Source organism: Streptomyces sp. (genome assembly GCF_035645055.1).
GTDB lineage: Bacteria > Actinomycetota > Actinomycetes > Streptomycetales > Streptomycetaceae > Streptomyces.
Window position 1 is genome coordinate 1 of record NZ_DASQNH010000098.1, and the last position, 93,341, is coordinate 93,341.

At 72.1% G+C, this 93,341-nt stretch carries 84 protein-coding genes and 4 tRNA genes; 48 read left to right on the forward strand and 40 right to left on the reverse strand.

Annotation, left to right across the window (positions count from 1 at the left end; translation table 11 throughout):
- The 6 genes from VE614_RS31385 to VE614_RS31410 all read right to left on the reverse strand — a co-directional run.
- Positions 1 to 2,118: putative T7SS-secreted protein (locus VE614_RS31385; RefSeq protein WP_324944959.1), on the reverse strand; the 2,118-nt coding region annotated here is incomplete at its 3' end.
- 2 nt (positions 2,119 to 2,120) lie between these two features.
- Positions 2,121 to 2,774 carry a hypothetical protein gene (locus tag VE614_RS31390; RefSeq protein WP_324944962.1) on the reverse strand — a complete coding sequence of 218 codons (654 nt, stop codon included), beginning with the start codon at positions 2,772 to 2,774 and terminating at the stop codon, positions 2,121 to 2,123.
- Positions 2,767 to 3,186, reverse strand: a complete 420-nt coding sequence (locus VE614_RS31395; protein WP_324944965.1) for a hypothetical protein — start codon at positions 3,184 to 3,186, stop codon at positions 2,767 to 2,769. Before VE614_RS31395 ends, VE614_RS31390 begins: the two co-directional genes overlap by 8 nt.
- A 91-nt stretch (positions 3,187 to 3,277) precedes the next feature.
- Entirely contained in the window at positions 3,278 to 4,132 is an 855-nt protein-coding gene (locus VE614_RS31400; RefSeq protein ID WP_324944968.1) for a serine hydrolase, read from the reverse strand.
- A gap of 12 nt (positions 4,133 to 4,144) precedes the next feature.
- Positions 4,145 to 4,459 (reverse strand): hypothetical protein, encoded by a 315-nt coding sequence (locus VE614_RS31405; RefSeq protein ID WP_324944971.1) that lies wholly within the window; start codon positions 4,457 to 4,459, stop codon positions 4,145 to 4,147.
- Entirely contained in the window at positions 4,456 to 4,656 is a 201-nt protein-coding gene (locus tag VE614_RS31410; protein WP_324944974.1) for a hypothetical protein, read from the reverse strand. Before VE614_RS31410 ends, VE614_RS31405 begins: the two co-directional genes overlap by 4 nt.
- A gap of 116 nt (positions 4,657 to 4,772) precedes the next feature.
- Here VE614_RS31410 and VE614_RS31415 point away from each other — a divergent pair, with 116 nt between their 5' ends.
- From VE614_RS31415 to VE614_RS31430, 4 genes are all read left to right on the forward strand, one after another.
- Complete coding sequence (locus VE614_RS31415; RefSeq protein WP_324944976.1) at positions 4,773 to 5,570, forward strand: helix-turn-helix transcriptional regulator; 798 nt, start codon at positions 4,773 to 4,775, stop codon at positions 5,568 to 5,570.
- Complete coding sequence (locus VE614_RS31420) at positions 5,563 to 5,784, forward strand: DUF397 domain-containing protein (protein WP_324944979.1); 222 nt, start codon at positions 5,563 to 5,565, stop codon at positions 5,782 to 5,784. The genes VE614_RS31415 and VE614_RS31420 overlap by 8 nt, the downstream gene beginning before the upstream one ends.
- 48 nt (positions 5,785 to 5,832) lie before the next feature.
- A complete protein-coding gene (locus VE614_RS31425) occupies positions 5,833 to 6,219 on the forward strand; it encodes a hypothetical protein (protein ID WP_324944982.1) in 387 nt (128 codons plus the stop codon).
- Between the two features lie 139 nt (positions 6,220 to 6,358).
- The gene (locus VE614_RS31430; RefSeq protein ID WP_324944985.1) at positions 6,359 to 7,162 is read left to right on the forward strand and encodes an endonuclease I family protein; all 804 of its coding nucleotides are present in this window, start codon (positions 6,359 to 6,361) and stop codon (positions 7,160 to 7,162) included.
- A 9-nt stretch (positions 7,163 to 7,171) separates the two neighbouring features.
- Here the strand turns inward: VE614_RS31430 and VE614_RS31435 are convergent, their stop codons facing one another.
- The 3 genes from VE614_RS31435 to VE614_RS31445 form a co-directional block, all read right to left on the reverse strand.
- Positions 7,172 to 8,857, reverse strand: coding sequence for a thiamine pyrophosphate-binding protein (locus VE614_RS31435; protein WP_324944988.1), 1,686 nt, complete (start codon positions 8,855 to 8,857; stop codon positions 7,172 to 7,174).
- Positions 8,854 to 9,843, reverse strand: a complete 990-nt coding sequence (gene speB / locus VE614_RS31440) for an agmatinase (protein ID WP_324944990.1) — start codon at positions 9,841 to 9,843, stop codon at positions 8,854 to 8,856. The genes VE614_RS31435 and speB overlap by 4 nt, the downstream gene beginning before the upstream one ends.
- 81 nt (positions 9,844 to 9,924) lie before the next feature.
- Complete coding sequence (locus VE614_RS31445) at positions 9,925 to 11,400, reverse strand: sodium:solute symporter (RefSeq protein ID WP_324944994.1); 1,476 nt, start codon at positions 11,398 to 11,400, stop codon at positions 9,925 to 9,927.
- Between the two features lie 163 nt (positions 11,401 to 11,563).
- On the opposite strand from VE614_RS31445, the gene VE614_RS31450 reads away from it, so the two are divergent.
- Entirely contained in the window at positions 11,564 to 13,054 is a 1,491-nt protein-coding gene (locus tag VE614_RS31450; protein WP_324944997.1) for a PucR family transcriptional regulator, read from the forward strand.
- Between the two features lie 84 nt (positions 13,055 to 13,138).
- Positions 13,139 to 13,927, forward strand: a complete 789-nt coding sequence (locus tag VE614_RS31455; protein WP_324945000.1) for a phosphatase — start codon at positions 13,139 to 13,141, stop codon at positions 13,925 to 13,927.
- A 306-nt stretch (positions 13,928 to 14,233) separates the two neighbouring features.
- Here VE614_RS31455 and VE614_RS31460 read toward each other — a convergent pair whose 3' ends face one another.
- From VE614_RS31460 to VE614_RS31470, 3 genes are all read right to left on the reverse strand, one after another.
- Positions 14,234 to 15,106 (reverse strand): acyl-CoA thioesterase II, encoded by an 873-nt coding sequence (locus VE614_RS31460; protein WP_324945003.1) that lies wholly within the window; start codon positions 15,104 to 15,106, stop codon positions 14,234 to 14,236.
- A 22-nt stretch (positions 15,107 to 15,128) separates the two neighbouring features.
- On the reverse strand, positions 15,129 to 16,286 hold the full coding sequence (locus VE614_RS31465; RefSeq protein WP_324945006.1) for an acyl-CoA dehydrogenase family protein: 1,158 nt from the start codon (positions 16,284 to 16,286) through the stop codon (positions 15,129 to 15,131).
- Positions 16,287 to 16,483: 197 nt separating this feature from the next.
- Positions 16,484 to 17,110: a TetR/AcrR family transcriptional regulator gene (locus tag VE614_RS31470; protein WP_324945009.1), complete on the reverse strand. Its 627-nt coding sequence runs from the start codon at positions 17,108 to 17,110 to the stop codon at positions 16,484 to 16,486.
- An 87-nt stretch (positions 17,111 to 17,197) separates the two neighbouring features.
- Between VE614_RS31470 and VE614_RS31475 the strand changes: the two genes are divergently transcribed.
- The 10 genes from VE614_RS31475 (at position 17,198) to VE614_RS31520 (ending at position 30,437) form a co-directional block, all read left to right on the forward strand.
- On the forward strand, positions 17,198 to 18,814 hold the full coding sequence (locus VE614_RS31475; RefSeq protein ID WP_324945012.1) for a carboxyl transferase domain-containing protein: 1,617 nt from the start codon (positions 17,198 to 17,200) through the stop codon (positions 18,812 to 18,814).
- 14 nt (positions 18,815 to 18,828) lie between these two features.
- Positions 18,829 to 20,775: an acetyl/propionyl/methylcrotonyl-CoA carboxylase subunit alpha gene (locus VE614_RS31480; protein ID WP_324945015.1), complete on the forward strand. Its 1,947-nt coding sequence runs from the start codon at positions 18,829 to 18,831 to the stop codon at positions 20,773 to 20,775.
- Complete coding sequence (locus VE614_RS31485) at positions 20,772 to 21,716, forward strand: hydroxymethylglutaryl-CoA lyase (protein WP_324945018.1); 945 nt, start codon at positions 20,772 to 20,774, stop codon at positions 21,714 to 21,716. The genes VE614_RS31480 and VE614_RS31485 overlap by 4 nt, the downstream gene beginning before the upstream one ends.
- A gap of 6 nt (positions 21,717 to 21,722) precedes the next feature.
- Positions 21,723 to 22,883 carry an acyl-CoA dehydrogenase family protein gene (locus tag VE614_RS31490; protein WP_324945022.1) on the forward strand — a complete coding sequence of 387 codons (1,161 nt, stop codon included), beginning with the start codon at positions 21,723 to 21,725 and terminating at the stop codon, positions 22,881 to 22,883.
- Positions 22,884 to 23,202: 319 nt separating this feature from the next.
- On the forward strand, positions 23,203 to 24,255 hold the full coding sequence (locus VE614_RS31495; RefSeq protein ID WP_324945025.1) for an ABC transporter substrate-binding protein: 1,053 nt from the start codon (positions 23,203 to 23,205) through the stop codon (positions 24,253 to 24,255).
- A gap of 129 nt (positions 24,256 to 24,384) precedes the next feature.
- The gene (locus VE614_RS31500) at positions 24,385 to 25,242 is read left to right on the forward strand and encodes a siderophore-interacting protein (protein WP_324945028.1); all 858 of its coding nucleotides are present in this window, start codon (positions 24,385 to 24,387) and stop codon (positions 25,240 to 25,242) included.
- A 144-nt stretch (positions 25,243 to 25,386) separates the two neighbouring features.
- Entirely contained in the window at positions 25,387 to 26,853 is a 1,467-nt protein-coding gene (gene desA, locus VE614_RS31505) for a lysine decarboxylase DesA (RefSeq protein ID WP_324945030.1), read from the forward strand.
- Positions 26,837 to 28,120: a lysine N(6)-hydroxylase/L-ornithine N(5)-oxygenase family protein gene (locus tag VE614_RS31510; protein ID WP_324945033.1), complete on the forward strand. Its 1,284-nt coding sequence runs from the start codon at positions 26,837 to 26,839 to the stop codon at positions 28,118 to 28,120. Before desA ends, VE614_RS31510 begins: the two co-directional genes overlap by 17 nt.
- On the forward strand, positions 28,117 to 28,671 hold the full coding sequence (locus VE614_RS31515; protein WP_324945035.1) for a GNAT family N-acetyltransferase: 555 nt from the start codon (positions 28,117 to 28,119) through the stop codon (positions 28,669 to 28,671). Before VE614_RS31510 ends, VE614_RS31515 begins: the two co-directional genes overlap by 4 nt.
- Positions 28,668 to 30,437, forward strand: coding sequence for an IucA/IucC family siderophore biosynthesis protein (locus VE614_RS31520; protein WP_324945038.1), 1,770 nt, complete (start codon positions 28,668 to 28,670; stop codon positions 30,435 to 30,437). Before VE614_RS31515 ends, VE614_RS31520 begins: the two co-directional genes overlap by 4 nt.
- Before the next feature lie 94 nt (positions 30,438 to 30,531).
- Here the strand turns inward: VE614_RS31520 and VE614_RS31525 are convergent, their stop codons facing one another.
- Positions 30,532 to 32,130: a beta-N-acetylhexosaminidase gene (locus VE614_RS31525; RefSeq protein WP_324945041.1), complete on the reverse strand. Its 1,599-nt coding sequence runs from the start codon at positions 32,128 to 32,130 to the stop codon at positions 30,532 to 30,534.
- 92 nt (positions 32,131 to 32,222) lie between these two features.
- On the opposite strand from VE614_RS31525, the gene VE614_RS31530 reads away from it, so the two are divergent.
- From VE614_RS31530 to glmS, 3 genes are all read left to right on the forward strand, one after another.
- Positions 32,223 to 33,086 carry a DUF4429 domain-containing protein gene (locus VE614_RS31530; protein ID WP_324945045.1) on the forward strand — a complete coding sequence of 288 codons (864 nt, stop codon included), beginning with the start codon at positions 32,223 to 32,225 and terminating at the stop codon, positions 33,084 to 33,086.
- An 85-nt stretch (positions 33,087 to 33,171) separates the two neighbouring features.
- Entirely contained in the window at positions 33,172 to 33,429 is a 258-nt protein-coding gene (locus VE614_RS31535; RefSeq protein ID WP_086167605.1) for a hypothetical protein, read from the forward strand.
- A gap of 12 nt (positions 33,430 to 33,441) precedes the next feature.
- On the forward strand, positions 33,442 to 35,259 hold the full coding sequence (gene glmS / locus VE614_RS31540) for a glutamine--fructose-6-phosphate transaminase (isomerizing) (RefSeq protein ID WP_043501082.1): 1,818 nt from the start codon (positions 33,442 to 33,444) through the stop codon (positions 35,257 to 35,259).
- Here glmS and VE614_RS33815 read toward each other — a convergent pair.
- Positions 35,184 to 35,762, reverse strand: a complete 579-nt coding sequence (locus VE614_RS33815; RefSeq protein ID WP_414719679.1) for a GPR1/FUN34/YaaH family transporter — start codon at positions 35,760 to 35,762, stop codon at positions 35,184 to 35,186. The genes glmS and VE614_RS33815 overlap by 76 nt on opposite strands.
- 81 nt (positions 35,763 to 35,843) lie before the next feature.
- The gene (locus tag VE614_RS31550) at positions 35,844 to 36,371 is read right to left on the reverse strand and encodes a universal stress protein (protein ID WP_086167606.1); all 528 of its coding nucleotides are present in this window, start codon (positions 36,369 to 36,371) and stop codon (positions 35,844 to 35,846) included.
- A gap of 300 nt (positions 36,372 to 36,671) precedes the next feature.
- Between VE614_RS31550 and VE614_RS31555 the strand changes: the two genes are divergently transcribed.
- From VE614_RS31555 to VE614_RS31575, 5 genes are all read left to right on the forward strand, one after another.
- Positions 36,672 to 37,010: a hypothetical protein gene (locus VE614_RS31555; RefSeq protein ID WP_324945053.1), complete on the forward strand. Its 339-nt coding sequence runs from the start codon at positions 36,672 to 36,674 to the stop codon at positions 37,008 to 37,010.
- A 379-nt stretch (positions 37,011 to 37,389) separates the two neighbouring features.
- A complete protein-coding gene (locus VE614_RS31560; protein WP_324945056.1) occupies positions 37,390 to 38,676 on the forward strand; it encodes a helix-turn-helix domain-containing protein in 1,287 nt (428 codons plus the stop codon).
- A gap of 119 nt (positions 38,677 to 38,795) precedes the next feature.
- Positions 38,796 to 39,404 (forward strand): oligoribonuclease, encoded by a 609-nt coding sequence (orn, locus tag VE614_RS31565; protein WP_324945059.1) that lies wholly within the window; start codon positions 38,796 to 38,798, stop codon positions 39,402 to 39,404.
- Positions 39,405 to 39,514: 110 nt separating this feature from the next.
- Positions 39,515 to 39,587, forward strand: a tRNA-His gene (locus VE614_RS31570).
- Between the two features lie 142 nt (positions 39,588 to 39,729).
- Positions 39,730 to 39,906, forward strand: a complete 177-nt coding sequence (locus tag VE614_RS31575; protein WP_324945062.1) for a hypothetical protein — start codon at positions 39,730 to 39,732, stop codon at positions 39,904 to 39,906.
- 7 nt (positions 39,907 to 39,913) lie between these two features.
- On the opposite strand, the gene VE614_RS31580 is transcribed toward VE614_RS31575, so the two are convergent.
- Complete coding sequence (locus VE614_RS31580; protein ID WP_324945065.1) at positions 39,914 to 40,969, reverse strand: LacI family DNA-binding transcriptional regulator; 1,056 nt, start codon at positions 40,967 to 40,969, stop codon at positions 39,914 to 39,916.
- 353 nt (positions 40,970 to 41,322) lie between these two features.
- Here VE614_RS31580 and VE614_RS31585 point away from each other — a divergent pair, with 353 nt between their 5' ends.
- The 4 genes from VE614_RS31585 (at position 41,323) to VE614_RS31600 (ending at position 46,247) form a co-directional block, all read left to right on the forward strand.
- On the forward strand, positions 41,323 to 42,681 hold the full coding sequence (locus VE614_RS31585) for an ABC transporter substrate-binding protein (RefSeq protein ID WP_324945068.1): 1,359 nt from the start codon (positions 41,323 to 41,325) through the stop codon (positions 42,679 to 42,681).
- Positions 42,682 to 42,686: 5 nt separating this feature from the next.
- Complete coding sequence (locus tag VE614_RS31590; RefSeq protein WP_324945071.1) at positions 42,687 to 43,706, forward strand: sugar ABC transporter permease; 1,020 nt, start codon at positions 42,687 to 42,689, stop codon at positions 43,704 to 43,706.
- 11 nt (positions 43,707 to 43,717) lie between these two features.
- On the forward strand, positions 43,718 to 44,626 hold the full coding sequence (locus VE614_RS31595; RefSeq protein WP_324945074.1) for a carbohydrate ABC transporter permease: 909 nt from the start codon (positions 43,718 to 43,720) through the stop codon (positions 44,624 to 44,626).
- 169 nt (positions 44,627 to 44,795) lie between these two features.
- Complete coding sequence (locus VE614_RS31600) at positions 44,796 to 46,247, forward strand: GH1 family beta-glucosidase (RefSeq protein WP_324945077.1); 1,452 nt, start codon at positions 44,796 to 44,798, stop codon at positions 46,245 to 46,247.
- 87 nt (positions 46,248 to 46,334) lie between these two features.
- Here VE614_RS31600 and VE614_RS31605 read toward each other — a convergent pair whose 3' ends face one another.
- The 3 genes from VE614_RS31605 to VE614_RS31615 form a co-directional block, all read right to left on the reverse strand.
- Entirely contained in the window at positions 46,335 to 47,807 is a 1,473-nt protein-coding gene (locus VE614_RS31605) for a cellulose binding domain-containing protein (protein WP_324945080.1), read from the reverse strand.
- A gap of 106 nt (positions 47,808 to 47,913) precedes the next feature.
- Positions 47,914 to 49,317: a HAMP domain-containing sensor histidine kinase gene (locus VE614_RS31610; protein WP_324945083.1), complete on the reverse strand. Its 1,404-nt coding sequence runs from the start codon at positions 49,315 to 49,317 to the stop codon at positions 47,914 to 47,916.
- Positions 49,314 to 50,048 carry a response regulator transcription factor gene (locus VE614_RS31615; RefSeq protein ID WP_324945086.1) on the reverse strand — a complete coding sequence of 245 codons (735 nt, stop codon included), beginning with the start codon at positions 50,046 to 50,048 and terminating at the stop codon, positions 49,314 to 49,316. The genes VE614_RS31610 and VE614_RS31615 overlap by 4 nt, the downstream gene beginning before the upstream one ends.
- A gap of 142 nt (positions 50,049 to 50,190) precedes the next feature.
- On the opposite strand from VE614_RS31615, the gene VE614_RS31620 reads away from it, so the two are divergent.
- Positions 50,191 to 50,718 (forward strand): hypothetical protein, encoded by a 528-nt coding sequence (locus tag VE614_RS31620; protein ID WP_324945090.1) that lies wholly within the window; start codon positions 50,191 to 50,193, stop codon positions 50,716 to 50,718.
- A 52-nt stretch (positions 50,719 to 50,770) separates the two neighbouring features.
- Here VE614_RS31620 and VE614_RS31625 read toward each other — a convergent pair whose 3' ends face one another.
- Positions 50,771 to 51,640 (reverse strand): fused MFS/spermidine synthase, encoded by an 870-nt coding sequence (locus tag VE614_RS31625; protein ID WP_324945093.1) that lies wholly within the window; start codon positions 51,638 to 51,640, stop codon positions 50,771 to 50,773.
- A gap of 78 nt (positions 51,641 to 51,718) precedes the next feature.
- Positions 51,719 to 52,183 (reverse strand): hypothetical protein, encoded by a 465-nt coding sequence (locus VE614_RS31630; protein ID WP_324945096.1) that lies wholly within the window; start codon positions 52,181 to 52,183, stop codon positions 51,719 to 51,721.
- 297 nt (positions 52,184 to 52,480) lie between these two features.
- Between VE614_RS31630 and VE614_RS31635 the strand changes: the two genes are divergently transcribed.
- On the forward strand, positions 52,481 to 53,923 hold the full coding sequence (locus tag VE614_RS31635) for a hypothetical protein (protein ID WP_324945099.1): 1,443 nt from the start codon (positions 52,481 to 52,483) through the stop codon (positions 53,921 to 53,923).
- A gap of 157 nt (positions 53,924 to 54,080) precedes the next feature.
- On the opposite strand, the gene VE614_RS31640 is transcribed toward VE614_RS31635, so the two are convergent.
- Entirely contained in the window at positions 54,081 to 54,677 is a 597-nt protein-coding gene (locus VE614_RS31640) for a histidine phosphatase family protein (RefSeq protein ID WP_324945102.1), read from the reverse strand.
- A 157-nt stretch (positions 54,678 to 54,834) separates the two neighbouring features.
- Between VE614_RS31640 and VE614_RS31645 the strand changes: the two genes are divergently transcribed.
- From VE614_RS31645 to VE614_RS31665, 5 genes are all read left to right on the forward strand, one after another.
- Complete coding sequence (locus VE614_RS31645) at positions 54,835 to 55,800, forward strand: phosphatase PAP2 family protein (RefSeq protein ID WP_324945105.1); 966 nt, start codon at positions 54,835 to 54,837, stop codon at positions 55,798 to 55,800.
- Complete coding sequence (locus VE614_RS31650) at positions 55,751 to 56,953, forward strand: hypothetical protein (RefSeq protein WP_324945108.1); 1,203 nt, start codon at positions 55,751 to 55,753, stop codon at positions 56,951 to 56,953. The genes VE614_RS31645 and VE614_RS31650 overlap by 50 nt, the downstream gene beginning before the upstream one ends.
- Positions 56,944 to 58,548, forward strand: a complete 1,605-nt coding sequence (locus tag VE614_RS31655) for a hypothetical protein (RefSeq protein ID WP_324945111.1) — start codon at positions 56,944 to 56,946, stop codon at positions 58,546 to 58,548. The genes VE614_RS31650 and VE614_RS31655 overlap by 10 nt, the downstream gene beginning before the upstream one ends.
- Positions 58,545 to 59,903, forward strand: a complete 1,359-nt coding sequence (locus tag VE614_RS31660; RefSeq protein WP_324945115.1) for an AAA domain-containing protein — start codon at positions 58,545 to 58,547, stop codon at positions 59,901 to 59,903. Before VE614_RS31655 ends, VE614_RS31660 begins: the two co-directional genes overlap by 4 nt.
- A gap of 153 nt (positions 59,904 to 60,056) precedes the next feature.
- On the forward strand, positions 60,057 to 61,184 hold the full coding sequence (locus VE614_RS31665) for an LLM class flavin-dependent oxidoreductase (RefSeq protein WP_324945118.1): 1,128 nt from the start codon (positions 60,057 to 60,059) through the stop codon (positions 61,182 to 61,184).
- On the opposite strand, the gene VE614_RS31670 is transcribed toward VE614_RS31665, so the two are convergent.
- A complete protein-coding gene (locus VE614_RS31670; protein WP_414719680.1) occupies positions 61,163 to 63,145 on the reverse strand; it encodes a putative bifunctional diguanylate cyclase/phosphodiesterase in 1,983 nt (660 codons plus the stop codon). The genes VE614_RS31665 and VE614_RS31670 overlap by 22 nt on opposite strands.
- Positions 63,146 to 63,457: 312 nt before the next feature.
- Here VE614_RS31670 and VE614_RS31675 point away from each other — a divergent pair, with 312 nt between their 5' ends.
- Positions 63,458 to 64,729, forward strand: a complete 1,272-nt coding sequence (locus VE614_RS31675) for a M6 family metalloprotease domain-containing protein (RefSeq protein WP_324945124.1) — start codon at positions 63,458 to 63,460, stop codon at positions 64,727 to 64,729.
- A gap of 84 nt (positions 64,730 to 64,813) precedes the next feature.
- On the opposite strand, the gene VE614_RS31680 is transcribed toward VE614_RS31675, so the two are convergent.
- The 4 genes from VE614_RS31680 to VE614_RS31695 form a co-directional block, all read right to left on the reverse strand.
- Positions 64,814 to 64,887 (reverse strand) — tRNA-Lys (locus tag VE614_RS31680).
- Positions 64,878 to 65,648, reverse strand: a complete 771-nt coding sequence (locus VE614_RS31685; protein ID WP_324945127.1) for a bifunctional DNA primase/polymerase — start codon at positions 65,646 to 65,648, stop codon at positions 64,878 to 64,880. Before VE614_RS31685 ends, VE614_RS31680 begins: the two co-directional genes overlap by 10 nt.
- Positions 65,561 to 65,923 (reverse strand): hypothetical protein, encoded by a 363-nt coding sequence (locus tag VE614_RS31690; RefSeq protein WP_086167629.1) that lies wholly within the window; start codon positions 65,921 to 65,923, stop codon positions 65,561 to 65,563. The genes VE614_RS31685 and VE614_RS31690 overlap by 88 nt, the downstream gene beginning before the upstream one ends.
- Before the next feature lie 203 nt (positions 65,924 to 66,126).
- Positions 66,127 to 66,858, reverse strand: coding sequence for a decarboxylase (locus tag VE614_RS31695; RefSeq protein ID WP_324945131.1), 732 nt, complete (start codon positions 66,856 to 66,858; stop codon positions 66,127 to 66,129).
- Positions 66,859 to 67,166: 308 nt separating this feature from the next.
- On the opposite strand from VE614_RS31695, the gene VE614_RS31700 reads away from it, so the two are divergent.
- Both VE614_RS31700 and VE614_RS31705 read left to right on the forward strand, forming a co-directional pair.
- Positions 67,167 to 68,114 carry a D-2-hydroxyacid dehydrogenase gene (locus VE614_RS31700; protein WP_324945134.1) on the forward strand — a complete coding sequence of 316 codons (948 nt, stop codon included), beginning with the start codon at positions 67,167 to 67,169 and terminating at the stop codon, positions 68,112 to 68,114.
- A gap of 15 nt (positions 68,115 to 68,129) precedes the next feature.
- Entirely contained in the window at positions 68,130 to 69,512 is a 1,383-nt protein-coding gene (locus VE614_RS31705) for an amidase (protein WP_324945137.1), read from the forward strand.
- Positions 69,513 to 69,546: 34 nt separating this feature from the next.
- On the opposite strand, the gene VE614_RS31710 is transcribed toward VE614_RS31705, so the two are convergent.
- Positions 69,547 to 70,041 (reverse strand): DUF3830 family protein, encoded by a 495-nt coding sequence (locus tag VE614_RS31710; protein ID WP_324945140.1) that lies wholly within the window; start codon positions 70,039 to 70,041, stop codon positions 69,547 to 69,549.
- 225 nt (positions 70,042 to 70,266) lie between these two features.
- Between VE614_RS31710 and VE614_RS31715 the strand changes: the two genes are divergently transcribed.
- Together VE614_RS31715 and VE614_RS31720 are read left to right on the forward strand one after the other, a co-directional pair.
- The gene (locus tag VE614_RS31715; RefSeq protein WP_324945142.1) at positions 70,267 to 71,025 is read left to right on the forward strand and encodes an IclR family transcriptional regulator; all 759 of its coding nucleotides are present in this window, start codon (positions 70,267 to 70,269) and stop codon (positions 71,023 to 71,025) included.
- 129 nt (positions 71,026 to 71,154) lie between these two features.
- A tRNA-Lys gene (locus tag VE614_RS31720) sits at positions 71,155 to 71,228 on the forward strand.
- A gap of 50 nt (positions 71,229 to 71,278) precedes the next feature.
- Here VE614_RS31720 and VE614_RS31725 read toward each other — a convergent pair.
- From VE614_RS31725 to VE614_RS31735, 3 genes are all read right to left on the reverse strand, one after another.
- The gene (locus VE614_RS31725; protein WP_324945145.1) at positions 71,279 to 71,884 is read right to left on the reverse strand and encodes a lytic polysaccharide monooxygenase auxiliary activity family 9 protein; all 606 of its coding nucleotides are present in this window, start codon (positions 71,882 to 71,884) and stop codon (positions 71,279 to 71,281) included.
- A 144-nt stretch (positions 71,885 to 72,028) separates the two neighbouring features.
- Complete coding sequence (locus tag VE614_RS31730; protein ID WP_324945148.1) at positions 72,029 to 73,132, reverse strand: SPFH domain-containing protein; 1,104 nt, start codon at positions 73,130 to 73,132, stop codon at positions 72,029 to 72,031.
- Positions 73,133 to 73,257: 125 nt separating this feature from the next.
- Positions 73,258 to 74,550: a peptidoglycan-binding protein gene (locus VE614_RS31735; RefSeq protein ID WP_324945151.1), complete on the reverse strand. Its 1,293-nt coding sequence runs from the start codon at positions 74,548 to 74,550 to the stop codon at positions 73,258 to 73,260.
- Positions 74,551 to 74,747: 197 nt separating this feature from the next.
- Between VE614_RS31735 and VE614_RS31740 the strand changes: the two genes are divergently transcribed.
- The 3 genes from VE614_RS31740 (at position 74,748) to VE614_RS31750 (ending at position 79,235) form a co-directional block, all read left to right on the forward strand.
- Positions 74,748 to 74,821 (forward strand) — tRNA-Lys (locus VE614_RS31740).
- A gap of 470 nt (positions 74,822 to 75,291) precedes the next feature.
- Entirely contained in the window at positions 75,292 to 77,301 is a 2,010-nt protein-coding gene (locus VE614_RS31745; RefSeq protein WP_324945154.1) for a glycosyltransferase family 2 protein, read from the forward strand.
- Positions 77,298 to 79,235, forward strand: coding sequence for a kelch motif-containing protein (locus VE614_RS31750; RefSeq protein WP_324945157.1), 1,938 nt, complete (start codon positions 77,298 to 77,300; stop codon positions 79,233 to 79,235). The genes VE614_RS31745 and VE614_RS31750 overlap by 4 nt, the downstream gene beginning before the upstream one ends.
- Before the next feature lie 75 nt (positions 79,236 to 79,310).
- Here the strand turns inward: VE614_RS31750 and VE614_RS31755 are convergent, their stop codons facing one another.
- The 6 genes from VE614_RS31755 to VE614_RS31780 form a co-directional block, all read right to left on the reverse strand.
- Complete coding sequence (locus VE614_RS31755) at positions 79,311 to 80,333, reverse strand: glycoside hydrolase family 6 protein (RefSeq protein ID WP_324945160.1); 1,023 nt, start codon at positions 80,331 to 80,333, stop codon at positions 79,311 to 79,313.
- Positions 80,334 to 80,393: 60 nt separating this feature from the next.
- Positions 80,394 to 81,059 carry a class F sortase gene (locus VE614_RS31760; RefSeq protein WP_324945163.1) on the reverse strand — a complete coding sequence of 222 codons (666 nt, stop codon included), beginning with the start codon at positions 81,057 to 81,059 and terminating at the stop codon, positions 80,394 to 80,396.
- A 3-nt stretch (positions 81,060 to 81,062) separates the two neighbouring features.
- Positions 81,063 to 81,629 (reverse strand): hypothetical protein, encoded by a 567-nt coding sequence (locus tag VE614_RS31765; RefSeq protein ID WP_324945166.1) that lies wholly within the window; start codon positions 81,627 to 81,629, stop codon positions 81,063 to 81,065.
- 126 nt (positions 81,630 to 81,755) lie between these two features.
- Complete coding sequence (locus VE614_RS31770) at positions 81,756 to 82,535, reverse strand: HAD-IIA family hydrolase (RefSeq protein WP_324945169.1); 780 nt, start codon at positions 82,533 to 82,535, stop codon at positions 81,756 to 81,758.
- A gap of 207 nt (positions 82,536 to 82,742) precedes the next feature.
- Complete coding sequence (locus VE614_RS31775) at positions 82,743 to 83,660, reverse strand: hypothetical protein (RefSeq protein ID WP_324945172.1); 918 nt, start codon at positions 83,658 to 83,660, stop codon at positions 82,743 to 82,745.
- A 562-nt stretch (positions 83,661 to 84,222) separates the two neighbouring features.
- Entirely contained in the window at positions 84,223 to 85,482 is a 1,260-nt protein-coding gene (locus VE614_RS31780; protein WP_414719681.1) for an ROK family transcriptional regulator, read from the reverse strand.
- On the opposite strand from VE614_RS31780, the gene VE614_RS31785 reads away from it, so the two are divergent.
- From VE614_RS31785 to VE614_RS31795, 3 genes are all read left to right on the forward strand, one after another.
- A complete protein-coding gene (locus VE614_RS31785; protein ID WP_324945178.1) occupies positions 85,481 to 86,638 on the forward strand; it encodes a Gfo/Idh/MocA family protein in 1,158 nt (385 codons plus the stop codon). The genes VE614_RS31780 and VE614_RS31785 overlap by 2 nt on opposite strands.
- Positions 86,639 to 86,673: 35 nt before the next feature.
- Positions 86,674 to 87,159 (forward strand): heme-degrading domain-containing protein, encoded by a 486-nt coding sequence (locus VE614_RS31790; protein ID WP_324945200.1) that lies wholly within the window; start codon positions 86,674 to 86,676, stop codon positions 87,157 to 87,159.
- A 98-nt stretch (positions 87,160 to 87,257) separates the two neighbouring features.
- Positions 87,258 to 88,127: an LLM class F420-dependent oxidoreductase gene (locus VE614_RS31795; protein WP_324945181.1), complete on the forward strand. Its 870-nt coding sequence runs from the start codon at positions 87,258 to 87,260 to the stop codon at positions 88,125 to 88,127.
- 118 nt (positions 88,128 to 88,245) lie between these two features.
- Here the strand turns inward: VE614_RS31795 and VE614_RS31800 are convergent, their stop codons facing one another.
- The 3 genes from VE614_RS31800 to VE614_RS31810 all read right to left on the reverse strand — a co-directional run bounded on the left by VE614_RS31800 (position 88,246) and on the right by VE614_RS31810 (position 90,388).
- Complete coding sequence (locus VE614_RS31800) at positions 88,246 to 89,103, reverse strand: fumarylacetoacetate hydrolase family protein (protein WP_324945185.1); 858 nt, start codon at positions 89,101 to 89,103, stop codon at positions 88,246 to 88,248.
- 158 nt (positions 89,104 to 89,261) lie between these two features.
- The gene (locus tag VE614_RS31805) at positions 89,262 to 89,981 is read right to left on the reverse strand and encodes a YidC/Oxa1 family membrane protein insertase (RefSeq protein WP_324945188.1); all 720 of its coding nucleotides are present in this window, start codon (positions 89,979 to 89,981) and stop codon (positions 89,262 to 89,264) included.
- A 95-nt stretch (positions 89,982 to 90,076) separates the two neighbouring features.
- Positions 90,077 to 90,388: a DUF6412 domain-containing protein gene (locus VE614_RS31810; RefSeq protein ID WP_324945191.1), complete on the reverse strand. Its 312-nt coding sequence runs from the start codon at positions 90,386 to 90,388 to the stop codon at positions 90,077 to 90,079.
- Positions 90,389 to 90,668: 280 nt separating this feature from the next.
- Between VE614_RS31810 and VE614_RS31815 the strand changes: the two genes are divergently transcribed.
- Complete coding sequence (locus VE614_RS31815; protein ID WP_324945194.1) at positions 90,669 to 92,144, forward strand: glycoside hydrolase; 1,476 nt, start codon at positions 90,669 to 90,671, stop codon at positions 92,142 to 92,144.
- Positions 92,145 to 92,346: 202 nt separating this feature from the next.
- Positions 92,347 to 93,341: hypothetical protein (locus VE614_RS31820; RefSeq protein ID WP_324945197.1), on the forward strand; the 995-nt coding region annotated here is incomplete at its 3' end.

The window sequence follows — 93,341 nt, forward strand, 5'->3', positions numbered from 1 at the left end:
GCCGAGCGGGTCGGTGGTGGCGATCACCCGGCAGTGGTGGTCGATGAGGTGGCGGGTGGTGTGGCCGTCGGCGGTGGTGAGGGTGGTGGTGCGGTGGCCGGTTTCGGGGTCGGGGTCGGTGTAGGTGAGGGTGATCTGGACGTGGCCCGCCTCGCCGCCTTCGGCGATGACGCGGTCGCGGTCGTCGTAGGCGTAGTCGTAGCGGCTGTTGTTGGAGTCGATCCAGGCGGTGACGCGGCGGCGGTCGTCGTAGACGAAGGTGGTGGTGGCGCCGGAGGGCTTGGTGACGGTGGTGAGGTTGCCGTCCTGGTAGCCGTAGCGCATCAGGGGCAGGTCCGTGCCCGCCTCGCCCGCGCCGGCCAGGGACAGCGCGGTGATCAGGCCGCCGGCCGTGGTCAGCTTCACGTGGTGGCCGGCCGAGTGGACCAGGGCGAGGGGCAGGCCGTCCTCGGTGCGGTCGATGGTCCACGCGTTGCCGTTGCGGTCCTCGGTCCGCTCCAGCCAGGCGATGCCGTCGCCGCCCGGTTCGCCGCCGGGCGGGGCAGTGAAGTGGCGGGTCAGGCCGGTTTCGAGGTCGGTGACGGTGTAGTCGCCGTCCGCGTCGCGGGCCAGGAGGGTGCGGGCGGTGCCGGACTCGGGACGGGTGGGGGCGCCGGGGACGGGGTGCGGGTAGGTGATCAGGAGGCCGTCCGCGGTGACGTGGACGACGCCGACCGGGTCGATCTCCAGGCGCTCGTCGACGGTGGAGGTCCAGGAGGGGCCGAGGAAGCGGCCGGCCGTGCAGCCGGACTCGGTGCGGCGGGTGAAGACCAGGGGCAGGATGCCGGGGATCGCCAGGTCGGTCTGGGGCAGGAACATCCGGCCGGAGGCCAGGTCGACGGGGTCGGTGCCGTCGGTGGTGCGCTCGCCGTCGGGGCGGTTGTGGGTGCCGTCCGGGGCGTCGTCGACCAGCTTGCGCGCGCGTGCGGCGTCCGCGGCGACGCGCACCCCCTTCACCGCGGCCCCGCCACCACCGGTGGCCGCGGTCAGCAGGGCGTCGGGCGCCAGCCGGCCCAGGCCCTCGTAGGGGTCCTTCATGAAGTCGCTGATCATCTGCTTGCCGGTGCCGACCGGGTCGTTGGCGGCGACCACCAGCCCCGCGGCGAGGCTGTTGAGGTTGGTGGCGTACTCGGCGGGGTGGGTGAGGTTGTACGGGTCCAGGGGGTTGATCCCGCGCACGAAGTTCACCAGGCCCGCGGTGCCCTTGATGATGCCGCCGCCGACGTGGTCGCCCATGATCTGGAGCTCCTGGAGCCCGTCGCCCAACTGCTCGGTGTACGACGGCTTCTCGGGCGCCAGGTCCCGCGCGGCGCGCACGGCGCTGCGGGCGGTCTCCGCGGCCGTGTTCCGCTGCTTGCGCGCCTCGGCGAGGATGTCCTGCGCCTCCTGCATCAGCTTCTTGCCCGGGTCCTCGAACGTCGCGGCGGGGCGCGGCGGGAGGGTGGCGGGGTCGCGCTGGTCGGCGGGCTGGGCGTTGTAGCGCTCGACGGCCTTGTTGTAGTCGTCGACCTTCTTGCGGTGCGCGTCGGCGGCCTCCTCGGACGCCTTCACGCCCTCCTTCCACTTGTCGATCGCCGTCTGCGCCCGCCCCTGCGCCCATGTCACGGTCCCGGCGAACGCCTCCAGCGCGCCGGCCGCCTTCTCACAGGCGTCGGCGCCCTTGAACCACTTCGGCGGCTGGGTGCTGACCGCCTTGCGCAGCGCCTCGGCCGCCTCACCCTTCAGCTGTGAGGAATCCAGCCCTTTCAGGCCGCTGCCGGCGTCGTCGAACGCCTTCTGGAAGGCTCGCAGCTTCTGGGCGGTGGAGCGCAGCTTGTCCGGGCTGCCGTAGATCAGTTTGGTCTTGTCCTCGGTCTGCCCGAGGTCCATCTCGTCGACCTCGGCGCCCATCCGGTTGGCGACCGAACGGGACTGCTCACGCACCCAGTCCGCACCGGACTCCCAGCCCACGTCGTCCAGCCGGTCGGCGGTCCACTTCCCGGCGTCCTCGACCCGGTTGCCGAGCCACTCGACACCGTCCTCGACCGCGTTCTCCACCGAGTCCGGCGTGATGTCACTGATGAAGTCGCCGATGCCCATGGTCAGTTGCCCCCGTTGTCACCCTGCTGCTGTGCTTGCCGGGCGCGTTCCTCCGGCGACGGGCCGAAGGTGTCGTCCAGCGCCTGGTTCCACTGGTCGTCGGAGATGCCGAGCGCGTCGTTGAGGATCTGTGACTGCCGGCCGCCCTGCCCCTCGGTCAGCACCGTGCGGCCGGTGTCCTTCCAGGTCTGTGCCATCTCCTGACGGGCCCGGTCGAACGACTCCGGGCTCCAGTCCGGGTTCAGGGCGTCCGGTGTGAAGACGTCCCCCCAGTCCTGCCGGATGATCTCCTCCTCCGAGGCGTGCGGATTGCCCCCCATCACGGAGTTCACGCCCACCTTCAGCGCCCCTTGGACGTACTGGTCGTGCTCCCACTGCGTGCCCGCCGCCAGTCCCAGACGGTTGGCGATCTCGCTGGCGTCGTGGACCAGGGCCCGTACGCCCCACTCCCAGCGCTCGCAGAAGTCCTCGAAGTCGACCGACAGACCGTGGTGGCCGGCCTCCATCCCCGTCATCGACAGCTCGGAAAAGCCCTTGCCCATCACCGAACCGGTCGCGCCGCCCAGGTCGCCCAGACCATCGATGGTGGCGCCCACACCCTTGGTGAACTTCGCCACCGACGCCTGGTCGAAGTTCAGGTCCTTCCCGTCAGCCACGGTCGCCCCCCTCCTGCACCGTCCCGGCGTCGACGGCGACACCGTCCGGAACGATCCCGGTGACCGGCGGGAAGAACATCGACCCGTCCTCGTCGGCGATGTTCACCGCCAGACCGGCCGGCTCGCCCAGCGACGGCACGATCTCGTCCACGATGCGGGCGCCCAGGAGCGCCGCGTAGTCCATCGGCCGGTCACCCGGCCCGTGGTGCAGGGCGAACCGGGCCAGCGCCGTCTCGTCGGTGAAGCCGCAGATCCACCGCACCCCACCCGAACGCGCCGACCACAAGCCCCCACCAGAGATCGGCACCAACAGGACTGAACGCCTCATCTCACCCACCAACGCACGAGGATCACCCACCCCCGCCCGCCGCTCGGCAATCCGTTCCGCCAACACCGCCCTCGGCTGCTCCACGGCCCCTCCCTGCTCCCCGGTCACTGGTGGCACCGTAGGACAGACGCTCCGGAAGGTGTCGGTGGTTCTACCGGGGACTCATCCGGCCCCGTCAGGCGGCGGCCAGGTCGCGGTGGATGACCTTGGCCACGTTCTGGATGGTGGTGATGCCGTAGTTCATGGTGCTGTTGCCGTGGGTGAGGACGGTGATGACGTAGTCGTGGCCGCCGCCCTTGAAGGCGCCGATGCTGTGGACCCGCCAGCCGTTCGTGGCGCGTGAGAGCCAGCCGTTCTTGACGGCGACGGTGACGTCGGAGGGGACGCCGTACGGGGTGCCCCAGCGCTGGGAGGAGACGACCTGGCTCATCAGCTTCAGGATGTAGGCGCGGGAGTTGTCGCTGAGGACGGTGTTCTTGGCGGTGATGAGCTTCAGCAGCTTCTGCTGGTCGGTCACCGTGATCTGGGTCAGGCCCCAGTAGCCGTTCGCGCCCGGCTTGGTCTGCGTCATGCCCGCGGCGGTGAGGAAGCCCTTGATCTTCGTCATGCCGAGCTGCTTCCACAGGGTGCTGGTGGCCGCGTTGTCCGACTTGGTGATCATGGCCTTGGCGAGGGTCGTCTCACGGTCGGTGAGATACCGGCCCTGGTTCTTCGCGTCCCACAGCAGGGTCGCGAGGACGGTGACCTTGACGACACTCGCCGAGTCGAAGGCCGTGGACGGCCGCAGGGTGCACGTCGTCTTCGTGGTCCGGTCGTACAGCCCGACGGCGATCGTGCCGGTGCGGTTGGCGAGCGCGGCGGTGATGTCCTTCCTCAGCTTCTCGGCGAGGGCGGCGTTCGACGAGGTGCAGCTGACGGCGGGGGTCGTGGCGGCGGCTGCCGGAGCGGCGGCCGCCACGGTGGATATGAGGGCGCCGGCGGCGAGAGTGGCGCCGAGCACATGGGAACGGCGCGGTCTGAGGTGAGCCATGCCCTTCTTGACTCACAGGTCTGGCCAACGGTTGCCCTCCGGGGCGGGCGCGGGCAGCCGGGCTCCCCGGCTCACGGCGATCCGGTGGACGTCGGTCAGCGCCTCATGCATGCGGGCGAGCGTGAAGCGGAGCTGCGCGGCTGTCGCACGCTCGTCCGCGAGGAGGTCCGCCGCGTGGTCGAGCAGACCGAAGGCCATCTCCAGTTGTACGTGCTCGACGGTGTCGGCCAGGCGGGAGAGCGGGCCGGTCCCGTCCGTCACGAGAATGCAGCGCTTTCCGTCCGTCCCCGTCCAGGGCAGCAGCCGCCCGTTCACGTCACCCGTCACTTGGTGTCCTCCATCTCCACCGTCGGCATGCCGAGCGACCCGAGGCCGATCCCCGGGACCACGGCAGGGCGGGTCGTACGCGGGTGCTGCGGGCCGGTGTGGGGGACGGTCGGCCGGTGTACGTCGGCACGGGGGCGCCGTCGGCGGCGCAGCAGCCGGCGCAGCGGTGCGACGAGACGGGTGATGCGGCGGGCCATGCCTCAGCTCCTTCGTTCGCTCTCTGTGGCGATCCGTTCACAGAGTGAGAGGGGCTTGGCTAGGCTCGCCAGAGGGTCGAGTGTGACCAGTCGCTTGTCACAAGGGAGTTGATCCGGTGGGCACCATCTACGGCGATTGGCTCAGGCAGCAGCGCGAGGCAGCCGGTCTGACGCAGCAGGAGCTGGCGGAGATGGCGTTCATGACGCGTTCGCACATCGCGCACATCGAGGCGGGGCGCAGGGTGCCGTCGCGGGAGGACGCGCGGCGGCTGGACAGGGCGCTGGGCACGGGGGATGTGCTGAGCAGCTTTCTGCCGCATGGTGACGACGAATCGATCGCCGAATACTTCGAGAGGGTGCGCGTACTCGAACAACAAGCGACGGTCATCCACGAGTTCGCTCTGGCGTACTTCCCGGGCATCCTCCAGACGGAAAAGTACGCGCGTGCGGTCCTGGGCGCGGCGTTCCCTCCGGTGAGTGACGAGGAATGTGACAGGCGCGTTGTCACACGCCTTGAGCGCGCGAGGATCCTCGAAGATCCGGTGACCCCCGTAGTGTTGGCAATTTTGGACGAGACGGTGTTACGCCGCCCGATCGGCGGCCCGGACGTCATGGCGGAGCAGATCATGCACGTTGTGCGTCTCGCCGAGACTCGACGTATCCGCGTGCACGTGATGCCGTTTGCTGTGGGCCATCATCCGCTGGCGCACAGCATGCTCACGCTGATGTGGTTCGAGGACCAACCGCCGCTGGCATACACCGAGGGCGGCTACCTGGGGAGACTTCACGACTCCCCGTCCGCCGTCCTGAAGATGCAGCATCGCTACCATCTCGCACTGGGCGACGCGATGTCGCTGCAGGACTCACTGGCTCTACTCAGAGCCACGGCGAAGGAGTACGGGCTTCATGACTGACCGCGCCATCCCGAACGCGGCCGTGCTCAGTGGTTGGCGTAAGTCCTCGTACAGCGACAACAACGCCGGCAGTTGCCTCGAAGTCCTCGACCACCACCCCACCGGCATCCCCGTCCGCGACTCCAAGAACCCGAACGGCCCCGCCGTGGTCTTCCCCGCGGCCGGCTGGTCCTCGTTCGTCAGGGCGATCGGAAGCGGCGAACTCCCGGCTTGACCGACCCGGCAGAGGGTAAATACACGCCGGGCCGACGAGAGGGGCGCCGTGGGGCAGCGGAGGCGTGACATCGCGGAATCGTGCGGGCGGCTCTACGCGGCGCTGTGGGCTCTGGAACGTATCGGCGCCGGAACCGCCGAGCTGGGCAAGCCGGGACACGCCCGTTACGTGATCACCAATGGTCCGGAGGACAAGTTCCGCCGGCTGCTGGACAAGGCGGGCGGCCATCTTTACGAGGCCACGGCCAGGCAGCCGGAGGCGCGGGCGACCGCCGCCGCCGAGCTCATCCAGGGCATCGCCGGCTTCATCCCGGCCGGCGGCATCCCTTCGGGGAACTTCGGTTCCGAGGAGTGCGAGGCCTTCGAGCACGGGTTCGCGGAGCAGAGGGCGGAGTACGAGGAGAAGTGGAAGGACCTCCTGCCCGGCGAGGTCTGAGCGGGGCGTTCTCGTGTCGAGTGGCGTGACTTGTCCACTCCCGTCATTCAACCGACATCCACCTGTCACCCATTTGACTGCATGTCCATGCCACTCTCCCGGTGCCGCTTCCGTTCAACCCGCGTAGAGGGGACCCCACATGCCGGCGACACGCACCCGACGCTGGAAGTCAGTGGCACTGGCCACGGCCGCCGTTCTGGTCGGACTCACCAGTCCCGCCCTCACCGCCACCCCCGCCGCCGCGACCACGACGGCGTACGACTCGACGTACTACAAGAACGCCGTGGGCAAGACGGGCACCAGCCTCAAGTCCTCGCTGCACACCATCATCAGCAGCCAGACCAAGCTGTCCTACTCGGCGCTCTGGGAGGCGCTGAAGGTCACCGATCAGGACCCGGCGAACAGCAACAACGTCAAGCTGCTGTACTCGGGCATCTCCCGCAGCAAGACGCTCAACGGCGGTGACGCCGGCGACTGGAACCGCGAGCACGTGTGGGCCATCAGCCACGGGGACCTGACGACCTCGACCGGCCCGGGCACCGATCTGCACCACATCCGCCCCGAGGATGTGCAGGTGAACTCCATACGCGGCAACAAGGACTTCGACAACGGCGGCAGCGGCTTCACCAACTCCGGTGGCAGCCTCACCGACTCCAACTCCTTCGAGCCGCGCGACGCCGTCAAGGGCGACGTGGCCCGCATGATCTTCTACATGATCGTCCGCTACGAAGGCGGGGACGGCTGGGCCGACCTGGAGGGCAACGACAGCGTCAGCAACGGCGGCAACCCGTACATGGGCCGTCTGACGGTGCTGAAGCAGTGGAACGACGAGGACCCGCCGGACGCCTTCGAGGAGCGCCGCAACCAGGTCATCTACGACACCTACCAGAAGAACCGGAACCCGTTCATCGACCACCCGGAGTGGGTCGAGGCGATCTGGTAGGACACGGTCTCAGCCCAGGTGCGTCGGTGCGAACATCCGCAGTACCGCCGGGAGGACCACCACCGACGGCCCCGGCGCCGCCAGCGCCTTCGCCAGGTCCGTCTCCAGCGTCTCGGGGGTCGTACGCACTCCGGGCACCCCGAAGGACTCCGCCAGCGCCACGTAGTCGGGCCGGGTGAGTTCCGTCGCCGTGGCCTGGCCGAAGGCGTCCGTCATGTACTCGCGCAGGATGCCGTAGCCGCCGTCGTCGACGATGAGCCAGGTGACGTTCAGGCCGTACTGGCGGGCCGTGGCGAGTTCGGCGATGGAGTAGAGGGCTCCGCCGTCGCCGGAGACCGCGAGGACCGGGGTCGTCGGGTCGGCCGCCGCCGCGCCGAGGGCGGCCGGGAAGCCGTAGCCGAGACCGCCGGCGCCCTGCGCGGAGTGCAGGGTGTTGGGGCCCTTGGCGTCGAAGGCGGACCACGCCCAGTAGGCGAGGATCGTCATGTCCCAGAAGGACGGCGAGGACACCGGGAGCGCCCGGCGGATCGACGCCAGCAGCTCCTGCTCCAGGGTGAGGTCCTGGGCGTCGATGCGCTCGCGGACCCGCCGCAGCAGGTCCCGTACCCGTTCCTCGGCCGTCGGGTCGGTGCGCTCCTCGACCGTCTCCAGCAGTGCCTGCAGCGCGAGGCGCGCGTCCGCGTGGATGCCGAGCGCCGGGTGGTTGGACTCCAGCTTGCCGAGGTCGGCCTCGATCTGGATCACCCGGCCGCGCGGCCTGAACGTGTGGTAGTTGGAGGAGAGTTCGCCGAGGCCGGAGCCGACCACCAGCAGGACGTCCGCGTCCTCCAGGAAGCCGGTGGTGTGGCGGTCCTCCAGCCAGGACTGGAGGGACAGCGGGTGCTCCCAGGGGAAGGCGCCCTTGCCGCCGAAGGTGGTGACGACCGGCGCCTGGAGCCGCTCCGCCAGCCGGCGCAGCTTCCCGGAGGCGTCCGACCGGATCACCCCGCCGCCCGCGATGATCGCCGGGCGGGCCGCGTGCGAGAGCAGATGGGCGGCTACGGCGGTCAGTTCGGGGCGCGGGGGGAGGTCGTCGGGTGTCGCGTCCACGGCGGTCACCACGGGCAGGCGGGTCTCGGCGAGGAGCACGTCCTGCGGGATCTCCACCCAGACCGGGCCGTGCGGGGCGGTGAGCGCCGACTTCCAGGCGGCGGCGATGGCGGACGGGATCTGGGACTGGGTGCGGACCGTGTGGACGGACTTCACCACGCCCCGGAAGGACGCGGCCTGGTCGGGGAGTTCGTGGAGGTAGCCGTGGCGGCCGCCGCCGAGGCCGGCCGTCGGGATCTGGCTGCTGATGGCGAGGACGGGAGCCGAGGCCGCCGCCGCCTCCTGGAGCGCGGCGAGCGACGTCAGCGCGCCCGGGCCCGTCGACAGCAGCAGCGGGGCCGCCTCTCCGGTGACGCGCCCGTACGCGTCCGCCGCGAAGCCGGCGTTGTTCTCCACCCGCAGCCCGATGTACCGCAGGTCGGAGCGGCGCAGCGCGTCGAACATGCCGAGGGCGTGCTGGCCGGGCAGGCCGAAGACGGTGGTCGCGCCCAGCCCGGCCAGGGTCTCCACGACCAGGTCTCCGCCGTTGCGGCCCGGGGGAGGGTTCAGCGCGGCCTCCGTCTGGGCGGCCGTCGGACGAAGCTCCAGGTCGTGGTCGTGGGTCACTTGCCCTCGTTCTCCTTGTTCGCCGCGCGGGCCGCCGCGATCTGGCGGGACATGATGGTGGTCAGTTCGTACGCCGTGTGGGACGCCGCCACCGACGTGATCTCCGCGTGGTCGTACGCGGGGGCCACCTCGACGACGTCCGCCGACACCAGGTTGCACGACGCGAGGCCGCGCAGGATCTCCAGCAGCTCGCGGGAGGTCATGCCGCCGGCCTCGGGGGTGCCGGTGCCGGGGGCGTGGGCCGGGTCGAGGCAGTCGATGTCGATGGAGATGTACAGGGGGCGGTCGCCGATGCGCTGGCGCAACTGGTCGGCGATCTCGTCGGCGCCGCGGCGGTAGACGTCGGCGGAGGTGACGATGCCGAAGCCCATCTTCTCGTCGTCGGTGAGGTCCTGCTTGCCGTAGAGCGGGCCGCGGGTGCCGACGTGGGAGAGCGCCTCGGTGTCGAGGATGCCCTCCTCGACAGCGCGGCGGAACGGGGTGCCGTGGGTGTACTCGGCGCCGAAGTAGGTGTCCCAGGTGTCGAGGTGGGCGTCGAAGTGGAGCAGGGCCACCGGGCCGTGCTTCTTCGCGACCGAGCGCAGCAGGGGCAGCGCGATGGTGTGGTCGCCGCCGAGGGTCATCAGGCGGGCGCCGGTGCCGAGCAGGTCGTCCGCGGCGGCCTCGACGGTCTCGACGGCCTCGTTGATGTTGAACGGGTTGACGGCGATGTCACCGCCGTCCGCGACCTGGGCGAGGGCGAAGGGGGAGGCGTCCTGCGCCGGGTTGTACGGGCGCAGGAGGCGGGAGGCCTCGCGGATGGCGTTGCCGCCGAAGCGGGCGCCCGGCCGGTACGAGACGCCCGAGTCGAACGGCACGCCGACGACGGCGACATCGGCGGTGCCGACCTCGTCGAGGCGCGGCAGCCGGGCGAAGGTCGCGGGACCGGCGTACCGCGGGACGCGGGAGGAGTCGACCGGGCCGCGGGGCGTCTCGTTGCTGCTCATGGGACTATGCCTTCTTTCCTACATTTTCGTCGCGCACTTACGCTTCATCGCGTATGCACTGCTACTGACCGGTATACGACTCTACTGCGGAGCCGCCACCGCTTCGGACACAGGTTCGGGTGCCGCCCGTCCGGCGAGACGCTCGCGCCAGGCGGCGAGCACCGCCTCGTCGGTCGGCTTCGTCGCCAGCGAGACGACGAGATACGCGGCGAGGGAGGCGAGCAGGCCGTAGCAGACCGGCTCGGTGGCGAGGATGCCGTAGGCCGCCATCAGGCCGATCACCGCGAGGCCGCCGGCGGCGACCGCGGCCAGCGCGCCCGCCGCGGTGCCGCGCCGCCACAGCAGCCCGCCGAGGATCGGCACCAGCAGCCCGCCGACGAGCAGGTTGTACGCCACGGTCAGCGCCTCGACGACGTCGTTGAGCACGATCGCGGTGAGGATCACGGCGACGCCCATCAGCAGGATGAAGGCCCGGTTGCCCGTCACCTCGCCGTGCTCCCCCTCGTCCGCCGTGTCCGCGGAGGACCGCAGCGTGCCCCGCAGCCGGGACCAGATGTCGTTGTTGGCGACGGTGGCGCAGGCGATGAGGGCGCCGGAGGAGGTGGACATCACGGCGGCGAGGGCGGCGGCGAGCACCAGCCCGCGCACCCCCGTCGGCAGCTCGTCCTTGACGATGGTGGCGAAGGCGTCGTCGGCGGCGAGGTTCGGGTAGAGCACCTTGGCGGCGGTGCCGATGACCGCGCCGCCCACGGCGTACGCCAGGCAGTAGGTGCCGGCGACGGTGCCGCCCCACTTGGCCGTCCTGTCGCTGCGGGCGGTGAAGACGCGCTGCCAGATGTCCTGCCCGATGAGCATGCCGAAGGTGTAGATCAGCACATAGGTGAAGATCGTCTCGCCGCCGATGCCCAGCGGGTCGAAGTACTCGGTGGGCAGCTGCGCCTTCATCTCGCTGAACCCGCCCGCCTTGACGACGGCGATGGGCAGCAGGAGCAGCAGCACGCCGATGGTCTTCACCACGAACTGCACCATGTCGGTGAGGGTGATCGACCACATGCCGCCGAGCGTGGAGTACGCGACGACGATGGAGCCGCCGAGGACGATCGCGAGGGTGCGGTGGATGTCGAAGAGGACGTCGAAGATCGTGGCATAGGCGATGGTGGAGGTGACCGCGAGCATGAGCGTGTACGCCCACATCACGACACCGGAGATGACACCCGCCCGGCCGCCGTATCTGAGATCGAGCATCTCGGAGACGGTGTAGACCCTCAGCCGGGCGATCCGGGCCGAGAAGAAGACCGACAGGGCGAGCAGCCCGAGCCCGATGGTGAAGACCATCCACGCGCCGGAGAGCCCGTACTGGTAGCCGAGGCCGACGCCGCCGATGGTGGACGCGCCGCCCAGCACGATCGCCGCCATGGTGCCCGAGTACAGGGCGGGGCCGAGCCTGCGGCCCGCCACCAGGAACTCGCTCTTGGACCTGGCGCGGCGCATGCCCCACCAGCCCATGGCCAGCATGCCGGCCAGATAGACGACGATCACGATGTAGTCGACGGCCATGGGGCCTCCTTCGCGCACTCTCGGTGGCGTGTCGTGCAGATGCGATCCGCGGTGGCTGGTCGCGGGGACATCCGCCCGTACCCGCGGCCACCGGTCCCGACCGACCCTAGGTGGCCGAAAAGAGACTGCGAAGTGTACGTTTCATCCACCGGAGCTGAACGGGATGGAGGAAACGCACACCATGACCGAGGCGACACCCCCCGTTCCGCCCGTTCCCCCCACCCCCCAGGTCCCCCTCTCCGCCCTGCTGGCCCGCGAGGACCTGGCCCTGCGGCAGCTCACCGGCCCGCCCGCCGACGGTGTCTACCTCCACACGGCGCACACCTCGGAGATGTCCGACCCCTATCCGTACCTCTTGGGCGGCGAACTGCTCCTGACGGCGGGCGTGCACATCCCCGAGGCGGCGGGCACGGGCACCGGCACGTACTTCGACGCCTACGTCGCCCGGATCGTCGAGGCGGGCGGCGCGGCGCTGGGCTTCGGCCTCGCCCCCGTCCACGACACGGTCCCCCGCGCCCTGGTCGCCGCCTGTGAGTCCCACGGCCTGCCCCTCCTGGAGGTCCCGCCGCAGACCACCTTCTCCGGCGTGGCCCGCGCCGTCTGGCAGCTGATGGCCCAGGCCCGCCTCGCGGAACTGCGCCGGGTGACCGAGGCCCAGCAGAGCCTCGCCGCCGCGGCGGCCCGCCCCGACCCGGTCCCGTCCGTCCTGCGCCAGCTCGCCCAGCGGATCGGCGGACGCGCGGTGCTGTACGGGCCGGAGGGCGCGGAGCTCGCGGGGGCGGGACGGCTGCCCGACGAGGCGACCCGGTCCGCCCTGGGGAACCTGGCCCGCCTGGTCACGGCCCGCGCCTCCACCGCCACCGACACGGCCGCCGGCACCCACCTCTCCGCCTACGCCCTGGGGACCGGCCAGGGCTTCGTCCTCGGCGTGGCGTCCCCCCGCCGGGACCCCGCCGACCACACCATCGCCTCCGTCGCCGCCGTCCTCCTCTCCCTCCTCACCGGCGAACACCAGACCGGTACCGGCGCGGCCCGCTCCTCCGCCCTGGTCCGCCTGCTCCTCGGCGCCCCGCCCGAGGAGGTGGCCCCGCTGCTCGGCACCACCGACCGCTGGCTGATCGTCCACGCGAGCCCGCAGGCGGGAACGGTCCCGGACCCGGTGGCGGCCTCCGCCCTGGGCGCGGCCCTCGGCTCCCCCCTGGTCGACACCGCCGACGACGTCGTACGCGTCCTCGTCCCCGCCGGCCACTCCCCCGCCCCGCACCCCGGCTGGACCCTGGGCGTCAGCGCTCCCGCCGCCGCGGACGCCCTGGCCGCGGCGGACACCCAGGCGTCCCGCGCGCTCACCCGCGCCCGCGCCACCCGGACCCCGCTCCTCCACCACCGCACCCGCCCCTCCCTGGCGGACCTCCTCCCCCCGTCCGAGGCGGAATCCCACGCCCGCACCCTCCTCGCCCCCCTGACCCCACCCCTCACCGAGACCCTCCGCACCTGGCTCTCCCTGCACGGCAGCTGGGACCGCACCGCCGTCGCCCTCTCCGTCCACCGCAACACGGTCCGCCAGCGGATCGCCCGCTGCGCGGCCCTGCTGGGCGCGGATCTCGACGATCCGGATGTGCGCATGGAGCTGTGGTTCGCGTTGCGGTGGGAATGAGGACCTGAACGGGCAGGCGTGATCCACATCCCAGCACCCCCGAGGCCAAGTCCGGACACCGCCGGCTGCCCCACAATGAGAGGCATGCCGATACCCGGGACACCCAGCCGCTCCGAGCTCGTCGACCACCTTGTGAGGACCCGTATCGCGGGGGATGTCGCCACCCCCCGCGAGAACAACCTCTCGCACTACCGCCAGCTGGCGAACGGCAATCGCCACTACTGGCTCGGCCTGGAGCTCGGTGACCGCTGGAGCGACGAGCAGGACGTGCTCGCCGTGATGGCCGAGCGGGTCGGGGTGAACGACGACCCCGAGCACCGGTACGGGCAGGACACCATCGACCCCCAGCTGACCGTCGCCGCCCTGGAGCGGCTGGCCGCGCGGCTGCGCAAGGCGGCCGACGGGCAGCAGCGGGTGCTGTTCGCGACCGGGCACCCGGGCGGGCTGCTGGACGTGCACCGCGCGACGGCCGCCGCGCTGCGCGCCGCCGGCTGCGAGATCGTCGTCATCCCCGACGGACTGCAGACGGACGAGGGGTACGTCATGCAGTTCGCGGACGTCGCGGTGCTGGAGCACGGCGCCACCCTCTGGCACACCCACTCGGGCGAACCGATGAAGGCCATCCTCACCGGGCTGGAGCGCGCGGGCCGCCCGCTGCCCGACCTGGTCGTCGCCGACCACGGCTGGGCGGGGTACGCGGGTCAGCACGGGGTGGACTCGGTGGGCTACGCCGACTGCAACGACCCGGCGCTCTTCCTCGCCGAGGCGGAGGGCACCGTACAGGTGACCGTCCCGCTCGACGACCACGTGGTCAGCCCTCGGTACTACGACCCGATGACGGCGTATCTCCTCGCGGAGGCGGGACTGGCGTAGTCCGGGCCGTGCCGGGAGTGGGGTCCAGGTGGACCCGCTGGCCCGCCGCGCCCCCGGGAACACCTCCCGCAGCCGCCGCTCGGCCCGCTCGCGGGCCCACTCGATCCGCGTCGCCGTGGACACGTCCCGGAAAGCCGGCCTCCGCGGCGACCAGCGCCTCCCGCGGACCGGGACGAGGGTCGTCAGCTCCAGTACGGCCCCGGTGTCCGGCACGCGCCGAGCAGTTCCTCCCTGATGCGCTGCCGCACGGGCGCCGGCAGCGGGCGGCCGATCAGCGGCTCGCGGCTGGATCTTCGGCCCGGTCCCTCAGTGTTCCCGCGGGACGCGCACCACGCCTTCCTGGATCACCGTGATGGCGAGGCGGCCGTCGCGGGTGTATATGCGGGCCTGGCCGAGGCCCCGGCCGCCGTACGCCGACGGGGACTCCTGGTCGTACAGCAGCCATTCGTCGGCGCGGAACGGCCGGTGGAACCACATCGCGTGGTCCAGCGAGGCGCCGACCACGTCACCGACGGCCCAGCCGCCCCGGCCGTGCGCGAGCAGCACCGAGTCGAGGAGTGTCATGTCGGAGACGTAGGTGGCCAGCGCGATGTGCAGCAGGGGGTCGTCGGCGAGTTTGCCGTTGGTGCGGAACCAGACCTGGGAGTGCGGTTCGCGCGGCGCGCCGTAGCTGCCGAACGGCGGGTCCTCGGCGTAACGCAGGTCCACCGCGGCCCGGGCCTCGATGAACCGCTCCACGACCTCCGCGTCCAGGTGCGGATAGCCGCGCAGCCGGTCCTCCGAGGTCGGCAGGGTGGCCGGGTCGGGGGCGGGCGGCATCGGCGCCTGGTGGTCCAGGCCCTCCTCGTACGTCTGGAAGGAGGCGGACAGGCCGAAGACCGGCTTGCCGTGCTGGACCGCGACGACGCGGCGCGTGGTGAAGGAGCGGCCGTCGCGCAGGCGGTCGACCGTGTAGACGATGGGCGCGCCGGGGTCGCCGGTGCGCAGGAAGTACGCGTGCAGGGAGTGGGGCGGGCGGTCGGCGGGGACCGTACGGCCCGCGGCGACCAGCGCCTGCGCCGCGACCTGGCCGCCGAAGACCCGGGGGACGACGGCGGACCGGGAACGGCCGCGGAAGATGTTCTCCTCGATCTGTTCGAGGTCGAGCAGATCGAGGAGATCCTCGAGTGCCTGGCTCATGGTCACTGTGCGGGCGTGGTGCTTACAAACCCATGTCCTTGGCGATGATCGTCTTCATGATCTCGCTGGTGCCGCCGTAGATGCGGTTGACGCGGTTGTCCGCGTACAGGCGGGCGATCGGGTACTCGTTCATGTAGCCGTAGCCGCCGTGCAGCTGGAGGCAGCGGTCGATCACGCGGTGCGCGACCTCGGTGCAGAACAGCTTCGCGGAGGCGGCCTCGGCGGGGGTCAGCTCACCGGCGTCCAGCGCCTCGGTGGCGCGGTCGGCGACGGCCTCGGCGGCGTCCACCTCGGCCTGGCAGGCGGCCAGCTCGAACTTGGTGTTCTGGAAGTGGGCGACCGGCTTGCCGAAGACGGTGCGCTCCTGCACGTACTGCTTGGCGAACCGGATGGCGGCCTTGGCCTGCGCGTACGCGCCGAAGGCGATGCCCCAGCGCTCGGAGGCCAGGTTGTGGCCGAGGTAGTAGAAGCCCTTGTTCTCCTCGCCGAGCAGGTCCTCGACCGGCACCTTGACGTCGACGAACGCCAGCTCGGCGGTGTCGGAGGTGCGCAGGCCCAGCTTGTCCAGCTTGCGGCCGATGGAGTAGCCCTCGGACTTGGTGTCGACGGCGAAGAGGGAGATCCCGAAGCGGCGGTCCTCGGCGGTCGGCGCGGAGGTCCGGGCGCAGACGATGACCTTGTCGGCGTGCACACCGCCGGTGATGAAGGTCTTGGCGCCGTTGAGGACGTAGTGCGTGCCGTCCTCGGAGAGCTTGGCGGTGGTCTTCATGCCCGCGAGGTCGGAGCCGGTGCCCGGCTCGGTCATCGCGATGGCCCACATCTCCTCGCCGGTGACGAACTTCGGCAGGTAGCGCTTCTTCTGCTCGTCCGTCGCCAGCATCTTGATGTACGGCAGGGCGAGCAGCACGTGTACGCCGGAACCGCCGAACTGGACGCCCGCGCGGGCGGTCTCCTCGTAGAGGACGGCCTCGAACTTGTGGCTGTCCAGGCCCGCGCCGCCGTACTCCTCCGGCACGTTGATGCCGAAGATGCCCAGCTCGCCGAGCTTGTAGTAGAACTCGCGCGGCGCCTGGCCGGCCTGGAACCACTCGTCGTAGACCGGGACGACCTCGGCCTCGATGAAGGCGCGCAGGGTCTCCCGGAACGCCTCGTGATCCTCGTTGAACACCGTACGGCGCACGCCGCCACCTCCACCGGTACGTATCTAAGCGCTTGCTCAGGCTCACCGTACCGGCGAGTAGGGACGGGAGTCCAGAGCGCGGCGGCCGTAACGCTCGTCACGCCCGCCGCCGTCCTCTCCCGCGCCAACGGCCTCTGGTCCCACGGCGAACGCCGGGGCCGAGGCGCGGCGGGTGAGCGACGCGGCGCGTCAGGCGCTCAGCCGGCGATGACGTCCGCCCCCGCCGCCGCGAACGCCCCCCGCGCCATCCGGTGCAGCAGCTCCGCCGTCGTCCCCCGGCCCGGCAGGGCGCCGCGGCGGCCGAGGTGGGGGGTGGAGTTCAGCAGGCCGAAGACGGAGTGGACGGCCGAGCGGGCGGCGGGTTCGGCGAGGGCGGGGTAGACCTTCCGGAGGACGTCCACCCACAGTTCGACGTACTGCCGCTGGAGCTGGCGGACCAGCTTGCGGTCGCTCTCCCGGAGGCGGTCCAGCTCGCGGTCGTGCAGGGTGATGAGGGGACGGTCGTCGAGCGCGAAGTCGATGTGGCCCTCGATGAGCGAGTCGAGGACCGTCTCCGGGGCCGTGCCGTCCTCGCCCCCGGCCGCGGCGGCCTCCTTCAGACGCTGCTTCGCGCCCGTCAGGAGCTGGCCGCTGATGCCGACCAGCAGCTCGGCGAGCATGGCGTCCTTGCCCGCGAAGTGGCGGTAGAGACCGGGGCCGCTGATGCCGACGGCGGCGCCTATCTCGTCCACCCCGACGCCGTGGAAGCCGCGCTCGGCGAAGAGCCGGGCGGCCTCCTTGAGGATCTGTTCGCGGCGGGTGGGGGCGTCGGTTCTGGTGGCCATGAAAACGATTCTAGACAGGCAGGTTAGCGGTCGTTAACCTGATGGAAATGCGTTAACGCTCATTAACAAGGTGAGGGGACCGCGAGGATGGACCAGGCACCGGAGCTGACGAGCGCGGCGGACCCCGCGTCGGAGGCCTGGCAGGCCAACGAGGCGGCGCATCGCGCGCTGGTCGAGGAGCTGCGCGGCAAGCTGGCCGCCGCCCGGCTCGGGGGTGGCGAGAAGGCGCGCGCCCGGCACACCGCGCGCGGCAAGCTGCTCCCCCGCGACCGCGTGGACACGCTCCTCGACCCGGGATCGCCCTTCCTGGAGCTGGCTCCGCTGGCGGCCGACGGGATGTACGACGGGCAGGCGCCGGCGGCGGGGGTGATCGCCGGGATCGGCCGGGTCAGCGGGCGCGAGTGCGTGATCGTCGCCAACGACGCCACCGTCAAGGGCGGTACGTACTACCCCATGACGGTGAAGAAGCACCTGCGGGCGCAGGAGGTCGCGCTCGAGAACCGGCTGCCCTGCCTCTATCTCGTGGACTCCGGCGGCGCCTTCCTGCCGATGCAGGACGAGGTGTTCCCGGACCGCGAGCACTTCGGGCGGATCTTCTACAACCAGGCGCGGATGTCGGGCGCGGGCATCCCGCAGATCGCCGCAGTCCTCGGGTCGTGCACGGCGGGCGGGGCCTATGTGCCCGCGATGAGCGACGAGGCCGTGATCGTGCGGAATCAGGGCACGATCTTCCTCGGCGGCCCGCCGCTCGTGAAGGCCGCGACCGGCGAGGTCGTCACCGCGGAGGAGCTGGGCGGCGGCGAGGTGCACTCCCGGGTCTCCGGCGTGACGGACCACCTCGCGGAGGACGACGCGCACGCCCTGCGGATCGTCCGGAACATCGTCGCCACGCTGCCCGAGCGCCGGGGCGTCCCCTGGGAGGTGCGGGCGGCCGTCGAGCCGAAGGTGGACCCGTTCGGGTTGTACGGGGCGGTCCCGGCCGACCCGCGCACGCCGTACGACGTACGGGAGATCATCGCCCGCGTCACGGACGGCTCCCGGTTCGCCGAGTTCAAGTCCGAGTTCGGGCAGACCCTGGTCACCGGCTTCGCCCGGATCCACGGCCACCCGGTCGGCATCGTCGCCAACAACGGCATCCTGTTCGCCGAGTCCGCCCAGAAGGGCGCCCACTTCATCGAGCTGTGCGACCAGCGCGGCATCCCGCTGGTGTTCCTGCAGAACGTCTCCGGGTTCATGGTCGGCAAGGACTACGAGGCGGGCGGCATCGCCAAGCACGGCGCCAAGATGGTGACGGCGGTCGCCTGTACGCGCGTGCCGAAGCTGACGGTGGTGGTCGGCGGGTCGTACGGCGCGGGGAACTACTCGATGTGCGGCCGGGCGTACTCACCACGCTTCCTGTGGATGTGGCCCAACGCCAAGATCTCCGTCATGGGCGGCGAGCAGGCCGCCTCCGTCCTCGCCACCGTCAAGCGCGACCAGCTGGAAGCGCGCGGCGAGGACTGGCCGACGGAGGAGGAAGAGGCCTTCAAGGCCCCGGTCCGGGCGCAGTACGAGCGCCAGGGAAATGCCTACTACGCCACCGCCCGTCTCTGGGACGACGGCGTCATCGATCCGCTGGAGACCCGGCAGGTGCTGGGTCTGGCCCTGACGGCCTGCGCGAACGCCCCGCTGGGCGAGCCGCAGTTCGGCGTCTTCCGGATGTGAGGGGGTTCACGACCATGTTCGACACCGTTCTTGTGGCCAACCGCGGCGAGATCGCCGTCCGGGTCATCCGTACGCTGCGCGCGCTGGGCGTGCGGTCCGTGGCCGTCTTCTCCGACGCCGACGCCGACGCCCGGCACGTCCGCGAGGCCGACACGGCCGTACGGATCGGGCCGGCGCCCGCCACCGAGAGCTATCTGTCGGTGGAGCGCCTCCTGCAGGCCGCCGAGCGCAGCGGCGCCCAGGCCGTCCACCCGGGGTACGGGTTCCTGGCGGAGAACGCCGGGTTCGCCGGCGCGTGCGCCGAGGCCGGGCTGGTGTTCATCGGGCCGCCCGCGGACGCCATCGCCCTGATGGGCGACAAGATCCGCGCCAAGGAGACGGTCCGGGCGGCCGGGGTTCCGGTGGTGCCCGGCGGACGCGACCCGCAGCTGGCCGCGGCGGCCCGCGAGCTGGGTGCCCCGGTGCTGCTGAAGCCCAGCGCGGGCGGCGGCGGCAAGGGCATGCGGCTGGTGCGCGACCTGGACCTGCTGGACGACGAGATCGCCGCCGCCCGCCGGGAGGCCCGCGCCTCCTTCGGCGACGACACGCTGCTCGTCGAGCGCTGGATCGACCGGCCCCGGCACATCGAGATCCAGGTCCTGGCCGACGCCCACGGCAACGTCATCCACCTGGGCGAGCGCGAGTGCTCCCTCCAGCGCCGCCATCAGAAGATCATCGAGGAGGCGCCGAGCGTGCTCCTCGACGAGGAGACCCGCGCGGCGATGGGCGAGGCGGCGGTCCAGGCGGCCCGCTCCTGCGGGTACGTCGGCGCGGGCACGGTGGAGTTCATCGTCCCGGGCAGCGACCCCTCGCAGTACTACTTCATGGAGATGAACACCCGCCTCCAGGTGGAGCACCCGGTCACCGAGCTGGTCACCGGACTGGACCTGGTGGAGTGGCAGCTGCGGGTCGCGGCGGGCGAGAAGCTGCCGTACGCGCAGGACGACATCCGCCTCACCGGGCACGCCGTGGAGGCCCGGATCTGCGCCGAGACTGTGTCCGTCAAAGAGGGCGCGCGCGGCTTCCTCCCCTCCGGCGGCACGGTGCTGCGGCTGCGCGAGCCGCAGGGGGACGGCATCCGCACCGACTCGGGGCTCAGCGAGGGCACGGAGGTCGGCAGCCTGTACGACCCGATGCTGTCCAAGGTGATCGCCTACGGCCCGGACCGCGCCACCGCCCTGCGCAGGCTCCGCGCGGCCCTCGCCGAGACGGTCACGCTGGGCGTGCCCACCAACGCGGGTTTCCTGCGCAGGCTGCTGGCCCATCCGGCGGTCGTCGCGGGCGACATGGACACCGGCCTGGTCGAGCGGGAGGCGGCGGGGCTGGTCCCGGCCGAGGTGCCGGAGGAGGTGTACGAGGCGGCGGCGGCCGTGCGGCTGGACGCGCTGACGCCGCGCCAGGAGGGCTGGACGGACCCGTTCTCGGTGCCGAGCGGCTGGCGCCTGGGCGGCGAGCCCAAGCCCGTCGCCTTCCCGCTCCGAGTGCAGGGACTCGAACCCGTCACGCACACGTGCCGCGGCACCCACACCGTCACCGCCGACCGGGTCACCGTCACCCTCGACGGCGTCCGCCACACCTTCCACCGGGCGGGTGACTGGCTGGGCCGCGACGGCGACGCCTGGCAGGTGCGCGACCACGATCCGGTCACCGCGTCGCTGGGCCGCTCGGCCCACGCGGGCGCCGACTCCCTCACCGCGCCCATGCCGGGCACCGTCACGGTGGTGAAGGTCGCGGTCGGCGACGAGGTGACCGCCGGTCAGAGCCTGCTGGTCGTGGAGGCGATGAAGATGGAGCACGTCATCTCCGCCCCGCACGCGGGCACGGTCGCCGAACTGGACGTCTCCCCGGGCACCACGGTCGCCATGGACCAGGTGCTGGCGGTCATCACCCCCCACGAGGAGTCCGGGGAGGTGGCGGAATGACGGTCGACGGGCTCCCCATGACCGTCCCCGCGCCGGGCCTGCCCGCCCGGGTCCGCATCCACGAGGTCGGCGCGCGGGACGGCCTGCAGAACGAGAAGGCGACGGTGCCCACGGAGGTCAAGGCGGAGTTCATCCGCCGCCTCGCCGACGCGGGCCTGACGACGATCGAGGCGACCAGTTTCGTCCACCCCAAGTGGGTGCCCCAGCTGGCCGACGCCGAGCAGCTGTTCCCGCAGGTGAGCGATCTGCCGGGAGTGGCGCTGCCCGTGCTCGTGCCGAACGAGCGGGGACTGGACCGTGCGCTCGCCCTCGGCGCTTCCCGGATCGCCGTGTTCGCCAGCGCCACCGAGTCCTTCGCGAAGGCCAACCTCAACCGCACGGTGGACGAGGCACTCGCGATGTTCGAGCCGGTGGTGAGCCGGGCCAGGGCGGAGGGCGGTCATGTGCGCGGCTATCTGTCCATGTGCTTCGGCGACCCCTGGGAGGGCCCGGTGCCGGTGCCCCAGGTGGTCCGCGTCTGCCGGGCGCTGATGGACATGGGCTGCGACGAGCTGAGCCTCGGCGACACCATCGGCGTGGCCACCCCCGGACACGTCCGGGATCTGCTCACCGCCCTCGACGCCGCGCGCATCCCCGTCTCCGCGCTCGGCGTGCACTTCCACGACACCTACGGCCAGGCGCTCGCGAACACCCTCGCGGCGCTCCAGCACGGGGTGAGCACCGTCGACGCCTCGGCGGGCGGCCTGGGCGGCTGCCCCTACGCGAAGTCCGCCACCGGCAATCTCGCCACCGAGGATCTGGTGTGGATGCTGCGGGGGCTCGGCATCGACACCGGCGTCGACCTCGGCCGGCTCACCGCCACCAGCGTGTGGATGGCCGAACACCTGGGCCGGCCCAGCCCGTCCCGCACCGTCCGTGCCCTCTCCCACAAGGAGCAGTGAAGAACGATGGACCACCGTCTCTCCCCCGAGCTGGATGAACTCCGCCGCACCGTGGAGGAGTTCGCGCACGACGTGGTGGCCCCGAAGATCGGCGACTACTACGAACGGCATGAGTTCCCGTACGAGATCGTCCGCGAGATGGGCCGGATGGGCCTGTTCGGACTGCCGTTCCCGGAGGAGTACGGCGGCATGGGCGGCGACTATCTGGCACTGGGCATCGCGCTGGAGGAGCTGGCCCGGGTCGACTCCTCGGTCGCCATCACCCTGGAGGCGGGCGTCTCGCTGGGCGCGATGCCGATCCATCTGTTCGGCACCGAGGAGCAGAAGCGGCAGTGGCTGCCCCGGCTGTGCTCCGGGGAGGTGCTGGGCGCCTTCGGGCTGACGGAGCCGGACGGCGGCAGCGACGCCGGGGCGACCCGGACGACCGCGCGCAAGGACCCGGCGACCGGCGAGTGGGTGATCAACGGCACCAAGTGCTTCATCACCAACTCCGGCACCGACATCACGGGCCTGGTCACGGTCACCGCGGTCACCGGCCGCAAGCCGGACGGCAGGCCGCAGATCTCCGCGATCATCGTGCCCTCCGGCACCCCGGGCTTCACCGTCGCCGCCCCCTACTCCAAGGTCGGCTGGAACGCCTCCGACACCCGTGAGCTGTCCTTCGCGGACGTCCGGGTGCCGGCGGAGAACCTGCTGGGCGAGGAGGGCCGTGGGTACGCGCAGTTCCTGCGGATCCTCGACGAGGGCCGGATCGCCATCGCGGCGCTGGCGACGGGGCTGGCGCAGGGCTGTGTGGACGAGTCGGTGCGCTATGCGAAGGAACGGCACGCCTTCGGCCGCCCGATCGGGGCGAACCAGGCGATCCAGTTCAAGATCGCCGACATGGAGATGAAGGCGCACACCGCCCGGCTCGCCTGGCGGGACGCGGCGTCCCGGCTGGTCGCCGGGGAGCCGTTCAAGAAGGAGGCGGCCCTGGCGAAGCTGTACTCGTCGACCGTCGCCGTCGACAACGCCCGGGACGCCACCCAGATCCACGGCGGCTACGGCTTCATGAACGAGTACCCGGTGGCCCGGATGTGGCGGGACTCGAAGATCCTGGAGATCGGCGAGGGCACGAGCGAGGTGCAGCGCATGCTGATCGCCCGGGAGCTGGGCCTGGTGAGCTGACGCCCCGCCCGGAGCGGCTTTCCCCGCCCCGCAGCGGTCTCCGGGGCCCCGCGGCGGCCTCCGCGCCCCCGCCGGTTCGGCACGCGACCCGGTGGGGGCGCTCCTGCGCCGGTGGGGCCCGAGTGATCCTGATCATCTTCCGGACCGGCGTCCCGGCCAACTCCCCGCCCGGGCACAGACGTTGCGAGCGGCGCCCGGACGCCCTCCGTTCACGGCCTGGAAACCAGGGCTCCCACCCCTGGACAAGATCTGAGGTTAGGCTAACCTACCTTCGAATTGTCCGGCGGGCCCTCCGCCCTGTTCGAAAGCAGCCACACTCATGTCCAACGCCCGTGCCACGAACCTCACCCGCCGCGGGATCCTCGCCGCCGGCGGTGCCCTCGGCCTCGGTGCCGTCCTCGCCGCCTGCGGTGACGAAGACACGAAAAGCGGTGGCTCGGACGCGACGGGTGCCGCGAAGGCCTCCGGCCCCTGGACCTTCAAGGACGACCGCGGCACGACCGTGAAGCTCGACAAGGTTCCCGCGAACATCGTCGCCTTCACCGGTGTGGCCGCCGCGCTGTACGACTACGGCATCCAGGTCAAGGGCGTCTTCGGCCCGACCAAGACCCAGGACGGCAAGCCGGACGTCCAGGCCGGTGACATGGACATCAGCAAGGTCGAGATCCTCGGCAACGTCTGGGGCCAGTTCAGCGTCGAGAAGTACGCGGCGCTCGCCCCCGAGGTCCTCATCACCACCATGTTCGACGACGCCGGCACCCTCTGGTACATCCCCGAGGAGTCCAAGGACAAGATCGCCAAGCTCGCCCCGAGCGTCGCCGTCTCCGTCTACGACCGTCAGCTCACCCAGCCGCTGGAGCGCATGTGGGCGCTGGCGGAGTCGCTGGGCGCGGACCTGAAGGCCGACAAGGCCGTCAAGGCGAAGCAGGAGTTCGAGGCGGCGGCGGAGCGGCTGCGCAAGGCCGCCAAGGCCCGTCCCGAGATCAAGGTGATGGCCGGGTCGGCGAGCGCGGAGCTGTTCTACGTCTCCGGCACCAACCTCTCCATCGACCTGGAGTACTTCAAGGCGCTCGGCGTGAACTTCATCGAGCCGTCGGAGAAGGCCAAGGCCGCGAACGGTGGCGGCGGTTGGTTCGAGGCGCTGAGCTGGGAGAACGTCGACAAGTACGGTGCGGACATCATCATGATGGACGACCGGGCGCAGGCGCTTCAGCCTTCGGTGATCACCGAGGCCACCTGGAAGAAGCTGCCCGCGGTGAAGGCGGGGCAGGTCATCGCCCGGTCGCCGGAGCCGATTCTGTCGTACAGCAAGTGCACGCCGCTTCTCACGAACCTCGCCGAGGCGATCGAGAACGCGAAGAAGGTCAGCTGAAGCTCGCCGACTGAAGGGGTGGGCTGATGTATCGCGGGCGGCTGCGGGCCGGTTGCGGCTGGTCGCGCAGTTCCCCGCGCCCCTCCAGGCGGGGCAGCTCATCCCCTGATGAAAATCTCAGGAGACTCCATGTCCACGGCCGTAGCCGCGCCCTTCCGGTTCTTCTCTCTCCAGGTCGTGCGGACGGAGCGGCTCGGGCCGTCTCTGCTCCGGGTCTCCTTCGCGGGGGACGATCTCGCCGGGTTCCGCTCCGACGGGTGTGACCAGTCGCTGTCGCTCTTTCTGCCGCAGCCGGGGCAGGACGCGCCGGTCGTGCCCGTCGAACTGGGCGAGGACTGGTGGAGGGGGTGGATGGCGCTGCCGGACGACGTCCGGGCGGTGATGCGTTCGTACACCCTGCGCTCCGTGCGCCGCGACCCCGACGAGATCGACATCGACTTCGTGCTGCACGGCGTCGAGGAAGGTGCCGCCGTTCCCGCCGGGCCCGCGTCCCGGTGGGCGGCCAGGGCCATGGCCGGGGATCGGGTACTGCTGCTCGGACCGGCGGTCGCGGACAACCGGGCGATCCGGTTCCGGCCGCCGCAGGGCACCGATCTGGTGGTGCTGTGGGGTGACGAGACCGCACTTCCGGCGGTCGCCGCGATCCTGGAGTCGCTGCCGGCCGGTCAGCGGGCGCGGGTCTGGCTGGAGGTACGGGATGCCGGGAACGTGCTGGACCTGGCGACCGAGGCGGACGCCGAGGTGACCTGGCTGATCCAGGGCCATGACCGCGTCCAGGACTCCCCCATGGCCCTGAGCGCCCTGCGCGACGCCCGGCTGCCGCCCGCCGAGTGCCCGTACGTCTGGATCGCGGGCGAGTCGGGTTCGGTGAAGGCGCTGCGCCGGCATTTCGTGGGGGAGCGCGGCTTCGACCGGCGTCAGGTCACCTTCGTGGGCTACTGGCGTCGCGGGTTCACCGAGGAGCAGTTGCGGGAGCAGGGGGAGTAAGCCTCCGCGGGGTGACGGAGGTTACCGGGGCCGGGCACTTGACCCGATCAACTTAGGCTAGGCTAACCTTCGTAAGCCGGAGCCCCGGCCCCGCCCCGGCCGCCTTTTCGTCCGCACGGCCAGTCCCCACCGGAGGACCTCCACATGCGCTCGCACCTGCTCAATGACACGACCGCGGAGCAGTATCGCCGCACCGTGACCGAAGGAGTAGAGCGGGTGGCCGCCAAACTCGCCACCACGCAGCGCCCGTTCACCGGCGTCACGGTCGACGACCTGGCCCCCACCATCGAGCAGATCGACCTCGACCGGCCGCTGCACGACAGCGCGGCGGTCCTCGACGAGCTGGAGGACGTCTACCTCCGCGACGCGATCTACTTCCATCACCCCCGCTACCTCGCCCACCTCAACTGCCCGGTCGTCATCCCGGCGGTGCTCGGCGAAGCGATCCTCTCCGCCGTCAACTCCTCCCTGGACACCTGGGACCAGTCGGCCGGCGGCACCCTCATCGAGCGCAAGCTCATCGACTGGACCGCCGCCCGCATCGGGCTCGGCGAGAACGCCGACGGTGTCTTCACCTCCGGCGGCAGCCAGTCCAACCTCCAGGCGCTGCTGCTGGCCCGCGAGGAGGCCAAGCCGGGGCGGACAGGGTGGGACGGCGGCCCGGACCTGGGCAAACTGCGCATCTTCGCCTCCGAGGTCAGTCACTTCAGCGTGAAGAAGTCGGCGAAGCTGCTCGGCCTCGGCCAGGACGCCGTCGTGTCGATCCCCGTCGACCACGAGAAGCGGATGCAGACGGTCGCGCTCGCCCACGAGCTGGAGCGCTGCGTGAAGGACGGCCTCGTCCCCATGGCCGTCGTCGCCACCGCCGGCACCACCGACTTCGGCTCGATCGACCCGCTCCCCGAGGTCGCCGAGCTGTGCGCGCAGTACGGCACCTGGATGCACGTCGACGCCGCCTACGGCTGCGGCCTGCTCACCTCGCTCGCCCGCCGTGCCCTGCTGGACGGCATCGAGCGGGCCGACTCGGTCACCGTCGACTACCACAAGTCCTTCTTCCAGCCGGTGAGTTCCTCCGCGCTGCTGGTGAAGGACGCCACCACGCTGCGGCACGCCACCTACCACGCGGAGTACCTGAACCCGCGCCGGATGGTGCAGGAACGTATCCCCAACCAGGTGGACAAGTCCCTCCAGACCACCCGCCGCTTCGACGCCCTCAAGCTCTGGGTCACCCTGCGGGTGATGGGCGCCGACGGCATAGGGCAGCTCTTCGACGAGGTCTGCGACCTCGCGCGGGAGGGCTGGAAGCTGCTGGCCGCCGACCCGCGCTACGACGTCGTCGTAGCGCCCAGCCTGTCCACCCTGGTCTTCCGCTACATCCCGGCCGCCGTCACCGACCCGGCCGAGATCGACCGCGCCAACCTGTACGCCCGCAAGGCCCTGTTCGCCTCCGGCGAGGCCATCGTCGCGGGCACCAAGGTGAACGGCCGCCACTACCTGAAGTTCACCCTGCTCAACCCTGAGACGAAGGCGTCCGACATCGCCGCCGTCCTCGACCTGATCGCCGGCCACGCCGAGCAGTACCTGGGAGACTCCCTTGACCGCGCTTCCTGAATCCACCACCAAGACCTACGACTTCGTGGGGATCGGACTCGGGCCCTTCAACCTCGGCCTCGCCTGCCTCACCGAGCCGATCGACGCCCTCGACGGCGTCTTCCTGGACTCGAAGCCCGACTTCGAGTGGCACGCCGGCATGTTCCTCGACGGCGCCCACCTCCAGACGCCGTTCATGTCGGACCTGGTCACCCTGGCCGACCCGACCTCGCCGTTCTCCTTCCTGAACTACCTGAAGGAGAAGGGCCGGCTGTACTCGTTCTACATCCGCGAGAACTTCTACCCGCTGCGCGTCGAGTACGACGACTACTGCCGCTGGGCCGCGAACAAGCTGGGCAACGTCCGCTTCAACACGACGGTCACCGAGGTGACGTACGACGAGGGCGACGAGCTGTACGCGGTGCGGACCGCCGCCGGTGAGACGTACCGCGCCCGCCACCTGGTCCTCGGCACCGGCACCCCGCCCTACGTCCCCGAGCCCTGCCAGGGCCTGGGCGGCGACTTCATCCACAACTCCCGCTACGTCCAGACCAAGGCGGAGCTGCAGAAGAAGGAGTCGATCACGCTGGTCGGCTCCGGCCAGTCCGCCGCCGAGATCTACTACGACCTGCTCAGCGAGATCGACGTCCACGGCTACCGGCTGAACTGGGTCACCCGCTCCCCGCGGTTCTTCCCGCTGGAGTACACCAAGCTCACGCTGGAGATGACCTCCCCGGAGTACATCGACTACTTCCGGGCGCTGCCGGAGCGGACCCGCTACCGCCTGACCCAGGAGCAGAAGGGCCTGTTCAAGGGCATCGACGGCGATCTGATCAACGAGATCTTCGACCTGCTCTACCAGAAGAACCTCGGCGGCCCGGTCCCCACCCGCCTGCTCACCAACTCGGCGCTGACCAGCGCGTCGTACGACAACGGCACGTACACCCTGGGCTTCCGCCAGGAGGAGCAGGAGAAGGACTTCGAGCTGACCTCGGACGGCCTGATCCTCGCCACCGGCTACAAGTACGCCGAGCCCGAGTTCCTGAAGCCGGTCCGCGACCGCCTGGTCTACGACTCCCAGGGCGGCTTCGACGTCGGCCGCAACTACGCCATCGACGTCACCGGCAGAGGCGTCTTCCTGCAGAACGCCGGCGTCCACACCCACAGCATCACCAGCCCCGACCTGGGTATGGGCGCCTACCGCAACAGCTACATCATCCGGGAGCTGCTCGGCAGCGAGTACTACCCGGTGGAGAAGACGATCGCGTTCCAGGAGTTCGCCGTATGAGCCGCACGACCTTCACGTTCCGCCCCCTCGACCCGATGAGGGACGCCGAACTCCTGCACGCCTGGGTCACCCACCCCAAGGCCGCGTTCTGGATGATGCAGGACGCGAAGCTGGAGGACGTCGAGCGCGCCTACATGGAGATAGCCGCCGACGAGCACCACCACGCCCTGCTGGGCCTGACGGACGGCGAGCCCGCCTTCCTGATGGAGAAGTACGACCCGGCCCACCGCGAGCTGGTCGGCCTGTACGAGCCGCAGCCCGGGGACGTCGGCATGCACTTCCTCACCCCGCCGACCGACACCCCGGTGCACGGCTTCACCCGGTCCGTCATCACCGCCGTCATGGCCCACCTCTTCGAGGACCCGGCCACCCGGCGGGTCGTCGTCGAGCCGGACGTGCGCAACAAGGCGGTGCACGCGCTGAACGCGGCCGTCGGGTTCGTCCCCGAGCGGGAGATCGAGAAGCCGGAGAAGACCGCGCTGCTCAGCTTCTGCACACGTGAGCAGTTCCTCGCCGCCACCGCCACCGCCGCCCCGGAGGTGTCCGCATGAGCCTCGCCGGCACCGTCGCCCACCTCTCCCCCGAGCGCTGGGAGCAGGCCAACCGCCTGCTGATCCGCAAGGCGCTCGCCGAGTTCGCGCACGAGCGGCTGGTCACGCCGGAGGAGGACGGACAGGAGTACGTCGTCCGCAGCGACGACAAGCTGACCTCGTACCGCTTCCGTGCCGTCCGCCGCGCCCTGGACCACTGGCAGGTGGACGCCGCCTCCATCACCCGGCACCGGGACGGGGCCGAGCTGCCGCTCGCCGCGCTCGACTTCTTCATCGAGCTGAAGGACTCCCTCGGCCTCAGCGACGAGATCCTGCCGGTCTACCTGGAGGAGATCTCCTCCACCCTCTCCGGCACCTGCTACAAGCTCACCAAGCCGCAGATCCCCTCCGCCGAACTCGCCGCCGCCGGCTTCCAGGCGATCGAGACGGGGATGACCGAGGGCCACCCCTGCTTCGTCGCCAACAACGGGCGGCTCGGCTTCGGCATCCACGAGTACCTGTCGTACGCCCCGGAGACCGCGAGCCCGGTCCGCCTGGTCTGGCTGGCCGCGCACCGCTCCCGCGCCGCCTTCACGGCCGGGGCCGGCATCGACTACGAGGACTTCTTCCGGCGGGAGCTGGGCGAGGAGACCGTCGACCGCTTCCACGGCATCCTCCGCGACAAGGGCCTGGACCCGGCCGACTACCTCCTCATCCCCGTCCACCCCTGGCAGTGGTGGAACAAGCTGACCGTCACCTTCGCCGCCGAGGTGGCCCGGCAGCACCTGGTGTGCCTGGGCGAGGGCGACGACGAGTACCTGGCCCAGCAGTCCATCCGCACCTTCTTCAACAGCACCAGCCCCGAGAAGCACTACGTGAAGACGGCCCTCTCCGTCATCAACATGGGCTTCATGCGCGGGCTGTCGGCCGCCTACATGGAGGCCACCCCCGCCATCAACGACTGGCTGGCCCAGCTGATCGAGGGCGACCCGGTCCTGAAGTCAACAGGCCTGACGATCATCCGCGAGCGGGCCGCGGTCGGCTACCGGCACCTGGAGTACGAGCAGGCCACCGACCGCTACTCGCCGTACCGCAAGATGCTCGCCGCGCTGTGGCGGGAGAGCCCGGTGCCGTCCCTGGAGGACGGCGAGTCCCTGGCGACCATGGCCTCCCTGCTGCACGTCGACCACGCGGGCGCCTCCTTCGCGGGCGCGCTGATCGCCCGCTCGGGCCTGGCCCCGGTCGAGTGGCTGCGCCGCTACCTGCGGGCCTACTACACGCCGCTGCTGCACAGCTTCTACGCCTACGACCTGGTCTTCATGCCGCACGGCGAGAACGTGATCCTGGTCCTGAAGGACGGCGTCGTCGCCCGCGCGATCTACAAGGACATCGCCGAGGAGATCGCCGTCATGGACCCGGACGCGGCGCTGCCGCCGGAGGTCCGGCGGATCCGCGTGGAAGTCCCCGAGGACACGAAGCTGCTGTCCATCTTCACGGACGTCTTCGACTGCTTCTTCCGCTTCCTCGCGGCGAACCTCGCCACCGAGGGGATCCTGGCGGAGGACGACTTCTGGCGCACGGTCGCGGAGGTCACCCGCGAGTACCAGGAGGCGACGCCGGAACTCGCGGACAAGTTCGCGCAGTACGACATCTTCGCCCCCGAGTTCGCGCTGTCCTGCCTGAACCGGCTCCAGCTGCGCGACAACAAGCAGATGGTCGACCTCGCGGACCCGTCCGGCGCGCTCCAGCTCGTCGGCACGCTGAAGAACCCGCTCGCCGGGTTCTGAGCCCCGAGAAACCCGAAAGACCCGCACGACCCGTTTTCCGCGAAAGACCTGGCGGGCGCCCCGGAGTACGGTCCTCCGGGGCGCCCGTCGGCATTCACTCAGCCGCCGGCCAGGCCACCTGCGGCGAGCGGTGGTACCCGATACCGAGCGCCTCCCAGCGCGGGCCCTGCGCCGCGAGCCGCACCTTGTACGCCTCCCAGTCGTGCGTGGCGGCCGGCGACCAGCCCAGCTCGGCCACGCCCGGCAGCCGGGGGAAGGCCATGTAGTCGATGTGCGCGGAGTTCTCGATCGTCTCCGTCCACAGCGGCGCCTCGACCCCCCGGACGGCGTCCTGCGGCACGCCGGGCAGGTAGGTGCCCGGGTCCCAGTCGTAGGCCCGCCTCACCTCGACGTATCCGGCCCAGGACAGGCCGAGCGGGGTGCTGCGGTCGTACTTCATGTCGAGGTAGATCCGGTCCGCGGGCGAGAGGACGATCCCCGTCCCGCTCTGCGCGGCCTTCGCCACCTGCGCCTTCTCCTCGGCTCCGGTGCCGTCCAGGCCCCAGTACTGGGCGAGCGCGCCCTTGGCCGGGGTGGCGCCGGTCAACTGGTGCCAGCCGACGACCGTCTTGCCGTACTCCGCGACGATCGGCTGCACCCGGTCCATGAACCGCACGTAGTCGGCGTGGGTGGTGGAGTGCGCCTCGTCGCCGCCGATGTGCAGATAGCGGCCGGGGGTGAGGGCGGCCAGCTCCCGGATCACGTCGTCGACGAAGTCGTACGTGACCTCCTTGCCGACGCACAGCGAGCTGAAGCCGACGTCGGTGCCGGTGTAGAGCGGGGGTGCCACTCCGTCGCAGTTGAGGCCGGCGTAGGAGGCGAGGGCCGCGTTGGTGTGGCCGGGCATGTCTATCTCGGGCACGACCTCAAGGTGGCGGGAGGCGGCGTAGCGGACGATCTCCTTGTAGTCGGCCTTGGTGTAGTAGCCGCCGGGGCCGCCGCCGACCTCGGTGGAGCCGCCGTGGGTGGCGAGGCGCGGCCAGGAGTCGACGGCGATGCGCCAGCCCTGGTCGTCGCTCAGGTGCAGATGCAGCTTGTTGAACTTGTAGAGGGCCAGCTGGTCGACGTACCGCTTGACCTCGTCGACGGTGAAGAAGTGCCGGGAGACGTCGAGCATGGCGCCGCGCCAGGCGTAGCGCGGGGTGTCCCGGACGGTGCCGCCGGCGACCAGCCAGGGGCCGGGCTGGACGGTGTCCCGCTCGACCGCGGCGGGCAGCAGCTGACGCAGGGTCTGCACACCGTGGAAGAGCCCGGCGGGCTCGGCTGCCGTGATGGTGACGCCGCCGCGGCCGCTGTCGAGGCGGTATCCCTCGGCGCCGTACGGGCCCTGGGCGAGCCGGAGCCGGATGCCGCCCGCTCCCCGCTCGGTGACGGGCAGCCGGTAGCCGGTGGAGGGCCGCAGGACGCCCGCGAGGTACTCGCCGACCCGGCGGGCCTCGCGCGAGTCTCCGACGCGGATGCGGGTGCCGTCGGTGATCCGGTACGGCACGCCGCCCGGGGTGACCGAGGCGGGGGCCGGGATCACCTGGCCGAGGGGCCTGGGCTCGGCGGAGGCGGGCTTGTGGCCGGGCTGGGGGGCCGCGCCGGAGGTGAAGACACCGGCCGCCGCGACCAGCAGCAGCGAGCCGAGAAGGTGCAGTCTGTGCCGTCTCACACGTGCTCCCTTCGGAATGGGTATAGACCACCCTGGGTCAGAACACTCTCCCGCAGATCCGTCTCCGGCAGAACCGGTGAAACAATCCCCTCATGGCGGAAATCCTTCAGAGGGACGGCACTTGGGTCTTCGACGGCGACGCCCTGCGGCTCACACCCGGACGGGACAAGACCGTCAGCCTCTTGCGCCGGGCCCTCGGTGAACTCGTCGTGCCGCTGGGCGCGCTGGCGGGCATATCGTTCGAGCAGGGCAAGAAGTCCGGGCGGCTGCGCCTCAGGCTGCGCGACGGCGCGGACCCGCTCGTCCAGGCCACCGGCGGCCGGCTGACCGAGCCGCACGACCCGTACCAGCTCGTGGTGGAGCCGGATCGGTACGGCGTCGCCGAATACCTCGCGGACGAGGTGCGCAACGCCCTGCTGCTGGAGCGGGTGCCGGCCGGGCCGGCCACCGGGTATCTGCTGCCGGGCCCGTCGGTCCCGTTGTCGGCCGCCGCCGGGGACGCCACCGCCGCCTTCGACGGCGAGCACGTCCGGCTGGAGTGGAACTGGAAGACGGAAGACGCGAAGGCCGCCGCCGGCACCCGCACCCTGCCCGTCGAGGACATCCTGGCCGTGGAGTGGCAGCCGGCGGCCGGACTGGAGAACGGCTACCTCCGCTTCACCGTGCGCAACGCCCCCACCAAGCAGCCGCCCAAGTACGACCCGAACGCGGTCGAGCTGTGGGGCTTCAAGAAGGATCCGCTGATGGCCCTGGTCGCGGCGGCCGTCCAGGCCCGCCTGCCGCACCCGTCGGCCCCCGCCCTCGCCGACGCCGGTCCGCGGCCCGTCACCTCCGAGGACGATCACGACGCCCTCCTGCGCCGGCTGCGCGAACTGGGCGAACTGCACCGCTCGGGGGTCCTCACGGACGACGAGTTCACGACGGCCAAGCAGGCGGTGCTGAAGCGGATGCAGTGAGCGGCGCCACAGCCGCCGCACGGGCCCTGCCCGAAATCGGGCAGGATTGTTGCAAAACCCGGTCCCTTACTCCAGGATCTACCGGGTGCACGACGAACTTGTTGATCATCTGACGCGGTCCACCGCCCTCAACCGGGGCGAGGCACTGCGCGTGATCCAGGACGTGCTCGCCTTCTTCGACGAGACGACCGAGGAGTACGTCCGTCGCCGCCATCGCGAGCTCCAGGCCCAGGGCCTGGTCAACGCGACGATCTTCGAACGGATCGAGGCGGACCTCAAATATCGCGCCGTGGCCCCGCCGGAGCTCACGCTCCGGCAGCTGCGGCGGATCGTCTACGGCTAGGAATACCTATATATGTGCGGAATCGTCGGATACATCGGCAAGCGGGACGTCGCGCCGCTGCTCCTCGAAGGCCTCCAGCGCCTGGAGTACCGGGGCTACGACTCGGCCGGCATCGTCGTGACCTCCCCCAAGGCCGCCGGCCTGAAGATGGTCAAGGCCAAGGGCCGGGTGCGTGACCTGGAGGCGAAGGTCCCGGCGCGCTTCAAGGGCACCACCGGCATCGCCCACACCCGCTGGGCCACCCACGGCGCACCCTCCGACGTGAACGCCCACCCGCACCTGGACGCCGAGGGCAAGGTCGCCGTCGTCCACAACGGCATCATCGACAACGCCTCCGACCTGCGCCGCAAGCTGGAGGCGGACGGCGTCGAGTTCCTCTCCGAGACCGACACCGAGGTCCTGGTCCACCTGATCGCCCGCTCGCAGGCCGAGAAGCTGGAGGACAAGGTCCGCGAGACCGTCCGCCTCATCGAGGGCACCTACGGCATCGCCGTCCTGCACGCCGACTTCCCGGACCGCATCGTCGTCGCCCGCAACGGCTCCCCGGTCGTCCTCGGCATCGGCGAGAAGGAGATGTTCGTCGCCTCGGACATCGCCGCCCTGGTCACCCACACCCGGCAGATAGTGACGCTGGACGACGGCGAGATGGCCACGCTGAAGGCCGACGACTTCCGCACCTACACGACGGAGGGCACCCGGACCACGGCCGAGCCCACCACCGTCGAGTGGGAGGCCGCCTCCTACGACATGGGCGGCCACGACACCTACATGCACAAGGAGATCCACGAGCAGGCCGACGCCGTGGACCGCGTGCTGCGCGGCCGGATCGACGACCGCTTCTCCACCGTGCACCTCGGCGGCCTCAACCTGGACGCCCGCGAGGCCCGCCGGATCCGCCGCGTGAAGATCCTCGGCTGCGGCACCTCGTACCACGCCGGCATGATCGGCGCCCAGATGATCGAGGAGCTGGCCCGCATCCCCGCGGACGCCGAGCCGGCCTCCGAGTTCCGCTACCGCAACGCGGTCGTCGACCCCGACACCCTGTACATCGCGGTCTCCCAGTCCGGCGAGACGTACGACGTGCTGGCCGCCGTCCAGGAGCTGAAGCGCAAGGGCGCCCGCGTCCTCGGCGTCGTGAACGTCGTCGGCTCGGCGATCGCCCGCGAGGCCGACGGCGGCGTCTACGTGCACGCCGGCCCCGAGGTGTGCGTGGTGTCCACCAAGTGCTTCACCAACACCTGCGTCGCCTTCGCCCTGCTCGCCCTGCACCTCGGCCGCACCCGCGACCTGTCCGTGCGTGACGGCAAGCGGATCATCGAGGGCCTGCGCAAGCTGCCCGCCCAGATCTCCGAGATCATGGAGCAGGAGGCGGAGATCGAGAAGCTGGCCAAGGCCTACGCCGACGCCCGCTCGATGCTCTTCATCGGCCGCGTCCGGGGCTACCCGGTCGCCCGCGAGGCCTCCCTGAAGCTCAAGGAGGTCTCCTACATCCACGCCGAGGCCTACCCGGCCTCCGAGCTGAAGCACGGCCCGCTGGCGCTCATCGAGCCCGCCCTCCCGACGGTCGCCATCGTCCCGGACGACGACCTGCTGGAGAAGAACCGGGCCGCGATGGAGGAGATCAAGGCCCGCAGCGGCAAGATCCTCGCGGTCGCCCACCAGGAGCAGGAGAAGGCCGACCAGACCATCGTCGTCCCCAAGAACGAGGACGAGCTGGACCCGATCCTCATGGGCATCCCCCTCCAGCTCCTCGCCTACCACACGGCCCTGGCCCTGGGCCGGGACATCGACAAGCCCCGCAACCTGGCCAAGTCGGTGACGGTCGAGTAGGACCCCGCCCGCAGAGGCCCCGAACGAGAACGGACCCCCCGTGTCGCCCCGGACACGGGGGGTCCGTTCACAGCGCCGGGGCACCCGCGCCCCGGCCCGCTCCGCTGGCCGGCAGCCGTCACACCCCGGCCCGCGGCGCGCCGCGGAAGAGCCGTCGGCCAGTGGGCCGTCGCCGCGGTCGCCCCGTACCAGACGAGCACCCCGGCGACGACACCGAACCAGCCGCCCGCCTCGGCCAGTCCGCCGCTCCCGGCGAACGCGGCGACGGCGAGAAGCAGCAGGGCCACGAAGAGCAGCCCGTACGACACCTTCCCCGGCCGGCCCCCGCCCGCGGCGGTGAGCGGGAACACCACGAGCGAGAGCGAGTCGCCCCCGGCGATCGTGGCCGTGCTTCCCGCGGCAACGTCGTTGTCCACGGCCGGCTCCCTTCGTGGGCGGTTGCGCGGTGACCGGTATATGCCCTTCACAAGAGCACAAACACCTCTACGCGCGGGTAGATTCATGCGTCGCACAAGGGAGTTGACGCCCCGGACCGAATATCCGGCCGACGAGAGGGGCACGTTGGGGATCGGCCGGGGAGCGAGTCAGGGAATGACCACCACGGGGCGCTTCGCCCGCTTGGCGAGCCGCCCGGCGACCGAGCCGAAGATCCGGCCGACGACACCGTGTGTGGAGCCGACGACGATGGCGTCCGCCTCGTACTCCCGCCCCACTTCTTCGAGTTCGTGACAGATGTCGCCGCCGCGCTCGACCAGGATCCAGGGGACCTCGGCGAGATAGTCCGCACACGCCAGTTCCAGCCCCAGCACCTCGGTGCGGTGGTCCGGCACATCGACGAAGACCGGCGGCTCGCAGCCCGCCCACACCGTGGTGGGCAGCCGGTTGGCCACATGGACGATGATCAGCCCCGAGCCGGAGCGCTGCGCCATGCCGATCGCGTACGCGAGGGCGCGCTCACTGGACATCGAGCCGTCGAAGCCGACGACGACGCCATGCTTGAAGGCGGGGTCGCACGAATGGCGAGGCTCTTCCGCCGCCAGGGGCTCGGCCGCCGTGGGATCGGCGACGGGCCGCTTGCGGTCCGCGGGTTCGAAGAAGTCGTGACCGGCCATGGCTGTCTCGGCGTTGTGATCCTTGTTGGGGGACGACAGTGTGCGGCGGAGCTGTGTCCGGGAATCATCTTCCCAACCCCATACCCCCAAGGGTACGGCGGCACGCCTCCTTAGCCCAGATCCCGCGCACCGTCCGTGGCGGTTCACCGGAGCATGCACGAGGGGGCGCCCGTAACGCAATGGTTGCTGCCCCGTACAGGCGGTTTGCGCAGGATTCAGGCCACGGCCAGGTGACCGACCGGCCACAGCGCCGTTGAACCCCCTGCAACACCTCCAGGGAGCGTCGCAGGGAGCACACCCATGTCCTCACGGTCCGGGCCGGACAGCGCGGCCGAGGTCGTCCGCTGGGCGGCCTTCAGCTGTGTCCTCGTCCCGGTGGTACTCCTGTGGTACGGCACCTCGCCGGCCGGGGCGGCGGGCACCGCCCTCGGCCTCGCGGCCGTCACGGCCGTCTGCCGCCTGCTGCTGCGGCAGTCGGAGCGCGGCGCGGCCCGGCTGCTGGCGGAGGAGCGCGCTCCGCACCGCGGCCGGCATCAGCGGACGGGTTCGGGGGCGCATCGCGGGGAGCGCTCGGGCGGGCGTCCGGGCGCACGGTCCGGCGGTAGGTCCGGCGGCCGGGGAAATACACCGGCCGGTTGACCGGTTTCCGCGCACGCGCCCGTATCTTTTCAGCCAACTTCTGGATGCCGTGCATCACCCGTCCGGAACACCCCCCACCCCCCGTTTGACCTGCACGGAAAGGGTCTCCAGTGAGGTCCGCACCCTACGCGGTTTGGCCACTGCGACGAGGCGCACTTCCCTGCACGGCCCACGAGTGCAACCCTTCGTGATCGAATGCTTTACGCCAAGTTGCCAAGTCGACAATGCGCCGGGTAGCGAACTGGCCATCCCGGTACGGCGTGACGCAGTAGATTTGATCTTGATTTGTCTTACGGCGGGGGACTCGTGCAGGACCGAGGGGAAACGTGCAGGAGCGACACAACCGAGGAGCCGCGACCACCGAGGGGGGCTTAGCAGGATGAGCCACGACTCCACTGCCGCGCCGGACGCTGCGGCCCGGAAGCTCTCCGGGCGACGCCGCAAGGAGATCGTCGCGGTGCTGCTGTTCAGCGGCGGCCCCATCTTCGAGAGTTCCATACCGCTGTCGGTGTTCGGGATCGACCGCCAGGACGCCGGCGTGCCACGCTACCGACTACTGGTGTGCGGCGGCGAGGACGGCCCGCTGCGGACCACAGGGGGCCTGGAACTCACCGCACCGCATGGCCTGGAGGCGATCTCGCGGGCAGGCACGGTCGTCGTGCCGGCCTGGCGGTCGATCACCTCACCGCCACCGGAGGAAGCGCTCGACGCACTGCGCCGGGCGCACGAGGAAGGCGCCCGCATCGTCGGGCTGTGCACCGGCGCCTTCGTCCTCGCGGCGGCGGGCCTGCTGGACGGCCGCCCCGCGACCACCCACTGGATGTACGCGCCGACGCTGGCCAAGCGCTACCCGTCGGTGCACGTGGATCCGCGCGAACTCTTCGTCGACGACGGGGACGTCCTGACATCGGCGGGCACCGCGGCCGGAATCGATCTCTGTCTCCACATCGTGCGGACGGACCACGGCAACGAGGCGGCCGGCGCGCTGGCCCGCCGCCTGGTGGTCCCGCCGCGCCGGTCGGGCGGCCAGGAGCGCTACCTCGATCGGTCTTTACCGGAGGAGATCGGCGCCGACCCGCTCGCCGAGGTCGTCGCCTGGGCGCTGGAACACCTCCACGAGCAGTTCGACGTGGAGACGCTGGCGGCACGCGCGTACATGAGCCGACGCACCTTCGACCGCCGTTTCCGCTCCCTCACCGGGAGCGCGCCGCTTCAGTGGCTGATCACCCAGCGGGTGCTCCAGGCGCAGCGGCTGCTGGAGACGTCGGACTACTCGGTGGACGAGGTGGCGGGCCGCTGCGGCTTCCGCTCCCCCGTCGCGCTGCGCGGCCACTTCCGCCGTCAGCTGGGCTCGTCCCCGGCGGCGTACCGGGCCGCGTACCGGGCGCGCCGGCCACAGGGTGAACGGCCGGCCGACCCCGAGGCGACACCGACGTCGAGCCCGGCCGGGCTGGGCGCGGGCCCCGGGCAGCCGGGTCCGGGCGGAGTCGGCCAGCCGGGCCAGGGCGGGCACGCCGCCGCCGCGCACCACCAGGACCACCCGGTCCCGCTCCAGGCCCGCCGCACGGCGGCCGCGAGCGCCGTCGGCGCCGGGGGGTCCCTGGACCACCGGGACGCCTACGTGGGCTCGCGCGCCGGACTCCCGGGGCAGCGCAGCGGAACGTGAGCGGGTGACCGCGCCGTGGGGCCACGAGGAACCTCCTCGTGGCCCCACGGCGTTCTCCGGGGCGCCCGGAGCCGGTACGCGGGGGATCCACCCCCGGCCCCCGGCCGTAATGTGGACGCATGAACGATCGCATGGTGTGGATCGACTGCGAGATGACCGGCCTCTCGCTGTCGGACGACGCGCTCATCGAGGTAGCCGCCCTCGTCACCGACTCGGAGCTGAACGTGCTCGGCGAGGGCGTGGACATCGTCATCCGGCCGCCGGACCGGGCGCTGGAGACGATGCCGGAGGTGGTGCGGGAGATGCACACCGCGTCCGGGCTGCTCGCCGAACTGGCGAACGGCACGACCCTCGCGGACGCCGAGGAGCAGGTCCTGGCGTACGTACGCGAGCACGTCAAGGAACCGGGCAAGGCCCCGCTGTGCGGCAACTCCGTCGGCACGGACCGCGGCTTCCTGCTCCGCGACATGCCGACTCTGGAGGACTACCTCCACTACCGGATCGTCGACGTGTCGTCGGTCAAGGAACTGGCGCGCCGCTGGTACCCCAGGGCCTACTTCAACAGCCCGGAGAAGAACGGCAACCACCGCGCCCTCGCCGACATCCGCGAGTCCATCGCCGAGCTGCGTTACTACCGCGAGGCCATCTTCGTCCCGCAGCCCGGACCCGACTCGGACACCGCGAAAGCGATCGCCGCCAAGCACGTTCTCCCTGCGCAGCAGGGCTGACCGAGGCCGTCGGGAGGGGCGCCGCGAAACGTGTGCGCGAGCACCCCTTCGGACCCTGTACACTTTTTCTCGGCCGGTCGGGGAAACGACAAAGTCCATCGCCGGTCATGGTGGGTGTAGCTCAGCTGGTAGAGCACCTGGTTGTGGTCCAGGATGCCGCGGGTTCGAGTCCCGTCACTCACCCTGAGTAATCAGCCGGTGACCCTCGGAAGAGGGTCACCGGCTGATTGCGTTGTACGGCCGACGCCCGCCTGGCGTGCGCGACCGCCGACGGGCTGTACGCCGCTTACCGGCGCGCAGCGCGGTCGGGGGGCGGGAGCAGGCCATGAGCCTCCAGGAACGACCGCTCGACCTCGGTCTGCCGGCACCGCCGCCGGAGTGCGGGGTGTGCCAGGCCCTCGTCAGGCAGCGCACCGAGGCCGCCGCGTGGGGGGGCCACTCGCGGGTGTCCGACTGCAACGCGGAGATCCGGAACCCCCACCCGATGCGGCGTCTGCGGTGAGCCCCCCTCAGGACGACGCCCGCACCACCAGGTCCGTGGCCAGCACCACCTGTCGCCGCTCCAGACCCCGTGACACCGCCGGGCGGCGGTCCGCGATCTCGGTGAGGAGGAGGTCGATCATGCGGCGGCCCATCTCCTCTATCGGCTGGCGGACGCTGGTCAGGGGCGGGTCCATGTGGCGGGCGATCGCCGAGTCGTCGTAGCCGACCAGGGCCACGTCGTCGGGGATGCGGCGGCCCGCCTCACGCAGGGCGTGGCGGGCGCCCGCCGCCGTGACGTCGGAGGCCGCGAAGACCGCGTCCAGGTCGGGGCGGCGGGACAGCAGCTCGGCCATCGCCCGGCGGCCGCCCTCCTCCGTGAAGTCGCCCGCCTCGATCATGCCTTCGTCGACCTCGTGGCCGGCGTCGGTGAGCGCGTCGCGGAAGCCGTCGATGCGGCGCTGGGCGCCGTAGACGTCGAGGCGGCCGGTGATGTGCGCTATTCGGCGGCGGCCGTGAGCCAGGAGGTGCTCGACGGCCGAGCGCGCTCCGCCGTAGTTGTCCGAGTCGACGGACGGCAGGGTCTCCGCCGCCGAGCGCGGGCCGCTGATCACCGCGGGGATCTCCAGCTGGGCGATGAGGTCCGGGAGGGGGTCGTCGGCGTGGACGGAGACCAGCAGGACACCGTCGACGCGGTGCGCGGCGAGGTACTGGGCGAGCCGTTGGCGCTCGCGGTCACTGCCCGCGAAGATCAGCAACAGCTGCATCTCGGTGTCCGAGATCTCGGCGCCGACGCCGCGCAGCATGTCGGAGAAGTAGGGCTCGGCGAAGAAGCGGGTCTCCGGCTCGGGCACCACCAGCGCGATCGCGTCGGTGCGGTTCGCGGCGAGGGCGCGGGCGGCCGTGTTCGGGACGTAGCCCAGCTCGGCGACCGCCGCCTCCACCGCCGCGCGGGTCGCGTCGCTGACCCGGGGGGAGCCGTTGATCACCCGGGAGACCGTGCCGCGGCCGACCCCGGCGCGTGCGGCGACCTCCTCCAGAGTCGGCCGGCCGCCGCTGCGGCCCCGCGCTCCGTGGCTTGCCATGGGCCTCGCCCTCCCTCGTACACCCGTTGGCCTGGAATCTAACAGTGCCGCGGCCATCTGGCGCCGAGCGACCACGGGCGATCCCGCCCTACGGGTTCCAGTTAACAGGCCGATAACTGAACGCAGATCTCCGCGTCCGCTCCCTTGACACCCCCGCTCCAACCCACGAACCTTCAACACATCACCGATGGGAGCGCTCCCACACTACCTGGCACATACACAACCCGCACGTTCCCCGCCCGAGCCGCAGCGCCACACCGCACCACGCAACACCCACAGAGCTTCAGGCACAACGGGGCCAACCAAGCAATTCTGGCCGGGGGGTCGGCACGTCAGGGCAACTGGAGGACCCAATGCGAGCATCCACCCTCCCCCGAGCTCTCGGCTTCGCTCGAGCAGGGGGGACCCCCATCGTCCGCAAGGCGGTCGTCCTCGCGGCCGTAGCGGCGCTGGGCACCGGGCTGCTGGCCGGCTGTGCCGACGACGGCGACAACGAGTCGGGCTCGTCGAACGGCGGCGACGGCAGCGGCAAGACCACCGTCACCCTGGGACTCTTCGGCACGTTCGGCTTCAAGGAGGCCGGGCTCTACGACGAGTACATGAAGCTCAACCCCGACATCGTGATCAAAGAGAACGTCGTCGAGCGCAACGAGAACTACTACCCCGCGCTCGTCAACCACCTGACCACCAACAGCGGTCTGATGGACATCCAGGGCGTCGAAGTCGGCAACATCGCCGAGGTCGTCGCCACCCAGTCCGACAAGCTGCTCGACCTGTCGAAGTACGGCAAGAAGAGCGACTACCTGGAGTGGAAGTGGCAGCAGGCCACCACCAAGGACGGCACGACGGTCGGCCTCGGCACCGACGTCGGCCCGATGGCGGTCTGCTACCGCAAGGACCTCTTCGAGCAGGCCGGACTGCCCACCGACCGCGAGGAGGTCGCCAAGCTGTGGGCGGGCGACTGGAAGAAGTTCGTCGACGTCGGCCGTGACTACCAGAAGAAGGCGCCCAAGGGCACCACCTTCATGGACTCCCCCGGCGGTCTGATCAACGCGATCCTCAGCAGCGAGACCGAGCGGTTCTACGACGCCTCCGGCAAGGTCGTCTACAAGGAGAACCCGGCCGTGAAGGCCGCCTTCGACCTCACCGCCCAGGCGGCCGAGGACGGGCTGGTCGGCAACCAGACCCAGTTCCAGCCCGCCTGGGACACCACCATCGCCAACAGCAAGTTCGCCGCGATGTCCTGCCCGCCGTGGATGCTCGGCTACATCAAGGGCAAGTCGAAGCCGGACGCCAAGGGCAAGTGGGACGTGGCCGCGGCCCCGAAGTCCGGCAACTGGGGCGGCTCCTTCCTGTCCGTGCCCAAGGCGGGCAAGAACACCGAGGAGGCCGCGAAGCTGGCCGCCTGGCTGACCGCGCCCGAGCAGCAGGCCAAGCTGTTCAAGGTGCAGGGCAGCTTCCCGAGCACCCCGGCCGCGTACACGATGCCCGAGGTCACCAGCGCCAAGAACGACATGACGGGTGACGCCCCGATCGGCGAGATCTTCGCGGAGGCGGCCAAGAACGCCCCGGTCCAGGTGATCGGCCCGAAGGACCAGATCATCCAGCAGGGCCTCACCGACAACGGCGTCATCCTGGTCGCCCAGGGCAAGTCGCCCGAGGAGGCCTGGGAGAACGCCGTGAAGACCATCGACAACAACCTGGACCAGTGACCCGTATGACCACTGGGCACGACACCACCGCCGCGTCCCCCTCCACCGAGGGGGGCGCGGCCCCGGGCCGCCCGCCCGGCGATCCCGCCGCCGTGGAGAAGGAGCGCCGCCACCGGGCCCGGCTGTCCCGCCGCTGGCAGCGGGACGTGCGCTGGAGCCCGTACGCGTTCGTCTCCCCGTTCTTCCTGCTGTTCGTGGCGTTCGGCCTGTTCCCGCTCGTCTACACGGGCTGGGCCTCGCTGCACAAGGTGGAACTGACCGCGCCCACCGACATGGACTGGGTGGGCCTGCGCAACTACACCCGGATCTTCGACGACGAGTTCTTCTGGAACGCGGCGCAGAACACCCTGACCATCGGCATCATCTCCACCGTCCCGCAGCTGCTGATGGCGATGGGCCTGGCCCACATCCTCAACTACAAGCTGCGCGCCTCGACCTTCTACCGCGTCGCGATGCTCGCGCCGTACGCGACCTCGATCGCCGCGGCCTCGCTGGTCTTCGTGCTGCTCTTCGGCCGCGATTACGGCATGATCAACTGGGCGCTCGGCCTGGTCGGCGTCGACAACATCGACTGGCAGAACGAGACCTGGGCCTCCCAGGTCGCCGTGTCGACGATCGTGATCTGGCGCTGGACCGGCTACAACGCGCTGATCTATCTCGCGGCGATGCAGGCGATCCCGCAGGACCTGTACGAGTCGGCGGCACTGGACGGCGCCAACCGCTGGCAGCAGTTCTTCCACGTCACGCTGCCCTCGCTGCGGCCGACCATCCTGTTCACCACCGTCGTCTCCACGATCGGCGCCTCGCAGCTGTTCGGCGAGCCGCTGCTGTTCGACGCGAACAAGGGCGCCTCCGGCGGATCCCAGCACCAGTTCCAGACGCTCGGCCTGTACCTGTACGAGCAGGGCTGGGTGAACCAGCACCTCGGCCGGGCCTCCGCCATCGCCTGGACGATGTTCCTGATCCTCATCCTGATCGGGATCGTCAACTACGTCATCTCGCGCCGGCTGCGCGCCAGTAGTTAGGAGAACCGGCCGTGACGACGACACTGACTCCCCCGGATCCGGACCGGACCGAGAAGGCGCCGAAACGCTCGCGCCGGCCCCGGGCCGCGCGCGCCGGCGGGCAGTTGCACGCCGGCCCCGTCGCGTACGTGGTGCTCGCCCTGTTCACCATCGGCTCGCTGTTCCCGCTGGTGTGGACGGCGATCGCCGCCTCCCGCGACAACAACCGGCTGGCGCAGACCCCGCCGCCGTTCTGGTTCGGCGCCAACCTCTTCGACAACCTCGAACTGGCCTGGACGGACGCCAACCTGGGCGAGGCGTTCCTCAACACCACCATCGTGGCGGGGATCTCGGCGGCCACCATCGTCTTCCTGTCGACGATCGCCGGGTTCGCCTTCGCCAAGCTGCGCTTCAAGGGCCGAGGCGCGCTGATGCTGATCGTCATCGGCACGATGATGGTGCCGCCGCAGCTCAGCGTGATCCCGCTGTACATGATGGTCGCCAAACTGGACTGGACCGACCAGCTCCAGGCGGTGATCTTCCCGTCGCTGGTCAGCGCGTTCGGTGTGTTCTTCATGCGGCAGTACCTGATCCAGGCGCTGCCCGACGAGATCATCGAGGCCGCCCGGATGGACGGCGCGAGCAGCTGGCGCGTGGTGTGGCACGTGGTGTTCCCGGCGGCGCGGCCCGCGATGGCCGTGCTGGGCATGCTGATGTTCGTGCAGACGTGGAACGACTTCCTGTGGCCGTTCCTGGTGCTCACCCAGACCGGCAACCCCACGGTGCAGGTCGCCGTGGCGGGCCTGGGCCGCGGCTACACCCCCGACCAGTCCCTGATCATGGCGGGCGCGCTGCTGGGCACCCTGCCGCTGCTGCTGGTCTTCGCGATCTTCGGCAAGCAGATCGTGGGCGGCATCATGCAGGGCGCGGTCAAGGGCTGACGCCCCGCTTCTCGCGCCTGCTGCGCACCCGCACCTCTCACGCCCCGCTTCTCCCCGGGGGCCGGGTCACCGCCGCCTCGGCCCCTGACATCCCTCTGCCCTTCCCTTTCCCTCCCCTCCCCCTTTCCCTGTTTCTACGTCGGTCTCCACGACCCCTGGGAGCGCTTCCATGCCTGAGCCCGTGATTCCGGTGACCCCGGCCACCTCCGACACCTTCCCCCCGGCCTTCCTCTGGGGCGCGGCCACCTCCGCCTACCAGATCGAGGGCGCGGTCCGCGAGGACGGCCGGACGCCGTCGATCTGGGACACCTTCAGCCATACGCCGGGCAAGACGGCCGGCGGCGACACCGGTGACATCGCCGTCGACCACTACCACCGCTTCCGCGACGACGTGGCCATGATGGCGGAGCTGGGCCTGACCGCGTACCGCTTCTCGGTCTCCTGGTCCCGGGTGCAGCCCACCGGCCGCGGCCCCGCCGTCCAGGTCGGCCTGGACTTCTACCGCCGCCTGGTCGACGAGCTGCTCGCGCACGGCATCAAGCCGGCCGTCACCCTCTACCACTGGGACCTGCCGCAGGAGCTGGAGGACGCGGGCGGCTGGCCGGAGCGCGACACCGCCCACCGCTTCGCCGAGTACGCGCAGATCGTCGGCGAGGCGCTCGGCGACCGGGTGGAGCAGTGGATCACCCTGAACGAGCCGTGGTGCAGCGCCTTCCTCGGCTACGGCTCCGGCGTCCACGCCCCCGGCCGCACCGAACCGGCGGCGACCCTGCGCGCCGCGCACCACCTCAACCTGGCGCACGGCCTCGGCGCCACGGCGCTGCGCTCGGTGATGCCCGCCCGCAACTCGGTGGCGCTCTCCCTCAACTCCTCGGTCGTGCGCCCGGTGTCGCAGGACCCGGCGGACCTGGCGGCGGCGCGGAAGATCGACGACCTGGCCAACGGCGTCTTCCACGGCCCGATCCTGCACGGCGCCTACCCGCAGAGCCTGTTCGACGCCACCGCGTCCCTGACCGACTGGTCGTACGTCCAGGACGGCGACCTGGCGATCATCAACCAGCCGCTGGACGCGCTGGGCCTCAACTACTACACGCCGACCCTGGTCGGCGCGGCGGACCCGGCGGCGAGCGGGCCGCGGGCCGACGGGCACGGGTCGAGCGAGCACTCGCCGTGGCCGGCCGCGGAGGACGTGGCGTTCCACCAGACGCCGGGTGAGCGCACCGAGATGGGCTGGACCATCGACCCGACCGGTCTGCACGAGCTGATCATGCGCTACACCCGGGAGGCCCCGGGGCTGCCGCTGTACATCACGGAGAACGGGGCGGCCTACGACGACAAGCCCGACGCGGACGGCCGCGTCCACGACCCCGAGCGGATCGCCTATCTGCACGGTCACCTCTCGGCGGTGCGCCGGGCGATCGCCGACGGCGCCGACGTCCGCGGCTACTACCTGTGGTCCCTGATGGACAACTTCGAGTGGGCGTACGGCTACGGCAAGCGCTTCGGCGCCGTGTACGTCGACTACACCACCCTGGAGCGGACGCCGAAGTCGAGCGCCCTGTGGTACGGCCAGGTGGCGCGCTCCGGGGCGCTGCCGCCGGCGGTGGAGGAGGTCGCCTGACCTCCGGCCCATGACCCTGGGAAAGGGGGAGCGGGGCGCGACACTGTGGGGGTGTCGCGCCCCGCCTGTCACGCGGCCCCGGCCGGGTCACTTGTAGGCGGCGAACGCCTTGGTGAAGGCCCACTTGTCCTGGACGATCGAGCTGCACGTGGCGTCGGCGTGGTTCTGCGCGCCGCCCGGGCACTGCTTGTCGCGGGTGCCGGACCACATGGACAGCCAGCCCAGCCCCTTGGCCTTGGCGAAGTTCACCAGCTGGGTGGCGTCGTCGACCTTGAAGATCTCGGTGGTCACGTCGTTGACGCCGATCATCGGGGTGACCGCGACCGTCTTCCAGGCGGCGCGGTCGGTCAGGCCGAGGACGGTTTTGATCTGGGCCTGGGCGGCGGTGGCGGCCTGCTCGGCGTAGGTGCCCATGTCGCCGCTGTACGCCGGGCCGTAGTCCATCGCCATGATGTTGACGGTATGGATCTTCACGCCGTTCTTCTTGGCGTCGGCCAGCAGGCTCACGCCCGCCTGGGTCAGGCCCTCGGGCATCACGGGCAGGGTGAAGGAGACGTCAAGGCCGGGGTGGCGGCGCTGGAGTCCGGCGATGGCCTGGGCGCGGCGGGTGTTGGCCGCGGTGTCCGGCAGCGCGCCGCCCTCGACGTCGAAATCGACCTTGGTCAGCCGGTACGCGTCGACGACCTTCCCGTACGCCGTCGCCAGCGCGTCCGCCGAGGAGCAGGCGGTGGCCAGTTCGGTGCCGGCCGCGCCGCCGAAGGAGACCCGGACGTCGCCGCCCTTGGCGCGCAGGGCGCCGATCCGCGCGGCGACCGCGTCGCTCGCCAGGTCGGTGACGCCGCCCCACTTCGGGGTGCAGCCGCCGCCGTCGGTGACGAAGGCGAGGTTGTAGTCCTTCACGCCGGTGGCCTCGGCGGCGGCGACCAGGTCGAACGCCGGGTAGAGGGAGGTGTCGACGTACGGGGCGAAGCCGGCGGTGGCCGGGGTGCCGCTGCCGGTGCTCTCCGAGGGCGTCGGGGTCGGAGCCGGGGCCGGGCTCTGGGTCGCGGTGGCCGTCGGGGTGGGGGCCGGGGTCGCCGTGCCGGCCGGGGTCGCCGTGCCGGTCGGGCGACCGCTCGGCTCGGGGGTGGCGCCGCCGCCGGCGGAACACTCGGCCCCGTCGATACGGCAGCCGGTGGGGTCCCCGGTGCCGGTGACGACGAAGCCCACGGTGACGGACTCGCCGGCGGCCAGGCCGTCCGTGTCCCACTTCGGGGGCTTCACGGTGACGTGCTGCCCGCTGACGCCGGACTCCCCGTTCCACAGCGAGCCGAGCCGGGACCCGGCCGGCAGATCGAACGCGAGGGTCCAGTCCCGCTCGGCCTGGCCGCTGTTGTTCGTGACGACGTACTGCGCGGTGTAACCCCCCGTCCAGTCGCTGGTCCTGGTGTACGCGGCGCCGACTCCGGCCGCCTGGGCCGTGCCGGCCAGCAGCAGCCCGCCGCCACCGGCGACGGCGAGGGCGAGGGCCGCGCCGATCACTTTGTTCCTGCGGCTCAGCTTGCGGCGGTGCGTGCTCATCGCGTGTCTGCCTCACGGTACGGGGGTGGGGTGCGGCAGCACGCTAGCGAGCGCAGACCGGGCAAAACGCCTTTCATGGCGCGGAGTTGAGGATCTTAGGGTGGGCTTAAGGAAGGGATCGGGACCGGTTAAAGGTCGGCACCCTCCCGCGCGGACGGCGTCTGCGCACCGCCCCGCGGTGGCCTCCGCGCGCCGGCCCGCGCCCGTCCAGCTGGATCCAGATCCGCACCTCCGTGCCGCCGAGCACCGAGGAGCCGATCCGTACGTCCCCGCCGGTGGACTCCGCGAGCCGGCGCACGATGTCCAGGCCCAGCCCGGTCGAGCCATCGCTGCCGGAGCCCCGGCCGCGGGCCATCGCCGCCTCGGGGTCGGGTATTCCGGGCCCCGCGTCCGAGACCAGCACGATCACCGCGTCCTCGCCGTTGTGCACGTCGACCGCGAAGGCGGTGCCCTCCGGGGTGTGCCGGAAGACGTTGCCGAGCAGCGCGTCCAGCGCGGCGGCCAGGTCGGCGCGGGCCACGGGTACGCGCACCGGCCGGTCGACCCCGGCCAGCCGCACCGTGCGGCCCTCGTCCTCGGCGAGCGCCGACCAGAAGGCCATCCGCTCGCGCACCACCTCGGCCGCGTCGCAGCCGGCGCCCGGACCGGCCGCGACGGTCTGCGGCTTTGCCTCGCGGGCGGTGCGGATGATGGTGTCGACCTCGCGCTCCAGCTGCGCCACGGCGGCCCGGGTCTGCTCGGCGGCCGGGCCGTCCCCGAGCGAGGCGGTGTTCAGCCGCAGCACGGTCAGCGGGGTGCGCAGCCGGTGCGAGAGGTCGGCGGCCAGCTCCCGCTCGTTGGCGAGAAGCTGGACGACCTGGTCGGCCATCGAGTTGAACGCCACGGCCGCCAGCCGCAGTTCGGTCGGCCCCTCCTCGGGCACCCGGGCGCCCAGCCTGCCCTCCCCCAGCTCGCACGCCCCTTCCACCAGGCGCCGCGCGGGCCGCACCATCCGCACGCCCAGCCGGTCGGCGACCGCGACCGACCCGACGATCAGCGCGAGGCCCACCCCCGCGAGCACCGCCCAGGCGGTGCCGACGCCCTTGGAGACGGCGGTGTCGGGGATGAACACCTCGACGACGGCGAACTTCCCGGAGCTGAGCGCGACCGGCTGGAGCAGCACGGATCCGCCGGGCACCTCGGCGGTGGAGGCGCGGCCCAGCTTCCGGATGGCGGCGATGTCCGCGTCGGCGGCGCGCCGGCGGCCGATCTCGACCGGGCCGCCGCCGTCGGCCGCGGGTATGTGCACGGCCATCCCGGCGTCGGAGCCCGCGGCGGCGACGACCCGCTCGAGCTGGGCGCGGTCGGTGGTGATGGAGAGCGCGGGGGCGATCTCGGCGGCGTCCCGCTCGGCGTTCGAGAAGGCGCGGTCGCGGGCCATCTCCCTGACGACGAGCCCGAGCGGCACCGCGAACGCCACCACGACCATCGCGGTGACCGCGAGCGAGACCTTGACCAGGGCCCACCTCATCGCGACGGCTCCGTGGCCGTGGGCCGCGGGGCGGGGGGTTCCGCGGCCGGGGGCTCCAGCTTCACGCCGACTCCGCGCAGGGTGTGCAGATAGCGCGGGCGGGCCGCCGTCTCGCCGAGCTTGCGGCGCAGCCAGGACAGATGGACGTCGATGGTCTGGTCGTCGCCGTAGGACTGCTGCCACACCTCCGCCAGCAGTTCCCGGCGGGGCACGACCACCCCGGGCCGGCCGGCCAGAAAGGCGAGCAGGTCGAACTCGCGGCGGGTGAGGTCCAGCCGTACGCCGTCCAGTTCGGCCTGGCGGCGCAGCGGGTCCACGGTGAGCCCGCCGACCCGCAACACCGGGGAGGCCGGGGCCTCCCCGCCGCCCGCCCGGGAGCGGCGCAGCACGGCGGCCATCCGCGCGGACAGGTGCTCGACGGAGAACGGCTTGGTCAGGTAGTCGTCGGCGCCCGCGTTGAGCAGCCGGACGATCTCCGTCTCGTCGTCCCGGGCGGTGGCGATGATCACCGGGACGTCGGTGATGCCGCGCAGCATCTTCAGGGCCTCGGACCCGTCCAGATCGGGCAGTCCGAGGTCCAGGACGACCACGTCGAAACGGTGATGGGCGACCTCGCGCAGCGCCTCCAGAGCCGTGCCGACACTGCGCACGGTGTGGGCGGCGTCGGTCAGGTGCCGGATCAGCGCGGAGCGTACGAACTGGTCGTCCTCGACCACGAGCACACTTGCCATGCGCCGCACCGTACGCCATGCGGGCGACCCCGGACCGGGGCCTGTGGACAACTCCACGGCTGTGGAAAAACCCGCGGTCCTGACGAACGGCTGTGCGTGACCGGGGGGACAGCAGTGACGTCCGTGGTGCAGTATGGCCGCGATGCCCAGAGGAGTCGTACACGTACTGGCCTGGACGCTCGCCACCGGCGCGGCGACCACGCTGTCATGGTGGGGCGTCCACTCCGTGATGGCGGGCACTGCCTACGATCCGCCGCGCGCCCTGCCGGTCGTGTCCGCCGAGCCGGCCGCCGCGCCGGACGAGCCGCCGGCCACCTCCGCGAGCAGCCACCGCCCGGCGCCGGCACACACCGCCGGCCCCTCGGCGGGTGGCCCGTCGGCGCCGCCCCCGTCCCCCACCCCCTCCGCCCGCCCGAGCGCGTCCCCCTCGGCCTCCGCCAGCGCCTCCGGCCGAGTCCGCAGCTACACCACCGAGGGCGGCCGGGCCGTCTTCGACCTGGGCGAGCACTCGGCGACCCTGGTGTCGGCGACGCCGGGGGCGGGCTGGTCGATGCAGGTGTGGAAAACCCAGACATGGATCCGGGTGGAGTTCGGCTCGGGCGCCGAGCGGGTGTCGGTGTTCTGCACCTGGCACGACGGGCCGCCGCGGGTGGAGATCGGCACGTACTGAGACTTCGGGGTTCAGACTTCGGGCTCAGACTTCGGGGCTCAGACTTCGGGGCTCAGTGGAACAGGGACGCCGGGGGCGCGGGTGAGTCGACGGCCGCCGCGTCGGTCACGGGGACGGCCCCGCCGGTGAAGTCGGTGAGCGGACGGCCGTGCTCGACCCGGCCCGGGTGCGGGTCGGAGGCGGCCCGGCGGGTCAGCTCGGCGATCGGCAGGGGCAGGTCGGAGGCGACGAGGACGGCGTTGCCGAAGCGCTTGCCGCGCAGCACGGCCGCGTCGGCGACCAGCGCGAGTTCGGCGAACCGGGCGGCGGCGGTGGCGATCTGGCCGCGCAGATGGGCGAGGGGCGGGCCGTCGGCCAGATTGGCGGCGTAGAGACCGCCGGGTTTCAGCGCCCTGCGGACCTCGTCCAGGAACTCCGTCGAGGTCAGGTGGGCGGGGGTGCGGGCGCCGCTGAAGACGTCGGCGATGACCAGGTCGGCCCAGCCGTCCGCCACCTTGGCGAGCCCTTCCCGGGCGTCCGTGGAGCGCACCCGGATCCGCGCGTTCGGCGCCAGGGGCAGTTCGCGGCGGACCAGTTGGACGAGGCGCGCGTCCCGCTCGACGACCTGCTGGGTGGAGCGGGGGCGGGTGGCGGCGACGTAGCGGGCCAGGGTGAGGGCGCCGCCGCCGAGGTGGACGGCGGTCAGCGGCTTGCCGGGCGGGGCGGCGAGGTCGATGACATGGCCGAGCCGCCGCTGGTAGTCGAACGACAGATACGCCGGATCGTCCAGATCGACGTGCGACTGCGGCGCCCCGTCGATCAGCAGCGTCCAGGCCCGCGCCCGGTCCCGGTCGGGTATCAGCTGCGCCCGCCCGCCGTCGACGGCCTCGACGACGGCGTCGGCGGCGGCCGACGCCCGCCGGGAGCTCCTGGACTTTCCCATTCGGCCATTATCAGGCGTACGACGGGTGCGGCGCCCCCGGTCGGCGGCGGTCCCGCCCGGGGCCCCGGGGCTCCGGGGTCAGCGGCAGTTGTCGGCCGCCTCGAGCATCCGGGCCGCCTCGCCCAGGGCCCGGCGCAGGACCGCGGGGTCGGTCGTCCGGTCCGACTCGCCGGGCGGGAGGAGCCAGCAGGTGCAGTCGGAGCCGTCGGCGCCGTCGGAGCCGTCGGTTTCCGGGGTGCCCGGTGCGCCGGGGGCCGGGGGTGCGGGGACCAGGCTCAGTCCGCGGCCGTTCGTCCCGGTGCAGGTGCTGCCGGGGACGTCCCAGCCGGCCGCGGTGCCCGGCGGGACCAGGAAACCCAGGGTGTCGCCGTCGTCGTCGTGCAGCACGGGGCCGACTCCGTCGCCGTCGCCGCGCCGCAGGATGTCGACCGCCTCCAGCCCCTGCCGGGCCGGCACCGTGACCAGGTCCCACGCGGCCTGCGGCGTCGGCTGCGGCGTACGCGGATCGATGCTCTGGCTGGTCTCCATCCCGGCCTCCACCACGGAACCCCTCCTTGCGCCAGCGGTTCGGGAGTCGGGCGGCTCCCGGTCCATCGTGCTCAACGCGGCAGGGCGTCAACGGCTACGGCGAAAGTGCGCCACAAAGGATGGCAGTTCATGGCGGATCAGGGATGAGATATCCGGTTTGTAGCCAAACACAGCGTGGCGAACCCGCGACAGCAGGTACGTTCTTCCCCGCCGGAAACAGGCCTTGACACCGAATAAAGCCAGTACCAGGGCAGTTCGGTCAACTCGCTTGAATCCGGCATGGTTCGACGGTTCGCACGAGAGGACCCGGCCATGACGTCGTCAGCGGTGACCTCGTCTCAGCCCAGTCGGCCACCGCGGCCGAATCTCGCCTTCCGGCGGCTGCGCGGCCGGCGTTCGCCCGCGGAGTTCGCGGCGGCGGTACGCCGGGCCGCCCGCGAGATCGGCGAGCAGGTCAGCTGTGACGCGCGTTACATCGGCCGGGTGGAGGCGGGCGAGATCCGTTGCCCCAACTACGCGTACGAGCGGGTGTTCCTGCACATGTTCCCCGGCCGCACGCTCACCGATCTGGGATTCGCGCCCCGCTCGTCCGTCCGCGGCCGGGGCGCGCGCCTCACCGAGGACACGCCCCCCGTGCACGACCTGAGCCCCGCCCACACCACCGGTGAGATCCGCGCGGGGTTTGAACCGTATGACCCGCAGTACCCGTACGACCCGCACATCAACTACGAGGAGAGCGACGTGCTGCGTCGCGCATTCATGACCGGCGGAGGCGTCACGGTCGCCGCCGCCTCGCTGGGCCCCCTCGGGCTCGCCCCGGAGGTGACGGCCGCGGAGCGCCCCGTCCGCCGCGTCGGGGCGAGCGAGGCGACCGCCCTGGAAGAAGCCGTCCGCCGGATCCGGCTGCTCGACGACCGGCACGGCGCCGACGGCCTCTACCGGCGCGCGGCGGCCCCCCTGCGCGCCGCCTACGCGCTGCTGGACGCCGGCACGACCCGGCAGATGACCGCCCACCGGCTGCACTCCGGCGCCGGTGAACTGGCCATTTCCGTGGGCTGGCTGGCACACGACTCCGGGCGGTTCGACGACGCGCGCTCGCACTACGCGGAGGCACTGGCGACCGCGCGGATGACCGGGGACTGCGCGCTGGAGGCCCACGCCTTCTGCAACACGGCGTTCCTCGCCCGCGACGCCGGGCGGCCACGGGAGGCGGTCCGCGCCGCGCAGGCCGCGCAGCGCATCGCGCGCCCCCTCGGCTCGTCCCGGCTGATGTCGCTGCTGGCGCTGCGCGAGGCGGGCGGCTGGGCGGGGCTCGCCGACCGCGCGGGCTGCGAACAGGCCCTCACGCGCGCGCAGGCCCTCTTCGAGCGAGGCCCCTCGGACGCCGACCCCGAGTGGATGAGCTTCTACGGGGAGGCCGAGCTGGCGGGTCTGGAGGCGCAGTGCTGGTCGACGCTGGGCGACTGGCGGCGGGCCGCGCGGCACGCGGCGCGGGCGGCGCGGCTGCAGGATCCGCACTTCACGCGGAACATCGCCCTGTACACCGCCGAGCTGGCGGACGACCTCGCGCGCGGCGGGCGGCCGGACGAGGCGGCGGTGGCGGGGATGCGGGTGCTGGGGCTGCTGGATCAGGTGCAGTCGTCCCGGGTGCAGCGGATGCTCGCCGGGACGGCGCGGGTTCTGCTGCCGCATCGGCGGGCGGCGGAGGTGTGCGAGTTCCTGGAGCGGCACGCGGGGGTGGCGCGTACGGCGTGAGGGACGCTGCTCTCGAGGGCGCGGGCCACGCGGCGTCTGGTGCGTGCGACCGCAAGGCGCCGGAGCGCCCGCGTGGCGGAGTCACGTGGGCGTTTCCGCAACGCGGCGAGCGTGCGTGCCAGACGCCGCGACGCAGGCGGGGATTGTCAGCCAGGCCCTAGCCCGGTAGGTGCCCCGAGTCGTTCCAGCTCTCGATGGCAGGTTCGCCGTAGGCCCAGCCCAGGATCGACAGGGAGGTCGGGTTGAGGCGGATGCGGGAGGCGAAGGCGATCGGGAGACCGAGCCAGCGGGCGCCGATGGAGCGCAGGATGTGGCCGTGGGCGAAGACCAGGACGTCACGGTCGGCCTCGCGGGCCCAGGCGACGACCTCGTCCGCGCGGGCCGTCACCTCGGCCAGTGTCTCGCCCTCGGGCACGCCGTCGCGCCAGATCAGCCAGCCCGGACGTATCGCCTGGATCTCGGCCGGGGTCATGCCCTCGTAGGCGCCGTAGTGGAACTCCATCAGCGCGTCCCAGGTCTGCGCGCGGTCGCCGAACCCGGCGAGTTCGCAGGTCTCGCGCGCGCGGGAGAGCGGGCTGGTGCGCACCTCGACGCCGGGCAGGCCGTCGAACGGCGCCCGGTGCAGCCGCTCGCCGAGCAGCTTGGCGCCGCGCCGGCCCTCGTCGAGCAGCGGCACATCGGTCCTGCCGGTGTGCTTGCCGGACAGCGACCACTCGGTCTGTCCGTGCCGGGCCAGCAGGATGCGCGGTGCCATGGATGACCTTTCCGGGGGAAACCAGAGGCGGAACCCCTCCATCATCGCGCACCCTGTGGTGGGGCAACCTGGGGGGCGATCTTTGCGTCTTCAAAGGGCCGGGGCGCCCCAGAGAGGCGTGGCCGTGGAACGTGGAACGAAGGGGGAGGGCGATCGGATGCCGCAGACCGAGTCACCAGGCATCGAGGTGGCCCCGCGGACCCGGCTGCGCTGGTGGACGGAACTGCCGCTGCTCGTCATGGTGTACGCCTGCTACTCGGCGGGCCGCCTGCTCGCCCGCGGGGACGTCTCGACGGCCGTCGACCACGGCCTGGCCATCCTGCGCGTCGAGAAGGCCCTGCACCTCAACGCCGAGCACCCCTTGAACCGGCTGTTCACGCGCGAGGAGTGGATCGGCGTCCCGGCCGACTTCTGGTACGCGTCGCTGCACTACCTGGTCACCCCGGCGATCCTGATCTGGATCTTCCGCTCCCGCGCGGTGCACTACCGCGCGGCCCGCACCTGGCTGATGACCTCGACGTTCATCGGCCTGATCGGCTTCACCCTGCTGCCCACCTGTCCGCCCCGTCTGCTGTCGGCCGGGTACGGCTTCGTGGACACCATGGCGCAGTACAGCTCGTACGGCTGGTGGGGCGGGGAGGCCAGCGCGCCGCGCGGGCTGGGCGGCATGACCAACCAGTACGCGGCGATGCCGAGCCTGCACGTCGGCTGGTCGCTGTGGTGCGGGGTGATGCTGTGGCGGTACGGCGGGACGCGCCTGACGAAGGTCGCGGCCGTGGTCTATCCGCTGGTGACGACGATCGTGGTGATGGGCACCGCGAACCACTACTTCCTCGACGCGGCCGCGGGGGCGGCGGTGATGGGCGCCGGACTGCTGCTCACCCCGCTGGTGATGCGCGCCGCGGACCGGGTCAAGACCCGTCTGGCAGCCCGTACCGCACACGTCGCCGCACCCGTCCCGCAGGCCGCAACGGCCGCACAGGCCTCGATTGTCAGTGACGGATGCCAGACTTCGGCGGGTGAGCGAATTCCACGGCAGCGCGAGTCACGGTTCGGACCGGGAGCCGAGCCCAGTGCCGCACCCTCGGAGGCGGGGGACGGCGCTCCGGCAGCGGCTCGCTGAGCTGCGCGGTCCCGACGTACCGGCCAAGGCGCTCGACGCGCGTGCCCTCGCGGCGCTGGCCGCGAACCCGGGCTGCGCGCGGCGGGCGGTCCTCGACGGGGCCGGGGTGGACAAGACGAGACTGGCGGACGCGCTGGGCTCGCCGTCCGCCTTCGGCCAGTCGCAGTTCGCCCTGACCCGGGGCAACGCGTTCGAGGCCCGGGTCAAGGCGGACGGCGGCGCCGAGCTGCTGCGCCTGGCGCACGGGAAGCTGGATCCGCAGGCGGCGCCGCCCGATGAGGGGCGGGTGCCGGACCTGTCCGCGATCGGCCCGCAGGGGCGTGCGGCGCGTACGGCGCTGGCGCTGCGGGAGGCCGTGGAGGCGGGCGGCTGGACACTGCTCGACCATCCGATGCTCGCCCTCGACGTGGCCGGGTCCCCGGCGTTCCTGGAGCCGGACGCGGTGGTCGTGCACCCGGACGGCAGCTGGACGGTCGTGGAGATCAAGTCGTTCCCGATGCTGGACGGCTCCGCGGACCCGGCGAAGGTGGGCGCGGCGGCCCGGCAGTCCGCGGTGTACGTGCTGGCGCTGGAGGAGGTCGCGGCCCGGCTGGACCCGGCCCCGCGCGTGCGGCACCGGATCCTGCTGGTGTGCCCGAAGGACTTCTCCAACCTGCCCGCCGCGTCCGCGGTGGACGTGCGCAAGCAGCGCGCGGTGACCCGCCGCCAGCTGGCCCGGCTCACTCGCATCGAGGACATCGTCGACGCGCTGCCCGAGGGCACCTGTTTCTCCCCCGAGCTGCCGGCCGCCGAGCTGACCGCCGCCGTGGAGTCGGTCCCGGCGGCGTACGCGCCCGAGTGCCTGTCCGCCTGCGAGCTGGCCTTCCACTGCCGCGGCCGGTCCCGCGCGGCCGGCGCGGTCACCTCCCTCGGCCGCGCGGCCCGTGCCGAGCTGGGCGGGCTGACCACCGTGGGCGACGTCCTGTCGGCGGCACGCGGCGAGAGCGGCGATCCGGACGATCCGACGGTGGCCGCCCTGCGCCGCGCGGCGCGCCTGCGCGCGGAGGCCCTGGCCACGGCGGCTTCGGACCGGGACGGCCGGTCGGGCCCGCCCGCCCCGCACACCCCCGGTCACGCGGGCATCCCCGGTCAGGAGGCCGCCCCGTGTCGCTGATCACCACCCTCGCGCGGCTGGAGGCCCTCGACACCGGCCGTGCCCAGCCCACCGCGACCGTGCGGCACCGGCATCTGTCGGAGCGGCCGCTGGTCTTCGTGCCGCTGATCACCGCCGGTGAGGCCGGGGCGCCGCTGGGCGCGCTGGTCGGCACCGACCGGGACGCGCCCCGGCTGCTGGTCGTCCCGCAGCCGCGCGACCGGGATCTGCGGTTCGCGTTCCTGGCGGAGCTGGCGGACGTCGTGCTGCCGTACATCGACGCGCACGCGGACGCCGTGGAGGCCGCCGAGCGCACCGAGACCGACCCGGAGACCGGCAAGCGGATCAAGGTCGAGGTCGATCTGTGCGCGGACGCCCCGCAGCTGATCGTGCCGAGCCGCGCGGGCATCGACTTCGTCCGGCTGCTGGGCCGCTCGATGCGTTTCCGCCGTACGGCGGAGCAGGACCCGGAGACGCCGCATCCGGCCCCGCCCCGGGTGCCGCTGCTGGGCCGCTGGCTGACGCATTACGCGGAGCGGTCCCGGGTGCCGGGCTCCTCGCTGCTGCTCGCGCTGACCGAGGTGCTGGCGCGGCACTGGGCGACGGGCCAGTCAGGCCTGGAGGACCAGCACCTGGGCGCGCTGCTCGCCTGGATCGACCCGCCGCGGGGCGACTCCGGCGCCGAGGCGGCGCTGCGCGCGGAGTTGGCCCGGGACGAGCGGGGGCAGCTGCTGTGCCCGCCCGCGGGTCCGGCCACCGACCCGGCGTTCGACAACAAGCTGCTCGCCCCGGCGATCGAGCGCTACGACCGCGCGCGCGGTGCCCTCGCCGCCGCCGAGGACGGGCTGGAGGCGGACGAGCGGCTCGGGGCCGTCACCGCGGCCGAGCGGGAGATCCGCGCCCTGGTGGAGAGCGTCACCCGCCCGGCCTGGGACGCGGTGTGGCGGGGTCTCGACCTGCTGCGGGCGCTGCCGGAGGGCGGGCATGTCGAGGAGCGGTGGACGCGGGACCGCTGGTCGTTCACCGGCCACCGCGACCGGGTGCTGTCCGGCGAGCCGCCGCAGCCGCGCCACGACGACGCGGTGACCGCGGCGAACAAGCTGGCCACGCGGGAGCGCGAGCAGGCCCGTCTGGAGGCGCAGGAGGCGCTGGACGATCCGCTGGTGATGGCGGGCCGGCGGCTTTCCGGGGAGGCCTTCGCGGGCGAGGTCGTCGATGTGGAGATGGCGTACAGCGAGGGCAGGCGGCCCAGCCCGCGCCCGCTGGTCACGGTCCGCACGGACGACCGGCCGCACCTCGGCGAGCGGGCGAAGGTGTACCGCTCGCTGGACGGCAGGCCGCAGTCGTGCGAGTTCGTGGCCGTGCAGGAGGACGGTGCGGCCGGCGCGCTGATCGTCCTGCGGGTCCTGGACAAGATGGGCCGGGGCAAGGAGCCCGAGCCGGGTTCCGTGCCCGAGAAGGGCGACCGGATCTGCTTCACGCTGTTCGAGCACGAGCAGCGGGGCGGCGCCAAGCTGCCGGACCCCGAGGACACCCCGTGGACGCACGGCGGTCCGCCCGGTGAGGAGTCCGCCCCCGAACCCGCCGACCCCGTGACCGAGGAGGACGTGCTGTGACGGCCGAGGCCATCGCCGACCCCGGGGCCCCGTTCGACCCGGGCACCGCCGCCGCGCGGGCCACCGAGGCGATCCTGCGGGACACGCTGCACGGACCGGACCGCGGTGTCGTCGTCGACTCGCCGCCCGGCGCGGGCAAGTCCACCCTCGTGGTGCGCGCGGCGCTGGAACTGGCCGGCGCGGGGCGCCCGCTGATGGTGGTCGCGCAGACCAACGCCCAGGTCGACGACCTGGTGCTGCGGCTGGCCGAGAAGAGCCCCGAGCTGCCGGTGGGCCGGCTGCACAGCAGCGACGCCGATCCGTACGACAAGGCGCTGGACGCGCTGCCGAACGTCCGTACGTCCGCGAAGGCGGCCGATCTCACCGGTCTGCCCGTCGTCCTGTCGACGGCCGCCAAGTGGGCGCATGTCAAGGTCGACGAGCCGTGGCGGCACGCGATCGTCGACGAGGCGTACCAGATGCGCTCCGACGCGCTGCTCGCGGTCGCCGGGCTGTTCGAGCGGGCGCTGTTCGTGGGCGACCCGGGGCAGCTCGACCCGTTCGCGATCGTCGGCAGCGAGCAGTGGGCGGGACTGTCGTACGACCCGTCGGCGTCCGCGGTGACGACGCTGCTCGCGCACAACCCGGGGCTGCCGCAGCACCGGCTGCCGGTCTCCTGGCGGCTGCCCGCCTCGGCCGCTCCGCTGGTCTCGGACGCCTTCTACCCGTACACCCGCTTCCGCAGCGGCACCGGCCACGGCGACCGGAGGCTGGCCTTCGCGGTTCCGTCGGACGGCTCGGGCCCGGACCGGGTGATCGACGAGGCGGCCGAGTCGGGCTGGGGCCTGCTGGAGCTGCCCGCGCGGCACACCCCGCGCACCGACCCGGAGGCGGTGCGGGCGGTGGCGACGGTGGTGCGCCGCCTGCTGGACCGGGGCGGCGCGGCCACCTCGGAGCGGTCTCCCGACCCGGCGCCCCTGACCGCCGGCCGGATCGCCGTCGGTACGGCCCACCGGGACCAGGCGGCGGCCGTCCGCGCGGCCCTCGCCGAGCTGGGCGTGAGCGAGGTCACGGTCGACACGGCGAACCGGCTCCAGGGCCGGGAGTACGACGTGACGGTGGTCCTGCACCCGCTCTCCGGCCGACCCGACGCCACCGCCTTCCACCTGGAGACAGGCCGCCTGTGCGTGCTCGCCTCCCGGCACCGGCACGCGTGCATCGTGGTCTGCCGGGCGGGCGTGGGCGAGCTGCTGGACGACTATCCGTCGACGGAGCCGGTGCGGCTGGGGACGCTGGTGAAGTTCCCGGACGGCTGGGAGGCGAACCACGCGGTCCTGGCCCACCTGGCGGAACACCGGGTGAGCTGGCGCCCCTAGAGACCTCGGACACCGGGTGAGCCGGCGCCCAACGGGGCCGGCGGGCGCCGCTGTGTCGTGGACGACGTATCGCAAAATCCGGGAATGAACCTCCCGGCGCCTCCCGTTGACGCCCATGACCCACCGTATGGCGACAAGAGCAGGAGGCCCACCGTGGCGGCAGACGACACCCGGGACGCCGAGAACCGCACCGGCGACAGCGACGGCGTCCGGGGCACCGCGCACGGCTCCGCCCCCACCCCCCTGTCGGTGCTGGACCTGGTCACGGTCAGCGCGGGCAGCACCTCCACGGACGCCCTGCGCACCAGCGTCGCCCTGTCCCGGCTGGCGGAGTCCCGGGGCTTCCACCGCTACTGGGTGGCCGAGCACCACTCCATGCCGGGCGTGGCCTCCTCCTCGCCCGCGGTGATCCTCGCCCATCTCGCCGCCCACACCGACCGCATCCGGCTCGGTTCGGGCGGGGTGATGCTGCCCAACCACGCCCCGCTGGTCATCGCCGAGCAGTTCGGCACCCTGGAGGCGATGGCCCCGGGCCGGATCGACCTCGGGCTCGGCCGCGCGCCCGGCACGGACGGCGCCACCGCTGCGGCCCTGCGCCGCACCGACCGTCCCGACGAGGGCGCCGACGACTTTCCCCGGCAGCTGGCCGAGCTGACCCGGTTCCTGGACGACGACTTCCCCGACGGTCACCCCTACCGCCGTATCCACGCCGTGCCCGGCCCCGTCCAGGCCACCTCCCCGGGTGGTGTCCAGTCCCCGCACCGCCCGCCGGTGTGGCTGCTGGGCTCCTCCGGCTACAGTGCCCGGCTGGCCGGTCTGCTGGGCCTGCCGTTCGCGTTCGCCCACCACTTCTCCGCGCAGAACACCATCCCGGCGCTGGATCTGTACCGGGAGTCCTTCAAGCCGTCGGAGCTGCTGGCCGAGCCGTACGCGCTGATCGGTGTCTCGGCGCTGGCCGCCGACGAGGAGCGGGTGGCCCGGCGCGAGGTGAGGGCGGCCGTGCTGAGCATGATCCGGCTGCGCGCCGGGCGGCCCGGCCTGGTGCCGAGCCCGGAGGAGGCGGAGGCGTACGAGTTCGGCCCGATGGAGCTGGACTTCGCGCGGTCGTGGAGCTCCAACGTCATCCACGGCACCCCGGACGAGGTCCGCACCGGCCTGGACGACCTGCGCAAGCGCACCGGCGCGGACGAGCTGATGATCACGGCCAACACGCCCACCGCCGAGGTGCGGCTGCGCAGCTTCGAACTGATCGCCGACGCCTACGGCTTGCCGGCCGCCTGACCCGCGGGGCAGGCCAGCAGCTCGGAGATGCGGTCGGCGGCCACCGGCCGGGAGTACAGCCACCCCTGGCCGGTGTCGCAGCCGATCCGGCGCAGCCGCCCGGCCTGCGCGGAGGTTTCCACGCACTCGGCGGTGACGGTCAGCCCGAGCCGGTGCGCGAGCTGGATCATCGCCTCGACGATGACCTCGTCGGCCGGGCTGGCGTGCGCGCTCGCGTCCTCGTACTGGAAGCCGCGCACGAACGACCCGTCCAGCTTCAGCACGGACACCGGCAGCCGGCTGAGGTAGGCGAGGTTGGAGTAACCGGTGCCGAAGTCGTCGATGGCGATGCGCACGCCCATGTCGCTGAGCGCCTGGAGGGTGCGCAGCGGGCGGCCCGAGGAGCCCATCACGGCGGATTCGGTCAGCTCCAGTTGCAGCAGGTGCGGGGCGAGGCCGGTCTCGGCGAGGGTCTCGGCCACGTCCGCGACGAGGTCGGAGTCCCAGACCTGACGGACCGCCACGTTGACGCTGACGAAGATGGGCGGCTCGTCGGGGTTCTCCAGCTGCCAGCGGCGGGCCTGGCGGCAGGCGGTGGCGAGCACCCAGCGGCCGAGCGGGACGATGGCGCCCTCCTCCTCCGCCAGTCCGATGAACCGATTCGGCGTCAGTGTGCCGAACTGCGGATGATTCCATCGCACCAACGCCTCCACCCCGCTGAGGCGTCCGTCGGCCATGCCGACCAGCGGCTGGTACTCCAGGGTGAACTCGCCCCGGTCGATGGCCGGGCGCAGGGTGGAGGCGAGCGCCTGGCGGGTCATGCGGTGCGCGTTGCGCTCGGGGTCGAAGAGCGTCCAGCGGGCCTTGCCGTCGGCCTTGGCCCAGTACAGCGTGGTGTCGGCGGCCTGCATCAGGCCGGTGGCCGTGGTCCCGGCGGCCTGCCGTTCGATGACGCCGATGGAGGCGGAGACGCTCAGCCGCTGTCCGGAGAGGTCGAACGGGGCCTGGAGGGCGTTCAGTACGGATTCGGCGAGATCGGCCAGTTGCTCGGTGCCGGTGGAGTCCTCGACGAGCAGGGCGAACTCGTCGCCGCCGAGCCGGGCGACGAGCGGGGCTCCGGAGCGGGTGTATCCGGCCTTCTCGGCGCAGCGGGTGAGCCGGTCGGCGACGGCGGCCAGCAGCCGGTCGCCGACGCGGTGGCCGAGGGTGTCGTTGATGGCCTTGAAGCCGTCGAGGTCCAGGTAGCACAGGCCGATCCGGCCGGTGCCGCCGCGGCTGTGGTAGTCGGTGTCGAGGGCGGCGGAGAGGCGTTCGAAGAACAGGGTGCGGTTGGGCAGCCGGGTCACCGGGTCGTGCATCTGCAAGTGCCGCAGCTGCGCCTGGAGTTCGCGCCGGGCGCTGATGTCGGTGACGGACAGCAGGACGCCGGGCGCGCCGTCGGCGAGCGGGGCGGCGGTGATCTGCGCCCAGACGGCGGGCCCGTCGGGGTGCTTGAGGCGGCGGGTGCAGCGGAGTCTGGCCTGCCGGCCGCGCAGCACCTCGCGGTAGGCGTGCCAGGTGCGGGGGTCGGAGGCGAGGTCGAGCAGGTCGGCGGCGACGCGTCCGACGAGGGCGCCGGGCTCGGTGCCGAAGAGGGCGGCGAGCGTCTCGTTGGCGGTGACGACCCGTCCCTCGCGGTCGACGACGGCCATGGCGAGGGGCGCGGCGGCGAAGGCGGACCGGTAGGAGTCGCGGCCGCGGACCGCCGCGTCGTCCGCGTCCGCACCCGTGAGGACGAGTGCGGCGTCCACGTCCGCGCCTGTGGGCACGGGAGCGGCGTCCGTGGCCCCGTCCGCGGGGACGAGTGCGGCGGCGCCCAGGTGCGCGCCCATGGGTACGAAGGCGACAGCGTCCGTACCACCCGGCGCCTCGGAGTTACTGTCTGTGACGGCCGGCCGGATGAGGTCTGCCGCGGGCGTCGGCCCTTCGGAGGTTCCGCTCACCGCTCGCTCCCGCAGTGCACTCGATCGTCGTCCGCGCAGGAAAGTGTGCCGATCATAGAGGCTGTCCTCCGGCCCTTCCAGCCACTGCCCGTCACTCAGGGCATACCCACTTCGCGGGCGGATCGTTTCTGCCCACGGCTGGACGCCTTCGCCAGCCCTACGACCACTGGTGACGTTCCGTGAGCACTTCGGGGGTGTCGTCTTCCGAACCGGCTGCCCGTCTCACTCGTCCGGTCCAGACAAACAGGACGCAGTACGACAATCTGCCACACGCTGGATGCGGTGTCTCCCCGACCGCATCCGGAGGTCCTCGTGCCGCGTCCGCTTCCGCGCCCCCGACTGCGCAGCACCGCGGCCGTGTTCACCACCCTGGCGGCCCTCGCCGCGACCTCCCTCTTCACCGGCCCCTCGGTCGCCGAGCCCTTCTCGGCGGCACCCTGCGCCCTCCAGCGCACCAGGGCCCACCACTCGGAGGGCCTGGACACCTGGAACGCCGCCTATCCGCGGCCGACCCGCTCACTCGACGCGGTGATGGTCTTCCTGTCCTTCCCGGACTCCGAGCCGCTGATCACCCCGGCGGAGCTGACCGCCGATCACTTCCCCGTCACCAGCCGTTACTTCGCACAGGCGTCCTACGGCCGGTTCACGCTGCGCCCGCATCCGCTGCGGAACTGGATCCGGATGCCGCGCCCGTCCACGGCGTACGCCATACAGCGCGACTGGAACGCCCCGCAGCGGGCCGCCTATCTGCGCGACGCGCTGGCCGCCAGCGACGGGCAGGTGGACTTCTCGCGCTACGACGTCGTCTACTTCGTCGCCGATCCGCACGCGCCGGGCGTGGACTCGGACGCCACCAAGGTGGTCAATCTGGACACCCCGCTGCGGGCCGACGGCACGGACATCCGGCGGGTCGTCACGGTGTTCGAGGACCACCCGCCGGACCGGCTGGTCCTCGCCCACGAGACCGGCCATGTGTTCGACCTGCCGGATCTCTACCACCGTCCGACGGACGGCAAGGGCGACTGGGACACCCATGTCGGCGACTGGGACCTGATGGGCAGCCAGTTCGGACTCGCCCCCGACCTCTTCGGCTGGCACAAGTGGAAGCTGGGCTGGCTGGAGGAACGCCAGGTCGTGTGCGTGCCGGGCAGCGGACCGGCCCGGCTCACCCTGGAGTCGCTGGGCGCCGGCCCGGGCGTGCCGGTGACGGGGACCGCCGGGGTGCCGTTCTTCGGCTCCGGGCGCGGGACCAAGCTGGCCGTGGTGCGCACCGGCCCCGACCGGGTGCTGGCCTTCGAGGCGCGGGGCACGGTCGGCAACGACCACGCCGCCTGCCGGCAGGGCGTCCTGGTGTACCGGGTGCACAGCGGCGCCGATTCCGGGGGCGGCCCGGTCCAGGTGATCGACGCCCATCCGGAGACGGAGGCCTGCTGGGAGAACTCGGTCTACCCGGCGCTCGCCGACGCCCCCGTCGCAGTCGGGGAGAGCTTCACGGTGCCGGGCGAGGACGTCCGGGTCGAGGTGGAGGGCCGGACGGCGTCGGGCGCCTGGACCGTCAAGATCTCGCCAGCGCGGGAGAGCTGATCGCGGCGTGGGAGAGCCGCTCCGGAAAAAGCGAAAGGGCGTTCTCGCAATCGAGAACGCCCAGGTCAGCGACCTAATCGCTAGTGCGCCGCCAGGGACTCGAACCCCGGACCCGCTGATTAAGAGTCAGCTGCTCTAACCAACTGAGCTAGCGGCGCCTGCTGACGTCGTAGACCTTAGCATCCGGGTCGGCGGGAGGCGAAATCGATATCCGCACCGCCGCCCGGGCCGTCCGGACCGCCGCCCACAGCAGCACCTCCGGGCCCGGCAGCCAGGGATGACGGGTGTCCGGAGCGACGATCCAGCGGGATCCCGCGGAGGCCGCGGCCGGCTCCGGGCCGGCCGGGGCGGGGACGGTCACGGCGTCGCCGTTGCCATGGCAGAGAAGTGGCGGGATCTCGCCGGTGCGGCCCTGGCAGCCCCACTCCTCCCACTCCATCAGCGAGGGCAGCCGCTGCGCGGTGCCCGGCGCGGCGAAGAGCAGCATCCGGCCCCGGTGCAGCGCCACCGGTCCCGAGCCGGGCCCCTCCTCCCAGAGCCGGTCCAGCATCCGGCGCCCGAACACCGCGGGGGCGCTCACCACGTCGAAGACGGCGCCGCAGGGCAGCACGACCGGGGCGTCCGGCCGCTCGTCCCACAGCGCGAGAGTGCTGCGCGGATACGTTCCCGCCGAGGCGAGCCAGGAGGCTCCGTCGAGGGTGACTGTGCTGCTGCTCATGCCACCCAGGTCTACCCGCCGTGTGCGTTCCGTTTCGCTGAGTTGCCGGAAACCGGGACAGCCGACGGCGGCAACGGGTATCTTGCCCGGCTGGCATATGCCATACGGATCACTCAGACCGGATCGGGACCCCGTCCGTCCGCCCCCCGCAGCAGGTCCCGGCCGAACTCGACCATCTTCTTGGCGTAGTCCTCGGTCCACTCGGCCCGCTCGGCGATGTCCGCGGTCGTCAGCCGGTCGAACCGCCGGGGATCGGCCAGCTGGGCCGCCGCGATCGCCTGGAACTCCACGGCGCGGTCCGCCGCCGCGCGGAACGCCAGCGTCAGCTCGGTCGCCCGCGCCAGCAGCGCCCGCGGATCGTCGATGGACTCCAGATCGAAGAAGTGCTCCGGATCGCCGGCCGCCTCGGCCGGCTCGAAGAGCAGGGGCGCGGGGCGTAGCCGCGGTTCGTTGCGACGCGGCGTGGGCTCCGCCATGTCGTGGCCTCCTCATACGGACGGGATACGGACGGGACGGACGGACTGCGGATGAACCATGGACGGACCACGGGTGGATCGGGTGGCCCGCCCCCGTCATCCCGGCCGGACCACCCTCCATTGTCCCCCGCCCGCGCAAGGAGGCCGTAGGAAGTCGTGAAAACTCGTACTCGGAGCAGCCGTGCCCTGCGGACCGGGCCGGGTCAGACCTGGACGATCGGCTCCCGGGTGAAGAGCGCGCCGAGGTTCGGGGCGTTCACCCGGCGGTCGGCCAGCCGCAGCGCCTCCCAGACGGTGACCTGGTTGGCGGTGAGCACCGGCTTGCCCAGCTCCTTCTCCAGCGCCGTCAGGTACGACACCGTGTGCAGGGCGGTGTCCGGCAGCAGCACGGCGTCCGCGTCCGCGTGATCGGCGGCACGGGCCAGGGCGAACAGCTCGGCCTCGCCCCAGGTGCCGGCCTCGGCGGCCGTGCCGATCCCCGAGCCGCGTACGGCGACCACGTCCAGGTCCCCGGCGCGCAGGAAGTCCGCGAAGAGCCCGGCGATGTCGTCCGGGTAGGTCGCCCCGATCGCGACCCGCCGCACCCCCAGTTCCCGGCCGGCGTGCACGAAGCCGAAGGATGTCGAGGAGGCCGGCATCCCGGCGGCGACGGCGAGGCCGCGCACCTGCTCGTTGGCGCCCTCCCAGCCGTACCCGAAGCTGCCGCTGGTGCTCGCCCACACCACCGCCTCGGCGCCCGCGTGCCGCAGCTCCTGGACGCCCGCCGCCAGCCGCTCCGGGGAGCCCAGCGCGCGCAGCGCGTCCTCGCGGCGGGCGTCCTCGCCGATGTCCGTGTGGACCAGGTCCACCCGGATGTCACTGCCCAGCAGCTGCTCGATACGGGGATAGTCGTCCTCGGCCGAGTGGCCCGGGTAGAGGAATCCGAGTGCGGTCATGTCCAGCCTTCCTGCTGTTCTTCCGGCAGTGCGGGGGGCCACGCGCGTGCCGTCCGGTCAGCAAAGCCTGATACGGCCCCATCACTCGGGTACCCAGTCGGCGCACCGCCGCCCACATCCCCGTTTGGCCGGCCGGGATCACGGCGGTGGGCGGCCCGGCCGCCGGCCGGGGGATCACGTCCCGGACAGGGCCAACCGGCGGCGCGGGAGCCCGTGTTGACGAGGGTGGGCCCGGGTGCGAGCGTGGTCAATCCGCGCATGTCAGACGTCGTTGGCGACAACCGATCCGCTGGGAGAGACGGCTGCCCATGACCGACCCCACCCTGCTCGTCCTGGACGCCGACCCGCTCCCCCGGCTCGGACGGCTCACCGGCCGGGTCCGGATCGTGCACACGGACGAGGGGGGACTCGCCGCCCGGCTGCCGACCGCGGACGTGCTGCTGGTGTGGGACTTCACCTCGCACGCGGTACGCCGGGCGTGGCCGGGCGAGGGGCCGCGGCCGCGCTGGGTGCACACGGCGAGCGCGGGTGTCGACCATCTGATGTGCCCGGAGCTGGCCGCCTCGGACACGGTGGTGACGAACGGGCGCGGCGTGTTCGAGCAGCCCATCGCCGAGTACGTGGCCGCGCTGGTGCTGGCGATGGCGAAGGATCTGCCGCGCACCTGGGAGTTGCAGCGGCGGGGCGAGTGGCGCCACCGGGAGTCGCAGCGGGTGGCGGGCACACGCGCGGTGATCGTCGGCACCGGGCCGGTCGGCCGGGCGGTCGCCCGGGTGCTGAAGGCCCTCGACATCCGTACGGCGCTCGTCGGCCGCAGGCCGCGCACCGGGATCCACGGCCCGGAGGACCTGGACCGGCTGCTGTCGCGGGCCGACTGGGTGGTGGCGGCGGCGCCGCTCACCGACGGCACGCGCGGCATGTTCGACGCCCGCCGCTTCGGTGTCCTCCAGCCGTCGGCGCGGTTCGTGAACGTCGGCCGGGGCGCGCTGGTGGACGAGGAGGCGCTGGCCGAGGCACTGGCCAAGCGGTGGATCGCGGGCGCGGCGCTGGATGTGTTCGCGGCCGAGCCGCTCGGCCCGCAGAGCCCGCTGTGGCGGCTGCCGGGGCTGATCGTGTCCCCGCACATGAGCGGGGACACGGTGGGCTGGCGGGACGAGCTGGGTACCCAGTTCGTGGAGCTGTACGAGCGGTGGGCGGCGGGCCGGCCGCTGTACAACGTGGTCGACAAGCAGCGGGGTTACGTACCGGGGCACTGAGGCGCGGGAGGCCGTATGGAGCTCACCGAACTGACCGCCGTACAGCTCGTCGAGGGCTACCGCACGGGAGCGTTCGACCCGGTGGAGGCGACCCGGGCGGCGCTGGCGCGGGCGGTGGAGATCCAGCCGGTCGTGGGCGCCTTCGTCCGGCTGACCGCGGACGAGGCGCTGCGGCGGGCGCGGGAATCGGCGGAGCGCTGGCGGCGCGGGGAGCCGGCGGGCCTGGTGGACGGGGTGCCGGTGACGGTGAAGGACCTCCTGCTGACGCGCGGCTTCCCCACCCTGCGGGGGTCGCGGACCGTCGACCCGGACGGGCCGTGGACCGAGGACGCGCCGTCGGTGGCCCGGCTGCGGGAGCAGGGGGCGGTGTTCCTCGGCAAGACGACGACGCCGGAGTACGGCTGGAAGGCGGTCACCGACTCGCCGCTGTCCGGTGTCACCCGCAACCCGCACGACCCGGCGCGCACCGCGGGCGGATCCAGCGGCGGCAGCGCGGCGGCGGTGGCGCTGGGCGCGGGCCCGGTGTCGCTGGGCACGGACGGGGGCGGCAGTGTGCGCGTCCCGGCCGCGTTCTGCGGAGTGTTCGGGCTGAAGCCGACCTACGGCAGGGTGCCGCTGTATCCGGCGAGCGCCTTCGGCACGCTGGCGCACGTCGGACCGCTGACCCGGGACGCGGCGGACGCGGCGCTGCTGATGGATGTGATCGCGGCGCCCGACGCCCGCGACTGGTCGGCGCTGGGCCCCGCGCCGGGCTCGTTCACGGCGGGGCTGGCCGGTGGGGTGCGGGGCCTGCGGGTGGCGTACTCGCCGACGTTCGGGGGACAGGTTGCGGTGCGTCCGGCGGTGGCGTCGGCGGTGCGGCACGCGGTGGAGCTGCTGGCGGGGCTGGGCGCGTACGTGGAGGAGGCCGACCCCGATCTCGCCGACCCGGTGGACGCCTTCCACACCCTGTGGTTCAGCGGGGCGGCCCGGCTCGGCCAGCGGCTGGGGCCGCACCAGCGGGAGCTGCTGGATCCGGGGCTGCGGGAGATCTGCGGGCTCGGCGCGCGGTACAGCGCGCTGGACTATCTGGCCGCGGTGGAGGTGCGGATGGATCTCGGCCGCCGGATGGGCCGCTTCCACGAGTCGTACGACCTGCTGGTCACCCCGACGCTCCCGCTCACGGCGTTCGAGGCGGGCGCGGAGGTGCCGAAGGGGTCGGGCCTGCGGCGCTGGACGGGGTGGACGCCGTTCACCTACCCCTTCAACCTCACCCAGCAGCCGGCGGCCTCGGTTCCGGTGGGCGCGGACCCGGACGGGCTGCCGGTCGGCCTCCAGCTCGTGGCCGCCCGGCACCGCGACGACCTGGTGCTGCGCGCGGCGCACGCGCTGTACGAGGCGGGGATCGCGCGCGGCTGAGGCACCGGACCGGGCGAGACCCGGCGGCGGCGGGTCACGCCCGCGCGAAGGTGAGCGTCTCCCCCGCCGCGCCGGTGCGCCACAGGTCGTTGCAGGCTGCCGCCATCTCCTCCAGGCCCTCGACGACCTCGCCCCACACCGTTCCCGGCACCCAGCCGACGTCCCCGTTGAGGAGCAGGTTGTTGCGTTCGTAGAACAGGGCGAGGTCGACGACGGTGGCCTCCGGGCGGATGGCGCGGTCGTAGCCGTGGGCCCGGTTGCCGAGCCGGGCGCCCTCGAAGCTGAAGTAGCACAGGTCCCCGGGGACGGGGGTGACGGTGGGGTTCTCCAGGGGCGGCTCGACACCGGTGAGGGGCGGGAAGAGGGCGTAGATCTCGTTCCGGGCGAACTTCGCGTGGTACACGTCCCCGGCGAGCGGCAGTGCCTCCCAGACTGCCGCGCAGGTGAGCGGGGCGCGGTCGTCCAGGAGCCGGGCGGTGCACCGTACGTCCCGTTCGGTCAGCGCGACTTCCACACAGCGATCGGCCATGCGGGGGCGGGTGTCCGCCGTGGTGCCCTTCACACCCCCGCGTGAGCGTGGCTGTGACGCCGAACGGGCTGGCGCATGCAGTTGGCATATGCCTCTGCTCTACGCCGCAGCTCGGGGGGCGCAATCTCGTCAACTGCCGCTCACTACAAGCCGCTTGCCGGTTATCGTGGAGATGACCCGAACCCCGGGTCACGGCACATCGACTGAGCGCACAGGGGGAACACCGTGGCGCTGAAGCACGAGCCGACCGCGCCGTACCACTCGGCTCAGGACGCCCTCCGCGTCCTGGAGACGGTGGCACGGCACTCCACCGGTGTCACCGACACCGCGATCGCCCGTCACACCGGCCTCGGCAGGGAGCGGCTGACCCCCCTCCTGCGGATGCTGCGCCGTGACGGCTACGTCGAGCAGGTGACCGACGGGGCGTATGTCACCGGCGCGGCCCTCGCCCGCCTCGGTTCCGCGCACGGCCGCGACCGGGCCCTGCACCACCACCTCCAGCGCATCCTGGCCCGGCTGCGGGACTCCGTGGGCGCCGCCGTCTACATCAGCCGGTACGTCGACGGCGAGGTCCGGGTCACCCAGTACGCCGACGGCCCGGCCACCCCCGCGGTCAACGAATGGGTGGACTTCCGCTGCTCCGCGCACGCCACCGCGGTCGGCAAGAGCCTGCTCGGCCAGCTCGACCACAACGGCCGGCGCGACCATCTGGCCCGGCACAAGATGGCCCGCTTCACCTCGCGCACCATCACCAGCGACAAGCTCCTGCTCTCCCGGCTGGAGTCGCAGCCGCCGACGGTGCCGGTCCTCGACCTCCAGGAGTACGCGGTCGGCACGGTCTGCGCGGCCGTCCCGATCACCGCGGGCGCCACGGTGGGCTGTCTGGCACTGTCCCTGCCGGTGGAGCACGCCCACCGGCTCCGCCAGGCCGCGGACACCCTGAACCGGAACGCGGCGCCGGTCCTCCTCTCGCTGGCCATCTGATCCGGCCCTGGTCCCCGGCGGTCCCCTCGGCCGTCTCCTGGGTGGTCTCCTGGGCGGTCGGAAGCACCCCCGAGGACCAGGTAGTATTTTCTTCGTCGCCGGCCGCGAAGAGCGGACGGCGGGAGTCATGCGCCGCTAGCTCAGTTGGTTAGAGCAGCTGACTCTTAATCAGCGGGTCCGGGGTTCGAGTCCCTGGCGGCGCACAGAAGAGGGCCCCCTCGCGAGAGCGAGGGGGCCCTTTGCGTTGCCCGATCTAGAACGTGACGTCCGAGCAGGCGTAGAACGCGTTGCCGGTGTCCGCGATCGTCCACACCGCCAGGATCACGTGCCGTCCGCTGAGCCCGGACGGCAGCGTGCCGCTGTGCGAGAGGGTCTGCGGCGGACGCTGGCCGCCGTACGGGACCGTGAGGAACGGGGTCAGGTTGAGGTCCGACCGGGACAGGTTGTGGTTCTGGTTCCAGCCCGGCTTGGTGACGTAGTACTTGAAGTCGGTCGTGGCGTGCATCGCCGTGAACTGCCAGCGGAAGGTGTAGCTCTGCCCGCCGTTGACCTTGGTGGCCGGCCAGGCGCCGCCCGAGGGGGTGCGCGGGGCGTCGAGCTGGGCGAACGGCGTGTTGTTGCCGGAGCAGATCCGGCCGTCGGCGGGCCCGGAGGCGGGGAAGCCCTTGGGGCCCTCGACGCTCTGCGGCTCCCACTGGATGGCGCCGCAGTTGGTGACCGTGCCGTTCTGGCACAGCTTCTGCCTGCTGATGGGGAGGTCGGTGTAGCCGTGGCCGCTGGCGCCGCCGGAGGAGAGCACAAGGGCTCCGGTCGTCGCCAGTCCCACCACGGCCGCGGACAACTTGGTCTGGGTGCGCATGCCGCCGCTCCTGGTGAACGTGGGGGAGGTTCGGTGAGCCGTGCAGTGGTACGGAGTAGGTCTAGACCAAGTTCAGAATATGGTCGTTGGTTGAACATGTCCATACCAAGGGCATAGGTCGGCCGCCGCTCGTCCGCCGCCCCGTCAGGCGCCCGTCTCCCCCCGCCCCGCGCAGAACGCCACCGTCAGGTCCTTCACCAGCGCCTTGCGCTCGTAGTCGTCCAGCTCCACCAGACCGCGCGTGGTCAGCCGGGTCACCGTGTCCTCCACCGAGTCCACCACCGAGGTCAGCACGCTCGCCCGGTGCTGGGCGTCCAGCGCGGCGATCCGGCGGCGGTGCATCGCGGCGGCCACCTCCGGCGCGTACTCGATCCGCACCGGCTGCACCGAGAACACCTCCAGACCCACCGGCGCCGCGTCCGTCCTCACCAGCCGGGTCAGCGTCTCCCCTGCCGCCGTCACCGACCCGCCCCCGCCGGGCATCTCCACCGCCACCCGGGCCAGCGCCGCCTCCACGCACTCGCGCAGATAGCCCTCGTGGTCCTCCACGCCCAGCACGGCCCGCGCGGTGTCCCGCACCCGCCACACCACCAGCACCACCACCCGCAGCGCCACCCCGACGCCGTCCACCGCGGGCATCGGCTCGCTGCGCCAGTGCCGCAGCCGTACGTCGACCCGGCGGCGCAGCAGCAGCGGGTTGACCCACATCAGGCCGGTGCGCCGGACGGTCCCCCGGTACCGCCCGAACAGCCCCAGCACCCAGGCCCGGCCGGTCCGGCCCCGGGCCAGCCCGCCGAAGCCGAACAGGCCGAGTGCCCCGGCCCCGGCGTACGCCGCCCACTGCGCCGGGCCCAGTCCGGCCGGCGCCGCGGCGGGCAGCCCCAGCGCCTCGACCGCGAGCGGCGGCAGCGCGCCCGCCCACCAGGAGGTGGCCAGTGCCCCGGCCGCCCCCGCCGTCCCGGCGAGCACCCCCGCCGCGCCGGGCAGCACCCGGGCGGGCCGCTCGGCCAGCTCCGGGTCGACCTCCGCCACGCGCCGCGGCTTCGCGGACACCGGGCGTCTCGGGCGCGGCTGCTCCCCCGTGCCGTGGCGGCGCCCCACGACGGCCGGTCCGAGCGGCACCGGATCGTCGGGGCCGTCGCGGAACAGCAGGTGGACCGGGATCTCGGTGGTCGCCTCGTTCTGGATGAGCCGGGCGGGCCGGGACGGCCCCTCGGGCTCGGGTGTGGGTGACGTGATCGTGCTCATGCCTGCCTCCAGCCTCCGCGCCAGATGCGTCCCAACAGGGGGGTGTGTCCCAACGGGAGGGTGTCCCGACGGGGGGTGTGTCCGACCGGGGGGTGCTTCCCCGGCGAGGGGGGTGTTGCGGGTCGTCACGAGAAGAGCCGCCGCCAGGTCTCCGGTCCCGGGTAGCCGTTCGCCGCGCCGCCCCGCCACCCCTGGGCACGCTGGAAGGCCTCCACGTTCCGCCGGTCCGCCTCCCCCCAGCGAGGCCCCGGCCCGGTCGTGTAATGCTTGCCGAACCCCTTCTTCACCAGCTGCTCTCCGAGCAGCGTGACGTGCGGGTTGCTCGCCCCCGCCCGGAACATCCCCCGCCCCGGGAACGCCGGGACCCGCGGCGGCGGGGACCCTGGCGGGCCGGCCGCCCCGGCCGTGATGTCCTTGCCCCGGCCACTGACCAGCAGCGCCCAGGTCTTCGGCCCGGGCAGTCCGTCCGCGGCGCCGCCCGTCCAGCCCTGGGCGAGCTGGAAGGCCCGGGTCGCCCGGCGGTCGGCCTCGGTCCAGCGGGGGCCGGGGCCCGAGGTGTAGTAGGGGCCGGCGCCCCGCTCGACCAGCATCCGGCCGAGCCGGGTGACGTGCTGGTTGTCGGCGCCGGGACCGAAGTAGGCCGCCCCGGGGAAGGGGTCCGCCGCCGTGCCGTCGTCCGGCCGGGCCCCGGAGGTGCCGGTGCCGAGCCCTTTGTGGCGGTAGGCGGCATAGCGGTCGGAGTGGGTCCAGTAGGCATAGGGGGTGGCCTGCGCGCGGGCGTGCGGGCGGGTCGCCTCGTAGGCGGTGTAGGAGGAGCGGGTGTGGTCCGTCCAGCCGCCGAAGATCACCACGTGGGAGCCCCGCTGCGGGTCCTCGGGGTTGTGGAAGAGCAGGATGTCGCCGGGCCCCAGCTCGTCCTTGGTGATCCGCACCCCGTACTGGCCGAGGGTGCCGGTCCACTCGTTGCCCGGGAGGTTCCAGGCCATGGAGACGAAGCCCGAGCAGTCCTGCCGGTACCCGTCCCACCAGAACCGGGTCATGCTGTACGGCACCTTCGCCGCGACCCAGGTCCTGGCCCGCCGGATGATCTCCGCCCGGGTGGTCGCGGGCGCCTCGGCCGGGACGGCCGGCTGGGCGGGCTTTCCGCCGGGGCCGTGCAGCGGAGCCTTGCCGCCCTGCGGGGTCTGAGGCTCGTCACCCGCGGGAACGCCGGGGCGCTGGAGGGCGTGCGGGGCGGCGACGGCGGGCGCCGGCTGTCCGGCGGCCAGGGCGGCGGAGGCCGCGGTGGCGACGGCCAGGGCACGGGACGTGACGGGGCGGCCCCCGGAAGGGGGCGGGAGGGCGCGGCGCCGGGCGGCGCAGCCGGGGCAGTCGCAGTCGCGCGGGGGATCGAGTTCCCTGAAAACCGGAGTCTCCATGCGATTCCCCTCACACTCCTGGTGGAATTGTCCACGCTTGTGCACGTTGATCAGTTTCACAACTGTCGTCGGGGCGCGCATGTTGACGGTCCGAATGATGTACGGCGACGCCGGGGCGCCCGCCGGGCCGCCGCCCCGGCCCCCTCCGGTGGTCGGGAGCACCCTCGGAGGTCATGTAGAGTTAACGATGTCAGCAGGCGCCGCTAGCTCAGTTGGTTAGAGCAGCTGACTCTTAATCAGCGGGTCCGGGGTTCGAGTCCCTGGCGGCGCACAGACGGAGAAAGGCCCCTCGCGAAAGCGGGGGGCCTTCTCGCTGCCCAGGCCGGCTCGTATCGATTCGCACACGGAATCGAAGCACATACGTGCATAACTGGTCACAAGCGCACCAGCAGGCGCCCACTTGTGCCCTAATGAGCGCGTATAGCCGGTAAATACCGTGTATCGCGTCTTGCGATCATGCTGAACGGCGTAGAACCCTGACTCTCAAGAGGCTGCGGACACGCGCCAATCGGGGGGCACGGAACCGGTTGCCGGCATGTGACGGGGAGAAGGGGGCCCCGGTTCACGAAGCGGCGCCGAGGGGGGCATCATGCAACCGGAAGCGCGCAGTTCCATGTCTATAGGGTGTGGACCACGTGGTGACTGCCGCGCACCACTGACACGTCCGTGAAGGCCGAGGGGGACCGGACCGGGCGAAGGAACCGACAGACACGCGATGACCCGCGTGTGGGGGGATGACTCATGACGTCGACGCCGACGGGCGCCCGGCAGGACTTCGACCCGTCACAGACCACCCAGCTCAGGGTGCCGGGGCACCGGATGAGCACCACGGGGACCTTCCGCCGGATCAAGAAGACGCTGCCGAAGTACGACTACGAGCACTACAGCCGGCTGGCCGGGCCCCTCACCCAGCCCGATCCGAACAAGCCGTACAAGGTGCAGTACCGCTCCCTGATCTCCCAGGAGCCGCACCGCATACGGGTCGCCCTGATGCTGATGGCGGCGCCGGTCCTGTCGCTGGTCCTGCTGTTCTGGCTGCTCCAGCCGGAGCACTGGACCGAGCGCGACTACCCGGCGTACGACTTCCTGCCGGCCCTCGACGTCGTGATGCTGGTCTCGATCGGTCTGATCGAGTTCTTCCGCTGCATGAACGTGCTGTCCAACGCGCACGCCACGCTGGTCGCCCGCGACCCGGTCCCGGTGGTCCCGGAGACCGGCACCCGGGTCGCCTTCCTCACCTCCTTCGTGCCCGGCAAGGAGCCGCTGGAGATGGTGACGAAGACCCTGGAGGCGGCGGTGAGGATCCGCCACCGGGGCGTGATGCACGTGTGGCTGCTCGACGAGGGCGACGACCCGGAGGTCAAGGAGGTCTGCGCCCGGCTCGGCGTGCGCCACTTCTCCCGCAAGGGCATCGCCAAGTGGAACCAGGCCAAGGGACCGCACCGGGCCAAGACGAAGCACGGCAACTACAACGCCTGGCTCGACGCGCACGGCGACGACTACGACTTCTTCGCCTCCGTCGACACCGACCACGTACCGCTGCCGAACTACCTGGAGCGGATGCTCGGCTTCTTCCGCGACCCGGACGTCGGCTTCGTCATCGGCCCGCAGGTCTACGGCAACTACGACAACTTCGTCACCAAGGCCGCCGAGTCGCAGCAGTTCCTCTTCCACGCGCTGATCCAGCGGGCCGGCAACAAGTACGGCGCGCCCATGTTCGTCGGCACCTCCAACGCGGTCCGCATCAGGGCGCTCAAGCAGATCGGCGGCCTGTACGACTCGATCACCGAGGACATGGCGACCGGTTTCGAGATCCACCGCCACGAGAACCCGGCCACGGGCAACAAGTGGCGCTCGGTGTACACCCCGGACGTGCTCGCCGTCGGCGAGGGCCCCAGCGCCTGGACGGACTTCTTCACCCAGCAGATGCGCTGGTCGCGCGGAACGTACGAGACGATCCTCAAGCAGTACTGGAAGGGCTGGTACTCGCTGCCGCCGAGCAAGCTCTTCAACTACACGATGATGATCATCTTCTATCCGATGTCGGCCCTGAACTGGATCCTGGCGGCGCTGAGCTGCGCGCTGTTCCTGGGCCTGGGCGCCTCGGGTGTGAACATCGACCCCACCGTGTGGCTGATGCTCTACGGCAACGCCTCCGCGCTCCAGATCGGCCTGTACATCTGGAACCGACGCCACAACGTCTCGCCGCACGAGCCGGAGGGCTCCGGTGGTGTGGCCGGCATGGTCATGTCCGCCCTGTCCGCGCCGCTCTACGCCAAGGCGCTGATCGACTCCGTCCTGCGCCGCAAGAGCAAGTTCGTGGTCACGCCCAAGGGCGACTCGGCCAGCCCGGACCGCTGGTTCGGCACCTTCCGGTACCACTGGTACTTCATCCTCATCTTCGCCGCGTCCATCACCGCCGGACTCGTCTTCGGCAACGCGCACCCCGCGATGATCATCTGGGCCACCTTCGCCCTGCTGATCACCGCCACCCCTGTCTTCGCGTGGCGGCACGGCCTGCGGCAGGAGAAGAAGCGGCCGGGCGCCCACGCCGCTGGATCCGCTCCGCCGGAGCGCGTGGACGCGGTCCCGGCCGCGGCGCCCTCGATGCCCGCGCAGTACTCTCCGCACGCCCCGCAGCAGCGGCCCGCCTGGGCCGACGCGCCCGGGAGCCCGGACGGGGGAACGGTCGGAGGGACCGACCAGACCATGCAGATCGCCCTTGGTGGACTTGGGGGACGTAAGGAATGAACGACCGTGCCGGCCGCCGCCGCGCCCGTCGACTCGCGATAGGCACGGCGGTGGTAGTCGCGCTGGCCGGGATGAACGGGCCGTGGCTCTACCGCTTCGGGACCGAGAAGTACCACCAGTACCAAATCAACAAACCCGAGTACAAAGCGGAGAACGGTCACTGGAAGATCGTCGAGTTCCCCGAGGAGTACCGGCAGAACACCATCCACGCGGCGCTGCTGCGCACCGGCAAGGTGCTGCTCGTCGCGGGGTCCGGCAACAACCAGGAGAACTTCGACGCGAAACGGTTCGACACCCGGATCTGGGACCCGGTCAAGGGCACCATCAAGAAGGTGCCGACGCCGAACGACCTGTTCTGCACCGGCCACACCCAGCTCGCCAACGGCAATCTGCTGATCGCGGGCGGCACCAAGCGGTACGAGAAGCTGAAGGGTGACGTCACCAAGGCCGGCGGCCTGATGATCGTCCACAACGAGAACCCGGACAAGCCGATCACGCTGCCCGCCGGCACCAAGTTCACCGGCAAGGCGAACGGCAAGACGTTCGTCTCCAAGGACCCGGTGCTGGTGCCGCGCGCGAAGAAGGTCTTCGACCCGGCGACGGGCAAGTTCCTGCGCAACGACCCCGGACTCGGCCGGATCTACGTCGAGGCGCAGAAGAGCGGCGCCGAGTACGAGACGGGCACCGAGGACAACTACCGCGTCCAGGGCCTGACCGGCGCCGACGCCCGCAACACCTACGGCATCGCGCAGAAGCTCGCCCTGGACAAGAAGGACTTCCAGGGCATCCGCGACGCCTACGAGTTCGATGCCGTCGCCGAGAAGTACATCAAGGTCGACCCGATGAAGGAGGCCCGCTGGTACCCGACGCTCACCACGCTGAGCGACGGCAGGATCCTCAGCGTCTCCGGGCTCGACGACATCGGCCAGCTGGTCCCGGGCAAGAACGAGGTCTACGACCCGAAGACCAAGAAGTGGACGTACACCGACAAGGTTCGCCAGTTCCCGACGTACCCGGCGCTGTTCCTGATGCAGAACGGAAAGATCTTCTACTCGGGTTCGAACGCGGGCTACGGGCCGGACGACGTCGGGCGGGACCCGGGCGTCTGGGACGTGGACACCAACAAGTTCACCAGGATTCCCGGGCTGAGCGACGCCGACCAGATGGAGACCTCCGGGACCGTGCTGCTGCCTCCGGCGCAGGACGAGAAGTACATGGTGATCGGCGGCGGTGGCGTCGGCGAGTCCAAGCTGTCCAGCGAGAAGACCCGGATCGTCGATCTGAAGGCGGACGATCCGCGGTTCGTGGACGGGCCGTCGCTGGACAAGGGGACGCGGTACCCGCAGGCGTCGGTCCTGCCGGACGACAGCGTGCTGGTGTCCGGCGGCTCGGAGGACTACCGGGGGCGCGGCGACTCCAACATCCTGGAGGCGCGGCTCTACCACCCGGACAGCAACACCTTCGACCGGGTCGCCGACCCCCTCGTGGGGCGGAACTACCACTCCGGGTCGATCCTGCTGCCGGACGGCTCGGTGATGTTCTTCGGCTCCGACTCGCTGTACGGGGACAAGGCGAACACCAAGCCGGGCACGTTCGAGCAGCGGATCGAGATCTACAAGCCGCCGTATCTGTTCCGGGGCTCACGGCCGTCGCTGTCCGGCGGACCGCAGACGATCGAGCGGGGCGGGTCGGGGACGTTCACCTCGCCGCAGGCGTCGTCGGTCAAGAAGGTGCGGTTGATCCGGCCGAGCGCCTCGACGCATGTCACCGATGTGGATCAGCGGTCGATCGCGCTGGACTTCACGACGTCCGGGGACAAGGTCACGGTGACCGTGCCGAAGAACCGGAACCTGGTGCAGGCCGGGTGGTACATGCTGTTCGTCGATGACGACCAGGGGACGCCTTCCGAGGCGCAGTGGGTTCGGGTTCCCTAGCGCCATGGGCGGCCGAAGGCCGGGTGTGGCTGGTCGCGCAGTTCCCCGCGCCCCTTCGGGACGCGGGGACTGCCGTTACTCGGACCCTTGCGCGAGCTTCAACGCGTACTCCGGCCACCACTCGCCCGCCTTCGGGCCGCCCTTGCATTCGCCGTCCGACTCGCCGGGTCGCTTGACCCAGAGGTAGGCGTCGACGAGGGGGTCGGCGGTCTTGGTGGTCGGGGTTTCGCCGAGGGCGCGGCCCGGCGGGTTGCACCAGCGCTCGCCGGGGTCACCGCCGGTGTAGGGGCCGTTGCCGTTGCGGCTGGTGTCGATGACGAACGGCTTGTCGCCCACCTTCGCGGAGAGCTGCTTGCCGTAGGCGATGGAGTCCTCGGTGGAGTAGAAGTTGGAGACGTTCACCGAGAAGCCGTCGGCCCGGGCGATGCCCGCCCACTGGAGGGGCTCGAAGATCTGGTCGGGGTGGCCCCAGCCGGCGTTGCCCGCGTCCAGGTAGACCTTGGTCGCCTTGAGCGACTTCAGCTTGCCGATGGCGTACTTGAGGAGGTCGTAGCGCTCCTCGTGGTACTCGTCCGGGGTGCAGCCGTCCACCAGGTGCAGGATCGCGTCCGGCTCCAGGACGACCGTGGCGGGGCGGTCGCCGATGCCCTCGGCGACCCCGTCGATCCAGGCCCGGTAGGCGTTGCCGTCGGCGGCGCCGCCGCCCGAGTACTGGCCGCAGTCGCGGTGCGGGATGTTGTAGAGGACGAGCAGGGCCGTGCGGTCGGCCTTCGCGGCGGCCTCGGTGAAGCCGCGGGCCTGCTCCTCGGGGTTCTCCGGGCTGATCCACTCGCCGGTCGGCTGCTGCGCGATCTTGCGGATCTGCTCGGCCTCGGCCTCCTTGCCCCCCTCGTCGTAGGCGGCGACCTGCTCGGCCGCCTTGCCGTCCGGGTTGACCCAGAACGGGGCCCGGTTCTTGGGCTGCTGGGCGATACCGGCCCCGGCGTCACCCGGTTTCGGCTCGTCCTTGTCGCCGGAGGAGCATCCCGCGATCAGCAGTGCCGCCCCCAGCACCACCGCGCTCGCCCGTACTCCGGCCGCCCCCCTGCTGCCGAACATCCCACTCCCCCTCGGTGCACTGTGCCAGGGCTCAATCCTGACACAGGCCGGCGAGGCGGGTCAGAGGCCCGTACCCGTGAGGTAGGCCGAGACGATCACGTTGGCGGTGTAGCTGCGGCTGGCCTGGTCGAAGCTGCCGCCGCAGGTGATGAGCCGCAGTTCGGCACGGCCCTCCTGGCGCGGCCCGTAGGCCTGCCGGGCGTCGAAGCGGTCGCGGGTGAGGACCTGGATGTCGTCGACCGTGAACTCGGCGACCTTGCCGTCGTCGCGGATGACGCGGATCGTCTGCCCGGCGCGCAGCGCGCTGAGCTTGTAGAAGACGGCCGGCCGGGTCTCGGTGTCGACGTGCCCGACGAGCAGCGCGGTGCCGGCCGCGCCGGGAGCGGCACCGGCCGCGTACCAGCCGACGACGCCCGGCTGATCGTACGGTGGCGGGTCGACGGCGCCCCGGCCGTCGAGGCCGCGGGCCACCACCGGGGCCTGGATGCCGAGCCCGGGGATGTCGAGGCGCTGGGGCAGCGCCGCGCCGAGCGGGCTGCGGGCGGGGGGCAGCCGGACGTCGGGGGGACGTCCGACCGCCGCCATGTCGCCGGTCTTCGGACCGGATATGCCGTGCCGTACGTCGGTCACCTCACGGCCCCACAGCCACAGCCCGAGCAGCAGTACCGCCCAGGCCACGCCGGTGAGCAGCCGTCCGGTGCCGGCGGAGTGTTCCCGTTCGGACATGGGTCAGCCCGTCCTGCGGCTCCGGCGGGCGCCGCGGGTCGCGACGACCACGGCGGCGCCGGCCGCGAGGAGCAGCCCGGTGACCGCCTGGGCGACGCCCGGGCCGGTGCTGCTGGTCTCCACGGCCGCGAGGTGCGCGGTGCCGCCGCCGCCCGCGCGGACCGGGGCGGTCGGCGAGGCCGGTGCCGTCGGGGTGGCCGGTGCGGTCGGGGTGGCCGAGCCGTCGGTGCCTCCGGTGCCGACGGTGAGGACGGCCTTCAGGGATGTGTCGCCGCAGGTGACCCTGACGTCGTACGGCCCGGGGCGGGCCGTGGAGCGGACCTTGGTCTCCCCGCCGAGGATGCCGCCGCCGGTGGGGGTGAGCCGGGCGTCGGAGACGAACGCGTCCGAGGCGGCGGTGCCGGTCTTGCCGGTGCACCCGGTCACCCGGAGCGCGATGTCGCCGCCGGGCGCCGGGGACGACGGGCTGACCTGCACACCGCCGCCGTCCGCCGCGTGGGCCGCCGCCGGTGTGAGAACGGCGGCGACGGCCAGGACCCCGGTACTGAGAGTGAGTCGCAGTGAACCCATCGTAGAACCTCCAGACATCTGGAGACTCCCCCGCGCGGCCCCCTCCCGCATCCTCGGAGGGGTCCGGACTGCTCCGAACGGGTGTCGTTCGCCCCACGGGTGGTTTACCGGGGCGGCGCCGGAGCCCTAGATCCAGTCCACGAGGTCCGCGATCGAGTCGACGACCTTCGACGGGCGGTACGGGAAGTCCTCGACCCGCTCGGGCCGGGTCAGGCCGGTGAGGACCAGGAAGGTCTGCATGCCGGCCTCGATGCCGGCCAGGACGTCGGTGTCCATCCGGTCGCCGATCATGGCGCTGGTCTCGGAGTGGGCGCCGATCGCGTTGAGGCCGGTGCGCATCATCAGCGGGTTGGGCTTGCCCGCGAAGTACGGCTTGCGGCCGGTCGCCTTGGTGATCAGCGCGGCGACCGCGCCGGTGGCGGGCAGCGGGCCCTCGGTGGACGGGCCGGTCTCGTCCGGGTTGGTGCAGATGAACCGGGCGCCGCCGTTGATCAGCCGGACCGCCTTGGTCATGGCCTCGAAGGAGTAGGTGCGGGTCTCGCCGAGGACGACGTAGTCGGGGTCGTGGTCGGTGAGGATGTAGCCGATGTCGTGCAGCGCGGTGGTCAGGCCCGCCTCGCCGAGGACGTAGGCGGAGCCGCCGGGGCGCTGGTCGTCGAGGAACTTGGCGGTGGCGAGGGCCGAGGTCCAGATGTTCTCGATCGGCACCTGCAGGCCCATGCGGTTCAGCCGGGCGTGCAGATCACGCGGGGTGTAGATCGAGTTGTTGGTGAGGACGAGGAACGGCTTGCCGGACTCGCGGAGCTTCTTGATGAAGGCGTCGGCGCCGGGGATCGGTACGCCCTCGTGGATCAGTACCCCGTCCATGTCGGTGAGCCACGACTCGATGGGCCTGCGGTCTGCCATGTGCTTGCAACTCCTGCGTACGTGCGGGCTGTGCTGGGGCGCCGGAACCACGGCGTACCGACGCCCCCAGACTAGTCAGGAGGCGGCGATCCTGACCCCGTCGATCACCCAGTACCAGGTGCCGAGCCGGTGTAACGGAACCGGAAGCTCACACAGGAGGGGCGCCGGCGGGGCACCCTCGGCGGGCGCCCCGGTGGCGCGGGCTCCTCAGGGGCGCCTGCGGCTGCCGAGCAGAGCCGCGCCGGAGAGCAGCAGCAGCGCGGTGGCGGCGAGGGCGCCACGGGCGAGCGGGGACAGACCGGTGGCGGCGAGTTCGCCGGGACGGCCGGGGAGCGGGGCGGTGTCGCGCCGCCCGGGGGGTGCGGTGGCTGAGGGCTGCGTCCCGGTCCCCGCGTCGGGGTCGGGGACCGGGACCGGGACCGGGGCGGTGGTGGTGCGGGTGCCGCTGTCGCTGCCGGTGTCGCTGTCGCTGTCGCTGTCGGTGCCGGTACCGGAGTCGGAGCCGGTGCCGGTGTCGGTCCCGGGGGCGGTGGGGTGGTCCGGGTCGGAATCGATGGCGAAGCGGTAGTCGTTCGACTGCCCGACCCAGTCCCCGTCGTCGTCCCGGCGCTGGACGACCGCCGCGGTGGCGGTGACCCGGTTGGGCGCGGCGTCGGAGGTGACGGCGAGGCGCACCTTGACGCTGAGGGTCTGGCCCGGGCCGACCGTGAAGCCGGGGAAGCCGTCGTCGAAGGCGCCGACCAGCTCGTCCCGGTCGGTGGCCGCGAAGCGGACGGGGTGCGGCTGGGCGCGGGTGCCGTCGTAGAACTCCAGGAGGGGCTGCGAGGGTGTCAGCGCCCGCTTCTCGTCGACGAGGACGACCACCGGGTGGATGCCGGTGCAGGGCCGGTCGGTGGTGTTGGTCAGATCGAGATACCAGGTGCCGTAACCGCCGCCGGCCGCGTAGCTGCCGGGCCCGCCGTGGATGCGGGTGGTGAGGGGGAACGCACGGGCGTCGGGGGCGGCACACGCCGGGGCGGCCGTCGGGTCCGCGTGCGCCGGGGCCGGGACGGCGAGCAGGACGGCGGCTGCTGCGAGGCAGCAAGGGGCGGCTGCGCGGCGGGGCGGTCTCGGAAACAGTCGCATGAACACATGACCATGCCGGGCGGGGGCGAGGGGGGCGGGGCGACGCTCCGGACGGGGCGGGAAGTGCGCTCGATCAGCGCAGGGGCCGGTCCGTGAGGGTGGGCGGGCGGACGGGTCGCGGCGCGGGGGACGTCTGCGGTGCAGCGGGGCCCTGGGGGCGGGCGGACGGTCATGGCGCAGAGGGTGTCCACGGTGCAGGAGGTCCGTGGGGGTGGGCGGTCCGGTCTTGGTGCCGGGCGGCTTCCGTGGGTGCGGGCGGTCCGGTACGTGGCGCAGGGGCCGTCCGCGAGTGCCGTGCCGGCCCTGGCGCGGGGGGCCGTCCTCGGCGCAGGGGCCGTCCCCCGGTGCAGGGGCCCGCGGGTGCGGCATCGGCGGACCTCGACGACGGGGGTGGTGCAGGGGGGCGTCCCGCTGCGGGGTGTCTCGACTCGTCGTACGAACCAGCCCGTCCGGCGTTCGAGGTCGAGGCCCGTTCAGGGCCGAAGCGGGGCCCGGGGGCGGGGGCCCGGGGCGGCGGCCCCCGGAGTCGGCGCTCACCGTGCCACGGTCTCGGCGCCCGCGCTCACCCAGCCGCAGCCCCCGGAGTCGGAGTCCGCCCGAACAGCGGAGCCAGCAGCAGCTGCGCCGCACCCTCCGCCACCCCCCGCTCACCGCCGGGGGCAACCCGTACGGGCACCGTCTCGGCACCCTCCCGCCGGGCGCGGTCGGCGAGGACGCCGGCAACCCCGCGTACGAACGCGTCCGGCGCGGTGGCGACCGTACGGCCACCGAGCAGCACGAGGTCGATGTCCAGCAGCCCGACGAGGTTCGCGGCGCCCGCGCCGAGCACGCGCGCGGCCTCGTCGAGGTCACCGCCCGCGACGGCGGCCAGGCACAGGGCCTCGATGCAGCCACGCCCGCCACAGGTGCAGTCGGGGCCGTCGAGTTGGATGACCTGGTGCCCGAACTCCCCGGCGCCGGTCCGCGCGCCCCGGTGCACGGCGCCGCCGAGCACCAGCCCGGCGCCGAGCCCCGTACCGAGGTGGAGGTAGGCGAAGGACCCCACGGCCCGGCCGACGTCCTCCCCCACCGCGAGGCCGAGCGCCGCCGCGTTGGTGTCCTTGTCGACGACGACCGGCATGCCGAGCCGCCGGGCGAGCGCGTCCCGCAGCGGGAAGCCGTCCCACTCGGGGAACCCGGTGACGCGGTGCAGTACGCCGCGCGCGTGGTCGAGCGGGCCGGGCAGGGCGACACCGACCCCGAGCACGCTCTGGGCTCCGGCGGCGCCGGTGACCGCACCCGTGACCGCACCAGTGACCGCACCCGTCACCGCATACGCGACCACCCCCCTCACCTCCCGGGCGACGGCCGCGACGACGGCGTCCGCGCCCGCCCCCAGGTCCAGCGGCGCCCGCCGCTCCGCCACCACCGCGCCGGTGAGATCCACCAGCACGGTCCGCAGTTCGTCCCGGTCCAGGTGGGCTCCGACGGCGTGGCCCGCGCCCGGTACCAGCCGCAGGACGGTGCGCGGCTTGCCGCCGGTGGAGGCGCGGCGGCCCGCCTCGGCGGCGAGCCCGTCGGCCCGCAGCCGGGCGGTGATCTTGCTGACGGCCTGCGGGGTGAGTCCGGTGCGCTCGGCCAGCTCCAGCCGGCTGATGCCCTCCTCGCCGGCGGTGCGCAGCAGGTCGAGGACGAGCGCGGTGTTGTGGCTGCGCAGGGCCAGCACATTCGCCCCCTCGGGCCCCTCGTTCGTCCTGCTCACGGCACCCGCGTTCGTCCTGTTCACGCCACCATTCTGCCTCGCGCTTGCACTTTGGCAACAGCGTTGCGAAAGTGGACGCATGACGACTGGCACGACAGGCACGACACGCACCCCAAGGACACCGGGCACCCCCCTCCGCGTGGGCCTCATCGGCTACGGCCTCGCGGGATCCGTCTTCCACGCCCCGCTGATCGCCACCACCGAGGGCCTCGCCCTCGACACGGTGGTCACCGGCAACCCGGAGCGGCAGGAACAGGCCCGCGCAGAGCACCCCGGCGTGCGGATCGCCGCCACGCCGGACGAGCTGTTCGACCGCGCCGGCGAACTCGACCTGATCGTCATCGCGTCCCCGAACAAGACGCACGTCCCGCTCGCGACCGCCGCCCTCAAGGCCGGTCTGCCGGTCGTCGTGGACAAGCCGGTGGCGGGCACCGCCGCCGAGGCGCGCGAGCTGGCGGCCCTGGCCGCCGACCGCGGACTGCTGCTGTCGGTCTTCCAGAACCGCCGCTGGGACAACGACTTCCTGACCCTGCGCAAGCTGCTCGCCGAGGGCGAACTGGGCGACGTGTGGCGCTTCGAGTCCCGCTTCGAGCGGTGGCGCCCGCAGCCGAAGGGCGGCTGGCGGGAGTCCGGCGACCCCGCAGAGGTCGGAGGTCTGCTGTACGACCTCGGCAGCCATGTCGTCGACCAGGCGCTCGTCCTCTTCGGCCCCGCGACCCAGGTGTACGCCGAGGCGGACATCCGCCGGACGGGCGCGGAGACCGACGACGACACGTTCATCGCGCTGACACACGCCAGCGGGGTCCGCTCCCACCTGTACGTCTCGGCCACCACCGCCCAGCTCGGCCCGCGCTTCCGGGTGCTGGGCTCGCGGGCGGGATACGTCAAGTACGGCCTGGACCCGCAGGAGGCGGCCCTGCGCGAGGGCCGGCGCCCCGGGAACGGAGGCGGGAACGGGGCCGGGGACCGGACCGGCGGGAACGGGGCCGGGGACGGCTGGGGTACCGAGCCGGAGGACCTGTGGGGCCGGGTCGGATCCGGCGAGTCCCCGGTGACCGGCGGCGGCCGGCCCGAGCCCACGCTGCCGGGCGACTACCCGGCCTATTACGCGGCGGTGGCCCGCGCCCTGCTGGAGGATGGTCCCAACCCGGTGACCGCGCTGGAGGCGGCCGCCGCCCTCGACGTACTGGAAGCGGCCCGCCGTTCGGCCCGAGACGGAGTGACGGTGACCCTGTGACGCACCCGCAGAAGCACACCCCGCACGCCCCCGCCATGACCCCGAAGATCGCCCCCGAACTGACCCCCAGCATCGCCGAGCTGGAGGCCCAGGAACGCCGTCTGGTCTTCCGCCAGTTCACCCACGACGACGCCTGGGAGCTGGGCTCCCTCCTGGTCCGGCTGGCCCGGGAGCGCCAGGCCCCGGTCGCGATCGACATCCACCGCGCCGGCCAGCAGCTGTTCCACGCCGCGCTGCCCGGCTCCACCCCCGACAACGACGCCTGGATCTCCCGCAAGCGCCGGGTGGTGGAGCGCTACGGCTCGGCCTCGTACCTGGTGGGCGCCCGCTTCCGGGCCAAGGGCACCACGTTCGAGGACTCCTCCCGCCTCGACCCGGACGTGTACGCGGCGCACGGTGGCTCCTTCCCGATCACCGTCGAGGGCGTCGGCGTGATCGGGGCGGTCACGGTCTCCGGCCTGCCGCAGTTGCAGGACCACCGGTTCGTGGTGGAGGCGCTGGAGGAGTTCCTGAAGATCTGAGGACGCCTCACCAGGACCGAAGGAAACGGGAATTACCCAGGCGATCCCTCCGGTTGCCACAGCTGTAACCGCTGTGGCACGCCGGAGGGATCACCCGTATGAGCACGCTCCTCAAGGACGACATGGGCCGGTACGGCATCTGGAGCATCGGCCTGCGCTCGGAGGACCCGGCACAGGCCGGTGAACGGGCCGAGGCGGCGGCCGAGTTGGAGGAGCTGGGCTTCGGCGCCGTATGGCTGGGCGGCAACAGCGCCGCGCGGCACGCCGCCCCGCTGCTGGCGGCCACCTCCGCGCTCACCGTCGGCACCAGCATCCAGAGCATCTGGCAGTACGAGGCCGCCGAGAGCGCGGCCTCCTTCGCCGGACTGGACGCGGCGCACCCGGGCCGCTTCGTCCTGGGCCTCGGGGTGAGCCACGCCAAGCTGGCGGCCCAGTACCGGCGGCCGTACTCGGCGCTGGTCGGCTACCTTGACGCGCTGGACGAGGCGGGCGTACCGGCGGACCGCCGGGTCCTCGCGGCGCTCGGCCCGAAGACCCTGGAGCTGTCCCGCGACCGGGCGGCGGGGGCGATCCCCTACCTGGTGACGCCGGAGCACACGGCGCGGGCACGGGAGGTCCTGGGCGACGGCGCGCTGCTGGCGCCGGAACTGAAGGTGATCCTGGAGACGGACCCCGACCGGGCCCGCGCCGCGGCCCGCGAAGTCCTGGCCAACCCGTACCTCTCCCTCCCCAACTACACCAAGAACTTCCTCAGCCTCGGCTTCACCGAGGACGACCTGGCGAACGGCGGCAGCGACCGTCTGGTGGACGCGGTGTTCGCCTGGGGCGACGAGAAGCAGATCCGCGCCCGGATCGACACCTACGTCGAGGCGGGCGCGGACCACGTGGCGCTCCAGGTGGTGGGCGGACGGGACCGGGACACCCTGCCGAGGGACGCGTGGAGGAAGCTGGCGTCTCTTCTCGGGTGAATGAAATCCCTCGAGGGGCGTGGGGAACGGCGCGAGCAACCACGACACACCCGCAGCCGCCGGCGAACCGCAGCCACCCCGCCCCTCGGACGCCCCCCTTACGCCCTCTTACGCCCCCTTACGCCCCCTTCAGCTCCTGCCGCTGCCGCCCCAGCCCGTCGATCTCCAGCTCGACCACGTCACCGGGCCGGAGATAGGGCTTGGGCTCGGGCTGCCCGAAGGCGACCCCGGCGGGCGTACCGGTGTTGATGACATCACCGGGGTACAGCGTCATGAAGTGCGACAGATACCGCACGACCTCCCCCACCGGGAAGATCTGCTCCGCCGTGCTCCCGTCCTGCTTCAGCTCCCCGTTCACCCACAGCTTCAGCCCCAGCTTCTGTGGGTCCGGCACCTCGTCCGCCGTCACCAGCCACGGACCGAGCGGGTTGAACGTCTCGCAGTTCTTGCCCTTGTCCCAGGTGCCGCCGCGGTCCATCTGGTACTCCCGCTCGGACACGTCGTGCGCCACCGTGTACCCGGCGACATGCGCGAGCGCGTCCTCCGCGGAGTCCAGATAGCGGGCCGTACGCCCGATGACGACGGCCAGTTCGACCTCCCAGTCGGTCTTCACCGACCCGCGCGGCACCAGCACGGTGTCGTTCGGCCCGACCACGGTGTCCGCGGCCTTCAGGAAGACGACCGGCTCGGCCGGCGGCCGGGCGCCGGTCTCGCGCGCGTGGTCGTGGTAGTTCAGCCCGATGCACACGACCTTGCCGATCCGGCCGAGCGGCGCCCCGGTCCGCACCCCGGCCGCGTCGAGCACGGGCAGTTCCCCGGCCTCGGCGGCGGCCCGTACGCGGGCCATGGCCGCGTCGTCGGCGAGCAGCGCCCCGTCGATGTCCGGCACGACACCCGACAGGTCCCGCAGGTTCCCGTCGGCGTCGATCAGCGCGGGCCGCTCGGCCCCGGCCGTACCGACTCGCAGCAGCTTCATTCACCATCTCCCTCGATCGCGGCGGCCCGCCGAGGCGACGACCCGGGTGCGGCGGGCCACGGCCATCGGAGGACTGGTCGATCGTCCAAGGTGCGGGTCCAGTCCGCAATACCCCGTTCACGTACTGGACCCGCGGTGGCCCAGGGCCCCGGCGCGACTCACCGGTAGAGCACGGCCCGCTCCACGGCACTCCACGTCGTACTGGTCACCACGTACAGCGCGGCGGCCAGCGGCACGACGGCGACGGTGATCAGCGTGAAGAAGGACATGAACGGCATGACCTTGGTGACGGCCCCCATCCCGGGCACCGGCTGCCCGTCGTCCGTGACCGGCACCATGGGGTTGGCGGCCGTCATGATCTTCGTACGCCGGTAGTTGAAGGCGGCGACGGCGGCTACGAGGACGAACAGCACGATGTACACCAGCCCCGCGTCGCCGAGGAGACCACCGCCCCCGGCCAGGGCGTCCAGCCAGCGGTCACCGAGCGGCGCGCCGAGCAGCTGGTGCCCGAGCAGCTCATTGGCCTCGCCGCCGATCGTCCGGCTGGAGAACAGGTGGTAGAGGAGGAAGAAGGCGGGCAACTGGAGCACCCCGGGCAGGCACCCGGCGAGCGGTGACACCTTCTCCTTCTGGTGCAACTCCAGCACGGCCCGCTGCATGCGCTCGGGGTCCCTGCGGTACTTCTCGCGCAGCTCGGCGATCCGCGGCTGCAGCCGGGTCCGCGCCTTCTGCCCGCGTGCGGCGGCCCGGGACAGCGGGTGCACGAGCAGCCGCACGAACGCGGTGAACAGGACGATCGCGGCGGCGGCCGCGGACCCGTGGAAGAGCGGGTGGAGCAGATCGGCCAGATGCCCGACCAGGTTGGCGAAAACGGACATGGGTGAGTGACCCTCCGGGGTCTCGTCGTGCCGTGACAGGGGAGGCGGCATGACGACCCGCGCGGGATCACCAGAGGAAGACGCTGCTGGATGCCCTACGCGAAGGTCGCCGGGAGGGCACGCCCGGGCGCTCGGGGACGCGTACGCCCCCGGGCGTCGGGATCACGTTGCGGCAGAAAGGCCGTACGGCGGTCTCGGTCCCGGATCGCCGTCCGCACCCGAGTCCGCGGCACGGCGGGCGCGCAGCGCGCGGCGATCAGCGAGCAGACGGCCAGCGCGGCCCCGGCCGCGGCGGTCGCGGCCAGCGCGACGGTCGCGGAGAGGCCGCCGGCGTCGAGCAGGACGACCTCGAGGAAGAGGACGAGCAGCAGCGCGGCGGGGCGCAGCCTGGCCCAGGCCTGGAACATCGGCGGCTCCTCCTCTCCCACTCGGACACGCGCAGAGACATGTACACAAACGTGCGCGCAGACAAGCGCGCAGACACGTACACAGACATGCGCACAGACCCGTGTACGTAAGAACGTTATGAACGGTTATACCGCAGGAACTTCGTACACCGGTTTGAGAAAGGCCTGTCCGAACTCTCGACACGGACACCCGGGAGCCCCGATGCTTCCTGACGCGGCGCGGAAGCGCTCCCGCTAGTGACATGCACACGCCATTCCCCAGGAGAGGCGGAACAGGACCATGATCCGACGCAGGACACTGCTCACGGCCACGGGCGGCGCGCTCCTCGGCAGCGCCCTCGTCCCGGCGGGCACGGCACACGCGGACGCGACGATCGCCGTGAACCCCGGCACGACGTACGGCGCCTGGGAGGGCTGGGGCACCTCCCTGGCCTGGTGGGCCAACGTCTTCGGCGCCCGCGACGACTTCGCCGACCTCTTCTTCACCACGAAAGCGGTGCCCTACGGCGGTCGCACCCTTCCCGGCCTGGGCCTGAACATCGCCCGCTACAACCTGGGCGCGTGCAGCTGGAACACGGTGAACGGCGAGTCCATGGTCGAATCGCCGAACATCCCCGCCTTCAAGCAGATCGAGGGCTTCTGGCAGGACTGGCGGAACGAGGACCCGGCGTCCTCCGCCTGGGACTGGACGGCGGACGCCAACCAGCGCGCGATGCTGGTGAAGGCGACCCAGCGAGGCGCGGTCTCGGAACTCTTCGCGAACTCCCCGATGTGGTGGATGTGCTCCAACCACAACCCCTCGGGCGCCGCGAACGGCGGCAACAACCTCCAGACGTGGAACTACCGCCAGCACGCCGCCCACCTGGCGGCGGTCGCCGCACGCGCGAGGTCGGACTGGGGCGTGTCCTTCGCCACCGTCGACCCCTTCAACGAACCGGCGTCGACCTGGTGGACGGCGACGGGCACGCAGGAGGGCTGCCACATGGACCCGTCGGTCCAGGCAGCCGTACTCCCCCACCTGCGCGCCGAACTGGACAAGCGCGGCCTGACGGGCATCCGTATCGCGGCGTCCGACGAGACGAACTACGACACGGCCCGCGCCACCTGGTCCTCCTTCGGATCGTCGACGAAGGCCCTGGTCGCGCAGGTGAACGTGCACGGCTACCAGGGCGCGGGCGGCCGCCGCGACCTCCTCCACACCGACGTGGTGACCGCATCCGGCAAGAAGCTGTGGAACTCGGAGACGGGCGACAGCGACGGCACCGGCCTGACCATGGCCCGGAACCTCTGCTACGACTTCCGCTGGCTGCACCCCACGGCGTGGTGCTACTGGCAGGTCATGGACCCGACAGCGGGCTGGGCGATGATCGCGTACGACCCGGCCACCTTGCAGCCCACCACCATCCAGCCGAAGTACTACGTGATGGCCCAGTTCAGCCGCCACATCCGCCCCGGCATGACGATCCTGGACACGGGTGTGAGCTACGCGGTGGCGGCCCTGGACCGCACGGCGCGCCGCCTGGTGATAGTGGCCGTGAACACGGCGACAACGCCGCAGACCCTCACGTTCGACCTCTCCCGCTTCACGACGGTGACGGGCGGGACGGGCGGCCTGGTCCCCCGCTGGAACACGGTGACGGGCGGCGGTGACCAGTACCGGGCGTACTCGGACCTCCGCCTGACCGGAAAGTCGGTGAGCGTGCCGTTCGCGGCGGGGGCGGTGCAGACCCTGCAGGTCGACGGAGTGACGATCTAGGCCGGCGGCTCTCGGCGGGCCGGTCGAGCCGACATCCGGTCGAGCCGACGTCCGGCCGGCGCCCGGTCGAGCCGACATCCGGTGGGCGTCGGGGGCGCCCGGGGCGTCCGGCGGGCTCCGGGGCGTTCGGTGGGCGTCCGGGGCGTTCGGTGGGCGTCCGGATACCTCACCCTTGTCAGCCGCGGGCAGTACGGTGTCCACCATGCGCCCCGACACGCCCGCCGAAAACGTCGACCACCACGCCGAAGCGGCCCGCCTGGAGCGAACCGCCGGCCTGTACCCCGAGGACGCCGAGGCCCTGCTCCTCCGTGCCGCGGCCCACCGGGAACTGGCCGGCGACCGCCCCACGGCGACAGCGCTCTACGACCGCCTGCTCTCCGGCCCGGCCGACCTGGAGAACCCCCACCTGATCCGCGCCCTCAAGGCCGCCAACCTGTGGGAGTACGGCCACGAGGCCGAGGCCCGCGCGATCATCGAGGGAATCCGGGTCGCCGCCCCCCGGGACCCGGCCCCCTGGGTGATCGTCGCGGAGGCCCTGGAGTCACACGACGAGCTGGAGACGGCGCAGCAAGCCCTCACGGAAGCGGCCACCCTGCTGGCGCCCCCGGGCACGGAGCCCGCCCCCTCCCTCCGCCCCCTCCTCGTCACCCGCCACCGCATCCGCCGCATGCAGGGCCTCCCCCATGACGACTGGGACACCCAGGCGGACACCCTCCACTCCCTCCCCGTCTCCCTGGACGAACTCCACGACCCGAAGCGGGTGTGGTCCCTGGGCTCGGAGAACCCGGCGGAACTGATGGCGGAGATCTCCCGCCTGCAAGCCGAACTCGGCGCGTACCGGGAGGCCCTGTCCCGCCCCTTCCCCGTCGCCATCCTCCACTGGCCGGCGGAGGAGCTGTCGGAACTCGTGCGGGAGTATCCCGGGCTCGCCGCGGAATACCCCTCCTACGAGGAACACCTGGCGACCATAGAGTCCGCCCTGCGCGAGCTGTCCGCCTCCGGCACCTCCAACCTCGGCATCGTCCACGGCACGGTCCCGTCCTACGAGGCCTTCGCCGCCTCGGAGGGCACGTCCCCGTCGGAGCCGACTCTCCTGCCGCAGTACGCGACGACGCTGGCTGCCCGGGGCAAAGCGGTCGCTTGGCCGCCGGAGCGGGGGGATGGGTGCTGGTGCGGGTCGGGGCGGGGGTATGGGGA

Excerpts from the sequence above, each read along its gene's own strand:
- VE614_RS31400 (WP_324944968.1), bottom strand. The coding sequence starts at position 4,132 with ATGGCTCACCTCAGACCGCGCCGTTCCCATGTGCTCGGCGCCACTCTC.
- VE614_RS31410 (WP_324944974.1), bottom strand. The coding sequence starts at position 4,656 with ATGGCCCGCCGCATCACCCGTCTCGTCGCACCGCTGCGCCGGCTGCTG.
- VE614_RS31420 (WP_324944979.1), top strand. The coding sequence starts at position 5,563 with ATGACTGACCGCGCCATCCCGAACGCGGCCGTGCTCAGTGGTTGGCGT.
- VE614_RS31430 (WP_324944985.1), top strand. The coding sequence starts at position 6,359 with ATGCCGGCGACACGCACCCGACGCTGGAAGTCAGTGGCACTGGCCACG.
- speB (WP_324944990.1), bottom strand. The coding sequence starts at position 9,843 with ATGAGCAGCAACGAGACGCCCCGCGGCCCGGTCGACTCCTCCCGCGTC.
- VE614_RS31445 (WP_324944994.1), bottom strand. The coding sequence starts at position 11,400 with ATGGCCGTCGACTACATCGTGATCGTCGTCTATCTGGCCGGCATGCTG.
- VE614_RS31450 (WP_324944997.1), top strand. The coding sequence starts at position 11,564 with ATGGAGGAAACGCACACCATGACCGAGGCGACACCCCCCGTTCCGCCC.
- VE614_RS31455 (WP_324945000.1), top strand. The coding sequence starts at position 13,139 with ATGCCGATACCCGGGACACCCAGCCGCTCCGAGCTCGTCGACCACCTT.
- VE614_RS31460 (WP_324945003.1), bottom strand. The coding sequence starts at position 15,106 with ATGAGCCAGGCACTCGAGGATCTCCTCGATCTGCTCGACCTCGAACAG.
- VE614_RS31470 (WP_324945009.1), bottom strand. The coding sequence starts at position 17,110 with ATGGCCACCAGAACCGACGCCCCCACCCGCCGCGAACAGATCCTCAAG.
- VE614_RS31475 (WP_324945012.1), top strand. The coding sequence starts at position 17,198 with ATGGACCAGGCACCGGAGCTGACGAGCGCGGCGGACCCCGCGTCGGAG.
- VE614_RS31480 (WP_324945015.1), top strand. The coding sequence starts at position 18,829 with ATGTTCGACACCGTTCTTGTGGCCAACCGCGGCGAGATCGCCGTCCGG.
- VE614_RS31485 (WP_324945018.1), top strand. The coding sequence starts at position 20,772 with ATGACGGTCGACGGGCTCCCCATGACCGTCCCCGCGCCGGGCCTGCCC.
- VE614_RS31490 (WP_324945022.1), top strand. The coding sequence starts at position 21,723 with ATGGACCACCGTCTCTCCCCCGAGCTGGATGAACTCCGCCGCACCGTG.
- VE614_RS31495 (WP_324945025.1), top strand. The coding sequence starts at position 23,203 with ATGTCCAACGCCCGTGCCACGAACCTCACCCGCCGCGGGATCCTCGCC.
- VE614_RS31500 (WP_324945028.1), top strand. The coding sequence starts at position 24,385 with ATGTCCACGGCCGTAGCCGCGCCCTTCCGGTTCTTCTCTCTCCAGGTC.
- desA (WP_324945030.1), top strand. The coding sequence starts at position 25,387 with ATGCGCTCGCACCTGCTCAATGACACGACCGCGGAGCAGTATCGCCGC.
- VE614_RS31515 (WP_324945035.1), top strand. The coding sequence starts at position 28,117 with ATGAGCCGCACGACCTTCACGTTCCGCCCCCTCGACCCGATGAGGGAC.
- VE614_RS31520 (WP_324945038.1), top strand. The coding sequence starts at position 28,668 with ATGAGCCTCGCCGGCACCGTCGCCCACCTCTCCCCCGAGCGCTGGGAG.
- VE614_RS31530 (WP_324945045.1), top strand. The coding sequence starts at position 32,223 with ATGGCGGAAATCCTTCAGAGGGACGGCACTTGGGTCTTCGACGGCGAC.
- glmS (WP_043501082.1), top strand. The coding sequence starts at position 33,442 with ATGTGCGGAATCGTCGGATACATCGGCAAGCGGGACGTCGCGCCGCTG.
- VE614_RS33815 (WP_414719679.1), bottom strand. The coding sequence starts at position 35,762 with ATGAATCTACCCGCGCGTAGAGGTGTTTGTGCTCTTGTGAAGGGCATA.
- VE614_RS31550 (WP_086167606.1), bottom strand. The coding sequence starts at position 36,371 with ATGGCCGGTCACGACTTCTTCGAACCCGCGGACCGCAAGCGGCCCGTC.
- VE614_RS31555 (WP_324945053.1), top strand. The coding sequence starts at position 36,672 with ATGTCCTCACGGTCCGGGCCGGACAGCGCGGCCGAGGTCGTCCGCTGG.
- VE614_RS31560 (WP_324945056.1), top strand. The coding sequence starts at position 37,390 with ATGAGCCACGACTCCACTGCCGCGCCGGACGCTGCGGCCCGGAAGCTC.
- orn (WP_324945059.1), top strand. The coding sequence starts at position 38,796 with ATGAACGATCGCATGGTGTGGATCGACTGCGAGATGACCGGCCTCTCG.
- VE614_RS31575 (WP_324945062.1), top strand. The coding sequence starts at position 39,730 with ATGAGCCTCCAGGAACGACCGCTCGACCTCGGTCTGCCGGCACCGCCG.
- VE614_RS31580 (WP_324945065.1), bottom strand. The coding sequence starts at position 40,969 with ATGGCAAGCCACGGAGCGCGGGGCCGCAGCGGCGGCCGGCCGACTCTG.
- VE614_RS31585 (WP_324945068.1), top strand. The coding sequence starts at position 41,323 with ATGCGAGCATCCACCCTCCCCCGAGCTCTCGGCTTCGCTCGAGCAGGG.
- VE614_RS31590 (WP_324945071.1), top strand. The coding sequence starts at position 42,687 with ATGACCACTGGGCACGACACCACCGCCGCGTCCCCCTCCACCGAGGGG.
- VE614_RS31600 (WP_324945077.1), top strand. The coding sequence starts at position 44,796 with ATGCCTGAGCCCGTGATTCCGGTGACCCCGGCCACCTCCGACACCTTC.
- VE614_RS31605 (WP_324945080.1), bottom strand. The coding sequence starts at position 47,807 with ATGAGCACGCACCGCCGCAAGCTGAGCCGCAGGAACAAAGTGATCGGC.
- VE614_RS31610 (WP_324945083.1), bottom strand. The coding sequence starts at position 49,317 with ATGAGGTGGGCCCTGGTCAAGGTCTCGCTCGCGGTCACCGCGATGGTC.
- VE614_RS31615 (WP_324945086.1), bottom strand. The coding sequence starts at position 50,048 with ATGGCAAGTGTGCTCGTGGTCGAGGACGACCAGTTCGTACGCTCCGCG.
- VE614_RS31620 (WP_324945090.1), top strand. The coding sequence starts at position 50,191 with ATGCCCAGAGGAGTCGTACACGTACTGGCCTGGACGCTCGCCACCGGC.
- VE614_RS31625 (WP_324945093.1), bottom strand. The coding sequence starts at position 51,640 with ATGGGAAAGTCCAGGAGCTCCCGGCGGGCGTCGGCCGCCGCCGACGCC.
- VE614_RS31635 (WP_324945099.1), top strand. The coding sequence starts at position 52,481 with ATGACGTCGTCAGCGGTGACCTCGTCTCAGCCCAGTCGGCCACCGCGG.
- VE614_RS31640 (WP_324945102.1), bottom strand. The coding sequence starts at position 54,677 with ATGGCACCGCGCATCCTGCTGGCCCGGCACGGACAGACCGAGTGGTCG.
- VE614_RS31645 (WP_324945105.1), top strand. The coding sequence starts at position 54,835 with ATGCCGCAGACCGAGTCACCAGGCATCGAGGTGGCCCCGCGGACCCGG.
- VE614_RS31690 (WP_086167629.1), bottom strand. The coding sequence starts at position 65,923 with ATGGCGGAGCCCACGCCGCGTCGCAACGAACCGCGGCTACGCCCCGCG.
- VE614_RS31695 (WP_324945131.1), bottom strand. The coding sequence starts at position 66,858 with ATGACCGCACTCGGATTCCTCTACCCGGGCCACTCGGCCGAGGACGAC.
- VE614_RS31700 (WP_324945134.1), top strand. The coding sequence starts at position 67,167 with ATGACCGACCCCACCCTGCTCGTCCTGGACGCCGACCCGCTCCCCCGG.
- VE614_RS31705 (WP_324945137.1), top strand. The coding sequence starts at position 68,130 with ATGGAGCTCACCGAACTGACCGCCGTACAGCTCGTCGAGGGCTACCGC.
- VE614_RS31710 (WP_324945140.1), bottom strand. The coding sequence starts at position 70,041 with ATGGCCGATCGCTGTGTGGAAGTCGCGCTGACCGAACGGGACGTACGG.
- VE614_RS31725 (WP_324945145.1), bottom strand. The coding sequence starts at position 71,884 with ATGCGCACCCAGACCAAGTTGTCCGCGGCCGTGGTGGGACTGGCGACG.
- VE614_RS31730 (WP_324945148.1), bottom strand. The coding sequence starts at position 73,132 with ATGAGCACGATCACGTCACCCACACCCGAGCCCGAGGGGCCGTCCCGG.
- VE614_RS31735 (WP_324945151.1), bottom strand. The coding sequence starts at position 74,550 with ATGGAGACTCCGGTTTTCAGGGAACTCGATCCCCCGCGCGACTGCGAC.
- VE614_RS31745 (WP_324945154.1), top strand. The coding sequence starts at position 75,292 with ATGACGTCGACGCCGACGGGCGCCCGGCAGGACTTCGACCCGTCACAG.
- VE614_RS31750 (WP_324945157.1), top strand. The coding sequence starts at position 77,298 with ATGAACGACCGTGCCGGCCGCCGCCGCGCCCGTCGACTCGCGATAGGC.
- VE614_RS31755 (WP_324945160.1), bottom strand. The coding sequence starts at position 80,333 with ATGTTCGGCAGCAGGGGGGCGGCCGGAGTACGGGCGAGCGCGGTGGTG.
- VE614_RS31760 (WP_324945163.1), bottom strand. The coding sequence starts at position 81,059 with ATGTCCGAACGGGAACACTCCGCCGGCACCGGACGGCTGCTCACCGGC.
- VE614_RS31765 (WP_324945166.1), bottom strand. The coding sequence starts at position 81,629 with ATGGGTTCACTGCGACTCACTCTCAGTACCGGGGTCCTGGCCGTCGCC.
- VE614_RS31770 (WP_324945169.1), bottom strand. The coding sequence starts at position 82,535 with ATGGCAGACCGCAGGCCCATCGAGTCGTGGCTCACCGACATGGACGGG.
- VE614_RS31775 (WP_324945172.1), bottom strand. The coding sequence starts at position 83,660 with ATGCGACTGTTTCCGAGACCGCCCCGCCGCGCAGCCGCCCCTTGCTGC.
- VE614_RS31785 (WP_324945178.1), top strand. The coding sequence starts at position 85,481 with ATGACGACTGGCACGACAGGCACGACACGCACCCCAAGGACACCGGGC.
- VE614_RS31780 (WP_414719681.1), bottom strand. The coding sequence starts at position 85,482 with ATGCGTCCACTTTCGCAACGCTGTTGCCAAAGTGCAAGCGCGAGGCAG.
- VE614_RS31790 (WP_324945200.1), top strand. The coding sequence starts at position 86,674 with ATGACCCCGAAGATCGCCCCCGAACTGACCCCCAGCATCGCCGAGCTG.
- VE614_RS31795 (WP_324945181.1), top strand. The coding sequence starts at position 87,258 with ATGAGCACGCTCCTCAAGGACGACATGGGCCGGTACGGCATCTGGAGC.
- VE614_RS31800 (WP_324945185.1), bottom strand. The coding sequence starts at position 89,103 with ATGAAGCTGCTGCGAGTCGGTACGGCCGGGGCCGAGCGGCCCGCGCTG.
- VE614_RS31805 (WP_324945188.1), bottom strand. The coding sequence starts at position 89,981 with ATGTCCGTTTTCGCCAACCTGGTCGGGCATCTGGCCGATCTGCTCCAC.
- VE614_RS31810 (WP_324945191.1), bottom strand. The coding sequence starts at position 90,388 with ATGTTCCAGGCCTGGGCCAGGCTGCGCCCCGCCGCGCTGCTGCTCGTC.
- VE614_RS31815 (WP_324945194.1), top strand. The coding sequence starts at position 90,669 with ATGATCCGACGCAGGACACTGCTCACGGCCACGGGCGGCGCGCTCCTC.